Annotated in this window: 106 protein-coding genes, 1 tRNA gene and 1 pseudogene (1 of these 108 running past the window's edge); 72 read left to right on the plus strand and 36 right to left on the minus strand. The window is 29.4% G+C overall.

The window, feature by feature from the left end; all coding sequences use genetic code 11:
- Positions 1–251: DUF7222 domain-containing protein (locus tag WAO74_RS12275; protein ID WP_422162534.1), on the plus strand; the 251-nt coding region annotated here is incomplete at its 5' end.
- 210 nt (positions 252–461) lie between these two features.
- Here WAO74_RS12275 and WAO74_RS12280 read toward each other — a convergent pair.
- The 4 genes from WAO74_RS12280 to WAO74_RS12295 all read right to left on the minus strand — a co-directional run bounded on the left by WAO74_RS12280 (position 462) and on the right by WAO74_RS12295 (position 3,431).
- On the minus strand, positions 462–986 hold the full coding sequence (locus WAO74_RS12280) for a DUF3987 domain-containing protein (RefSeq protein WP_422162691.1): 525 nt from the start codon (positions 984–986) through the stop codon (positions 462–464).
- 253 nt (positions 987–1,239) lie between these two features.
- Complete coding sequence (locus WAO74_RS12285) at positions 1,240–1,551, minus strand: helix-turn-helix domain-containing protein (protein ID WP_422162536.1); 312 nt, start codon at positions 1,549–1,551, stop codon at positions 1,240–1,242.
- Between the two features lie 90 nt (positions 1,552–1,641).
- Entirely contained in the window at positions 1,642–2,148 is a 507-nt protein-coding gene (locus WAO74_RS12290; protein WP_422162538.1) for a hypothetical protein, read from the minus strand.
- 14 nt (positions 2,149–2,162) lie between these two features.
- A complete protein-coding gene (locus tag WAO74_RS12295; RefSeq protein WP_422162540.1) occupies positions 2,163–3,431 on the minus strand; it encodes a phage integrase SAM-like domain-containing protein in 1,269 nt (422 codons plus the stop codon).
- 300 nt (positions 3,432–3,731) lie between these two features.
- Between WAO74_RS12295 and WAO74_RS12300 the strand changes: the two genes are divergently transcribed.
- The gene (locus tag WAO74_RS12300; protein ID WP_422162541.1) at positions 3,732–5,390 is read left to right on the plus strand and encodes a glycosyl hydrolase 53 family protein; all 1,659 of its coding nucleotides are present in this window, start codon (positions 3,732–3,734) and stop codon (positions 5,388–5,390) included.
- A gap of 97 nt (positions 5,391–5,487) precedes the next feature.
- Here the strand turns inward: WAO74_RS12300 and WAO74_RS12305 are convergent, their stop codons facing one another.
- On the minus strand, positions 5,488–7,566 hold the full coding sequence (locus WAO74_RS12305; RefSeq protein WP_422162543.1) for a M13 family metallopeptidase: 2,079 nt from the start codon (positions 7,564–7,566) through the stop codon (positions 5,488–5,490).
- Positions 7,567–7,791: 225 nt separating this feature from the next.
- On the opposite strand from WAO74_RS12305, the gene trxA reads away from it, so the two are divergent.
- The 23 genes from trxA to WAO74_RS12420 all read left to right on the plus strand — a co-directional run bounded on the left by trxA (position 7,792) and on the right by WAO74_RS12420 (position 26,184).
- Positions 7,792–8,151: a thioredoxin gene (gene trxA / locus WAO74_RS12310; RefSeq protein WP_422162545.1), complete on the plus strand. Its 360-nt coding sequence runs from the start codon at positions 7,792–7,794 to the stop codon at positions 8,149–8,151.
- A gap of 181 nt (positions 8,152–8,332) precedes the next feature.
- Positions 8,333–8,671, plus strand: coding sequence for a PadR family transcriptional regulator (locus tag WAO74_RS12315; protein ID WP_422162546.1), 339 nt, complete (start codon positions 8,333–8,335; stop codon positions 8,669–8,671).
- 11 nt (positions 8,672–8,682) lie between these two features.
- Positions 8,683–9,345, plus strand: coding sequence for a hypothetical protein (locus WAO74_RS12320; RefSeq protein WP_422162548.1), 663 nt, complete (start codon positions 8,683–8,685; stop codon positions 9,343–9,345).
- 3 nt (positions 9,346–9,348) lie between these two features.
- Positions 9,349–10,005, plus strand: coding sequence for a hypothetical protein (locus WAO74_RS12325; RefSeq protein WP_422162550.1), 657 nt, complete (start codon positions 9,349–9,351; stop codon positions 10,003–10,005).
- Positions 10,002–10,700, plus strand: a complete 699-nt coding sequence (locus WAO74_RS12330; RefSeq protein WP_422162552.1) for a hypothetical protein — start codon at positions 10,002–10,004, stop codon at positions 10,698–10,700. The genes WAO74_RS12325 and WAO74_RS12330 overlap by 4 nt, the downstream gene beginning before the upstream one ends.
- Before the next feature lie 12 nt (positions 10,701–10,712).
- Positions 10,713–11,420: a hypothetical protein gene (locus tag WAO74_RS12335; RefSeq protein ID WP_422162554.1), complete on the plus strand. Its 708-nt coding sequence runs from the start codon at positions 10,713–10,715 to the stop codon at positions 11,418–11,420.
- A 48-nt stretch (positions 11,421–11,468) separates the two neighbouring features.
- The gene (locus tag WAO74_RS12340; protein ID WP_422162556.1) at positions 11,469–12,935 is read left to right on the plus strand and encodes a DUF5687 family protein; all 1,467 of its coding nucleotides are present in this window, start codon (positions 11,469–11,471) and stop codon (positions 12,933–12,935) included.
- 22 nt (positions 12,936–12,957) lie between these two features.
- Positions 12,958–13,653, plus strand: coding sequence for an ABC transporter ATP-binding protein (locus WAO74_RS12345; RefSeq protein WP_422162558.1), 696 nt, complete (start codon positions 12,958–12,960; stop codon positions 13,651–13,653).
- Between the two features lie 100 nt (positions 13,654–13,753).
- A complete protein-coding gene (locus tag WAO74_RS12350; RefSeq protein WP_422162560.1) occupies positions 13,754–15,967 on the plus strand; it encodes a tetratricopeptide repeat protein in 2,214 nt (737 codons plus the stop codon).
- A 9-nt stretch (positions 15,968–15,976) separates the two neighbouring features.
- Positions 15,977–16,378: a bactofilin family protein gene (locus tag WAO74_RS12355; RefSeq protein WP_422162562.1), complete on the plus strand. Its 402-nt coding sequence runs from the start codon at positions 15,977–15,979 to the stop codon at positions 16,376–16,378.
- 4 nt (positions 16,379–16,382) lie between these two features.
- Complete coding sequence (locus WAO74_RS12360; protein ID WP_422162692.1) at positions 16,383–16,559, plus strand: AtpZ/AtpI family protein; 177 nt, start codon at positions 16,383–16,385, stop codon at positions 16,557–16,559.
- A complete protein-coding gene (locus tag WAO74_RS12365; protein ID WP_422162564.1) occupies positions 16,552–16,941 on the plus strand; it encodes a DUF6168 family protein in 390 nt (129 codons plus the stop codon). Before WAO74_RS12360 ends, WAO74_RS12365 begins: the two co-directional genes overlap by 8 nt.
- Positions 16,942–17,022: 81 nt before the next feature.
- Positions 17,023–18,159, plus strand: a complete 1,137-nt coding sequence (atpB, locus tag WAO74_RS12370) for a F0F1 ATP synthase subunit A (protein ID WP_422162565.1) — start codon at positions 17,023–17,025, stop codon at positions 18,157–18,159.
- Positions 18,160–18,195: 36 nt separating this feature from the next.
- Entirely contained in the window at positions 18,196–18,384 is a 189-nt protein-coding gene (gene atpE, locus WAO74_RS12375) for an ATP synthase F0 subunit C (protein WP_013993139.1), read from the plus strand.
- Between the two features lie 97 nt (positions 18,385–18,481).
- Complete coding sequence (locus WAO74_RS12380; RefSeq protein ID WP_422162567.1) at positions 18,482–18,982, plus strand: F0F1 ATP synthase subunit B; 501 nt, start codon at positions 18,482–18,484, stop codon at positions 18,980–18,982.
- A 7-nt stretch (positions 18,983–18,989) separates the two neighbouring features.
- Complete coding sequence (gene atpH / locus WAO74_RS12385) at positions 18,990–19,547, plus strand: ATP synthase F1 subunit delta (protein ID WP_422162569.1); 558 nt, start codon at positions 18,990–18,992, stop codon at positions 19,545–19,547.
- Positions 19,548–19,568: 21 nt separating this feature from the next.
- The gene (atpA, locus tag WAO74_RS12390; RefSeq protein ID WP_422162571.1) at positions 19,569–21,146 is read left to right on the plus strand and encodes a F0F1 ATP synthase subunit alpha; all 1,578 of its coding nucleotides are present in this window, start codon (positions 19,569–19,571) and stop codon (positions 21,144–21,146) included.
- A gap of 29 nt (positions 21,147–21,175) precedes the next feature.
- On the plus strand, positions 21,176–21,514 hold the full coding sequence (locus WAO74_RS12395) for a four helix bundle protein (RefSeq protein WP_422162572.1): 339 nt from the start codon (positions 21,176–21,178) through the stop codon (positions 21,512–21,514).
- Positions 21,515–21,543: 29 nt separating this feature from the next.
- Entirely contained in the window at positions 21,544–22,410 is an 867-nt protein-coding gene (atpG, locus tag WAO74_RS12400; protein ID WP_422162573.1) for an ATP synthase F1 subunit gamma, read from the plus strand.
- A gap of 220 nt (positions 22,411–22,630) precedes the next feature.
- Positions 22,631–23,083: a hypothetical protein gene (locus WAO74_RS12405; protein ID WP_422162574.1), complete on the plus strand. Its 453-nt coding sequence runs from the start codon at positions 22,631–22,633 to the stop codon at positions 23,081–23,083.
- 97 nt (positions 23,084–23,180) lie between these two features.
- Positions 23,181–24,113, plus strand: coding sequence for a hypothetical protein (locus tag WAO74_RS12410; protein ID WP_422162575.1), 933 nt, complete (start codon positions 23,181–23,183; stop codon positions 24,111–24,113).
- A gap of 177 nt (positions 24,114–24,290) precedes the next feature.
- Positions 24,291–25,040: an SDR family NAD(P)-dependent oxidoreductase gene (locus WAO74_RS12415; RefSeq protein WP_422162576.1), complete on the plus strand. Its 750-nt coding sequence runs from the start codon at positions 24,291–24,293 to the stop codon at positions 25,038–25,040.
- 1 nt (position 25,041) lies between these two features.
- Entirely contained in the window at positions 25,042–26,184 is a 1,143-nt protein-coding gene (locus tag WAO74_RS12420) for an ATP-binding protein (RefSeq protein ID WP_422162577.1), read from the plus strand.
- Positions 26,185–26,452: 268 nt separating this feature from the next.
- On the opposite strand, the gene WAO74_RS12425 is transcribed toward WAO74_RS12420, so the two are convergent.
- From WAO74_RS12425 to WAO74_RS12435, 3 genes are read right to left on the minus strand one after another with little or no spacing between them, the layout of a single operon-like run.
- Positions 26,453–27,226, minus strand: coding sequence for a DUF1295 domain-containing protein (locus tag WAO74_RS12425; RefSeq protein WP_422162578.1), 774 nt, complete (start codon positions 27,224–27,226; stop codon positions 26,453–26,455).
- 6 nt (positions 27,227–27,232) lie between these two features.
- A complete protein-coding gene (locus WAO74_RS12430; protein ID WP_422162579.1) occupies positions 27,233–28,420 on the minus strand; it encodes a DUF1501 domain-containing protein in 1,188 nt (395 codons plus the stop codon).
- Between the two features lie 46 nt (positions 28,421–28,466).
- Positions 28,467–29,840 (minus strand): DUF1800 domain-containing protein, encoded by a 1,374-nt coding sequence (locus WAO74_RS12435; protein WP_422162580.1) that lies wholly within the window; start codon positions 29,838–29,840, stop codon positions 28,467–28,469.
- A 113-nt stretch (positions 29,841–29,953) separates the two neighbouring features.
- Between WAO74_RS12435 and WAO74_RS12440 the strand changes: the two genes are divergently transcribed.
- Genes WAO74_RS12440 through WAO74_RS12450 form a run of 3 tightly spaced genes read left to right on the plus strand, consistent with a single transcriptional unit; the run spans position 29,954 to position 32,133 of the window.
- Positions 29,954–30,481 (plus strand): RNA polymerase sigma factor, encoded by a 528-nt coding sequence (locus WAO74_RS12440; protein WP_422162581.1) that lies wholly within the window; start codon positions 29,954–29,956, stop codon positions 30,479–30,481.
- Between the two features lie 4 nt (positions 30,482–30,485).
- Positions 30,486–31,004 (plus strand): hypothetical protein, encoded by a 519-nt coding sequence (locus tag WAO74_RS12445; RefSeq protein ID WP_422162582.1) that lies wholly within the window; start codon positions 30,486–30,488, stop codon positions 31,002–31,004.
- Complete coding sequence (locus WAO74_RS12450; RefSeq protein WP_422162583.1) at positions 30,985–32,133, plus strand: hypothetical protein; 1,149 nt, start codon at positions 30,985–30,987, stop codon at positions 32,131–32,133. Before WAO74_RS12445 ends, WAO74_RS12450 begins: the two co-directional genes overlap by 20 nt.
- 236 nt (positions 32,134–32,369) lie before the next feature.
- On the opposite strand, the gene WAO74_RS12455 is transcribed toward WAO74_RS12450, so the two are convergent.
- The gene (locus WAO74_RS12455) at positions 32,370–33,911 is read right to left on the minus strand and encodes an aldehyde dehydrogenase family protein (protein ID WP_422162584.1); all 1,542 of its coding nucleotides are present in this window, start codon (positions 33,909–33,911) and stop codon (positions 32,370–32,372) included.
- 112 nt (positions 33,912–34,023) lie between these two features.
- Here WAO74_RS12455 and WAO74_RS12460 point away from each other — a divergent pair, with 112 nt between their 5' ends.
- Positions 34,024–35,079, plus strand: a complete 1,056-nt coding sequence (locus WAO74_RS12460) for an isoaspartyl peptidase/L-asparaginase family protein (protein ID WP_422162585.1) — start codon at positions 34,024–34,026, stop codon at positions 35,077–35,079.
- Here the strand turns inward: WAO74_RS12460 and WAO74_RS12465 are convergent.
- Positions 35,067–35,411, minus strand: a complete 345-nt coding sequence (locus tag WAO74_RS12465) for a hypothetical protein (RefSeq protein WP_422162586.1) — start codon at positions 35,409–35,411, stop codon at positions 35,067–35,069. The genes WAO74_RS12460 and WAO74_RS12465 overlap by 13 nt on opposite strands.
- Before the next feature lie 110 nt (positions 35,412–35,521).
- Positions 35,522–35,902, minus strand: coding sequence for a hypothetical protein (locus tag WAO74_RS12470; RefSeq protein ID WP_422162587.1), 381 nt, complete (start codon positions 35,900–35,902; stop codon positions 35,522–35,524).
- Between the two features lie 24 nt (positions 35,903–35,926).
- On the opposite strand from WAO74_RS12470, the gene WAO74_RS12475 reads away from it, so the two are divergent.
- Genes WAO74_RS12475 through WAO74_RS12485 form a run of 3 tightly spaced genes read left to right on the plus strand, consistent with a single transcriptional unit; the run spans position 35,927 to position 37,721 of the window.
- A complete protein-coding gene (locus tag WAO74_RS12475) occupies positions 35,927–36,901 on the plus strand; it encodes an acyl transferase (RefSeq protein WP_422162588.1) in 975 nt (324 codons plus the stop codon).
- Between the two features lie 48 nt (positions 36,902–36,949).
- A complete protein-coding gene (gene mscL, locus WAO74_RS12480; protein WP_422162589.1) occupies positions 36,950–37,408 on the plus strand; it encodes a large conductance mechanosensitive channel protein MscL in 459 nt (152 codons plus the stop codon).
- Positions 37,409–37,463: 55 nt separating this feature from the next.
- Positions 37,464–37,721: a hypothetical protein gene (locus WAO74_RS12485; protein ID WP_422162590.1), complete on the plus strand. Its 258-nt coding sequence runs from the start codon at positions 37,464–37,466 to the stop codon at positions 37,719–37,721.
- A gap of 44 nt (positions 37,722–37,765) precedes the next feature.
- Here WAO74_RS12485 and WAO74_RS12490 read toward each other — a convergent pair whose 3' ends face one another.
- Together WAO74_RS12490 and tyrS are read right to left on the minus strand one after the other, a co-directional pair.
- Complete coding sequence (locus WAO74_RS12490) at positions 37,766–38,554, minus strand: sterol desaturase family protein (protein ID WP_422162591.1); 789 nt, start codon at positions 38,552–38,554, stop codon at positions 37,766–37,768.
- A gap of 14 nt (positions 38,555–38,568) precedes the next feature.
- Positions 38,569–39,861, minus strand: a complete 1,293-nt coding sequence (gene tyrS / locus WAO74_RS12495) for a tyrosine--tRNA ligase (protein WP_422162592.1) — start codon at positions 39,859–39,861, stop codon at positions 38,569–38,571.
- Positions 39,862–39,923: 62 nt separating this feature from the next.
- Between tyrS and WAO74_RS12500 the strand changes: the two genes are divergently transcribed.
- Positions 39,924–40,925 carry an NAD-dependent epimerase/dehydratase family protein gene (locus WAO74_RS12500; RefSeq protein ID WP_422162593.1) on the plus strand — a complete coding sequence of 334 codons (1,002 nt, stop codon included), beginning with the start codon at positions 39,924–39,926 and terminating at the stop codon, positions 40,923–40,925.
- Between the two features lie 2 nt (positions 40,926–40,927).
- Here WAO74_RS12500 and WAO74_RS12505 read toward each other — a convergent pair whose 3' ends face one another.
- The 4 genes from WAO74_RS12505 to WAO74_RS12520 are packed head-to-tail and all read right to left on the minus strand — an operon-like array spanning position 40,928 to position 43,904.
- Positions 40,928–41,362 (minus strand): DUF4296 domain-containing protein, encoded by a 435-nt coding sequence (locus WAO74_RS12505; protein ID WP_422162594.1) that lies wholly within the window; start codon positions 41,360–41,362, stop codon positions 40,928–40,930.
- Position 41,363: 1 nt separating this feature from the next.
- Entirely contained in the window at positions 41,364–42,704 is a 1,341-nt protein-coding gene (locus tag WAO74_RS12510; RefSeq protein WP_422162595.1) for a dihydroorotase, read from the minus strand.
- A gap of 8 nt (positions 42,705–42,712) precedes the next feature.
- On the minus strand, positions 42,713–43,174 hold the full coding sequence (locus tag WAO74_RS12515; RefSeq protein WP_422162596.1) for a GNAT family N-acetyltransferase: 462 nt from the start codon (positions 43,172–43,174) through the stop codon (positions 42,713–42,715).
- Positions 43,175–43,181: 7 nt separating this feature from the next.
- On the minus strand, positions 43,182–43,904 hold the full coding sequence (locus tag WAO74_RS12520; RefSeq protein WP_422162597.1) for a polyprenol monophosphomannose synthase: 723 nt from the start codon (positions 43,902–43,904) through the stop codon (positions 43,182–43,184).
- Positions 43,905–43,964: 60 nt separating this feature from the next.
- Between WAO74_RS12520 and WAO74_RS12525 the strand changes: the two genes are divergently transcribed.
- Positions 43,965–44,618, plus strand: coding sequence for a DUF4271 domain-containing protein (locus WAO74_RS12525; RefSeq protein ID WP_422162598.1), 654 nt, complete (start codon positions 43,965–43,967; stop codon positions 44,616–44,618).
- A 17-nt stretch (positions 44,619–44,635) separates the two neighbouring features.
- Positions 44,636–45,382, plus strand: a complete 747-nt coding sequence (locus tag WAO74_RS12530) for a uroporphyrinogen-III synthase (RefSeq protein WP_422162599.1) — start codon at positions 44,636–44,638, stop codon at positions 45,380–45,382.
- A 47-nt stretch (positions 45,383–45,429) separates the two neighbouring features.
- Here the strand turns inward: WAO74_RS12530 and radA are convergent, their stop codons facing one another.
- The 4 genes from radA to panC form a co-directional block, all read right to left on the minus strand.
- Positions 45,430–46,791 carry a DNA repair protein RadA gene (radA, locus tag WAO74_RS12535; protein ID WP_422162600.1) on the minus strand — a complete coding sequence of 454 codons (1,362 nt, stop codon included), beginning with the start codon at positions 46,789–46,791 and terminating at the stop codon, positions 45,430–45,432.
- 223 nt (positions 46,792–47,014) lie between these two features.
- Positions 47,015–47,959 (minus strand): lysylphosphatidylglycerol synthase transmembrane domain-containing protein, encoded by a 945-nt coding sequence (locus tag WAO74_RS12540; protein ID WP_422162601.1) that lies wholly within the window; start codon positions 47,957–47,959, stop codon positions 47,015–47,017.
- A gap of 5 nt (positions 47,960–47,964) precedes the next feature.
- Complete coding sequence (gene panD / locus WAO74_RS12545; RefSeq protein ID WP_422162602.1) at positions 47,965–48,315, minus strand: aspartate 1-decarboxylase; 351 nt, start codon at positions 48,313–48,315, stop codon at positions 47,965–47,967.
- 30 nt (positions 48,316–48,345) lie between these two features.
- A complete protein-coding gene (gene panC / locus WAO74_RS12550; protein ID WP_422162603.1) occupies positions 48,346–49,191 on the minus strand; it encodes a pantoate--beta-alanine ligase in 846 nt (281 codons plus the stop codon).
- Positions 49,192–49,288: 97 nt separating this feature from the next.
- Here panC and WAO74_RS12555 point away from each other — a divergent pair, with 97 nt between their 5' ends.
- Genes WAO74_RS12555 through glmS form a run of 3 tightly spaced genes read left to right on the plus strand, consistent with a single transcriptional unit; the run spans position 49,289 to position 53,553 of the window.
- On the plus strand, positions 49,289–50,098 hold the full coding sequence (locus tag WAO74_RS12555) for a glycogen/starch synthase (RefSeq protein ID WP_422162604.1): 810 nt from the start codon (positions 49,289–49,291) through the stop codon (positions 50,096–50,098).
- Positions 50,099–50,108: 10 nt separating this feature from the next.
- Complete coding sequence (locus tag WAO74_RS12560) at positions 50,109–51,671, plus strand: DUF4270 domain-containing protein (RefSeq protein ID WP_422162605.1); 1,563 nt, start codon at positions 50,109–50,111, stop codon at positions 51,669–51,671.
- 25 nt (positions 51,672–51,696) lie between these two features.
- Positions 51,697–53,553 (plus strand): glutamine--fructose-6-phosphate transaminase (isomerizing), encoded by a 1,857-nt coding sequence (gene glmS, locus WAO74_RS12565; protein ID WP_422162606.1) that lies wholly within the window; start codon positions 51,697–51,699, stop codon positions 53,551–53,553.
- 60 nt (positions 53,554–53,613) lie between these two features.
- On the opposite strand, the gene WAO74_RS12570 is transcribed toward glmS, so the two are convergent.
- The 3 genes from WAO74_RS12570 to WAO74_RS12580 all read right to left on the minus strand — a co-directional run bounded on the left by WAO74_RS12570 (position 53,614) and on the right by WAO74_RS12580 (position 55,677).
- Positions 53,614–54,345 (minus strand): energy transducer TonB, encoded by a 732-nt coding sequence (locus WAO74_RS12570; RefSeq protein WP_422162607.1) that lies wholly within the window; start codon positions 54,343–54,345, stop codon positions 53,614–53,616.
- Positions 54,346–54,486: 141 nt separating this feature from the next.
- Positions 54,487–55,092, minus strand: coding sequence for an FAD-dependent oxidoreductase (locus WAO74_RS12575; protein WP_422162608.1), 606 nt, complete (start codon positions 55,090–55,092; stop codon positions 54,487–54,489).
- Positions 55,093–55,677: a MarC family protein gene (locus tag WAO74_RS12580; RefSeq protein WP_422162609.1), complete on the minus strand. Its 585-nt coding sequence runs from the start codon at positions 55,675–55,677 to the stop codon at positions 55,093–55,095.
- An 88-nt stretch (positions 55,678–55,765) separates the two neighbouring features.
- Here WAO74_RS12580 and WAO74_RS12585 point away from each other — a divergent pair, with 88 nt between their 5' ends.
- Together WAO74_RS12585 and WAO74_RS12590 are read left to right on the plus strand one after the other, a co-directional pair.
- The gene (locus tag WAO74_RS12585) at positions 55,766–56,332 is read left to right on the plus strand and encodes a DUF3109 family protein (RefSeq protein WP_422162610.1); all 567 of its coding nucleotides are present in this window, start codon (positions 55,766–55,768) and stop codon (positions 56,330–56,332) included.
- Between the two features lie 49 nt (positions 56,333–56,381).
- The gene (locus tag WAO74_RS12590; RefSeq protein ID WP_422162611.1) at positions 56,382–59,504 is read left to right on the plus strand and encodes a CHAT domain-containing protein; all 3,123 of its coding nucleotides are present in this window, start codon (positions 56,382–56,384) and stop codon (positions 59,502–59,504) included.
- Here the strand turns inward: WAO74_RS12590 and WAO74_RS12595 are convergent.
- Together WAO74_RS12595 and WAO74_RS12600 are read right to left on the minus strand one after the other, a co-directional pair.
- Positions 59,487–60,119: a tetratricopeptide repeat protein gene (locus WAO74_RS12595; protein ID WP_422162612.1), complete on the minus strand. Its 633-nt coding sequence runs from the start codon at positions 60,117–60,119 to the stop codon at positions 59,487–59,489. The two genes, WAO74_RS12590 and WAO74_RS12595, sit on opposite strands and share 18 nt — an antisense overlap.
- A 3-nt stretch (positions 60,120–60,122) precedes the next feature.
- Positions 60,123–60,668 (minus strand): RNA polymerase sigma factor, encoded by a 546-nt coding sequence (locus WAO74_RS12600; RefSeq protein ID WP_422162613.1) that lies wholly within the window; start codon positions 60,666–60,668, stop codon positions 60,123–60,125.
- Between the two features lie 131 nt (positions 60,669–60,799).
- Here WAO74_RS12600 and WAO74_RS12605 point away from each other — a divergent pair, with 131 nt between their 5' ends.
- Positions 60,800–62,179, plus strand: coding sequence for a hypothetical protein (locus tag WAO74_RS12605; protein WP_422162614.1), 1,380 nt, complete (start codon positions 60,800–60,802; stop codon positions 62,177–62,179).
- A 17-nt stretch (positions 62,180–62,196) separates the two neighbouring features.
- The gene (locus WAO74_RS12610) at positions 62,197–65,760 is read left to right on the plus strand and encodes a BspA family leucine-rich repeat surface protein (RefSeq protein ID WP_422162615.1); all 3,564 of its coding nucleotides are present in this window, start codon (positions 62,197–62,199) and stop codon (positions 65,758–65,760) included.
- Positions 65,761–65,780: 20 nt separating this feature from the next.
- Here the strand turns inward: WAO74_RS12610 and WAO74_RS12615 are convergent, their stop codons facing one another.
- Together WAO74_RS12615 and WAO74_RS12620 are read right to left on the minus strand one after the other, a co-directional pair.
- Complete coding sequence (locus tag WAO74_RS12615) at positions 65,781–67,262, minus strand: histidine kinase (RefSeq protein WP_422162693.1); 1,482 nt, start codon at positions 67,260–67,262, stop codon at positions 65,781–65,783.
- Positions 67,256–67,990: a LytR/AlgR family response regulator transcription factor gene (locus WAO74_RS12620; protein WP_422162616.1), complete on the minus strand. Its 735-nt coding sequence runs from the start codon at positions 67,988–67,990 to the stop codon at positions 67,256–67,258. The genes WAO74_RS12615 and WAO74_RS12620 overlap by 7 nt, the downstream gene beginning before the upstream one ends.
- A gap of 238 nt (positions 67,991–68,228) precedes the next feature.
- Between WAO74_RS12620 and WAO74_RS12625 the strand changes: the two genes are divergently transcribed.
- Positions 68,229–69,029, plus strand: coding sequence for a hypothetical protein (locus WAO74_RS12625; protein ID WP_422162617.1), 801 nt, complete (start codon positions 68,229–68,231; stop codon positions 69,027–69,029).
- A 22-nt stretch (positions 69,030–69,051) separates the two neighbouring features.
- Positions 69,052–72,111, plus strand: a complete 3,060-nt coding sequence (locus WAO74_RS12630) for an ELWxxDGT repeat protein (RefSeq protein WP_422162618.1) — start codon at positions 69,052–69,054, stop codon at positions 72,109–72,111.
- A gap of 64 nt (positions 72,112–72,175) precedes the next feature.
- Here the strand turns inward: WAO74_RS12630 and WAO74_RS12635 are convergent, their stop codons facing one another.
- A complete protein-coding gene (locus WAO74_RS12635) occupies positions 72,176–72,649 on the minus strand; it encodes a hypothetical protein (protein ID WP_422162619.1) in 474 nt (157 codons plus the stop codon).
- A gap of 87 nt (positions 72,650–72,736) precedes the next feature.
- On the opposite strand from WAO74_RS12635, the gene WAO74_RS12640 reads away from it, so the two are divergent.
- Both WAO74_RS12640 and WAO74_RS12645 read left to right on the plus strand, forming a co-directional pair.
- Positions 72,737–73,480, plus strand: coding sequence for an energy transducer TonB (locus tag WAO74_RS12640; protein ID WP_422162620.1), 744 nt, complete (start codon positions 72,737–72,739; stop codon positions 73,478–73,480).
- Positions 73,481–73,579: 99 nt separating this feature from the next.
- On the plus strand, positions 73,580–74,158 hold the full coding sequence (locus WAO74_RS12645) for a DapH/DapD/GlmU-related protein (protein WP_422162621.1): 579 nt from the start codon (positions 73,580–73,582) through the stop codon (positions 74,156–74,158).
- Positions 74,159–74,246: 88 nt separating this feature from the next.
- On the opposite strand, the gene WAO74_RS12650 is transcribed toward WAO74_RS12645, so the two are convergent.
- Together WAO74_RS12650 and WAO74_RS12655 are read right to left on the minus strand one after the other, a co-directional pair.
- Positions 74,247–75,287 carry an aldo/keto reductase gene (locus tag WAO74_RS12650; RefSeq protein ID WP_422162622.1) on the minus strand — a complete coding sequence of 347 codons (1,041 nt, stop codon included), beginning with the start codon at positions 75,285–75,287 and terminating at the stop codon, positions 74,247–74,249.
- A gap of 212 nt (positions 75,288–75,499) precedes the next feature.
- Positions 75,500–76,687 (minus strand): phosphoglycerate kinase, encoded by a 1,188-nt coding sequence (locus tag WAO74_RS12655; RefSeq protein ID WP_422162623.1) that lies wholly within the window; start codon positions 76,685–76,687, stop codon positions 75,500–75,502.
- A 105-nt stretch (positions 76,688–76,792) separates the two neighbouring features.
- Between WAO74_RS12655 and WAO74_RS12660 the strand changes: the two genes are divergently transcribed.
- Entirely contained in the window at positions 76,793–77,935 is a 1,143-nt protein-coding gene (locus WAO74_RS12660; protein ID WP_422162624.1) for an ATP-binding protein, read from the plus strand.
- Position 77,936: 1 nt separating this feature from the next.
- Here the strand turns inward: WAO74_RS12660 and WAO74_RS12665 are convergent, their stop codons facing one another.
- A complete protein-coding gene (locus tag WAO74_RS12665; RefSeq protein WP_422162625.1) occupies positions 77,937–78,521 on the minus strand; it encodes a riboflavin synthase in 585 nt (194 codons plus the stop codon).
- Positions 78,522–78,578: 57 nt separating this feature from the next.
- Between WAO74_RS12665 and pdxA the strand changes: the two genes are divergently transcribed.
- The 11 genes from pdxA to WAO74_RS12720 all read left to right on the plus strand — a co-directional run bounded on the left by pdxA (position 78,579) and on the right by WAO74_RS12720 (position 86,993).
- Positions 78,579–79,613 (plus strand): 4-hydroxythreonine-4-phosphate dehydrogenase PdxA, encoded by a 1,035-nt coding sequence (gene pdxA / locus WAO74_RS12670; protein WP_422162626.1) that lies wholly within the window; start codon positions 78,579–78,581, stop codon positions 79,611–79,613.
- Positions 79,614–79,697: 84 nt separating this feature from the next.
- Positions 79,698–80,234, plus strand: a complete 537-nt coding sequence (locus tag WAO74_RS12675; protein WP_422162627.1) for a YceD family protein — start codon at positions 79,698–79,700, stop codon at positions 80,232–80,234.
- Position 80,235: 1 nt separating this feature from the next.
- Positions 80,236–80,430 (plus strand): 50S ribosomal protein L32, encoded by a 195-nt coding sequence (gene rpmF / locus WAO74_RS12680; protein ID WP_068361688.1) that lies wholly within the window; start codon positions 80,236–80,238, stop codon positions 80,428–80,430.
- Between the two features lie 154 nt (positions 80,431–80,584).
- Entirely contained in the window at positions 80,585–81,580 is a 996-nt protein-coding gene (locus tag WAO74_RS12685) for a beta-ketoacyl-ACP synthase III (protein ID WP_422162628.1), read from the plus strand.
- A 28-nt stretch (positions 81,581–81,608) separates the two neighbouring features.
- Positions 81,609–82,082, plus strand: a complete 474-nt coding sequence (accB, locus tag WAO74_RS12690; protein ID WP_422162629.1) for an acetyl-CoA carboxylase biotin carboxyl carrier protein — start codon at positions 81,609–81,611, stop codon at positions 82,080–82,082.
- An 83-nt stretch (positions 82,083–82,165) separates the two neighbouring features.
- Complete coding sequence (gene accC, locus WAO74_RS12695; protein ID WP_422162630.1) at positions 82,166–83,503, plus strand: acetyl-CoA carboxylase biotin carboxylase subunit; 1,338 nt, start codon at positions 82,166–82,168, stop codon at positions 83,501–83,503.
- A gap of 80 nt (positions 83,504–83,583) precedes the next feature.
- Complete coding sequence (locus tag WAO74_RS12700; protein WP_422162631.1) at positions 83,584–84,033, plus strand: Lrp/AsnC ligand binding domain-containing protein; 450 nt, start codon at positions 83,584–83,586, stop codon at positions 84,031–84,033.
- 108 nt (positions 84,034–84,141) lie between these two features.
- A complete protein-coding gene (locus tag WAO74_RS12705; RefSeq protein WP_422162632.1) occupies positions 84,142–84,549 on the plus strand; it encodes a response regulator in 408 nt (135 codons plus the stop codon).
- 55 nt (positions 84,550–84,604) lie between these two features.
- The gene (locus WAO74_RS12710; protein WP_422162633.1) at positions 84,605–84,919 is read left to right on the plus strand and encodes an Hpt domain-containing protein; all 315 of its coding nucleotides are present in this window, start codon (positions 84,605–84,607) and stop codon (positions 84,917–84,919) included.
- A 23-nt stretch (positions 84,920–84,942) separates the two neighbouring features.
- A complete protein-coding gene (locus WAO74_RS12715) occupies positions 84,943–85,647 on the plus strand; it encodes a LytR/AlgR family response regulator transcription factor (RefSeq protein WP_422162634.1) in 705 nt (234 codons plus the stop codon).
- A gap of 455 nt (positions 85,648–86,102) precedes the next feature.
- Positions 86,103–86,993 (plus strand): aldose 1-epimerase, encoded by an 891-nt coding sequence (locus WAO74_RS12720; RefSeq protein ID WP_422162635.1) that lies wholly within the window; start codon positions 86,103–86,105, stop codon positions 86,991–86,993.
- A gap of 7 nt (positions 86,994–87,000) precedes the next feature.
- Here WAO74_RS12720 and WAO74_RS12725 read toward each other — a convergent pair whose 3' ends face one another.
- The 4 genes from WAO74_RS12725 to WAO74_RS12740 form a co-directional block, all read right to left on the minus strand.
- A complete protein-coding gene (locus WAO74_RS12725) occupies positions 87,001–88,023 on the minus strand; it encodes a UDP-glucose--hexose-1-phosphate uridylyltransferase (protein WP_422162636.1) in 1,023 nt (340 codons plus the stop codon).
- An 18-nt stretch (positions 88,024–88,041) separates the two neighbouring features.
- Positions 88,042–89,190, minus strand: coding sequence for a galactokinase (galK, locus tag WAO74_RS12730; RefSeq protein ID WP_422162637.1), 1,149 nt, complete (start codon positions 89,188–89,190; stop codon positions 88,042–88,044).
- A complete protein-coding gene (locus tag WAO74_RS12735) occupies positions 89,187–90,185 on the minus strand; it encodes a GntR family transcriptional regulator (RefSeq protein WP_422162638.1) in 999 nt (332 codons plus the stop codon). Before WAO74_RS12735 ends, galK begins: the two co-directional genes overlap by 4 nt.
- Before the next feature lie 187 nt (positions 90,186–90,372).
- Positions 90,373–90,458: transfer RNA gene (locus tag WAO74_RS12740), tRNA-Leu, on the minus strand.
- A 150-nt stretch (positions 90,459–90,608) separates the two neighbouring features.
- Here WAO74_RS12740 and WAO74_RS12745 point away from each other — a divergent pair.
- The 14 genes and pseudogenes from WAO74_RS12745 to WAO74_RS12810 all read left to right on the plus strand — a co-directional run.
- Positions 90,609–91,823: a tyrosine-type recombinase/integrase gene (locus WAO74_RS12745; protein ID WP_422162639.1), complete on the plus strand. Its 1,215-nt coding sequence runs from the start codon at positions 90,609–90,611 to the stop codon at positions 91,821–91,823.
- A gap of 130 nt (positions 91,824–91,953) precedes the next feature.
- Positions 91,954–93,283 (plus strand): annotated as a pseudogene (locus tag WAO74_RS12750) (IS3 family transposase).
- Positions 93,284–93,420: 137 nt separating this feature from the next.
- Complete coding sequence (locus tag WAO74_RS12755; protein WP_422162640.1) at positions 93,421–96,297, plus strand: triple tyrosine motif-containing protein; 2,877 nt, start codon at positions 93,421–93,423, stop codon at positions 96,295–96,297.
- Between the two features lie 249 nt (positions 96,298–96,546).
- Positions 96,547–99,294: a PKD domain-containing protein gene (locus tag WAO74_RS12760; protein WP_422162641.1), complete on the plus strand. Its 2,748-nt coding sequence runs from the start codon at positions 96,547–96,549 to the stop codon at positions 99,292–99,294.
- A 27-nt stretch (positions 99,295–99,321) separates the two neighbouring features.
- Complete coding sequence (locus tag WAO74_RS12765) at positions 99,322–99,489, plus strand: hypothetical protein (protein ID WP_197437220.1); 168 nt, start codon at positions 99,322–99,324, stop codon at positions 99,487–99,489.
- Between the two features lie 878 nt (positions 99,490–100,367).
- Positions 100,368–102,797, plus strand: a complete 2,430-nt coding sequence (locus WAO74_RS12770) for an Ig-like domain-containing protein (protein WP_422162642.1) — start codon at positions 100,368–100,370, stop codon at positions 102,795–102,797.
- 65 nt (positions 102,798–102,862) lie between these two features.
- Positions 102,863–105,979: a SusC/RagA family TonB-linked outer membrane protein gene (locus tag WAO74_RS12775; protein WP_422162643.1), complete on the plus strand. Its 3,117-nt coding sequence runs from the start codon at positions 102,863–102,865 to the stop codon at positions 105,977–105,979.
- Between the two features lie 10 nt (positions 105,980–105,989).
- Positions 105,990–107,909 (plus strand): RagB/SusD family nutrient uptake outer membrane protein, encoded by a 1,920-nt coding sequence (locus WAO74_RS12780; RefSeq protein ID WP_422162644.1) that lies wholly within the window; start codon positions 105,990–105,992, stop codon positions 107,907–107,909.
- A gap of 13 nt (positions 107,910–107,922) precedes the next feature.
- The gene (locus WAO74_RS12785) at positions 107,923–109,122 is read left to right on the plus strand and encodes a DUF4959 domain-containing protein (RefSeq protein ID WP_422162645.1); all 1,200 of its coding nucleotides are present in this window, start codon (positions 107,923–107,925) and stop codon (positions 109,120–109,122) included.
- A 17-nt stretch (positions 109,123–109,139) separates the two neighbouring features.
- The gene (locus tag WAO74_RS12790) at positions 109,140–111,842 is read left to right on the plus strand and encodes a carbohydrate-binding protein (protein ID WP_422162646.1); all 2,703 of its coding nucleotides are present in this window, start codon (positions 109,140–109,142) and stop codon (positions 111,840–111,842) included.
- A gap of 83 nt (positions 111,843–111,925) precedes the next feature.
- Positions 111,926–112,141 (plus strand): hypothetical protein, encoded by a 216-nt coding sequence (locus WAO74_RS12795; protein WP_197437214.1) that lies wholly within the window; start codon positions 111,926–111,928, stop codon positions 112,139–112,141.
- 33 nt (positions 112,142–112,174) lie between these two features.
- A complete protein-coding gene (locus WAO74_RS12800; protein WP_231749508.1) occupies positions 112,175–113,035 on the plus strand; it encodes a glycoside hydrolase family 16 protein in 861 nt (286 codons plus the stop codon).
- A gap of 113 nt (positions 113,036–113,148) precedes the next feature.
- On the plus strand, positions 113,149–114,948 hold the full coding sequence (locus WAO74_RS12805; RefSeq protein ID WP_422162647.1) for a glycoside hydrolase family 3 protein: 1,800 nt from the start codon (positions 113,149–113,151) through the stop codon (positions 114,946–114,948).
- Between the two features lie 35 nt (positions 114,949–114,983).
- Positions 114,984–115,343, plus strand: the start of a protein-coding gene (locus WAO74_RS12810) for a glycoside hydrolase family 30 protein (RefSeq protein ID WP_422162648.1). Its footprint extends 1,146 nt past the window's final position; only the first 360 of its 1,506 coding nucleotides appear in the window; its start codon is at positions 114,984–114,986; its stop codon lies off the right edge, out of view.

Raw genomic sequence — 115,343 nt, forward strand, 5'->3', positions numbered from 1 at the left:
TTAAACACCCACAAGATTATTATTCAGCAAACTCAGGTTCAGTTTCAGGTTTTATCTACTACAATGACACAATTAAATTCGCAAAAAAGCACCACCTAGAAATTCTACAAATCCTAGATGAGTTCGAATCTGATTGTGGTAAATTAGAAAACAAACCAAGCCCAACTGATGAGGTTCAATACTTCAATCATCTTGCTTGGTTCTCTTGGAGCGCTCTTGTAAGCGAAATTATTGCGTTTATAGAAAATTAAAAAAGAAAATAGAAAGAATTACTTCTTTCTATTTTTTATCCTTTTATCTATAGGGGTGGTAAACCTGGTAATCGGGGTAAACCTCAACACTGGTAGGGGTTTAGAGTGGTAAATTGAGTGGTAAGCTAGCGGTAAGGTTGGTAAGGTGCATAAAAAAACCACCTATTCAATCTGAATAATTAAATAGGTGGCTAGTTTTAAAAAGCTTTTTTATTTAAACTTTTTCTTGTAATTCCCTTGCGTATCTACTCGAATAAATAATTTGTCTTTACATAAAAATCGACCAATTGAACCTCCTCGTACATTGTGTTTAGTAAACAGTTCGCTTTGTTCACTTTTCTTGAATTCCATAGGTAATTCTTTGTAGAGGCTAAATTTGTTTTCCTCAAGGTTATCTAGTGGATTTGTAGAAGACAACTTGTTGTATACGCGTAAAGCATTTTCTCTAAAATACTCTACCAATAGTATAGCATCATTTAAACTTTTATCAGATAGATCATTACTAAAAGTGTTTGTTGATGTTTGCTCTATCATCTCTAAAATTAAAGCTAGCCTCCAAACATAAATTTCCAACTTTGATTGTATTAATGTTTCTAGATCGTCTTGATGACACTCTTTAACTTTTTCACTTTGCCATTCTTTGTAAATTTCTATTTGGCTTTCTGTTGTTTTTAGAGTTTTATTAGTTGTGCCAAATAAATCTTGAATTAGCTTATTGTAGCTTTGATAGTGAATCTATCATATTTTTATATAATTTAAAATGTTTTAGGCAGTTCATAGGTCGATTATTAGAATTATTTCTAGCCTTTATAATCTAAATTGTATCTTTTGCATACTATCTTCCGCTTTATACAATTATAACATTTAGTAATTGACAGAGTCAACTTACTTTTATTGTGGTTGTAGTTTTCTGGTTTTTAAATTGTTTTTTTGTGTCATTTTATACATATAAAATTGACGAAGGTTTATTAGTAATAAGAAGACAATACTATTGGTCTTGATTTTCCTGTTTATCTTCCTTGCCAAATAATACAATCAAGAGATGGCTCTTCATAAAATAAGTTCTTTGTCCAACCTTGAAAGGCTTCAAGATCCCCCTGTTACACCAGTCATTGATGCAATTGAGGCTTACGTCGAAGAATTTAGCGGTTTCTTTTCGAGTTAAGTGGGGTTTGTTGGTCAAGTTTAGATATTTGACCTTTGGATTTGCAGCGAACTTTAGGAGTTCCATTTTTATTTCGCTACTAATGAAGTTGGCCAATTCGATTGGCGAGATTTGAATTAATGTCGATTGTATCATAAATAATTGTTTTTAAATATGGTACAAAGAAAGGGGAAAGAAGAATTTAGGCACTTATATGCAGTGCCAAAACGAGTGCCAAATCGTAATTTATTTAGATTTTATTTTCTTTAAAAGTTGTTCAAATTCTAGCGACCTGTAGGCTTTGGTTTTTTTATAGGTTCCGCTAAAAATTTTTCTTGAAGTGTCAATATGACAATCAAATAATTCACTAAAAATTTGATGTTGTAACTTTTCATCAAACTTTTCAATCATTAATTCAATGCAGCCTATTTCTTTTATGATTTGATACTTTTGATTTATTGTGAAATTTATTTTCGTCTTTTTTGTTACCGTCTTTTTTGCTTCGTCTCCTCTCGCTTCTAGTATGTCTTTAATTCTATCAATTTGCTTTTCTAAATCAATTTTATGCATCTCAATATGATAAGGAATACTTTTAGAATTTTTAAATTTGAACATCAAAGCTTCTGACTCTTTATAGTTGTACTTTAATTCCGTGTTGTAATTTCTTAAATCTTTTGTGTCAGTTTCTTTTAGTTCTTCTAAAGAAAGATTTAATGCCAATTCTATTTCTTTTTTTAATTGTTGTAATGTCATACTTTTTAAATTGTTTATTCTCCTTGAAAAAAGGGATGTGAACTAATTTTAACTGCTTTTTCTAAAGCACTGGCTTTTATGTAGTTATGAAAGTTTTTTTCACTTGTATGTCCACTTATTTGCATAATATCTAACGTTTCCATTCCTTCTAAGTAGGCATTAGTGCAGAAAGATCTTCTAGCGGTGTGTGTTTTGACTAAATCAAATTTAAACTTTTTTGTTATTACTTTTTTTCCACCAATGTTTCTTTTAGTATTAATTATCCCATCAATTCCAGCATTTTCGCATACTTCTTTAATTTTATAATTAATTTGTTGTTCAGGCATTCGTGTTGGAGGTTTATTACCGTATTTTTTTAAGATTGTTTTTACTTCTGGACGAAGTGGTATGATTAACTTTTTAGGATTCTTACGAGTTTCTAATTTTAAAAAAGTCCTTCCTTCAAAATCAAATAAATTTTCTTTATTGAGGTTGTTGAAGTCAGAGACTCTTAAACCCGTGTAAGCACCAATTAAAAATAAATCTCTTGCTTGCTCTAATTTAGGATGTAGAGATAAATCAAACTTGTATATTTTTTTTAGTTCATCTAGATTAAGATATATATTTTCAACATTTTCTCTTAACACTTTAAAACTTTTACTTTGGTATTTTAAGTTAGTATTAAATCCTTTTTCCGTTGCATTATTTAATAATGCTTTTAGGTTTTTAAAATGTTTACCAATATAATTTATAGAATAGTTTTGATCTTCATTCCATTCTTTATAATCGTTATAAAATTCCATATCGATATTGTCAAAGTCAATATTATAAACCTTATCATTAAATTTTCTTAACGATTTTTGAGTCAGTTTATAGCTTTTAATTGTCTGAGCTGAAAGAGATAATTCAGTTTGTCGGTTATTTATAAAAAAATCAAAGTATTTTAGTAAAGTATTAGGTTTTGAAGTCTCTTTGCTTTCTTCTGGAATCTCTAAGAAATTCTGATAAGCTTCTTTAGCTCTTTTTAGAGTTGGTTGTTTGCCTTTTGAAATGAGTTCATCCTCAAAATCTTCAAAATGTCTTTTTAAATTTTTAACGAGATCCTTTATTTTTCTAAGATTTTTAATTTCAGTTCTATTTTTTACTGATTGCGTTTTTGAATTCCAATGTTTTGATAATATTTTAAAGCCTATTGCTTTTTTAAAATCAACTTTGCGTCCATATCTATATCTTATGTATATAGAATGCTCTTTATTTTCTACTTCTTTTTTTCCAATGTTTAATCCAAACGTAATATTTGCCATTTTGTATTTATAGTTATTGACTATGCAAAGATAGTTATTTGCCCACAATATGCCCACATTTTAATTTCGTAAAATTTTCTAATAGGTTCTAATATTTTACACTTGCTTTTTTTAGTGGGTTTAAGGGGGTTTGTGGCTTTTGATAAACATAAGGAAGTATAGTGAATGTGGTCCAAGTGGGACCACATAAATCCATAAATGCTTTTAACAAGTGTTTATGGATTTTTTTTAACTTTTGTTTCAAATTTAAAGTTTGTAATTTTAGAAATCGTTTTTGATTAAAAGGAACTTTACAATAAAATGAAAAAAGTAATTACATTCACTTTAATTTTTTTTCTATTTCTTTCTAATAGAGCAATATCACAGTCAATAGAAATAGAATCATTTAATCAAAATCCTTTAGAAGTTAGTGCTTTGTTAGGTGCAAACTTAACAATCGATTATAAATATTCGGGTGAAATTGGCACAACTAGCAATCATATTTATATTGGTTTAGAAATATTAGACAGCAATAATAACTATGTAAGCACAGTATCTGAACAAACGCTACAAAATCAACAATCGGGTTCTAACATCCAAAAATCTGTAAGTTTTTTTATAAGTAGTAGTCATAAATTATCATCAGATTTACCAAATGGACAATATTATCAAGTAAAAGCAATATTATACACAATTGGTTGGAATGAGATTGCTTGGGCAGGATATTGGAACACACCTAAACTCATCCTACAAAATACAAGCAATTATAATTTTAGTAGCAATATAATTAGCAAAGGAGCAGATATTAGTTGGATGTCTGAAATGGAATCTCAAGGTTTTATTTGGAAAGATAATGCAGGAATAACGAAAGAATTAATGCCTTTGTTAAAAGAATATAATTTAGATGCTGTTAGACTTCGAGTTTGGGTAAATCCAGAAAACACCTCTGTAAATGGTTGGTGTGATATTGATGATATGATTCGTAAAGCTGTTTTAGCAAAATCTGCGGGTTTAGACATTATGCTAACGATACATTACAGTGATTCTTGGGCAGATCCAGGAAAACAAAATAAACCTGCAGCTTGGGTAAACATGGCTGTTTCAGAATTAGAAACCACGATTTACAATCATACAACAGCAATTTTAAATGCTTTGCAACAAGAAAATATTACACCAAAATGGATTCAAATAGGAAACGAAACAAATGACGGTCTTTTATGGCCAACAGGAAAAGCATCTACAAATGGGTTTGTTAATTATGCAAAATTTTTAAATGCTGGAGCAAATGCTGTAAAGACCTTTAACAACAATATAAAAACGATTATTCATTTATCAAATGGAAATGATAATGAATTGTTTAAATGGAATATTGGAGGTTTGATCAACAATGGTTTGACAATTGAAAATTTTGATATTATTGGATTATCACTATATCCAAGTTTTAATGATTGGAAAGAATTAGTAGATGATGCCTATGCAAATATGACCGATTTAAAATCGAGATATAATAAAGATGTAATGTTGGTTGAGGTTGGTTCAGAGAATAATCGTCCAGATATTGCCTATCAGTTTTTGTTATATGCAATAGAAAAAACAAAAGAAGTTGGTGGCTTAGGAGTTTTTTATTGGGAACCAATTGCACATAAAAATTGGAAATCGTATTCGAAAGGTGCTTGGGATGAAGATGGAAGCCCATCAATTGCTATGGATGCTTTTATTGATAAATCAACATTAAATATAAACACAAATAATTTTGAAGAATTAGCATTTAAAATTTATCCAAATCCAACTTCAGAAATCTTACAAATTAACTCTTTAGAAAGGATTAATTCTGTAAAAATTTATGATTTAAAAGGCAGTTTACTAAAGGTGATAAAAAACATCAATGCTCAAAACACTATTGATATTTCAAATCTTTCGACAGGAATATACTTTTTAGAAGTGAATCATAAAAAACAGTTGAAATTTATTAAACAATAGTATAAAGCAAAAAGCATTCAAGAAATTTCTTGAATGCTTTTTTATCAATTTATATATAATTCCCCAGAAAGAGAATCAGAATAAAAAATTTTAATACTTACCAGATTCTAACTCTATCTTCTGGTTTTAAATACATTTTATCTTCAGGCTTTACATCAAAAGCTTCATAAAAAGCATCTACATTTTTTAAAGGCATATAAGCTCTATACATTCCTGGAGCATGAGTATCTGTCATAATTAAGTTTTTAAGAGCTTCATCACGCATTTTGGTTCTCCAAATTGTTCCCCAAGAAAGGAAAAAACGTTGTTCTGGAGTGTAACCATCAATTTTTTCAGGTCTTCCATTTTTGTTTAAGAAAATTTGTAAACCTTCGTAAGCAGCTTGTACACCACCTAAATCTCCAATGTTTTCACCTAAAGTAAATTCACCATTTAAATGCATGCTATCTATAGCAATAATGTTGCTATATTGATCTATTAACTTTTTACCAGCTTTTGCAAATGCTTCAGAATCTCCATCTGTCCACCAATTTCTCATATTTCCATCACCATCAAAACGAGATCCAGAATCATCAAAACTATGCGAAATTTCATGTCCAATAACAGCTCCAATTCCACCATAATTTACAGCTTCATCTGCTCTGTAATCATAAAAAGGAGGTTGTAAAATGGCTGCAGGGAAAACAATCTCGTTATTAACAGGATTAAAGTAAGCGTTTACTGTTTGCGGACTCATACCCCATTCAGTTCTATCTACTTCTTTTCCTAATTTTTCCATATTTTTAATATAGTTCCATTTGGTAACGTTAATGGCATTTTCAAAGTAAGAACCACCATTTTCTAAGCCTTTTACTTCTAGCTCAGAATAATCTTTCCATACATCTGGATACGCTATTTTAACGGTTAACTTGTGTAATTTTTCTAGTGCTTTTTCTTTAGTTTCTGCACTCATCCATGGCAATTGTGCAATTCTTTTTTCGAAACCAAGCATTACATTATCAATCATTTCCTTTGCTTTTTTCTTAGCTTCTGGTGGAAACATTTTTTCTACATAAAGTTTTCCTAAAGCTTCACCAACTGCACCATTTAAATTAGCTAAAGCAGTTTCATCTCTTGGACGTTGTTTTTTAGCTCCACGCATTTCTTTGCTGTAAAATTCCCAATTTGCAGTTTCTAAATCCGTAGATAAAGAACCTAAAGAGCTATTGATTGTATTCCAACGTAAAAATAATTTTATGTCTTCTACAGACGTTTTGTTAAAAATATCGCTCATGGCTTTAAAATATCCAGGATCTGTAACAATAACTGTTTCTAAATCTGCAACTCCAATTCCGTTTAAATGTGCTTGCCAATCTATAGCAGGTGCTAGTTGTTGCAACTCAGCAACCGTCATTGGATTGTATAATTTTCTAATGTCTCTGCTTTCTTCTTTAGTCATCATTGGTTTTGCCAAACTAGTTTCGAAAGCAACAATAGTAGCTGCATTCTTTTTTGCAGTAGCTTCATCATCACCAAATTCTTGTAACATTTTTGCTACAAATTCTTGGTATTTTTCTAATTTATCTTTTACAGCAGCGTCTGCATAATAATCTCTGGTTAACCCTAAAGAACCACCACCCATGTAACCTGCATACTGGCTACTGTTTTTTAAATCGTTATAAACACCAAAACCATAAAAACCACCACCTCCATAAGGAGCCATGTTAGTAATATAAGTTTCTATGTCTTTTTTGGTTTTAATTTCATCAACCTTTGCTAAATAAGGCATAACAGGTGCTTTACCTTGGTTGTTTCTAGCTACAGTATCCATTATTGTTTGGTAATAATTTACTGCTTTTTCTTGATCTGAATCTATTTCATTTCCTTCAGCATCTTTTACTTTTGGAAAATTTCTTTCTTCGATTGCTTGGTTTAAAATTGTTAAAACGTCAGCATCTGTTTTTTTACGTAGTTGGTTAAAACCTCCCCAAGAAGTTTGATCGTCTGGAATTTCTGTTTTGTCTAACCAAGTTCCGTTTACATGTCTAAAGAAATCGTCTGTTGGTTTTACAGAGGTATCCATATTTTCTAATACAATACCTGCTACTTTTTCTTCTGTAGGTTTTTCCTCTTTACAAGACACAAAAGCAATTGTGGCTACTGCTGCAGAAAAAAATACTTTTTTGATAGTTTTCATTGTGTATATTTTTGATTAAGTTATTTGAATTTATTATTAGTTATTTTATTCTGTAACTTGTTACAAAGTTTAACTTTTTATTTTAAATGATAGCTCAAAATTATAAGTTAGTTGTAATATTATCAGTTATTTAACAGTTTTTAACATTATATTTTTGTTTACAGCAGGTTCTTGTAAGATATTTAGTTTAGTTACGACATAATTGGTACTTAAATTTATATAATAATGACAGAGAATTTAACAAAAGAAACCTTTTTGGAAAAAGTATTTAATTTTGAAAAAAATAAGGAATGGAAATTTGAAGGAAAAAAACCAGCAATAATAGATTTTTATGCAGATTGGTGTGGACCTTGCAAAATGTTAGCACCAATTTTAGAACAACTTTCAGAAGAGTATAAAGACAAAATAGACATCTATAAAATAGACACAGAAGCAGAGCAAGAATTATCTGCAGCATTTGCCATTAGAAGCATTCCTTCTATGTTATTTTGTCCATTAGAAGGCGAACCACAAATGGCAAATGGAGCTTTGCCAAAAGCAGAATTAGAAAGAATAATTGCAGATGTTTTAAAGGTGACAAAATGATAATTTTGTCATTCCTGTGAAAACAGGAATCTGTTTATAAAAAATCCTGAAAAGTAAAATTTTCAGGATTTTTTAAGTTCAAAAAAAAGATACATAAGTTTTTTATGCATAATAAAATTATGCATATATTTGATTTTTATAGCACAAACAAATAAACATTTACACGATTACACATTAAAACATGGGAAATCAAAAATTATACAAAGGTTCTTTGCAAACCATCATTTTAAAATTATTAGAAACCAATGATAAAATGTATGGCTATGAAATTACACAACATGTAAAAGAACTTACCAAAGGCGAATTGCAAATTACGGAAGGTGCTTTGTACCCAGCTTTGCACAAATTAGAAGCTGATGGTTTATTGGATGTTGAGGTTGCAAAAGTTGATAATAGACTAAGAAAATATTACAAACTCACAGAAAATGGTAGCAAAGAAACTGCCAATAAATTAGAAGAAATGCAAGAGTTTTTAAAAACGATGCAGCATTTGGTAAACCCTAAATTTAGTTTGGAGTAAATTTTTAAGTTATGGAACTAACACAAGATCAAATACAAAAAATAGAACGTTTTTTAAATAATAACAACATTACTTATGTTGATATTCGTATAGAAGCGTATGACCATATTGTAACCGATATTTTAGAGAAAACCAAAAATCAAAATATGAGTTTTGAAATTGCTTTTAATGCAGTTACAAATTCGTGGAGAAAACATATAAGAGAAACCTCAAGTTTTTATTTTGGGCTGTATTATTCTGCACCTAAATTGGTGATTGAAAAAGCGAAGAAGTCTTTTAAGAAGTTCTATTTTTTATACATGTCAGCGTATTTTTTTCCTTTGATTTTTATTCAATATTTAAAAGTTCCTTTTATTATTAATATTATCAATACAATTTTTCCATTGATACAAACAATAGGCGTTTTTGCCACTTTTTTCTTTGTTTTTTTGATGATAAAAAAATGGAAAACCAAAGAAAAAACCACCTATAGTTTTGTATTAAGAACACAAACTGCAAGTTTAGCTTTTGGTGTAATCATTACGTTTAAGTTTTTGTTTACAAAATCGAATTATGATTTATCTACAAATGCAATTTGGATTGCTTTTACTTTTGCGTTTTTAATTTCTACTTACATTTATTATATCTTTTATCAAAAACATTTAGAGGCCCTAAAAACTTATAAAATTTCATAAACTATGGAATTAACTAAAAACCAAATTCAACAAATAGATAATCGTTTAAAATCTGGAGGCATTAAATATTGGGATTTACGTTTAGAAATGATAGACCATATTGCAACAGATTTAGAGCAAAACTCAAAAAGGGATGACTTTAACAAAGAACTAAACAATTCTTTAAAACGAATTGGTTACTTCTATAAATTATCTGCTACAAACACTCAAGGTTGGCAAAATGTAAATAAATTTTATAGAAAGAAATATTTAGATAATATTAAAACGTATTTAAAAAGTCCGTTGATTTTACTTTTAATAGCATTAAGTATCGTTATTAATTATTTCTTGTTTGATTATTTGCCAATTAAAACTTTTAAGCTAATTAACTTTTCTGGTTATATTATCGTTTCTATTCCATTTTTTATCCTTACAACAAAACTATGGTTTAAGAAATATGGTAAATCTGTACACTTAGATTATGGTATTTTTTACTTTGGCTTTGCTTTAATTATGCTAAATTTACCTCTACTAATCTCAGACTATTTAGATGTTTTTTATCAAAAGATATTTTTAATTTTATTATTACCCTTCTTTACTTTAGCTACATTTTCTGGTTATCAACTTTTTAAAGAATCAATTGAAAAAATAGAAAGAATTAGAAAAGAACTAAATCTATGAAACTAACAGAAAACCAAATAGAAAATTTATACCAATTTATGCGCCAACATTATGTAGAATATTATGATGTGCAAATAGAATTGGTAGATCATTTAGCCAATGATATAGAACAAATTTGGGAAGAAATTCCAAATTTAACTTTTGAAGAGGCTAGAGATAAATCTTTTAAAAAATTTGGTATTTTTGGTTTTATGGATGTTGTCCAGGCTAAAGAATGGCAAATGACAAAATCATATATTAAACTTGTTTTCAAATTTGTAAAAGAATGGTTTCAATTCCCAAAAATTCTACTTACCCTTATTTTATTTTTTACTTTTTTTAAACTTCAAGAATTTAAAGTTGGATACACTATCTGCATAAGTATTTTTATAAGCGTTCTTGTATTTCAGCTTGTTTTTATGATTGTTAATGGAAAAAAATTGAAAGAAAAACAAAAAAGAACAGGTAAAAAATGGTTACTAGAAAATGTAATATTTGTTAATGGAATATCAAATATTTTAGTTTTGATAATTTGGTTTTGGGATTTTCCTTTTGATAATATGCAAGAGTTTTTAGCAATGGGTAATTTCACGAAAATACTTTCAGCTATTTTAATTACATTTTTAATCATTGTAGGGTTCATAACACTAATTGTTATCCCAAAAAAAGCAAACCAACTACTTCAAGAAACGTATCCTGAATATCAAATTTCTTAATTTTATTTTTTGATGAAACTAACAGAACCACAAATAGATAATCTCTACAAATTTACACGCCAACATTATGTATATCATTATGATGTACAAACAGAATTGGTAGATCATTTAGCCAATGATATTGAGCAAATTTGGGAAGAAATGCCAAAGCTATCTTTTGAAGAAGCCAGAGATAAATCCTTTAAAAAATTCGGTATTTTTGGCTTTATGGATGTCATTGAAGCCAAACAAAAACAAATGAACAAACGCTATTGGAAAATCATTTTACGTTTTGCTAAAGAGTGGTTTACAATACCAAAAGTAATAACAACGATTGGGATCTTTTTAGGATTCTTTTTAATGTTTCAGATACCTTATTCAGAGTATATTTTTTTTGGAACACTTTTAATTTTAATCATTTTTGAAATGATTGCTGTTTACAAAATTAGAAAAGAACATAAAGCAAAAGAAAAATCAGATGAAAAAATCTTTTTATTGGAAGCCATGATTGGCACTACAAAAAATGGCTATACAGGTTTTGCAATGGTGAACCTATTTAACTTCGTTAATTTAACTAGATTCGATTTTTCAGGATTATCAATTTATTGGCTAATTTTAATTTCTTTTACCTTAACCTTATTAAGTATTTTGTTCTATGTTTCTAATTTCGTTTTACCTCAAAAAGCAGAAGAATTATTGCAAGAAACGTATCCAGAATATAAAATGGTTAAAAATTTGTAACAAAAACCCAAAACCAACTACTTATAAATCAACTAAACTAAATTTTATATGATTTCACATTTTTTAAGATTAGAATGGAAACAATATTTTAGATCTTCTCATTGGGAAAAAGGAATAGCAATAAAAATATTAATGGTATTTTTTGCCTTATATTTTGTTGTTTCTTTTCTCGTAATTGGAGTTGGTGGTTATTATATTCTAAAAAAAGAATTTCCAGATCAAGATCCTTTACAAATGGTAAATGCCTATTTATTATATGCTTTTTTAGGTGATTTAGTAGTAAGGTATTTAATGCAAAAACTACCTGTAATGAATATTAAACCAATGTTAATTTTACCCATAAAAAAAACCAAATTGGTTCATTATGTTTTAGGGAAATCATCATTTTCTGCATTTAATGTTTTTGGTTTATTTTTTTACATTCCTTTTTCTGTGGTTTTAATTAAAGAAGGCTATAATTTAACAGGTGTTTTGGGGTGGTTATTTTTTATTATTCTTTTAATACAATCGAGTAATTTTTTAAACTTTTTAATTAATAAAAGTAACGTTGCTTTTGGTGTTATTTTAACAACTTTAGCGTCTTTAATTGCGCTTCAAAAATTTAATTTTTTTGATGTAACTAGTTTTGGAGGTCAAATCTTTGATTCTATTTATACAAATCCTATTTATTCTTTAGCGGGCTTAATTTTATTAGGAGTATTATATAATTTAAACTTTAAACAGCTTCTCAATCAAGTTTATTTAGACCAAGCAGTTTCTCAAAAAGTAGAAGAAGCAAAATCTGCAGACTTATCATTTGCAGATAGATTAGGAGATGTTGCACCTTTTATAAAAAATGACATGCGTTTAATTTGGCGAAATAAAAGAACAAAAACAGTTTTTTTAATGTCTTTTTTATTTCTTTTTTATGGGATGATTTTCTTTACCCAAGAAACCTACAAGGAAATGCCAGCCATGTTGATGTTTGCTTCTTTATTTGTAACAGGAGGTTTTACATTTAATTATGGTCAATTTATTCCTGCTTGGGACAGTGCACATTATAAAATGCTAATGAGCCAAAGTTTTAAATACCGTAAATTTTTAGAATCTAAATGGATTTTAATGGTGGTTATGACTTCAATTTTATATTTATTAAGTTTTCCTTACTTGTATTTTGGATTAGATATTTTCTTGATGATTACTTGTGGTGCAATTTTTAATATTGGGTTTAACTCATTGTTTTTGCTTTTTGCAGGCTCATTTAATAGAAAAAGAATCGATTTAAATAGAAGTGGATTTGGTAATACACAAGGTACAAGTGCTACTCAGTTTATAGTAATTATACCTCTAATGTTATTTCCAATGCTAATTTTTTGGTTACTCAATAAATTTGTTGGAGGTAATTCTGGGTATATAGCTGTTGCTTCAATTGGAGTTTTATGCTTATTACTAAAGAATTATGCCATGAATTTCATAGAAAAAAAATACATAAAAGATAAATACGTAATGATTAATGCTTTTGGCAAAGAGGCTTAATTTAATTTTAAAAAAATAGATAATGATTACAATAGATAAAGTTTCAAAAAAATACGGAAATGCAGAAGTTTTAAATGTAAATTCCATAGAAATTCCTAAGGGCCAAAGTTTTGGTTTGGTGGGTAATAATGGCGCAGGTAAAACCACTTTATTTAATATACTTTTAGATTTAATTAGACCAACAACTGGGTCTATAACCAACCACAATATTCAAGTAAATACTAGCGAAGATTGGAAAAAATTTACAGGTTCTTTTATAGACGAGTCTTTTTTAATTGGCTATTTAACCCCAGAAGAATATTTCGATTTTGTGGGCGATTTAAGAGGCATGAACAAAGCAGACGTTGCGAATTTTTTAAGCAAGTTTGATGAGTTTTTTAACGGAGAAATTACAGGTAAGAAAAAATATTTAAGAGATTTAAGTAAAGGAAATCAGAAAAAAGCAGGCATTGTTGCTGCAATGATGGGAAACCCTCAAGTAGTTATTTTAGACGAACCTTTTGCAAATTTAGACCCAACAACACAAATAAGGTTAAAGAAAATAATTAAAGAATTAACCGAAAACAGAGAAATTACGGTTTTAATATCTAGTCACGATTTAACGCACGTTACAGAAGTTTGCGAAAGAATTGTGGTTTTAGAAAAAGGAAATTTGGTAAAAGACATTGTTACATCTGCAGAAACTTTAAAAGAATTAGAAAGCTATTTTGCTGTTTAAATAGGCAATTCTTATTTTATTGCTATTTTTACGCTCTTATTTATACTATTTTCGTTAGAAATTAGTTGTAAATAAGAGTTTTTAATTTAGATTTACCTTTGTGAAAAACACCCAAAAAATATTTGTTACGTTTATAATTTTTGTCCTCTTATATGCTTGTGGTACAAAAAAAGACACTATTGTTAGCAGAAATTATCAGGCATTAACAACAAAATACAATGTTTTGTTTAATGGTAAAGAAGCTTTTAACAAAGGTATTGAAGAAATAAACAATAAATACAAAGACGATTGGTTTAATCGTTTGCCAATAGAACCTATAGAATTTGAAGAAGATAAAATTGTGGCTCCAACCTTTAATGGTCCAGGAGCAGGTTTTAATGGCGATAATAATGATGAAAAAAAGGAAACAACCACTTTCGAAAAAGCAGAAGAAAAAGCGGTAAAAGCCATACAAATGCATGGAATGAATATTAATGGTTTGGAACGAAACAGGCAAATAGACGACGCTTATTTATTGCTAGGAAAATCTAGATATTATTCACAACGTTTTGTACCAGCAGTAGAGGCTTTAAATTACGTAATTGCAAATTACCCGAATGCAAACTTAATTGCAGAAACTAAAATCTGGAGAGCCAAAGCGAATATAAGGATGGACAATAAAGAATTGGCCATAGAAGCTATGAAACTCTTACTAATAATTAGAGATACTTTAGAGGCAGATTTACCAAACAAAATAAAAGAACAAGCATATACAACTTTAGCAATGGCCTATGTTAGGAGTGATACTATGCAAAAAGCAAAACAGAATTTACAGTTAGCTACTAGAACTTTAGAAAACGTAGATCAAGGAGCTAGAAACCTTTTTATTTTAGGACAAATATTTAGTGATGAAAATAAAAAGGATTCTGCAAATCAAGTTTTTACAAGATTAGTAAACTTTAAAAAAGCACCCTACAAATATAAAATTCATGCAAATATAGAATTGGCTCGAAATTCTCCAAACGATTCCACATCAGTTGTGTTATTAGAAAAATTACAAAAACTGATAAAAAACAGAGACAACAGACCTTATTTAGATGAATTATATTATCAAACAGCAGTTTTAAATCAAAATCAAGATAGCATTCAATTAGCCATCGAAAACTATAACAATTCTTTACGGGCTAAAAATGGAGGTGATAAACAAAAAACATATACCTATGAAAATTTAGGTAATTTGTATTTTAAAGACGCAGTATACCAAAAAGCAAGTGCTTATTATGATAGTGTTTTGCAAATTTCTAAAGACAGTATCGATCTAAGGATTAGACGAATTAGAAGGAAACATAAAAACTTAGCATCATTAATTAAATTCGAAGAAGTTGTAGCCACAAATGATAGCATTGTAAGAATTGCTTCTTTACCAAAAGAAGAACAAAAAATATTCTTTGAAGATTACATTGCAAAATTAAAAAAAGCAGATGAAGAAAATGCGCAATTAAGACTAAACCAAATGGCTTTTGGCAATTCTGGTAGTGGTTTGCAATCTGCAAACAAAGGAAGTTGGTATTTTTACAATAACCAATCTTTAAGTTTTGGAAAAACGGAATTCAGAAAAATTTGGGGAACAAGAAAATTAGAAGATAATTGGAGATGGTCTGAAAAAGCAACAATTGGTGGTGCTCAAAAAGATGATGTGCAAGTTGATAAAGTGAATTCAAAATACGATTTAGACACATATATTAGCTCCATTCCTACAGATCTAGAAATTATAGATAGTTTAAAAACAGACAGAAATCAGGCCCTATACGAATTAGGATTAATTTATAAAGAACAGTTTAAAAATCAAAATTTAGCAAAAATAAGGTTAGAAAGAGTAGCTTCTTTAAACCCAAAAGAAGAATTAATTTTACCTATCAACTGGCATTTGTATCAAATTTATAAAGATTCAGAAAATGTTGATAAAGCAGAAATACATAAAAATGTAATTCTAACTCAGTATCCAGACACAAAATTTGCGCAGATAATTTTAAATCCTGATGAAATGGTTGAGGAAGAAATTGCTGTAAATGAGATTGAAGACAACTACAAACAAATGTATTATCTGTACAAAGAAGACAAATTTGACGAGGTGATTAATAAAATAGAAATATTTATTATTACCATTCCAAATTCTGAATTATTACCAAAGTTCGAATTATTAAAAGCGTATGCAATTGGAAAGTCTAAAAATGTAGAAGCTTATAAAACTGCGCTAGAATTTGTAATTGTTAGCTATGGTAATACAGATGAAGGCAAAAAAGCAAAGGTTATTTTAGACAAACTAATAAAGTAGGCTAGCATTATGGAAAGAAATGTAATTGGAAAAAACACCAAAATAATAGGCGATATTATTTCTGAAGGAGATTTTAGAATAGATGGTGTTTTAGAAGGCACTTTAAAAACAAAAGGAAGAGTTATTATAGGTGTAGATGGCTCAGTGAAAGGAGATGTGGAAGCACTAAATGCGGATATAGAGGGTAAAATATCAGGTAAATTACAAGTAGAGAAAACACTAATAGTAAAAGGAATAGCCTCTATTTCTGGAGAAGTAATTACAGGAAAACTTTCTATTGAACCAGGAGCAGATTTTAATGCATCTTGCGAAATGAGAATTGTAAAAAAAGATCCAAAAGTTAAGGACGAAAAAAAATTAGAACAAAAACAAATAAGCCATCAAAAAGCAATCAAAAAAACCTTTAAATAAAGCCATTCAACTTTCTGGAGCTGGTTTGCAAATGGGGTTAACCATCTATCTTGGGTTTTTATTGGGTGAATGGTTAGACAAGGTCTTTGAAACCAGTTTTTTAACAGAAACAATTACGTTGTTGGCCATCTTTTTAGCAATGTACTCTTTAATAAAACAAGCAAATAAAATTAATGATTAAGAGTATTCTAATCTATAGTTTAGTATTTTTTATTTTATATGCTGTTGGCTATAATTTACACCTTATAATTTTACAAAAAAACGAGATTTATCTGCCATTTTCTCTTCAAAAAATATACCTTTTTCACTTAGGTTTTTCGATGCTAATTTGTATAAATTTTAGGCTATTTTCTTCTGTTGATAAAATTTTTCAACAACTTGGTTTTATATACTTAGCAACCTTGGTTTTAAAAATCATACTATTTACTGCAATCTTTTATAAATCCATATTTACCGAAGAAAACATGGCTTTTAGTGTAAGAATTTCTTTGCTAATTCCTGCTATAATATTCTTATTAACAGAGGCCTTTTTTATTGCTAGAATTTTAACAAAAAAACAATAAAGAATAAATACCTTAAAAAAGGGTTTGTAGTTTTGAATTATTACTTACCTTTGCGCCGAATTTAGAAAGCGTATTTTAACAATGAAGATTGCACAAAAAACAATCAAATTTCTTACAATAGCAACAATAGCCTTTTTTACGGCTACAAGTTTTGCTTCTGGTACAGACAAAAAACACGATAACCAAAATGATGGAGGGCGTGTAAATACGAAAGAAGAAGTAGAGGCTTATATTCTTCATCACATTAAAGATTCTCACGATTTTTCTTTATATTCTTACACAAATGATGCAGGTGAAAGAATACATATTGGTTTTCCTTTACCTATAATTCTTTGGACAAGTGAAGGCTTAGTAACTTTTATGTCATCAGAATTTCATCATAATGATGATGGACATGTAATTGTTGAAAAGAAAGGATTAAAATTTGCCAAGGTTCATAGCAAGATATTAGAGTTAGACAAAGGCGCTGCAACAGTTTCGTTTGATGAAACTCATCATGCAACAAATGCACACAAAATTTTAGATTTCTCTATTACTAAAAGTGTAGTTGGAGTTTTGTTAATAGGATTTTTACTATTATTCTGGTTTTCAAGATTGGCAAAACAATACAAAACAAAACAAATTCCAACTGGTTTTGCAAGAGTTTTAGAGCCTTTAGTAATTTATGTTCGTGATGAAATTGCAAGACCAAATATTGGTGAAAAACATTACAGAAGATTTACAGGATATTTATTAACTGTATTTTTCTTTATCTGGGTTTTAAATTTATCAGGTTTAACCCCTTTAGGATTTAATGTTACAGGTCAATTGGCTGTTACAGCTTGTTTGGCAATCTTTACATTAGTAATTTACAGTGTTAGTGGAACAAAAGGGTATTGGATGCACATGTTGTGGATGCCAGGAGTTCCTGTTTTAATTCGTCCAGTTTTAGCAGTTATAGAATTAGCTGGTGCTTTATTAATTAAACCATTTTCATTATTAGTTCGTTTGTTCGCAAACATATCAGCAGGTCACATTGTGGTAATGAGCTTAATTGCAATTATGTTTACACTTAAAGAATCTTTAGGGGTTGTTGGTGCAACAGGATTGTCTTTAGTATTATCATTTTTTATAACATTAATTGAGGTTTTAGTCGCTTTCTTACAAGCTTATATCTTTACAATGCTTTCAGCATTATTTATTGGTATGGCAGTAGAAGATCATGCTGAGGCTCATTAATACAAATTTGTTTAATTTAATATAAATACATTTATTATGTACAATTTAATTGGAGCAGGATTAATCGTAATCGGAGCAGGAATTGGATTAGGTCAAATTGGTGGAAAAGCAATGGAAGGTATTGCTCGTCAGCCAGAAGCAACTGGAAAAATTCAAACAGCAATGATTATTATCGCTGCATTATTAGAAGGTTTAGCATTTGGTGCATTATTCTTAGGAAAATAATCCAAACAAAAACAAAAAGCACAATTCTGTAACGGTTGGTTGCAGAATGTGTTTTTAAATTAAACATCAATAATAAAATATATAATTAGTTTATAAGATGGAAACTTTATTAAACGATTTTTCACCAGGGTTATTTGTAGTATCAACAATATTATTGTTGGCATTAATAGGATTAATGGTAAAATTTGCATGGAAACCTATTTTAAATTCTTTGGAAGAAAGGGAATCTGGAATTAAAGACGCATTGGCAGCAGCAGAAAACGCACGTAAAGAAATGCAAAATTTACAGTCAGATAATGCAAAATTAATAAAAGAAGCAAGGGCAGAGAGAGATGCTTTAATGAAAGATGCGAGACATATAAGTGCAAATATTATAGCAGAGGCTAAAGAAGAAGCGAAAGAAGTTACTGCAAATTTAATAGAAAAAGCGCAAGCTTCCATTCAACAAGAAAAGCAAGCAGCTATCGCAGAATTAAAAAAGAATGTTGCAGAATTATCTATTAGTATCGCAGAATCTGTAATTAAAAAAGAATTATCTAATAAAGAAGATCAACTTAAATTAGTTGAAGGAATTTTAAAAGAGGTTACTTTAAATTAAGCAAAAAATGAGAGACGCAAGAGCATCATTACGTTACGCAAAAGCAATCTTAAATCTTGCTAAAGACACAAATTCGGAAACTATTGTAGATAGTGATATGAAATTGATCGCAGCTACAATTGCTGAAAATCCAGAATTTGAAATAGTATTAAGAAGCCCAGTTATTAAAGCTAAAGATAAAATGAAAGTTTTAAATGCTTTATTTACGGGTAAAATTGATAATATTACTCTTGGGCTTTTCAATTTATTAGATGAAAATAAAAGAATTTCTATGATAGAACCAATTGCAAAGCAATATTCTATCATTTATGATTTTCTTAAACATATGCAGGTTGCTAAAGTTACAACAGCTGTGCCTTTATCACCGGAAATGGAAGCTAAAGTATTAGCAAAAATTGTAGCTTTAACAGGCGAAAAAGCAAATTTAGAAAACGAAGTAAATCCAGCTATTTTAGGAGGCTTTATTTTAAGGGTTGGAGATGTGCAATATGATGCTAGTATCTCTAATCAGTTAAACGAATTGAAAAAGGAGTTTGACAATAGTCATTACATTCCAAAAATTTAATTATACATCAAATCATAAAAGATGGCAAGTATTAAACCAGCTGAAGTATCAGCAATTTTAAAAGCACAATTAACAAATTTTGAAGCTCAAGCTTCATTAAGCGAAGTAGGAACTGTATTACAAGTAGGTGATGGTATTGCTCGTGTTTACGGGTTATCTAACGTACAATATGGTGAGTTAGTAGAATTTGAAAATGGCTTAGAAGCTATTGTTTTAAATTTAGAAGAAGACAACGCAGGTGTTGTACTATTGGGAGCATCAACTTCAATTAGAGAAGGCTCTATAGTTAAACGTACAGAACGTATTGCATCTTTAAGAGCTGGAGAAGGAATTATAGGAAGAGTTGTAGATACTTTAGGAAGCCCAATTGATGGTAAAGGGCCTATTGAAGGAACTACTTATGAAATGCCTTTAGAGAGAAGAGCTCCTGGAGTTATATACAGAGAGCCAGTTACAGAACCGTTACAAACTGGTATTAAATCTATTGACGCAATGATTCCTGTTGGTAGAGGTCAACGTGAGTTGATTATTGGAGACCGTCAAACAGGTAAATCTACAGTTGCTATAGATACGATTTTAAATCAAAAAGAATTTTTTGATGCAGGACAACCTGTATATTGTATTTATGTTGCCATTGGTCAAAAAGCTTCAACTGTTGCTGCAATTGCAAACATGTTAGAAGAAAAAGGCGCAATGGATTATACAACAATCGTTGCTGCAAATGCATCAGATCCTGCAGCAATGCAAGTATATGCACCATTTGCTGGAGCTGCAATTGGCGAATATTTTAGAGATTCAGGAAGACCTGCCTTAATTATTTTTGATGATTTATCAAAACAAGCAGTAGCATACCGTGAAATTTCTTTATTATTAAGAAGGCCTCCAGGTCGTGAGGCTTATCCTGGTGATGTATTTTACTTACACTCAAGATTATTAGAGCGTGCTGCAAAAATTATTAATGATGATAAAATTGCAAGTGAAATGAACGATTTACCAGATTCTTTAAAAGGAATTGTAAAAGGTGGAGGTTCTTTAACAGCATTACCAATTATTGAAACACAAGCAGGAGATGTATCAGCATATATACCAACAAACGTAATTTCAATTACAGATGGACAAATTTTCTTAGATGGAGATTTATTTAATTCAGGTGTAAGACCAGCAATTAACGTAGGTATTTCTGTATCTAGAGTTGGTGGTAATGCACAGATTAAATCTATGAAAAAAGTATCTGGTACTTTAAAATTAGATCAAGCAGCTTATCGTGAATTAGAAGCATTTGCTAAGTTTGGTTCAGATTTAGATGCTGCTACTATGAGTGTAATTTCTAAAGGACAACGTAATGTTGAAATTTTAAAGCAAGCTCAGAATGATCCTTATCCAGTAGAAGATCAGATTGCAATTATCTACGCAGGTTCTAAGAACTTGTTAAAAGATGTTCCTGTAAATCAAGTTAAGAAGTTCGAAAGAGATTACATCGATTATTTAAACGCAAAACATAGAGACGCTTTAGATATATTAAAGTCTGGTAAATTAACAGATGAGGTTATTGCAACTTTAGAAGCTGCAGCAGCAGAAATCTCTAAGCATTTCGCATAGTTCAAATTAAGAGTTCAGAATTATGAGTTATGAGTAAACTAGACAATAGTCCTATTAGAATTAAAAGTTTTCAGTTTGCTTGTGAAGTAGTTATTTTTTGTGATACTCTAAAAGAGAATAAAGATTTTGAGTTAGCATCTCAATTATTAAGAAGTGGAACAAGTATTGGAGCTAATACAAGGGAAGCACAAAGAGGATTTAGTAAAAAAGATTTCAAATTTAAATTTAGTATTGCATTAAAAGAAGCTGATGAAACTATGTTTTGGTTAGAAATTTTAGAGGCAACAGGTAGAAAAGTACCTAATGAATTGAAAAATAAGTGTGAAGAGTTAATTAGAATTTTAGTATCAATTAACAAAAACTCATAACTCGACACTCATAATTCATAATTAGTAATATGGCAAACTTAAAAGAAATACGTAATAGAATTACTTCGATTAAATCTACAATGCAGATTACATCTGCCATGAAAATGGTATCTGCTGCAAAGTTGAAAAAAGCGCAAGATGCTATTACAGCAATGAGACCTTATTCGTCTAAGTTAACTGAATTATTACAAAATTTAAGTGCAACATTAGATAGCGATTCAGGCAGCACTTATTCTAAGCAAAGAGAGGTTTCTAAAGTTTTATTGGTAGTTATAACATCGAATAGAGGTTTGTGTGGGGGTTTTAATTCCTCTGTTACAAAAGAAGTAACAAAGACAATTACCGAAAAATACGCTGGTAAAAAAGTAGAATTATTTGCAATTGGTAAAAAAGGTGCTGCTACTTTGTCTAAGACGCAAAAAGTTGTTTCTACTAGAAATGATATTTATGACGATTTAACTTTTGATAATGTTGCAGCAATTGCAGAAAAGTTAATGGAATTATATATAGATGGCACGTATGATAAAATTGAGTTGGTTTACAATCAATTTAAAAACGCAGCCACTCAATTAACACAAGTAGAACAGTTTTTGCCTATCAAACCTATAGAAGGAGGAAATGTATCTGCAGTAAATTCTGACTATATTTTTGAGCCTTCTAAAGAAGAAATTGTATTAGCATTAATACCAAAATCTTTAAAAACTCAATTATACAAAGCAATGAGAGATAGTTTTGCATCTGAGCATGGAGCTAGAATGACAGCAATGCACAAAGCTACAGATAATGCAAAAGAATTAAGAGACGACTTGTTATTAAAATACAACAAAGCACGTCAAGCAGCAATTACTAATGAAATTTTAGAAATTGTAGGTGGTGCAGAAGCATTGAAAAATTAGACGAAGTGTTAGCGAAGTCAAATTTTCAAAAATAGCAGAAGCATTGAAAAATTAGACGAAGTGTTAGCGAAGTCAAATTTTCAAAAAGAGCAGAAGCATTGAAAAATTAGACGAAGTGTTAGCGAAGTTAAAAATTTTATAAAATATAAAGAGTTTATCAATTTTGATAAACTCTTTTTTTGTGGCATAAATATTGAATTTAATTAATGAAATAGTGAACATGAAACCAATCAAAATTTTGTCAATTGTAATAATTCTATTTGCGTTTTCTCAATGTAAAAGTTTAAAATTTGATAATAACCCACCATTTATTGTTCATTCAGGGACTTATTATCCTAAAGAAACTGCAAGGGAAATAGAGGTTTATGTAAGATATAGCTCAATAGATTTTGTAGAGTTTGATAGTTTGTTTTTTCAAAATAGAAAAGCGAAAATTGAAATTAAAACTATTGGAGGAAATACCTATGCTTTTGGAAGTTTTCAGCCATTTTTAAAACAAGACATTATTCTTGATTCGAGTTCTATAAAAGAGCTAAATAATCCAGTACCAAGTGCTAAAATTTTTCCTTTTAAATTAGACAAAAATCAAGCTGTTTTAAGCTATAAAGTAAGAGGAAAAACAAAGTACTTTCAAGTTAAATCTCTAAAAGAAGAGAAAACAACATCTTTTTAAATTAATATAAGTTGTTTAAAAACAAGTGCTTATTTTAAATTTTATTTTTTGGCACGCAATTTGAATATTCATAAGCATAACCATAAAACCCAAGCTTATGAAAACTTTAAAACTACTTTTCGCAATACTAATAACAGGAACATTTCTAAGTTCTTGTACCACGTATTATAATGATGGTTTTGTAGACAACCAACCAAGTTTAGAAAGTGTTGTTTCTGGTTACGATTTATGGTATGTAGATTACCATAGAACAACTGGAAATGGAGATATACCTTATGTTTCTAGAGCATTTACATTATCGTTTTTGGGCGGAGTTTTATACGCTAACAATAATATTGTAGATATAGGAAGAACAGGCAGAGGTTTAGGGATAGATGTAGGAACTTACAATACTTTTAATGGACTTTTAGAAACCAATCATGATATAGATGGTTTTAACGATTTTGAAGTAACAGTTTTATCTCGTAACGAAATAAGAATCTATAATTACAGACAAAACGTAAGCTATTATTTAATAGGCTATAATGTTAACAATTTCGATTACGATAAGTTGTTTTATGAAAACATAGAATATTTTCTACAAGAGTATTTAGCATGGGAAAAAATAGAAACTAGAGGAGGAACTCCAAATGCTTTTGACGACGAAAATTATTTACAATTTACTCCAGAAAATATAACAACATTTTATAGTTCTCATGATAACTTTGGCACACAAGTTGATTTAATTAGATGGGACTATGTTGGAAGTTATGAAGTGTTTGATGTAAATGGATATCAAGACCTAAAAATTTTAACATTGAATTATGATGGTGGAGATATAGAAGAGTTCGAATTAAGCGTTGTTAATGATGGAAGAATAAGTTTATATCATTATAACTCAGATACCACTTACGACTTTTCTGGAATAGGATTTATCCAGTTTTTAAAAGGTGAAAAAACTGTTAAAAATGCCAAAGATATTGTAAGGAATAGTGATAGAAAACGTACTAAAGTAATAAGAAAAACAAAGAATAAAAGAAATTTAAAATAAAGTTTGGTTAGTTGATTTTTGGTTGGTTATCTCTCGATAACCAATTGAAAGAGAAGCCACCCTGAGGAGGGTGGTTTTTTCTTGTTTAAAACTTTTTTAAAGTTGGTTTCTTAAAATAGAAGTAAAGTAAATTAGTATCTTTATTTTTAAACATCAATCTTATACGAATTAAAAAAAATGAAAACAGCATTTATAACAGGGGCAACTTCTGGCATAGGAAAAGCAACAGCAGAATTGTTTGCAAAAAATAATATTAGATTAATACTCTGTGGCAGAAGAGCAGATAGGTTAGACAAACTTCAAGAAATTTTAAGCGATTTTACAGAAGTAACCACTTTAGAATTCGATGTTTCCAAAAGAGATGAAGTAAAATCTGCCATCGAATCTCTTCCAGAAAACTTTAAAAATATCGATATTTTAATTAATAATGCAGGAAACGCACATGGTTTATCAACCATTCAAGATGGAGATATAGATGATTGGGATGCCATGTTAGACATAAACGTAAAAGGTTTGTTGTATGTATCTAAAGCCATCATTCCAAATATGATTAATAACAATTCGGGTTTTATTGTAAATATTGGCTCTATTGCAGGAAAAGATGTTTATAAGAATGGAAATGTATATTGTGCTTCAAAGTTCGCTGTAAACGCTTTAAACAAGTCTATGAGGCTAGATTTAAACGAATATAACATAAGAGTTTCTGCAATTCATCCAGGCTTGGTGCAAACCGAATTTTCAGAAGTACGTTTTAAAGGCGATACCCAAAGAGCAAAAAAAGTGTATACAGGCTTTAAAGCGTTACAAGCAGAAGATATTGCAGATATTATTAATTTTGTAGTTACAAGACCTTATCATGTAAATATCGAAGATTTAGTAGTGTATCCAACTGCACAAGCAAGTGCAACAATGGTTCGTAAAAGTTAAAATGATAAACAAAAGACTTTTAATCAAAAACCTGCTTTCTCATAATGATGAGAATAGTTTTTATGATAAAAAGCAAAAATTATCTTTAGGCTCAAAAGAAGGGAAAGCCAAGTTTTTAAAACATATTTGTGCGTTATCAAATTCTAACCCAGAAAATAACTCTTACATTGTAATTGGGGTCGAAGACGAGGAAAATAAAATTATTGGTGATGACTTTTTTGATGATAGCAAAATTCAAAATTTGATAAATGCTTATTTAAAAAACCCTCCAAAAATTGAATATGAAAACGTACCTTTTCCAAGTTTACCACGTTATAAAGTAGTTGGTTTGGTTACTATTTATCCTAATAACAAAATTACATCACTTTTAAAAAATGCCTGGAAATACAGACGTGAAACTGTTTTTTATAGAAGAGGAAGTAACTCTATGCCTTTTCTTGGTAATAATTTCGAATTAAGAAATACGAATAAAGAGATTGTTGATGCCATTGAAAAAAACGCAAGAAATAATATCGAACTTACTTTAAATGGTGTTTTCGATTTTATCAACAATCATAAACCAGAATACAATCCACAATACAAAGTTTTTAACGAACAATTTGTTTTGTGTTGGGCAGGAGAAAAGAAAATTATCAATGACCAAGAATATTTTTCTAGAGTAGATATCGAGTTGGTTAACGAACAAGTTCGCTTGTTTTTTTCTGCTTTAGATGAAGTTCAAATTAGTTATAACAACCAATCATTTATTATAACTGAATTTATTTTTTTAGGAATCAATAAGAAAGAAATCCATTATCCTTTAGAAAAAACAATCATTAATTTTAAAGAAAATGGTAAGCATGATATTGTCACCGAATTTTTGTTTGATCCTCCCAAATATGATGAAATAATCATTAAACACATCTATCAAAATTGTAATGATATTGTATTAAAAATTGAACAAAAAAAACCACTTTCTGTCTTAGAGCATGAAGATGTTTTTCGGTTACCAACCAATTATTTATTGTGTTTTTTAAACGGTTTTTTAGATGCTGCAGATCAGCTAAGAAAAGCCAAAGATTATATTAAAAATATAGAAGATAAAACTACTTATATCAAATATAAAGAGGCTATGAGAGTGATTCGTAAAGTGAAATACAACTAGGTAAAATACAAGTAAAGGACAAACAAAATCGTATAAATACTTAAATAAAATCGGTAAAAATTACGTTGTTTAATGTATTGAGGATTATTGGGATATAAATTACCAAAAAGCCCTTTTACTTCTTTAATAAATAAAGGTTTTATGTTAATAAGCCAACTATCTGTTTGGTATACAATTTTCCGAAAACGACTTCTATAAATACTTAAAGGGAATCCCCATATTAAGAAAAGTAGAAACCAAATATTTTCTTTTAAAAAAACAATCATATTTATTTTTTAGGAAACCAAGGTATAAAAGAGTTTGTCTTTTCAATATACTCTTTATATTTTGGTTTGGTATCTTTTAAAGTTCTTTCTAGCATAGCAACTCCAGATACTTTTATGATTAAAAGGGTCATAATTATTGCACCAACAATTTGCCAAGTTCCACCTGCAGCCATGCAAAAAAGTGCATAAGACCACCAAACTGCAGCATCTCCAAAATAGTTTGGGTGCCTTGTGTATTTCCAAAAGCCTGTATTTAAAACTTTCCCTTTATTGTTTGGGTTTTTCTTGAATTTATATAATTGATAATCTCCACCAGCTTCAAAACTAAAACCAATGACCCAAACCAAAATCGCAATGTAATCTAACCAAAATAAATTACCAGAATTTTCATTTAAATGGATACCCAATAAAGGCAAAGAAACAATTAAAATTAAAGCGCCTTGTAATAAAAATACTTGGAAATAAGAAAACCACCAATAGCGCTTTTCGCCATAATCTTTCCGAAATTGTTGGTATCTATAATCTTCGCCTTTTCCAATATTCCTGATGGCTAAGTAAATGGTTAAACGCAATCCCCAAATTGTAACTAATGCTAATAACAACCAATTTCTTGGCATGAGTTCTTCAACATTCGAAAAGTAGAAAGCGTTTACAACCACAAAACCAAAACCCCAAAAAATGTCAACAATACTTACATTTTTAATGAGCAAACTCCAAAACCAAAGCAAGGTTACTAAAACCCAAATTATAAGAGAAGCTTGAATAAAAAGTGTCATAATTTTTTAAATAAAATTGAGTTTAGAAAAGGATTTGTTTAAAATTCGAGCATCATCAACTTCTAACCATTTATCTAGAATTGTTGCGTAAATTTCTCTAAAATCTATTTCGAATTTTAGATTTCCATTTTTGTCTAAGTCTCCTAAATCAGGTAAATTATTATACAAACCTTGTTGCTTCAAATTTTTACCAATAACAAATACGTTGTTTGCAGTTCCATGATCTGTACCTTTAGATTCGTTTTGTTTTACACGTCTTCCAAATTCAGAAAAAGTAAGGATAATTACATCATCAAAATTATTGTTTTCATTCAAATCTTTTACAAAAGCCTCCATACTTTCTGCATAAAGTTTTAGCAATCTTTCTTGAGAATTTAACTGATTTGCATGCGTATCAAAACCAGATAAACCTGCGTAATAAACTTGAGTTTCTAGGCCAGAGTTTATAAATTGCCCAATTGTTTTTAATTGTTTTCCAAAAATATTATTTGGGTAAGCGTTCGATTCTTGTGTTGTTTTAGTTTTCTCGAAAATATGCTTTGCAGAAGATTTAGCATCAATCATTGTATTGTACAAATAGCCCAAATTATGTTCGCTTAAATGTGTATCATTATTGCTAATTATAGCATTAAAAAAAGGCTCTCTCATAGAATTGTAAAACAGTTTCGGATTTGTAATTGCCAAACCATTCTGTAATTTTCCTTTTAACATTAAAGACAAACTTTCATCTACTTCAATAGCTTTGTAGGGTTGCGATTTTGTTTCATCTAAATATCTGCCAATCCAACCATTTTGAAGGTATTCATCACTATTGCTTGCGGTTTGCCAAATATCTGTAGATCTAAAATGAGACAAATTTGGATTTGGATATCCAACATTATTTATAATACTAACATAACCTTTGTCGTATAAATTTCTTAAAGAATGTAAGCTTGGATGCAAACCAACTTCATCAGAAATTTTTAACAACCCATTTTGTTCTAAAGCTATATTTTTTCTTTGTTGATAATAAATGTCATTTGTATAGGGAACTACTGTGTTTAACCCATCATTACCTCCTTTTAACTGGACAATAACTACTTTTTTATTGCTGAATGTATGTATAGAATTTTGCTCGAAAGCTTTTAAAAATTGTGGTACAAAAAACATTCCTGTTGCAAAAGTGGTATTTCTTAAAAAATCTCTTCGTTTCATAATTTTTTTGTTTTTTCTCTTTAAAATCTCGAGCAAATTCGAGAGGTTAACACAGTTGATATTCAGGTAAACTCATTAATTGTACACAAAAATCTCTTTTAGGCATTTCTTTATTTTTCATAAGCATTTCTAAAGTTGAAGCATTTAGTTTTGATTGAATTAGATGCGTAATCAACTCTTTTTTAGAAGTTTTGCTAAAATTATTATCAAACTTTTGCCAATCAGCCATAGTTTTTATATAAGCTTTTTTTCTTAATTTTTTAGCACTAAAATCTGTTGTTATAGATTCTTCATCACCTTTGTCTGAATAGGTAATTTCGGTATTATTTAATAAAACAGAAGGCAATCGCAAACGAGTAACAATTGTATTGCTATCAATCCAATTTCTGCCAGTTTTCCAGCCAGCAACATTTGGAGGTTTCATTAAAACCTGACCTAAAATTCGTTGTAACAACAAAATTTGCTTTGGGTTTTCAATGGTATAGGGCACAATTGTATAAATGCCAGACAAAAACTCTACAGGCGATTTTATTTTATTCCCTATGTTTTCATCATCATAAAACCAATCAGATAAAAGCATAAAACGCATTAAATTTTCGATATTATAATCTTTATAGAAAACGCTTGTCATTTCATCAATATGTTTTTTATTAATGGTTTCATTCACAAAATAACGATATATTTTTTCTGATATAAATTTTGCACAAGCTTTCTTTTTTAGGATAATTTCTATAATATCATCGCCATTAAAGTTCCCTGTTTCTCCAAAAAAGGTTTTATCATTATTATCATGTTGTTTTACATTAAAAGTGAATTCACTTTTAAAATTGTGACTATAACCTGTAAAAGATCTTGCAGATTCTTTAACATCTGTCTCGGAATATTCGTCTTGCCCTAAGGTAAAAAGCTCCATTAACTCTCTTGCAAAGTTTTCATTTGGGCTTTGTTTTTTGTTTTGTTTGTTGTTTAAGTAATTTAGTATGGCAGCTTCTTTAGAAACAGTTTTTGTAAAATTTCTAAAATTTCCCAAGGCATTTTCACGAAGCACATTATTGTATTTTTGAATAAATAGAATATTGTTGTTTTCGCAAACAAAATGATTTGCCCAAAAAAGTGTCATTTTTTCTCTTATTATTTCTGATGGATTTTGTAATCGATCAAACCAAGCATTCGAAAATTCAAAGATTTTTTGTCTACTCATTTTTTGAAGTTCCCTTCTATTTTCTTCATTTTTATAATATTCTGGTTCAAGATTTTCTAAATACGAAAGATCAACTTCAATTGTAGTTGTCTTTTTAGAATCTTCAAATAGAGCGTCTATCACATTTTTCTTACTTTTTTTTGATAAAAGTTCCAAGTGTTTTGGTGTAATTCCAAAACCAATTCTATTATATAAATGTTGTATATGTGCTGATTTCATGATGATTAGACTTCATATTATAAAAATAGTTTAATTATTTTAAGAAATAATCTAAAAAAAGTGAAACCTTCCTTATTTATTTTCGTTTTTAAGAATAGAACCAACAAATAAGCATGACAGAAAAAATCACTTTTTTGATTTTAGAATGTAAAAAGAACAATAAAAAGGCTCAAATTCAAATTTATGATTTGTTTTGCAAGGCGATGTTTTACGTGGCTTTAAAATATGTAAAGAATGATGAAGAGGCAAAAGACGCAATGCAAGATGGTTTTTTAAAGGCTTTTTCGAATCTAGATTCTTATGAAGATTCTACCAATTTTGGAGCTTGGTTAAAGAAAATTGTAATAAATATCTGTATTGATAAATTAAAGAAAAGAAAAATAGAAACAGTTTCTTTAGAGAATTATCCTATCGAAATTGTAAATGATGATGATTGGAGTTTTGATGCTAAAATTACAAAAACACAAATTTTAGAAGCCATAGAACAATTGAATTTGAAATACCAGCTGGTTGTAAAATTGTATTTGTTAGAAGGTTATGATCATGAAGAAATAGCAGAAATATTAAAAATACCTATAAAAACATCTAGAACTCATTTAAGAAGAGGAAAGTTAATTTTAAGAAATAATTTAAAACTTTAAAAACATGGAACATGATATAAGAGATTTGTTCAAAAATGAAGAAGCCTCAAAAACAGAGTTGCCAAAAAAGCATCTTGAAGAGTTTATTAAAAAATTAGAAAGCTCGAACTTTAATAAAAAGAAAAACTACACTATTCTTAAGATTGTTGCTTCTGTTTTGTTAATTTTTTCATGTATTTATTTCTATAAAACCGGCAGTAATTCTTTAGAAAAAACTGCTTTTGAAATTCAAATTGAGGAAATGGAAAAAGATTATTTAATGAAGATTGATAAGGAATGGAGCTATTTTATAAAAGATGCAAACGATACCATTTTAGTAAAAAAATACAAAGCAAAACTAAAAGATTACAACGTTGAATACAAAGAGATTGCAATGAAATTAAACGAAAGCCCTGAGAGTATAAACCTTTTAGAATCTTTAATTGAAAATCTTCAGAGACGATTGCAATTGATAAAAAGTATTAACGAGCATTTAAAAGAGTTAAACCAAAAAAACACCAGCAATGAAACCATATATTTATAGTATTCTTTTTTTTATTGGAATTAGTTTTTCTTATGCACAAACAGAAGAAATACTTTTGAAAGAAACCTTTCAAGCAACTAAGAACAGCGTTTTAAATTTAGATTTGGACAATGTAAATGTAGTTTTTGAAGAATCTTTTGATGACAAAATTCATTTTGATTATGCTATGATTTTCGGGAATTACTCTAAAAAGAAAAGAGAATTAATAATCAATCAATCAAAAATAAATACGTCACAAAAAGGCGATTTAATTAATTTAAAGGTTATTAATTCAGAGTTTTTAGGAATAAATTACCAGTATTTACCAAATTTTAATAAAGATTACAAATCAGATTCATTATTAATTTCTCTCAAAGATTTTATAAAAAAAGAAATCAAAAAAGAACACACGTACAAAACAAAAGATTCTATTTTAAAAGAAATTATTTTAAGTGAAGGAAGTATTGTAGCTGATTTTTTTAAAACTAATTTAATGAAGCATAAAAACAATGAAAAGTTAAAAAATAAAAAAGTAATCGTAAAATTATTTTCAATCAAGGTTCCTAAGTACGTTAAAATCAGAATTAAATCATTACAAACAGACATTAATTTTACGTTTGATATTACAGAACCTCTCGTAATCAATAATTTTAAAGGGTTTTTAAAGTTTAAAAATATACTTTCTTATGATAATAAAATATCATCTAATAACGGTATTTTTCAAGCTCACTCGTTTCGTAAGGGAACAATTAATTTTAGAGACATGCATAAAGTTCTTATTGGGGCAATATCTAATACAGCTTTTGAAACGGAAACATCTAATATTCAAATAGGTGAAATAGGAGAAAATGTAAAATTTAATGATTTTAGCAGCAAATTACACCTCTATAATTTTAATGAAAATTTCACAAAATTTAATTTAAAAGGAGATTATACAGAATTAAATTTCTATAAAGTTAAGGATACTAATTTTTCTATGGATGTTTTTGGGCACAATACTACTTTAAACATGATTAATGTAAAAACAACATTTGGTGTTTCTGATGATAAAGAAATGACTAAGATTTTAGAAAAAAGGAAAAAAGATGACAAACCATTTTTGGGAAATATAGAAGTAGCCTTAAAAAATGGAGTTCTGAATATTAATTAACAAAAAACCCAACTTTAAAAGTTGGGTTTTTTGTTGTTATTCTTTTTTAGACTTCTTTAAAATTTTTGCCTGTTTTTTCTCTTTCGGAGTTTTAGTAGCTTCTTTTTTAACATTTTTTCTAGCGTCGTTTCCTTTTGCCATAATATAATTTATTTTAATAATCGTTATACGAATTTAGTTTATTTTTTTGATAGAATAATAATCGAAAAATAAAATAATTAAATACCTAAAAACTCTTACAAATCAAATTTAATGCCTTGTGCTAAAGGTAATTCATCAGAATAATTAATGGTATTTGTTTGTCTTCTCATATACACTTTCCAAGCATCAGAACCAGATTCACGACCTCCACCAGTTTCTTTTTCACCACCAAAAGCGCCACCAATTTCTGCTCCAGAAGTTCCAATATTTACGTTTGCAATTCCACAATCAGAACCTGCATAAGACAAGAATTTTTCTGCTTCTTTCATTTCATTAGTCATAATTGCAGATGATAAACCTTGAGCAACTCCATTTTGTTTTTCAATGGCATTTTCTACTTCTCCAGCATATTTCATCAAATATAAAATAGGGGCAAAAGTTTCGTGTTGTACAATTTCAAAATGATTTTCTGCTTCAATAATTGCAGGTTTTACGTAGCAACCAGATTCGTAACCTTCACCTTTTAAAACACCACCTTCAACTAATATGTTTCCACCTTCAGATTTTGCTTTTTCAATCGCATTTAAATAAGTATTTACAGCATCTTTATCAATTAAAGGCCCAACATGATTCTTTTCATCCAATGGGTTTCCAATTTTTATTTGTTTATAAGCGCCAACAATTGCATCTTTTACTTTATTATAAACAGACTCATGAATAATTAATCTTCTAGTTGATGTGCATCTTTGCCCACAAGTTCCAACAGCACCAAAAACAGCTCCAGGAACCACTACTTTTAAATCTGCAGTTGGTGTAATAATAATGGCGTTATTTCCACCCAATTCTAACAAAGATTTTCCAAAACGTTCAGCCACTTTTGAACCTACAATTCTTCCCATTCTTGTAGAGCCAGTTGCAGAAATTAAAGGAATTCTGCTATCAGAAGTCATCATTTCACCCACTTTATAATCGCCATTAATAATGCAAGAAATTCCTTCTGGTAAATTATTTTCTTTTAAAATATCTGCAATTATATTTTGACAAGCTATTGAGCATAAAGGTGCTTTTTCAGAAGCTTTCCACACACAAACATCTCCACAAATCCAAGCTAAAGCTGTGTTCCAAGCCCAAACTGCCACAGGAAAATTAAACGCAGAAATAATACCAACAACACCTATTGGATGCCATTGTTCTCTCATTACATGTCCTGGTCTTTCAGATGGAATGGTTTGTCCATTTAATTGACGAGACAAACCTACTGCAAAATCGCAGATATCTATCATTTCCTGCACTTCTCCCAAACCTTCTTGGTATGATTTACCCATTTCATAAGAAACCAATTTACCAAGTGCTTCTTTTTTTTCTCTTAATTTATTTCCAAACTGACGAACAATTTCTCCTCTTTGTGGCGCAGGTTTATCTCTCCAAATTTTAAAAGCATTGGTAGAAGCATCCATTACTTTTTCGTAATCTTCTTTGGTGGTAGTTTTTACTTTTCCAATTAATTTTCCATCAACTGGAGAATAACTTTCTATAATTTCTCCATTATAAAAATGATTTGAACCTGTAGAAGTTCCGTTATTTATATCTTTTACACCTAACTCTTTCAATGCATTGGCAATTCCGAAATTATCCATTTTGTAAATCGTTTTTTGTTACTTAAATTGAGCTTCGAAATTACGAATAATTTCACAGACAAATAAATTAAACAGAAAGAATACTTTTTGTTTAAAATTAAACAATCAATTTATGAAACAAATACTTTTTATTTTATCATTTTTAATAGTTTCTTATGGATGTAATAAATCTCCAGAAAATGTATCCGAAGAAAAAAAGGAAGATTTAAAAGTAAATGAATTTGCTATTATAATACATGGAGGTGCAGGAACTATTTTAAAGAAAAATATGTCTGATGAAAAAGAAGCTGCCTACAAAGCAAAGCTAGAAGAAGCCATAAAAGTTGGACATACAATACTTAAAAATGGAGGAACAAGCCAAGAAGCAGTAATGAAAACGATACAAGTTATGGAAGAATCGCCTTTGTTTAATGCTGGGAAAGGTGCTGTTTTTACAAATGCAGGCACCAACGAATTAGACGCTTCTTTTATGGATGGTAAAACCTTAAATGCTGGAGCAGTCGCAGGTGTAAAAGACGTGAAAAGCCCTATTGAATTGGCTATAAAAGTAATGACAGACTCAGAACACGTAATGCTTTCTGGAGAGGGAGCAAGCACATTTGCTAAAGAAAAAGGGTTAGAAATTGTTGACCCAAGTTATTTTTTTACGGAAAGTAGATTCAATTCTTTGCAAAGAATAAAAGAGAAAGAAAAAACGGAATTAGATCATGACGCAAAAGCTGCTTTTTATGATGCAGATATAAAAGATAGTAAATTCGGAACTGTAGGATGTGTGGCTTTAGATAAAAATGGAAATATTGCTGCAGGAACTTCTACTGGAGGAATGACAAACAAACGTTGGGGAAGAATTGGTGATGCACCTATTATTGGCTCAGGAACTTATGCAAATAATGTAACATGTGGAGTTTCTTCTACAGGTTGGGGTGAATATTTTATTAGAAGTCAAGTTGCATATGATATTTCTGCACAAATGGAATATCAACAAAAAACCTTAAAAGAAGCCACTAAAGATGTTATTCAAAATAAGTTGACGAAACTTGGTGGAACAGGAGGTGTAGTTGCTCTAGACAAAAATGGAAATATGTCTTTTGAGTTTAATACTGAAGGCATGTACAGAGCTTCTATGGATGATAAAGGGGAATTAATTATCAAAATTTACAAAGAATAATCTAGCCATTCTTCTGGTAAATGCTCCAATTTAATATCTACTATCGCTGTTTTTGTAATTTTATAGATTCCTAAACGCGAAATTACTGGAAGAGATAAATTGATGTTATTTTTCTTATTAATTAAATCTAAAGTTTCTTGCATAGATCTCTTTGCACATAAAACCAAGCTATTCATCATAGAATTAGATTCAACAGATAAATCGTATAAATCCACAAAAATTTTTGGTTTATTATCTTCATAAATAATCCATTGACTAGATTTTCTATTAGGAATTTCAAACACTTTTGATTTACCACTAAAAGTTCTATAAGTGTTTTTTATAAGCTTCATATCCAAAAAATTAACACGTAAAATTATTACTAATTCTAAATATCTACGTAATTTTTCGGTAAGCGGTTTTCAAAGTTCGTTAAGTTTCTACAAATATTATTTATATGAATTTAATAGATAAAATCTGGTAAATTGTTAAAACACTCCACTTTTATAGGAGTTCTAGGCAGGCTGCAATCAGAAATTACATTCCATTTTTCGTTAAATTCTTTTTCTGCATTTGTGTAGGCTTCAACTTTTTGAAGAAAAAGAGCTGTATCTATTTCGCTAGAATATGCAAGGTAACCTTGTGGCCCACCACAAGCTTTGGCACCAAAAGCTACAAAAGACCATTTAGTTTCATCTGTACAAGGAACACTTTTAGAAAGCCCTTCAATTTCCAAATACATCGTAATTAAATTGTTTCGCTCTTGTTGTTGAACAGAGCTATCATCATTTTGACAGCTAAAAAAAATAAATATTGAAAAAAAGAACGCGATAAATACTCTCATTTTATTAACTATTTTTGCAAAATTATGGATAAAATTATTTTTGATATTCAATCTGAACACGAATTTACAAAAATTGCTTTAGAAGTTTTTAGACATCAGTTTAAAAATAATAAAGTATATCGTTCTTTCTGCGATTTGTTGTACAAACACCCTTCAGATATTTCTAAGGTCGAGGAAATTCCGTTTTTACCCATTCAGTTTTTTAAAAGCAGAAAAGTGCTATCTTCTTTAGATGAAGTTCAGGAAATATTCACAAGCTCAGGCACTACAGGCATTGCTACTAGCAAACATTTTGTGACCAATATCAATCTTTACAAAGAGAGTTATTTAAAAGGATTTAATCATTTTTATAGAAATATAGAAGAGTATGTTGTGCTTGCTTTATTGCCTAATTATTTGGAAAGAGAAGGCTCTTCTTTGGTTTTTATGGTAAATGATTTAATTGTAAAAACTAAAAACCAAGAAAGTGGATTTTATCTAAATAATATGGATGAGCTCGCAACAAAACTCATCAATTTAGATAAAAATGGACAAAAAGTTTTATTGATTGGAGTGTCTTTTGCATTGTTAGATTTGATTGAAAAACATCAATTTAGTCTACAAAACACAATTGTGATGGAAACTGGAGGTATGAAAGGTAGAAGAAAAGAACTGATAAGAAACGAGCTACATCAAATTTTACAAAAAGGTTTTGGAGTTTCTGAAATACATTCAGAATATGGAATGACAGAACTATTAAGTCAAGCATATTCTAAAGGAAATGGAGTTTTCGAAACGCCACCTTGGATGAAAATTTTAACCAGAGATACAGAAGATGCTTTAACAGTTTTATCTAAAGAAAAAACAGGAGGAATTAATGTAATAGATTTGGCAAACTACAATTCTTGCTCATTTATTGCTACTCAAGATTTAGGAAAAGTTCATGAAAATGGAACGTTTGAAATTATAGGACGCTTTGATAATTCTGATATTAGAGGATGTAATTTAATGGTTTTGTAGATTTTTTTAAAAGAGAATCAAGAAACAAGATTCAAGAAAATAAATAAGATGAAATTTAAACTATTTCAAGATTTTAAAGATTTTGCTGTAAAAGGCAATATGATAGATATTGCTATTGGCGTAATTATTGGGACAGCATTTAATAAAGTAGTAAATGTTTTGGTAAAAGAGGTTTTAATGCCTCCATTATCTTATTTAACAGATGGCGCAAACTGGGAAAACAGAAAGGTTATTTTAAGAGAAGCAATTCTAGTTGATGGTGGAGCAAACACAGAAGAAATTGCTATTGGTTATGGAAAATTATTTGAAGCAAGTGTCGATTTTTTGATAATATCTTTCACAGTTTTTATGGTTGTAAAATTAATGAACAAGATTAAGAAAAAAGCAGAAGACCCTAAAAATGAAACAGTTGCAACTCCAAAAAATATCGAGTTAATGAATAAAACAAACGAACTTTTAGAAAAGCAAAACGAATTTTTAATTAAACTACTTTCTAAAGAAAAATAAATTTTTCCTGTAAAGAACTTTATTTTTCATCGACCAAATTAGAAATTATGGTTGGATGAAAAAGTATCTATCACTTTTAATTTTATTGGTTTTTAAAACAATTTATGCGCAAGATTACAAGGCTAAAATAGGTTTTGTTGCAGAGAGTTATAATCTTGTTTCCTATTTTGATCATAGAGTAACAGAAGGTAAAAGTGAATTTATTATGGAATTTGATGGCTTAAAACTCAAGTTTGCATCAAAAGAAAATCCTGAAATCTTAAAAAAAGAAGCTGATAAAAACTGGCAAAAATTCATTAGCAACGAATGCTAATCCTATATATATTTTAATCTGTACTAAAAAAGAGCTGAAGATGTTTAGCTCTTTTTTTTATGCGGATTTTCTAGTTCGGTTTTCATTAATTTATCCCAAAAAGTAAAATACAAGCCGTAATTATAATTGAATTTTGTGTGATGTTCATCATGATGTGTGGCACCAATAATATGTTTGCTAAAAAATTGCCCAAATTTTCCTGAAGGATATACTTCAACTCCAGCATGATTTATGGTTGCAGAAAGTGTCATCAGCATTAAAACAAAAAAGAAAGCGAATAAATGAATTGGCAAAACACAAACAATTATTGGAAAAAATAATGCTTGTAAAATCGTTTCTAAAGGATGAAAAGAAAATGACGTAAACACGGTTGTATGAATGCTTTTATGATGCACTAAATGAAAATATCTGTACACTTTTGGATTGTGCATCCATCTGTGAATCCAATAATAATAAGTGTCTTGTAAAAATAGAAACAAGAAAATACTTAAGGGAATATAAAAAATGCTAAATGCATCAAAATCAGTATAAATAGCAGTGTAATTGTGTTGATACAAAAAGTAAATACCTACAGCCAAACAACCAAAAATAAGAGCACTTATGGCAGACCAATAAATTTCTTTTTGAATTTGTTTTTTCTTAGTTTTCTTAGTTTTCTTAGTTTTCTTTTTTCTAAAAATTCTGTTTTCGAATTTCTCTTTTAAGAGTTTAAAAAAGGTAAAATGATATACAAGGGAAAATACTAAATACCTAAAAAAAATAATAAGCGTTAAAGTGAGTATTAATGTTGTAAGAACATTTAAATCACTAAAATTCACCTCTTCAAACTGCATTTTACTTTTTTTAATTATTCAACAATCAACAAATAATATGTTTTTTTACCACGTTGTAAAAGCACGTATTTATTATCAATTAAGTCTTCTTTTGTAATTGTAAAATCTTCTTTTACTTTTTCTTTATTTACAGAAATTGCATTTTCTTTTAATGCTCTTCTAGCTTCTCCATTCGAATTTAAAAAGTTCGTTTCTGCAGCCAAAGCAGCAATCATATCCAAACCATTTTCAACTAATGAACTTGAAATTGTTGCTTGTGGGACACCTTCGAAAATATCTAATAATGTTTGTTCGTCTAAAGATTTTAAATCAGCTGCAGTAGATTTTCCAAACAAAATTTCAGAAGCAGCAATTGCTTTTTCATATTCCTCTTTTCCATGAACCAAAACACTAACTTCTTCCCCTAAACGTTTTTGTAAAACTCTGTTGTGTGGCGCTTCATTGTGTTCATCAATTAGAGCAGTAATCGTTTCTTGATCTAAAAAAGTAAAGATTTTTATATATTTTTCTGCATCTTCATCAGAAGTATTTAACCAATATTGATAAAATTTATACGCAGAGGTTCTTTTAGCATCTAACCAAACATTTCCACCTTCAGATTTTCCGAATTTAGAACCATCAGACTTTGTAATTAATGGACATGTAATTGCATAGCCTTTACCATTTCCAATTCTTCTAATCAGTTCAGTTCCAGTGGTAATATTTCCCCATTGATCTGAGCCACCCATTTGAATTGTGGTGTTGTTTTCTCTAAACAAATGCAAAAAATCGTAACCTTGTACTAATTGATAGGTAAATTCTGTAAAAGACATTCCGTCTTTAGATTCAGCACTAATTCTGTTTTTCACAGAATCTTTGGCCATCATATAATTTACAGTAATGTGTTTTCCTGTATCTCTAATAAATTCTAAAAAAGAAATTCCTTTCATCCAATCGTAATTATTGACTAGAATTGCAGCATTTTTCTCATTCGAAGTAAAATCTAAAAAGTGCCCTAATTGTGCTTTTACACATTCTTGATTATGACGTAAAGTTGTTTCATCTAACAAATTACGTTCAGAAGATTTCCCTGAAGGATCTCCAATCATACCAGTTGCACCACCAACCAAAGCAATAGGTCTGTGTCCACATCTTTGATAATGAGCCAACAACATAATTGGCACCAAATTCCCAATATGCAAAGAATCTGCTGTAGGATCGAAACCCACATAGGCACTTCTCATTTCTTCTAACAAATGTTCTTCAGTTCCTGGCATGCTATCATGCAACATTCCTCTCCATTGTAATTCTGCAATAAAATTCTTCATTATTATCAATTTATCAGTGGACAAAGATAAACTTATCAACTAAAAAATCATAAATTAGCTTTATGATTTTAGTTACAGGAGGCACAGGTTTAGTTGGTTCGCATTTATTGTATCATTTAAGTTTAGAAAATGATAAAATAAGAGCTATTTACAGAACAAAATCATCTTTAGAAAAGGTAAAAAAAGTCTTTTCTTATTATACTTCAGATCCTTCTTTTTTTGATAAAATTGATTGGTTTCAGGCAGATATTACAGATGTTCCAGCAATGATTCCTGCTTTTTTGGATATGAAATACGTATATCATTGTGCAGCATTTATTTCTTTTAACCCAAAAGATTATAGGGAAATGCGTAAAACAAATATTCACGGAACTGCGATTATTGTCAATCTTTCTATTGATGCTAAAATTGATAAACTTTGTTTTGTAAGTTCTATTGCTGCTGTTGGAGATTCTATAAAAAATGAACCTATTACAGAAAATTGCGAGTGGAATAAAGAGAAGGATAATAGTGGATATTCCATCACAAAATTTGGTGCAGAAATGGAAGTTTGGAGAGCAAGTCAAGAAAATGTAGATGTTGTAATTGTAAATCCTGGAGTTATTTTAGGAAGTGGATTTTGGGATGCTGGTTCAGGAAAACTATTCAGTCAAGTTTATAACGGATTCCAATATTATACAGAAGGCGTTACTGGTTTTGTTTCTGTGCAAGATGTTGTAAAACCGATGATTTTATTGATGAAATCGGATGTTAAAAACGAACGTTTTATATTGGTTTCAGAAAATAAATCATTCAAAGAAATCTTCTTTTTAATTGCGGATGCTTTTGGTAAAAAACGACCATCAACAAAAATAAAACCTTGGCAAACAGCCATTTTTTGGAGAATTGCTTGGGTTTTGTCAAAAATAACTGGGAAAGAACCTTTGATAAGTAAATATTCTGCAAGAAGTGCACATTCCATTTCTGAATATTCATCTAAAAAAATAGAAAAAGAATTGGGTTATGAATTTGAATCTGTGGATAAATCTATAGAGAGTATTTCTAAAAATTATTCAGAAAATTAATTTTATTCAATAGAATCTTTAGAAATACTATCTTTTTTCAATTCTAGTTTTTTAGTGCCGATGTTTTTAATAGAATCTTTTCTAATAGAATCTAATCTTTTCGTTATTGCATCGTAATAATCTTTTTGCTGTTTTAAACTATTTTCTGCGTCTTGAAATATTCTTTGATAATCGTCTATTTTAGACATATAATATAAGTTAGATGATTGAAAACGAGCACTATCAATCTTAAAACGATCGTATACAAAAGGCATATAATTTATATTTCTCTGTAAATTTTTATTAATTAAAAATTCAGCAGAAGAAGCCAACATTAATTCCTGAACCAACAAACTCATTGAGTCTTTAGGTATTAAATCTACAGGCTTTTTATAAATAGTATTGCTTGTGCAAGAAACCATAAAAATGAACAATAAAAGGTAGCTTATTTTCTTCATTTTATCTATTAAAAGAGATTCTTTTTCCTTTTATACCATCATTAAAAATACCATTATTATACACTAAATTTCCATTTACAAAGGTATGTGTTATGGTCGATGAAAAGGTTGTACCCTCAAAAGGAGACCAACCACATTTGTATAAAATATTATCTTTGGCAACTGTTTGTGGTTTGTTGGCATCTATTAAAACCAAATCAGCAAAATAACCTTCTTTTATAAAACCACGTTTTTCTATTTGAAATAATTTTGCAGGATTATGACTCATTTTTTCAACGGCTTTTTCAATAGAAATTACACCTTCTTTCACTTTCTCTAAAATGGCAATTACTGCATGTTGTACTAAAGGCCCTCCACTTGGTGCTTTTAAATAAGTGTTACTTTTCTCTTCTAAAGTGTGAGGTGCATGGTCTGTTGCCAAAACATCAATTCTGTCATCTAACAAAGCTTTCCATAAACCCAATCTGTCTTTTTCGGTTTTAACTGCTGGATTCCATTTTATATGCGTTCCTTTTTCATCATAATCTTTATCAGAAAACCATAAATGATGTATACAAACTTCTGCTGTGATTTGTTTTTCTTCTAAAGGAATATCATTTCTAAAAAGGTGTGTTTCTTTTTCGGTTGATAAATGAAAAACATGCAATCTTGCTCCAGTTTTCTTCGCTAATTCTATGGCTTTTGAAGAGGATAAGTAGCAAGCTTCTTCACTTCTAATAATTGGATGGTATTTTACAGGAATGTTTTCCCCATATTTTTCTACAAATTCTGCAGTATTTTTTCTGATGGTATTTTCATCTTCACAATGCACAGAAATAATCATTTTTGTTGATGAAAAAATTTTCTCTAAAACAGTTTCATCATCCACTAACATATTGCCTGTAGACGAACCTAGGAATAGCTTTATGCCTGCAACTTTTTTTGGATCGGTCTTTAATAATTCGTCTAAATTATCGTTCGTTCCACCAAACATAAAAGAGTAGTTTGCGTACGAATTTTTAGCAGCAATTTTAAACTTATCTTCCAATAATTTTTGGGTGGTTGCCTGAGGCACTGTATTTGGCATTTCTATAAAAGTGGTAATTCCGCCAGCAACAGCAGCTTTGCTTTCTGTAGCAATATTTGCCTTGTGTGTTAATCCAGGTTCTCTAAAATGAACTTGATCATCAATAAAACCAGGAATTAAATATTTTCCATCAGCATTAATAACCTCAGTGTTTTCCGGGGTTTTTATGTTCGCAGAAATTTGTTTTATAATTTCGTTTTCTATGAGAACATCACCTTTAAAAGTTTTGTTTTCATTTACAATTGTTGCATTTTTAATTAAAGTAGATTTTGTCATTTTTCTTTTTAAATATCCATTCTCATATTTACTAAACTCTTTTTAAAACCAAAGTTTTCGTAAGATTTTAAAGCAGAAATATTATTGCTGTAAACATCTAGCCGTAATTCTTTTAATTGATTTTCTTTTGCCCAATTTTTTAAGGACGCCAAAATTAAATTACTAATTTTTTGACCTCTAAAAGATGGTTTTACATACATAAATCCAATATAACCATGTTTTGGATTCTTATGATATTGTTTGGAGTTTTCAATTCTTACATATCCAGAGGCAACGATTTCTTCACCAAAAATACCCACAATTAAATAAACGTTTTTAGATGCAATCATTTCTGGAATATCATAATAATATAAATCTCCAGAATTTAAAAAAGGATCTAAAGGTCTTTCTGCTTCAATGACTCCTTGTTCAAATTTCAACAAAATTTCAAGATCATTTTCAGTAGCTGTTCTAATACTAATTGTATTCATGTGGTGTTTATTTAGGCAAACCTTTTAATCTTAATTTTATAACTCCTAAAAGAGCTTCAGAAGCTATATTTGTACTCATTTTAGAGGATCCTAAATGCCTGTCTGTAAAAACTACAGATACTTCTTTTATGTTAAATTTATGTTTCCAAGCTTTAAATTTCATTTCAATCTGAAAAGCATAACCTATAAACTTAATTTTATCTAGGTTTATGGTTTCAAGAACTTTACGTTTCCAACAGACAAAACCAGCAGTGGTATCAAAAATAGGAATTCGTGTTACAAAACGCACGTATTTTGATGCAAAATAAGATAGTAATAATCGTTTAATATCCCAATTCACAACATTTACTCGATTATTTACATATCTAGAGCCAATAGAAACATCTCCACCTTGTTTATGGCAAGCATTGTACAATCTTATCAAATCTTTTGGATTATGAGAAAAATCTGCATCCATCTCAATGATGTATTCATATTTTTTTGACAAAGCCCACTTAAATCCATGAATATATGCAGTACCCAAACCATTTTTTCCGCTTCTTTTTTCTAAAAAAAGTTTACTAGGAAATTCTTGGATTAAATGCTCTACAATAGCAGCAGTTCCATCAGGAGAATTATCATCAATAACTAAAATATGGAATATTTTTTTTTGATTGAAAGTTGCTCTAACTATGGCTTCAATATTTTCTTTTTCGTTGTAAGTAGGAATAATTACTAAAGCGTCTGACATAAATTAATTTTCATGTAGTAGTAAACAAATATACATTATTTAATTACTAATTTTGTGTTAATGTTACTAATAGAAAATCACTTGCAGGCAATAGATAAAATTCCAGATTCAAATTATTGGGTAACCTTGGTTTTATTGTTTTTGTTTTTTTTAATATTTATTCTAAAAGCCATAGATTCTAAAAGATTGAAAGAAGATTTTACCTTTTTAATTAAAGTGCCTTTTCTTAAATATGAAACGGATGATACTTATAGTTTTTTTCATGTTTATCAAATCGTAATTTTTCTTTTTTCAACAACGGTTATATCAATGGTTATTTATAAGTTTAAATTAAATTCTCGCGAAGAAGATTTAGCCTTTTTTACAAACATTTTCCTTGTTGTTTTTTTCTACTTTATAGCTAAGCGTATATTAGAATATTTGCTTTTTTCTCTGCTGCAAATTAAGCAAGCAACCCAGTTTTTTATAAATTCGAAGTGGAATTATCTATATTCTTTAACCTTTTTTTTATTTGGAGGTATTATTTTATTTGAATTTACCAATTTAAAACAAGACTATTTATTCTACCTAGCTGTATTTCTATTCTTCTTACGATTTATATTTCATTTCGTCAGCAACAAAAACCTGATTTTTAGTAAGTTGTTTTATTTTATTTTATACCTTTGCGCCTTTGAAATAGCACCGCTATTTTTACTGTTTAAATTGATGTTTTAATTACTAATTGAAAGCGTATGAAAGTGAAAACAATTTTAGTATCGCAACCTGCACCAAAAACAGAAACCTCTCCTTATTTTGATTTGTCTGATAAACAAAAAGTAAAGATCGATTTTAGGTCTTTTATACATGTAGAAGGGATATCAGTAAAAGACGTAAGAGCTCAAAAAATTGAGTTAAAAAATTATTCAGCTATTATTTTAACAAGTAGAAATGCTGTAGATCATTTTTTTAGAGTTGCAGAAGAAATGCGTTTTAAAGTGCCAGATTCTATGAAGTATTTTTGTCAGTCTGAGGCTGTTGCGTACTACTTGCAAAAATATGTTGTTTACAGAAAACGTAAAATATATGTAGGTAACAGAACTTTTCCAGAATTGGCAAAACTAATCAAGAAGCATAAAAGCGAGAAGTTTTTATTACCATCTTCAGATAAATTGAAATCTTTAATTCCTGATGAATTAGACAAATTAGGGGTAACTTGGAAAAGAGTGGATTTATACAGAACAGTAATAAGCGATTTGTCTGATTTAGAAAATGTTTTCTACGATGTTTTAGTATTTTTTAGTCCATCTGGAATCGATTCTTTATTTCAAAACTTTCCTAATTTTAAACAAAACGAAACTAGAATTGCAGCTTTTGGAAGTTCGACAGTAAAAGCAGTTACAGAAGCTGGTTTAAAGTGCGATATTGAAGCACCAACCAAAGAAACGCCTTCGATGACAATGGCTTTAGAAAAATATATTAAAGAAGTAAATAAGAAGTAACTTTTTACAATAGTTAGCCAAAACCGAACAGAAATGTTCGGTTTTTTTTATGCAAATAAAGTAGCAAAAGCTTCTTCTATTTTACCAACCAAGATTAATTTAATTCCATGATTTTTAGAGGTAATCTTATTGTATTTTGATGCCACAAAAGTTTTATATCCTAACTTTTCTGCCTCTAATATTCTTTGGTCAATTTTAGAAACGGGTCTAATTTCTCCAGCCAAACCAACTTCTGCTGCAAAACAAACATTTGGGTTAATTGCAATATCTTGGTTGGATGATAAAATTGCAGCAACCACAGCCAAATCAATTGCTGGATCATCAACATTAATACCTCCAGTAATGTTTAAAAAAACATCTTTTGCACCTAATTTAAAACCTGCTCTTTTTTCAAGAACGGCCAAAATCATGTGTAATCTTTTTAAATTATAACCTGTTGTAGAGCGTTGTGGAGTTCCGTAAACAGCCGTTGAAACTAAGGCTTGAATTTCTATCATTAAAGGTCGAATACCCTCTAAAGTTGATGCAATTGCAGTTCCACTTAAATCTGCATCTTTTTTAGAAATTAATATTTCAGACGGATTTGAAATCTCTCTCAAACCATTAGAAAGCATTTCATAAATACCCAATTCTGAGGTAGAACCAAATCTATTTTTCTGACTTCTTAAAATTCTGTATGTATGATTTCTGTCTCCTTCAAATTGTAAAACAACATCTACCATATGTTCTAAAATTTTTGGTCCAGCAATGTTTCCTTCTTTATTGATGTGCCCAATTAATAAAACAGGAGTTGCTGTTTCTTTGGCAAATTTTATGAGTTCTGCAGCAGTTTCTCTAATTTGAGAAATGCTTCCAGGAGAAGCCTCAATGGAATTTGTATGCAAAGTTTGTATAGAATCTATGACTAAAACTTCTGGTTCAGTTTCTTCGATATTTTTGAAGATTTGTTGGGTATTTGTTTCAGTAAGAATTAAACAATTAGAGTTGATTCCTTCTAATCTTTCTGCTCTCATTTTTATTTGAGATTGACTTTCTTCACCAGAAACATACAATACTTTTTGTTTGATGTTTAAAGCAACTTGCAATAATAAAGTCGATTTTCCAATTCCAGGTTCACCACCTAAAAGTGTCACAGAACCTTTAACCAAACCACCACCTAAAACTGTGTCTAACTCATTGTTATTGGTGATGATTCTTTCTTCAGGATTTAGCTGAATATCAGCAATTTTTAAAGGTTTATTAATGCTTTGTTTTGCTGTTGTGCTTTGTTTCCAAACACGTTTTTCTTCTTTTTGAATTACTTCTTCTACAATGGTATTCCATTCTTTACAAGCGCCACATTGTCCTACCCATTTTGCATGTTGAGTTCCGCAATTTTGACAAAAAAAAGTTGTTTTGGTTTTTGACATTTTATATAAGTTGCAAAGTTTTAAAGTTGCAAAGTTACAAAGTTTAATATCAGATGGTTTTTAAAAAGAACACAAAATTAAATTTTGTAAAAAGCTGTTTGATAATTGCGTTAGCGATTGAAACGACATCCTTTTTGTTTTTTCACAAAAAGATATAGTGAAAAGCGCGACCTTTAGGGAACGCCCAACTTTTAGATACAATTTTTAAAAAAATTACTCGAAGTTATTTTGTTTTATTTACAACAGGAAGCAATAAAAAAGCCAAACCTCCAAAAACGATAATCATGGCAGTTTGTGCTGTCCACATAATCCAACCAAAAGCGTTTCCTGTAACTTTATCAATACCAAAAAGTGCCAAAGCACTTGCTACAGCAACAGGATACAAACCAACTCCACCATTTGTGGCTGCAATTGAAAGACCGCCTGCAATAAAGCCGATTAAAATTCCGCCAATTGGCACTTCTAAGCCATCTACAGCAGGAATTGTAGCCCAAAACATGGCAACATACATTACCCAGATAAAAACGGTATGAAAAATAAAAGCCCACTTATTTTTCATTTTAAAGATGCTTGTAACTCCATCTTTTAATCCTAAGAAAAACGATTTTACTTTTAATGCAAATTTCGATTTTGCTTTTTTGAAATATAAAATGAATACAACAAAAAAGACAATTACGAGGACAAGAGATAGGATTGTTTTTTTAGGATTGAAATCTTTCAATAAAAGGTTCCAGATAAAATCAAACTGGATAAATAGGGTAATTCCGATAATGATGAACATCATTATTAAGTCTGCCAATCTTTCTGCAACTATGGTTCCAAATCCTTTTTCGAAGGGTATTTTTTCATAATTTGTCATTACAGCAGCTCTTGTAACTTCGCCTGCTCTTGGTAAAAATATATTCATTAAATAAGCAACCAAAACTGCTAATGTTGCGTTTACAAATCGAGGTTTGTAACCTAGAGGTTCTAATAAATATTTCCACCTGTAAGCTCTAGATAAATGGCTTAATATACCAAAAAGTAAACCCAATGCAATCCAAGAATAATTCGCTTTTTTAAAGTACTCTGCTAATTCTTCTGGGGATACAATAGTTAAAGAATACCAAACTAAAAAACCTCCCAAAATGAGAGGTATAGAAATTTTTAAGACTTTTTTTATATCCAAAATTATTAAGTAAGCGTGTTATTTTTTTCATTCGGAAAAACCAAAGAGGGTTTAAATTTCTTTGCTTCTTCGAACTCCATAAACGCGTACACAATTAAAATTAAAACATCACCAACAGCAACTAATCTAGAAGCAGCGCCATTTAAGGTAATTTCTCCACTTCCTCTTGGACCAGGAATTGCATAAGTTTCTAAACGATTTCCATTGTTATTATTCACAATTTGAACACGTTCGCCTTCAATAATATTGGCAGCATCCATTAAATCTTCATCAATGGTAATGCTTCCTATATAATTTAAATCTGCACCTGTAACTTTTACACGATGGATTTTAGATTTTACTACTTGTACTAACATGCTGCAAAAATACTAATTTTTTAATTATGATTATTTTAATTTGATGTTATCAATCAATCTAATTTCGCCTGCAAATACTGCAATAAAAGCACGATATTTTTTGTTAGATTCATTGTGATTTATTGTTTTTAATGATTTTTCATTAGCAATATTAAAATATTCTAATTTTAATAAAGGGTGTTTTTTAAACTCATTTTCTACCCAAGCAATTATATCTTCAGAATTTTCTCCATTAAAATTTTTACGAACTTTCTGTAATGTTTTATAGATAAAAGGAGCTGCATTTCTATGATCTTTAGAGAGTCTTGTATTTCTCGAACTCATGGCTAAACCATCTTTTTCTCTGAAAATGGGACAGCCTTTTACTTTTACATTCATAGCATGTTTTTTAACCATTTTTTTGATGATTTGTAATTGCTGAAAATCTTTCTGACCAAAATAAGCTTTGTCTGGCTCAACAATTTCGAAAAGTGTTTTTACAATAGTACCCACTCCGTTAAAATGACCATCTCTAAACTTTCCTTCCATTTGATTTTCTAGACCATCAAAATCAAATTTTTCTGACACAATTTTTTCAGCATAAATTTCATTTACAGATGGATAAAAAAGCACATCACAAGAAACAGTATTTAATAGTTTTGTATCGTTTTCAATCGTTTTTGGGTATTTTAATAAATCTTCTTTATTATCAAACTGCGTTGGATTTACGAAAATACTAACAACAACAACATCATTTTTTTTCTGTGCTTTTTTAATTAAAGACAAATGCCCTTGATGCAAAGCACCCATTGTAGGTACAAACCCAACTGTGTAATTTTGAGCTTTTAATTTAGATATGTAAACTTTTAAGGGTTTTTTTTCTTTGAAAACTTTCATCTTAATTGATGTTTTAAAGTGTGCAAACTTACCATTTTAACACGATATTAGCATAATAATTTGTATTTTTGCGAATCTTATAAAAGAGATTGATTTAATGAAGGACAAGAGAATTTTATTTGTATCGTCTGAAGTAGTTCCGTATTTACCCGAAACAGAACTTTCTTCTACGGCTTTTTTAGCAGCAAAAAATGCACATTCAAAGGGTGTTCAAACCCGAATTTTTATGCCCAGATATGGGGTAATTAACGAAAGAAGACACCAATTACATGAAGTAATTCGTTTATCTGGAATGAACCTTGTTGTGAACGATATAGATATGCCATTAATAATTAAAGTTGCTTCTATACCAAAGGAAAGAATGCAAGTTTATTTTATAGATAATGAAGAGTATTTTAAAAGAAAGGCCGTTTTTACAGATGAAGATGATGAGCTTTTTTCAGATAATGATGAAAGGGCGATATTTTTTGCAAAAGGTGTAGTAGAAACTGTAAAAAAATTAAATTGGGCACCAGATATTATTCATGTACATGGTTGGATGGCTTCTTTGTTGCCACTTTATTTAAAAGAATTTTACAAAGAAGAACCATTGTTTACGGAAAGTAAAATTGTAACTTCTTTATATAAAAATGGATTTGAAGGCGAGCTTAATAAAGATTTATCAGAAAAAATAAAGTTCGATTTTAATGACAAGAAAAAAATTGCAACGATACAAACACCAAACTATACAAATATTTTAAAAAGTGCCATAGAAAATTCTGATGCAATTATTTATGGTAGTGAAGAAATTTCTGAGGAAATTAGTTCTTTTGTAGAAGAAAAGGAACTTCCTTGTTTAGAATATCAATTAGAAAACTTAAAAGAATCTTATTTAAATTTTTATACTGATTTACTATCAGTTAGTTAATTATTTTATAGTGAAGAAAATTATAAGAAAGAGTGTTTATATAGGTACAATACTATCTTTATTTACAGCAGTTATATCTTGCGAAGAAGACTTTAGAGATATTGGTTCCAATGTTATTAGCAATACAAAATTTGATACGAATTCAGTTTTATTAGATGTAAACGCGGAGAACAGCCCATTAGAAAGGGTACAGTCAGATAATATATCTCAAGTGTTAAGTCAGTATTTGTTGGGTGTTTATAATCCTTCAGAATACGAAAAACTAGAAGCTTCAATTGTTTCTCAAATTGAAATTACTACAGGTTTAAAAGTTATTGATAAAACTTATGGCACAGACACAACAGTGGTTTCGAAAATAGATACAGTATTTCTTAAAATACCATATCAAGCTAGTTTAGATTCAAATTCAGACGTTCAATTAGACTCTATTATAGGAGATCAAAGTAAAGCGTTTAACCTAAATATTTTTAGGTCTAATACTTTTATTAATACTTATAATCCTACAGATCCTACTAAAATAAATAAGTTTTATTCTAACGATGTTTTCGAAAAAACAGGAAGTGAATTAAATACACAGGTTAATTATCCTTTTATTCCAAATAAAAATGACACCATGTTAGTGGTAAAAAGGAGATTATTTGATGACACAGTAGCAACAACAGACACATTAAAATTATCTAATTCAGCAACAAGTACAGTTGCAATTCCTTTTGCTAGAATTCCTCTAAACAAAACTGTTATTAAAGAACTATTTTTAGATAAATTTGAATCTTCAGAATTTGCATCACAAACAGCGTTTAATAATTATTTTAGAGGTGTAATTTTAGAAGCTTCTGGTAATGAAGGCTCTTTGGTCTCCTTTAATTTTAATAGTACTGTTGCAGACTTGGTGCCTTCAATAGAGGTTTATTACACAAATACTGTTCTAAAGTCTGGGACAACTATAATTGATACAATTTCTAAGAAGAATAGTTTTCCTTTAAAAGGATTTAGAGTAAATACTTATAAAACGGAGAATAAAGTTTATCCTGCTAATAATGAAATAAAAATACAAGGAACTGCAGGTAGTGAAGGAGATATTACCTTTTTTGATCAAGCCAAAATTGATGAGCTAAGATCTAAAAATTGGCTAATTAATGATGCTTCTTTAATTTTCTATATAAATCAATCTGCAGATACTACAAACGTTCCTTTTCGATTATACCTTTATAAGGTTTTTGAAAACAACTCAGTAGAATCATATAGTCAAATAAAAGATGCTGCAAGCGAAGCTGGTTTTGGAGGCGTTAATGGGTTTTTGGAAAGAGATAGTAATGGAAAAAAAGAAAAATATACATTTAGAATTACTGATTATGTATCTGATATATTAAATGGCACAACCAACTACTCAACTAAATTGAGAATAAAAGCTTTTAATACAACAGACTTACCAAATACAACAACAGCAATAAACGATACAATTTTTAGAAATTTTAGCTGGAGTCCAAAAGCAGTAACGCTTTTGAATAATTCAGCCATAAATGGAGATAAAAAAGCAGTATTAAAAATATCGTATTCAGAGAAAAAGAACTAAAAAATTAATTAAAAAGAGAAATTAAATGTGTGGAATTTCAGCTTATATTGGTTATAGAGATGCCTACCCAATAGTTATTAATGGGTTAAAAAGATTAGAATATAGAGGGTATGACAGTGCAGGAATTATGATGTATGATGGAGAAAAAATGCACCTATCTAAAACAAAAGGAAAAGTTTCTGATTTAGAAATTATTACCAATAAAGAAGAAGAAAGAAAGGCTGGAAACATAGGAATGGGTCATACACGTTGGGCAACACATGGGGTTCCAAATGATGTTAATTCTCATCCTCATTATAGTCAATCAGGCGATTTAGTAATTGTACATAATGGAATTATAGAAAATTACGATACCATAAAAAAAGAACTAATTTCTAGAGGATATTCTTTTAAAAGTGATACAGACACAGAGGTTTTAATAAACCTTATAGAAGAAGTAAAAATAGCAGAAGGTTGTAAATTAGGTAAAGCAGTGCAGTTAGCGTTAACAAATGTAGTTGGGGCATATGCAATTACTGTTTTCGACAGAAAAAAACCAAACGAAATTGTTGTGGCAAGACTTGGAAGCCCAATTGCTATTGGAGTTGGCGTGGATAATAAAGAATTTTTTGTTGCTTCTGATGCTTCACCTTTTGTAGAATATACAAAAAATGCTATTTATTTAGAAGATGAAGAAATGGCAATTATAAAGATTGGAAAACCTGTAAAAGTTTTTAAAATAAATGATGATTCTCCTGTAGATCCTACTATTCAAAAACTCCAAATGAGTTTAGAACAAATAGAAAAAGGAGGATATGATCATTTTATGATAAAAGAAATTCATGAGCAGCCTAAGGCTATTACTGATACTTTTAGAGGAAGAATGTTGGCTCAAGAAAACATTATAAAAATGTCTAGTATTGAGGACAATCTAGATAAATTTTTAAATGCGAATAGAATTGTAATCGTTGCTTGTGGTACTTCATGGCACGCAGGTTTGGTAGGCGAATATCTTTTTGAAGATATGGCTAGAATTCCTGTTGAAGTAGAATATGCATCCGAATTTAGATATAGAAATCCTATAATAACTAATAAAGACGTAGTTATTGCTATTTCTCAATCAGGAGAAACTGCAGATACACTTGCTGCAGTAAAACTAGCAAAATCAATGGGTGCATTTGTTTATGGAATTTGTAATGTAGTTGGATCTTCTATAGCTAGAGAAACTCATTCAGGAGCATACACACATGCAGGACCAGAAATAGGAGTGGCATCAACCAAAGCTTTTACAACACAAATTACGGTTTTAACATTAATAGCATTAAAATTAGGAAAAGCAAATGGTTCTCTAGCAGACCATACTTTTAAAAATTATATTCAAAAAATGCAATTAATTCCGAAACAAGTAGAGGAATTGTTGAATATAGATGAGCACGTAAAAAAAATAGCAGCTGTTTACAAAGACGCTAAAAACTGTCTGTATTTAGGCAGAGGTTTTAATTTTCCAGTAGCTTTAGAAGGTGCTTTAAAATTAAAAGAGATTTCTTATATACATGCAGAAGGATATCCTGCAGCAGAAATGAAACACGGACCTATTGCTTTGATTGATGAAAATATGCCAATTTTTGTAATTGCTACTAATAAAGGACATTATGAAAAAGTAGTAAGTAATATTCAAGAGATAAAATCTAGAGCAGGTAAAATTATTGCAATTGTTACTGAAGGAGACACACAGGTTAAAGAAATTGCAGATCATGTAATTGAAATTCCAGATACAGAAGAAGCTTTAACACCTTTGTTAACAACAATTCCTTTTCAATTATTGTCTTATCATATAGCAGTTATGTTAGGTAAAAATGTAGATCAACCAAGAAATTTGGCAAAATCTGTTACAGTAGAATAATCTTCAAAAAAATAAAAATACATTAAAAATCCAGCGAAAAGCTGGATTTTTTTTTCATTATTACTCAACTATAATAGTAATGGGTATACTGTAACTAACAGTTACTGGGATACCTCTTTGTCTTCCTGGTTTCATTTGAGGTAATGCGCTTATAATTTTCACAACCTCTTTTTGTAAAAGTGGATGAGGAGCCCTTGCATTAACATTTACTATATTTCCTTTATTATTAATTTTAAAAACTACAAAAATTTTCTTTTTTCCTTGTAATAAACCTAATTCTTGAGGTAATCCTGGGTCGAATTTTCTACCAAAAAATTCAGAAACTTTATCTGAAAAACAATTTTTTAACTCAATATTATTTCCTTTACAACCAGGAAAAACTGGCACATCTTGAATTAAAACAAAAGGAATATCTTCTACAATTTCTTCAGTTTCTGAAGCTTCTACAATTTCAATATTAGAAACAACAACTGCTGATGTTTCATCGGTTTCAGTAGATTCAATTACTGATTCTTCTATCTTTAAATCGTCTTCTACAACTTTTATTTGCTCCATTAGTACAGGTGCAGCTTTTGGTGGTGGAGGCAATTCTTGACGCATTACAATTGGAATATCTTCTTTCAATTCTTCTGTCAAGGTAACAACGCCTAAATTACCAACATTATCAGATTCAAAAGATTTATATTCAATCATAAAATAGGTAATGAATAATGCCAATACCAACCCTATTTGAAAAAAAATTTTACTATAATTGTCTAACTGTACTCTTGGATTTTTTTTAATGTCTATCATAATAATAAGTATTTAGAGTTGTAAATACTGGTAATTATTTACCACCAATGATAGTTTACAAAGACATCTTTTTTTAAAAAAACTATGTAAATTATCTAGTTTAAAATTATGATAGATTTTCGTTATAAAATATGATTTTGGTCATATTTTATCGTGAACTTGAGAATCTTTTCCTTGGTTCCAAATGGTAAGAATATCTGTTGCTACAGCTGCTCCACTGCCTGCAGCAATTGCAAATTGACTACGACAACCAGCAATAGTGCCACAACAATAAAGTCCTTTTTTAATAAGGAGTTCGCTGTTTTTTAATTGAATTCTGTCTTTTTCAGGATTAGATTTTTTATGCGTAATTATAAACTCATCCAGACCTTTTATGGTAAATGGCTTTGAATAATTTAAGGCTAACACTACAATTTTGGAAAAATAAATTGTTTTATTCGTTGTAATTTGATACCCTTTTTCATCTTGAATAACAGATAAAACCTTCTCTTTATCAATTTGAGAAATAGCTGGATATAAACTTGATAATTGTTCTTTTCCTTGCCTTAAAATATTTTTTCCTAATGTATTAGGTTCTAATCCTAATACATTATTAAATAAAGCATTTTCTAAATGCGAGGTTCTCTGATGTATAATAATGCCTACTTTTTTATTTATAGCATATTCTTTGGTTGCTGCAGAGCCCATAACTAAAGCACATTGCATCCCAGAAACACCACCACCAATAATCAAAAGATCAAATATCATTTAAATAAATAGCGCTTTTATGTTATGTGTAAAAAGTTTTACAGCAATTGCTAGGAGTACAACACCAAAAACTTTACGAATTATTTGAATTCCAGTAGCACCTATTAACCTTTCTATTTTAGATGATGTTTTTAAAACGATGTAAATTACAATCACGTTCACAAAAACTGCAACTATTATATTTTCTATAGCAAATTCTGCACGCAAGGAAAGGAGTGTAGTTAAACTCCCAGGACCAGCAATAAGTGGAAAAGCTAAAGGAAAAACAGTTGCTGTAATGGTTCCTGAATTACCATCATCTTTATATAAGGTAATTCCTAAAATCATTTCTAAAGCTATAAAAAATAAGATAAAAGAACCTGCAACAGCAAAAGAATTTACATCAATACCAATTAAATTTAGAAGACTTTTTCCTAAAAAAAGGAAGAAAATCATAATAAAACAAGATATAATTGCAGCTTTTTCTGACTGAATATGTCCAACTTTTTTGCGTAAATCTATAATGATTGGAATGTTCCCAACAATATCTATTACTGCAAACAATACCATAAATGCGGTTAGTATTTCTTTGAAATCAAAGTTCATAATAAATGAATTAAATTTTCTGCAAAATTAGTCAAGTAACTTTATCAATTTGTAAAATAACAGAAAAAAATATGCTTATTTTTGCGAAATGTTTCAATTAGGAAAAACCATAGTTTCTGAAGACATTATAGAAAAAGACTTTGTTTGCAATTTATCTGCCTGCAAAGGAGCTTGCTGTGTAGATGGCGAAGCTGGTGCACCTTTAGAGAAAGAAGAAGCTAAAATCTTAGCCGAAATTTATCCAAAGGTAAAACCCTTTTTAAGAAAAGAAGGCATAAAAGTTATAGAAGAACAAGGAACTTCTGTGGTAAGTGAATGGGGCGAATTAGAAACTCCGTTAATAAATGGCGCAGATTGTGCCTATGTAATTTTTGATAAAAAAAAGACAGCTCTTTGTGGAATTGAGGAAGCGTATAACCAAGGAGAAATTTCTTGGAAAAAGCCTGTTTCTTGTCATTTATATCCTATAAGAGTTAAAGATTATAGCGAGTTTTCTGCTGTAAATTATCATAAATGGGAAATTTGCGACGATGCTTGCTCTTTAGGAAAAGAGCTACAAGTGCCTGTTTATAAGTTTGTAAAACAAGCTTTGGTGCGTAAATTTGGGCAAAATTGGTATGATGAGTTAGAGAAGGTTGCTGAAAATTATAAATAATTTTTTTTTGCTATTTTTGACTTCATTGTGTCAACAATAAAACCTTTTGATGTTTAAAATAAGTAGATTACTAATTATTTTTTTCTTTCTTTTTCTTCAATTAACCTTTTCACAAGAAGTTAATAAAAATCTTTTAATAGAAAAAGAATCTTTTGCAGATTCCATTTATTTCAATCACTCACAATATTCTAAAAAAGAAACTTTAGAAAAAGCAATTTTTATTTATGATGATTTATTAGAAGGAGTTAAAGACTCTTTATCAGAAAAATTTAAAAAAATACTTGCTAAAAAATATGCTGTAAAAGGATTTATTAAAATAGCAGAATTACAAAAAGATTCAGCTTATCCTTATTTAAAAAAATCTATTACACTTCAAGAACAAATTACCACAAAAGATAATTTTTTAAAAGGACATGTTTATAGACAAATGTATTTGTATTGGGGTTTAACTAATAAACAAGACTCAATAATTTATTATACAGAAAAGGCAGAAGAATCTTTAAAAGATACTTTAGGTTTGTATCACAGATATATTTCTGAAGCAATGTATGAAAGAGCAAGAGCTCTAGGCAGAAAGGGAAAAAGAAGAGAAGAAATTGCTTTGAGCAGAAAAGCGATTGCTAATAATATTGCTTATCAAGGAGAAATTAACCAAGATGTTGCTATACAGGAACATATTTTAGCCAACGTTTATGATCACATTGGATATTCAAAAAAAGAGCTAGAAAGTTATAAAAAAGTAATTCAAATTTGGGAATCAATGCCCAATCATAAAGACATGAGTTACTTAAACATTGCATATACTTCTACTTGTATGTGGTATTTATTATATGGTGATATTGAAAAAGCAGAGCAATACTTGTTAAAAAGTGAAAGACTACTAAAAGATAGAAAACAAGATATTCCTGGTTGGTTTAATGAAACTTTTAAAGGTAGGGCACAGCTAGGAAGTTGGTATTACAGAGGTCAGTTAGCAGCGCACAAAAAAGACACACTTGATGCTTTAAATTATGCCAATAAAATTTTAACTTTTGTTGATAATTTTGACAAAACAAAAAAACAAAATAATCCTTTTAATCTCTCCTATTTTTACGAGTTTGTAAAGAATTTTCAAATGAAAACGCTGCGTTTTAAAGCAGATTTAATAAGATCTCAAAATCCTCATCAATCAAAATTGTTAAGTGATAAAATTTTGAAAGTAAATGATAAAATGGATTTTTTTACTTTAGTTGATCAATTACAGATTATTGATTATTATATAAAGTATGATTCTATAAACAAAGCAAATTATTTAATTAATAAAAGTATTAAAGGAGGAAAAAAGAATAAAGATGCATACAGTTTAATACATCTGTACGCCAAAAAAGGAGACTTACTTTTGCAACAAAAAAAGTACAAAGAACTAAATGAAGTGTACAAAACACTTTTTAAACAAATACAAAGAGATACTACAAAAAATATTGCAGTTAAACATTTAATTTACCAAAATGTAAAACCTTATGGAGCCCAAAGTATTTTGGATATTCTTTTAAAAATTAGTGCAAATTATACTACATTATACCAAAAAAATAATGATGCAAATGCCATAAAAAATGCATATAGTGTTATAAAATTAGCTTCAGAAATTTTTTCTAAAAACTTTAATCTTTTAAGACATAATCAACAAAAATATATAACAACAACTAAAATTAACGAACAATTATTAGCAGTAACTATTTTAGAGAATAGTATTTCTAAAAATGAAATTTTAGAAGTAATAGAAGAAAGTGGTTCTAAAACTATTTGGAATAAGTTTTTCAATAGCCAACAAAGAAAACATCTAAATATTCCTGATTCTATTTTACAAAAAGAAGAGGAACTTTTAGCAGAATTATATATTTATAAAAAGCAATTATATTTAGATAAAGAAACAGATATAAATTTAGTAAACACTTATAAAGAAAATATCTTATCTGTAACAAATCAAATAGAAGAAACAGAAGAATGGTTACAAAATAACTACCCAACATATTACAATCAAAAAGTAAAAAAATTTAAAATTGATGCACTAAAAAAACAATTAAAACCAAATCAAAAAGTAATTAAATATCTATTTACTGATAAAAATGTGTACGCGTTTATCATCACAAAAAAAGAAACAAAACTTGTTTTTATTGGTGATAAAAAAAATGTTTCAGAAAAGATTAAACCTTTGGCTAGGTTGCTTACAAAACCAAACGAAATTGGTTACAAAGAAAAAGCAAAAGAAGTTTATCAATTATTAATATCAAAACTAAATTTATCAAAAAAGAAAGAAGAAGAGTTAATTTTTATACAAGATGATGTTTTAAACTATATTCCTATGGAAGCTTTAGTTAATAGCGAAAACAAGTATTTAATTCAATTTCATAAAGTTAGTTATGCACCCTCTTTAACGCTTTTAAATGGACAAATAAATGCTAAAAAATCATCTAAAAACAAAGTAGGAATTTACGCACCAACGTATAAAAAATACAAAAAAGAATCCCCTAAAAGAGATGAGAGTTCAGCTTTATTTGGTGCTTCTGTAGAAGCTTCTAAAATCGCTAATATATTTTCAGCAACATCTTTTATTGGTGATAAAGCAAATAAAAAGCAATTTTTAAAAGATGCAGAAAATTATAATATGCTGCATTTAGCAATGCATTCCTCATTTAATAATGTAGATTCAGAATTTTCTAGTTTAAATTTTTCATCACAAAATAAAGATGATAAATTGTTTGTTTCAGAATTGTATAACATTTCTTTAAATGCAGATTTAGTAGTGTTGAGTGCTTGTAATACAGGTTCTGGAGAATTAAAAAAAGGAGAAGGTTTGGTAAACGTTTCAAGAGCATTTACCTATGCTGGTGTGCCAAGTTTGGTGGCAAGTTTGTGGGCAGTTCCAGATTTAGAAACCTCAGAAATTATGGTTGATTTTTACAAACAACTAAAACAAGGAAAATCGAAAAATGAAGCATTGCAAATTGCAAAACTTAATTATTTAAATAACGCAGAATATACTACATTAAAGCATCCCTTTTATTGGTCAGGATTTGTTGTTTCTGGTGATGTAAGTGCCATAAATTCTTCTTTTAATTATTTTTGGGTAATAGTACTTTTACCAATATTTTTATTAATTTTTTTAAGAAAAAAACTACTCAAGTTGTTTTAATAATTTATTAATTTCTTTAGATTTAAATCCTTTTTTATTGTTAGATTTTAAAGACAGCAAGTATTTTTTTGCATCGTTTTGATTTTCTGTTTTTAAGGATGCCAAAGCCAAGTACCATAAAACTTCTTCTTGCCATTTACTATTATCAGAAATTTTTAATAAACTCTTAATAGCTTCTTTGGGTTTATTTAGTTGTAAATACGCATTAGCTTTGTAAAAATGAATGGTATTTTTATCTACAGATTTATCGGTTTCTAATTGATTAAATAGGGAAATTGCTTCAGTATATTCTTTAGTTTCATATTTTGCAAAAGCGATAATTTTAGTTGTTTTTTCAAAATCATTTCTAACAATAGGAACTACAATGTTTCTATAGGGTGTAAAATTTTCTGCATACAATTCTTGATTAGAAACAGCTTGATTACCAAAAACAAAATAGCCAGAAAAACTAATAACAGCAACAATTGAAGCTGCAATAAACCAATTTATTTTTGTTGGTTTTGCTATAACTTTATTAACATTTGCTTCCACAGATTGTAAAAACACTTTTTGTTTTTTACGTTCTGCTGCAGTAATTGCTTTTTTTAGATGCTTATCAAACTCAAAATCTTCCATTGCTTAACTTTTAATCATTTCTTTTAACTGCTTTAAACATCTCGATTTTTGACTTTTCACTACATTTTTATCTTTATAATTCAACTCTTCCGTAATTTCATCAATTGTAAAACCTCTGTAATAAAAAAGAGTTAATACTTCTTTGCATTTTTTGCCAAGCTCTGCAAACCCTTTTTGTAGTAAAAGTTGAAACTCATTTGGTGTTTCTTGAATAAAAGAATCGCTCATTTCTTTGTAATTATATGCTTCATTTTCTAAAGGGAAATCAGTTACTTTTTTGTTGTTTTTTCTAGCTTTTTCAAACAACATATACTTACCAATTCCAAATAAAAACGTTTGTAAAGAACAAGTAAGATTGTCTAATTTTCCTTGGATAACTTTTTCTTGAAAAACAATAATAGCATCTTGATAAACATCCAAAATATCTTCATCAGAAACATTGAATTTTCTTGCAAAGTTTACAAACGGATTTCTGTGTTCTAAATAAATCATTTTAAGCGCATCCTTGTCAGACTTTTTTAGGAGTAATAAAAGTTGTTGTTCGCTCATTAATGATTTAAAAGATGAAAAGTTAACAAAAAATAAAAATAAATAAAAAAATGTTAACCTTCTTGATTTTGAATCATTAAAGAACAGTAAGCAAACTTTAGTGAAGTTCAACTATTACCAAAAAAAATATTATGAAATCTTTTAAAACACTCGTATTTTGTATTTGTTTATTATTTATAAACCAATCTGTAAACGCTCAATTTTGGAAAAAAATTAAGAAAAAAATTGAAAATAAAGTTGAGAATAAAATAGATAAAGAAGCAGATAAAACTATTGATGGAGTTTTAGATGGCAAAAAAAACGAAGATGAAAAAGAGGAAGATATTATTGATGAACCCTTAAATTCTTATGGTTCTGCATCTATAAATCACTCTGTAAAATATGGTACAGTACAGGTATCAGAATTAACAAAAACGAAAGTTTACAAACAAGGTTCAACTTTTAGATTTAATGGAAACTGGATAACATCCTCAATTGATGTTTTTGATGGCTATAATTTAAAGATTTTTGATATTGAAAGTATAGATGCTCTTAATGAAAAGAAAACATTTAAAATTCCAGAAGAAGCAACAATAAAACTTGGTTATGATCCAATTCAACAAACAAAAAAAGAAAGTTCTGGAGAAGGACAAACATATGATTTAGAAAGTGGTTTTGTAACAGTAGCATTTAATAAAGATGAAAATGTATCTATAAGTTTTAATGGAAGTGCAACACTTACAAAAGCAGAAAAAAAAGCAACAGGCATAGATGAGTATAATTATATAAAAACTCCAGTTACATTAACAGGAATGATAAACACTACAAATCCTGAATACATTCTTACAAAAGAGTTTAAACAGAAAGAAAAAAAGAAACAAGATACCAATTTAACTGAAAGTGATAAAAATTATTTGAAAGAAAAATTGTCGCCAACAGTAAATATACCTAGTTCTTTTTCTTTTGATAAAAGCATAGAATTAGAATTTACAGATGATAGAGGAGAAAGTTACCCAATGGAATTCTTATTAGGAAACTACCCAGACATTTGGGGAATGTCTGTAGCATCTAAAGAAATGCAAGGCCAAGGACAAGTGATTATGGTAATGACCCCAAAATCTTCAACCGCTTTTATGGATGTTGCTGGTATGAAAATGAAAAAATCTACCTCTTTAGAAGAAATGGGAGATAGTTATAAGATGACAGATAAACTTCCAGAAGATGGTGATTTCGAATACAAAAAAACAGGAAACACCAAAACTATATTAGGCTACACTTGTGAAGAATACAGAGTAGATTACAATTATACAAACGCTAAAGGAAGTGCTGTTTTTTGGGTTTCTAAAGATTTTCCAATCCAAAACAAACAACTCCCAATGTTGGGTATGAAAATGAATAACCCTTATTTCGACGGTTTTGTTTTAGAATTAAATACTACAAATCAAGGAAAAAATCATGTAATAAAAGTAACTAACGTTTCTGATAAAAATGTATCCATAAAAACATCAGAATATAAAAAAATGGGATTTTAAATTAAAAAAATATAACTATGAAAACAATTGTACAAACTTTATTTTTTTTGCTTTTTATTCAAACTTCATTTGCGCAGTTTATTACCACTTGGAAGGCACCTCAAGTTATCCACTCTATAACTATTCCAACCAACCCAGATTATACTTACGATTATAATGTAGATTGGGGAGATGGGAGTATGTCGAATAATGTATCAGGAAATGCAAGTCATACTTATGCAACATCAAATACATATACTGTTACCATAACAGGTACTTTTCCTGCTATTTATTTTAATTCAAATTCAAATAATATTAGTTTAACAACGATACAAACTATAGAACAATGGGGAAACAATCCATGGAAAAGTATGCGAAGAGCTTTCTCTGGTTGTGGTTTATTAACTATAAATGCCACAGATAATCCTAATTTAACAAATGTTACAGACATGAATGGGATGTTTTATAATGCAACTAATATTAACCCAGATACAAGTGGTTGGGATGTTGGAAATGTAACTAATATGGGAGCTCTTTTTTACGGAGCAAGGCACTTTAATAAGGATGTAAGTAATTGGAATGTAAGTAACGTTACAGATATGAGTTTTATGTTTTATGAAGCAACAGATTTTAATCAAGATATAAGCTCATGGAATGTAAGTAATGTAACAGAAATGAATTTGATGTTTATTAGAGCTAGTGCATTCAATCAAGATATTAGTGGTTGGAATGTTGGTAATGTTACCAATATGAAAGGTATGTTTACGCAGGCAATTGTATTTAATCAAGATCTTGATAACTGGAATGTAAGTAATGTTACAGATATGAGCGAGATGTTTTTGGATGCAGATGCTTTTAATAAACCTATTGGTAGTTGGGATGTAGGCAATGTAACTAATATGAGTGGAATGTTTCAAAGAGCAGATACTTTTAACCAAGGTCTTAGTAGTTGGAATGTAAGTAATGTTACAGATATGAGCGAGATGTTTTCAGATTCAGATGCTTTTAATCAAGCTATTGGTAGTTGGGATGTAGCCAATGTAACTAATATGAGTGGAATGTTTCAAGGAGCAGTTACTTTTAACCAAGATATTAATAATTGGAATGTTGGGAATGTTTTAGATATGAGCAATATGTTTTCGAGTGCAATCGCTTTTGATAAAAATATTGGGAGTTGGAATGTAAGCAATGTAACAGATATGAGTAATCTGTTTTCTGGAGCTACTACTTTTAACCAAGATATTGGCAATTGGAATGTAAGCAATGTTACAACAATAAGTGCAATGTTTCAAAACGCTTATTTTTTTAATCAAGATATTAGTAGTTGGGATGTAGCCAATGTAAACGATATGTATAAGATGTTTGAAGATGCATTTAACTTTAATCAAGATTTAGGCAATTGGGATGTTAGCAATGTTACAGACATGGGTTCAATGTTAGACAACTCTGGACTTTCGATTGCTAATTACGATTCTCTTTTGACAGGTTGGGCATCACAAACATTAAAACCAAACATTTTTTTAGGTGCAGAGGGTCTTTACTATTGTGAAGGAGAAACTGCGAGAAACACTTTAACATCGGTACCAAATAATTGGACAATTACAGATGAAGGTAAAAATTGTAATGCCATCACTTTAATTCCAGATCCAAACTTTGAACAATATTTAATTGATGCAAATATAGATTCTGATGGAACTATAAACGGAGAGGTTTTTACTACTGATATAGAAAATATAACACAAGTTAGTGCTACAGGAAAAAACATTACAGACTTAACAGGAATAAAAGATTTTACAAGCTTAGAAACTTTAAGAGTTTTTGACAATGCTCTAACAACTTTAGACGTTTCAAATAACTTAGAATTAAAAGATTTAAGATGCTTTAACAATGAAATTACAGTTTTAGATGTATCAAAAAACACAAAATTAGAAGACCTTCGTGCTTTTGATAACAATATAGAAACCCTTGATTTGTCTAATAATGCATTGTTAGAAACTGTAAAAGTTTACAATAATGCATTAACATCATTAAATGTAAAAAATGGCAACAATAGTGCTATTTCAACTTTTGAAACTACAGGAAATCTAAATTTAGATTGTATAGATGTAGACGATTTAAATTTTGCGAATGGTAATTGGACAGATATTGATTCACAAACCAGTTTCAGTTTAAATTGTTCTTCTGCAGGTGGAGCAACAGTAAGTATTCCTGATGCTTATTTTGAAGATTATATAGAAACTTTAGGAGCAGGCAATGGAGTTCCTTTTGATGGACTGGTTGATGCTAATGCTGTAGCTACTTTAACATCAGTAGATTTAAATGGTTTGGGAACTGTAGAAAGTTTATCTGGAATAGAATTTTTTACTGCATTAACAGACCTAAATGTTTCTGGAAACCTAATAGAATTAATAGATGTATCTTCAAATACAGAATTAATATATTTTGATATTTCTGATAATAATATCACATCAATTGATGTTTCTAATAATACGAAGTTACAGTCATTAATTGTATCTAATAATAACCTTACAGATTTAGATGTAACAAAATTGATAGATTTAGAAAATTTACGATGCAACTCTAATCAATTGTTAAAACTTGATGTTACTAAAAATACAGCATTGGCAGAGTTAAATTGTAGTTTAAATTCATTAATAATTTTAAATCTGCTTTCTAATATCAATTTAGAAGATTTGTATTGTGAGCAAAATAATATCGAATATTTAGATCTTTCTCAAAATACATCACTTAGAACATTTACTTGTATTCAAAACTCTTTAGTTGGTTTGAATTTAAAAAACGGGAATAACACACTTTTATCAAATGCTAGTTTTGCAGCATTCGATAATCCTAGTTTATCATGTATACAAGTAGATGATGTAAGTTATAGCAACAGTAATTGGGCTCAAATAGATATGACAGCTAGTTTTAGCGAAAATTGTACTCCAGTGAATGACGACTGCTCTTTTACTATTCCGTTAGTTTTAGGACAAGATACTCCAGGAGATACTACAAGTGCCTCAGCAGGAGTTAATAATCCTAATTGTGCACAAAATGGAATTGTTTTATTCGATGTTTGGTATGAGGTAGCAGCACCAACTTCAGGGAGCATTGTGTTAAATTTAAGTACGCAACCACTCATAGCAAAAATTGCTATTTATGAATCTTGTTCAGATGCTCAACCTTTTGCCTGTGATGAAGATACACTTTCAGTAGATAATCTTACACCAGGTCAGAATTATTATTTACAAGTTTGGTTAGAAGCAACTCCTGGAGCAAATAAATCTGTATCAGAAAATAGAACATTTACTTTAACAGCAAATGATTCGAGTGTGTTATCTGTTGATGATTTTAATGAAGAAAAAGCTTCTTTATTGCTATATCCAAACCCAACATCAACAATCTTAAATGTTAGTTTTTCAAGTAACCAAACATTAGAAACCATAGATGTTTATAATTTAATAGGTAAAAAAGTAATCAGCGAAAATGCTAATAATCAGAAAGATATAGAATTAAATGTTTCAAATTTATCAACTGGTATTTATGTTGTAAAAGTAAAATCAGGAAATAAAATAATATCTAAAAAGTTAGTAATTAATTAAAAAATTAGAAAAGGCAACTGCTATTTTAAAGGAATATTCAAAACCACTTTAGTACCAATTACTTTTTTATTTTCATCTAATAAATCCTCATAAATAATTAAAAAATTATTCTTGAGGGTTTTCACAAAACCATTTAGTCTTTCTTTAGTTAAATTTATTCCAATAGATTTTCTTTGAATAGATTTTTGTGATTTTATTTTTGCAGATGCTTCTCTGCCAATTCCATTGTCTTCTATAATAATTTCCACAAATTCTGATGACAATTTCTCAATAGAAATTGTTATTTTTTTGGCACCTTTTTTAGATGATAATCCATGCCAAATAGCGTTTTCTAAAAAAGGTTGTAAAAATAATGGAGGCACTTTTATAGTGCTAATATTTATTTTTTTATCAATATTTATTTTAAAATTAATTTCATTAGAAAAACGGATGTTTTCTATGGTTACATATAACTGAGTTGTTTCTAATTCTTCATTCAAAGCAATTTCTTTAATGTCTGATGCTTCTAATATTTTTCGTATTAATTTGGAGAATTTTGTTAAATAATGAGCAGCATTTTTTGGTTCGTTGTTAATGATATAATGCTTTATAGAATTTAATGCATTAAAGATAAAATGCGGATTCATTTGAGAACGTAAAGAAATTAGTGCTAACTCATCAATTTTGTTTTTTAGTTTTATTTGTTCTTTTAATGCTGAAATTTGTTTTTGCATTTCTATATTTACCTGATGTTTTAATTCTTCATTTTCAGACATTTTTTTTACTAAAACAGTATTAGCCTTATCTAGTTCTTTATTTACAAGTTGTTGTTTGTAGCCAATTGCAAGTGTAAAAAAGATGTTTTCTAAAATAGCTCCAAAATAAAACAGGTAAAAATATTTATTAGAATCTTCAACAGATATATTAATAGATTTATAAAATAATATTGAGGTTAATAAATTTAAAGAAATAATCCCCAATATAATATGAAATTTAATACCAGTTTTCGTTTTTAATATTAAGGGGATGCTTATTAGAGTTAAGATACTAAAAACAGGAAAAATTAATGCTAGGTAAATAAATCTCATCAGTCCTTGATATAGAAACTCATCTATAAAAATAGCTGAGCAAATAGCCACAGATGTTATGATAATTATCCATTTACTTATGATATAAAAAGAATAAAATTCTTTTTTAAAATTTAAAATTGATAAAATAAATAATGAATAAAATATTATTGAAAATGTTTGAAAAGGAAAATGTAATACTTTAAATAAATAGGCATTATTTATAAAAAAATCTTCAAAAAAAACATTATCTATTCTTCTTAACGTTGGTAAAAAACAAAACAAAGCAAATAAACTGTAATACAAATAATATGGTATTTTATTTTGAAAATAAAGTACTAAATGATAAATGCTTAAATAGCCTAAAATACCTATAAAAAGTATTCCTATTCCGTTTTCATTACTATTTTCTAAAATGGTTTTAATGATGTTATTTTTTAATAATGGGATTATAATTTATCTAAAAAGTCTGTTTTTCTTTGTCTTGAAACAGGAATTTTTATGTTGTTTTCTAAAATTACATAGCCATCTGTTTTTAAAAATTCTTTAATTTTATGAAGATTTACTATATATGAATTATGAATTCTAAAAAAAGAATCTTCGGGTAATAGTTCGTTAATTTCTTTAAGTTTTTTAGTAACAACAATTTTCTTTTGATTGTCTAAAACGAACGTAGAATAATTGCCATCAGAAATAACGTAATAAATATCATCGGGTTTTAAAAAAATTAATTTTCCATCTGAGCTTACTGTTATTTTTTTATTGAAAAGATTGTTGTTAAATTTTATTAAAATATTCTCAATTTTTTCAGCATTTAAATCTTTAAATAATTGGTTTTTTATTTTAGTAATTGTTTCTTTTAAATCATCAGAATCTATTGGTTTTAGTAAATAATCAATAGCATCTTTTTTTAATGCTTTAATAGCATACTCATTATAAGCAGTTGTAATTACTACAAAAAAATTTCTTTTATTAATTTTATCTAACAATTGAAAGCCATCCATACTAGGCATTTCAATATCTAAAAAAAGGCAATCAAAAGTATTGTCATTTATATAAGATAATGCTTTTTCTGGCTCCGAAAATGTAGCAACAATTTTAACTTCACGTTCAAAATTATTAAGTTCCCAAGCTAAACTTTGTATTGCTTTTGGCTCATCATCAATAATAACTGCTTTTATCATAAAACTCAATTTTATCAAAGTTAAAAATTATTTATAGAAACTTCTTTTAAAGTTGTGCAAACTGCAATTTTTTAAACATAAACAGATGTAATTGATACATCAATAACAATTCTGAATTTACAAATAGATTATTTACCAATTGTACAAAATTAATAACCAACCATACAAATCAGCTTTTATTTTTGAACCTCATTAAACAAATTTGTTTAAAAAAATTATTAACTCTAAAAATTACTCTATGAAATTTTCAAAAGTTTTAATTTTAAGCTGCCTTACTATAGGAGTTTCAAATTCTACAAACGCTCAACTATTAAAAAAACTTAAAGACAAAGTAACTCAAAAAGTAGAACAAAAAATTGATAACAAAATAGACAAAGAAACAGACAAAGTAATTGACAAAGCTATAGATGGGAAAATAGAAACTTCTGAAACTTCAGAAAAAGTATATCTTCCTTCAGTAATCACTTTCGCTAACAGCATACATATAGAAATTTCTAGTTCTGCTGATAATCAGGTTATTAAAATGATAGCTCTTACAAGCGATGATCCTGAAATTTATGGAGTAATTGCAACTAATGAGGAACAAGATAATGAGGCGAATGTTATAACAGTAGTTTCAAAAAAAACAACCACCACTTTTATTGAAACTGCAGGCATGAAAATAAAACAATCCTCTTCATCTATTCAAATACCAGGTGATTTTACTAACGATGATAAATTATCTGAAAACTCAAAGTTTGAGTATCAAAAAACAGGAAATACCAAAACTATTTTAGGGTATGTGTGTGAAGAGTATGCAGTAAATTATACGATTGATAATCAAAATTCTTCAAGTAGTTTTTGGGTTGCCAACAGCTTTCCTTTAAAAAATAAAACAGTTCCTTTTTTGGGGATGTATGCAAACAATCCTCATATAAAAGGATTTGTCTTAGAGTTCAATACCAAAACTCAAAACCAAAACACCACTGCTAGAGTAACAAAAATAGAAGATAAAACCACAAAAATTAATACAAACGAGTACAAATCAATTGGAATGTAATCGCTTAAAAACTACAACAACTATGAAAAAAATTATTTTAACAGCACTATTATTTTTTAATAGCATACTAGTAAATTCTCAAATTACTTTAGTGAAAGATTTACTAACTACAGATAGCGATTCTTATCCTTATAATTTTCTACAAGGCTCAAATTTTGTAGTATTTCAAGCAAATGTTAACAACCAAAGCAATGTGTATGCATCAGATGGTACAGATGCAAATACCATAAATATTGGATCAAAATTTGTAGATGTTTTTAACATGAGAAATGAGAGTATTGTGTTTAACAATCACCTTTATTTTATATTAGAAACAGCCAATGAAGGTAGTGAACTTTACAAAACAGATGGAACTTTAAATGGTACTGTTTTAATAAAAGATATCAATACTTCTTTTGGTTCAGATCCAAGTAATTTTACAATTTTTAATAACGAGTTGTATTTTACAGCATATGATGGTAATGATACTCATTTATGGAAAACAGATGGTACAGAATTGGGCACTGTAAAAATTACTACAAAAGCTACATTTCCACAACATCTTTTAGTGTACAATAACCAGCTTTATTTTGCTGGTTCAGACAATACAAATGGTTCTCAACTTTGGAAAACAGATGGTACAGACAATGGAACATCTATTGTTAAATTAATAAACACAAACAATGCCTCTCCTTCAGATTTTATAGTTTTTAACAATGAACTCTATTTTAATGCTGAAGATGCAAACAACGGAGTTGAGTTGTGGAAAACCAATGGTACTGATGCTGGTACAGTATTAGTAAAAAACATCAACGCAGCTAATGCTAGTTACCCTGCTTACAAAACAATTTTTAATAATAGTTTATTATTTGTTGCAGATGATGGTGTAAATGGTAAAGAACTTTGGAAAACAGATGGTACAGAAATGGGCACAGTTTTACTTAAAGATTTATCTACAGGAATTACATCATCAGAAATTCATAAAATTTATATTTTAAACGCAACAACTGCTTTAATTATAGCAGATGCCAATAATTTAGGATATGAACTTTGGAAAACTGATGGTACAAGTAATGGTACACAACTTGTAAAAGATATAAATGTTGGGTCAAATTCTGGTATTTCAGTATTTTCTAATACAACTCCAACAGTTTTTAATAATCATTTATTTTTCTCTGCAGATGATGGTGTAAATGGTACTGAATTATGGAAATCAGATGGTACAGAAGCAGGTACTGTATTAGTAAAAAACATCAATACAGATCCAATGATTGAAAATGGAAATGGCATTTTTGGAGGAATAACTAGCATTAACAATGAACTTGTTTTTGAAGCTTTTGATGCCTTACATAATCGTGAACTTTGGGTTTCAGATGGCACAGAAACTGGTACTACAATTTTAAAAGATATAAACTTAGGAATTGGCTGGGGTGCCTATTTAGATGGTTTGGTTTCCCTAAATAATACTTTATTTTTTGTTGGAAGTAATGGCACTAATGGTTTTGAATTATGGAAAACAGATGCTACAGCTACAAATACAGTGATGGTAAAAAACTTGGAAAACAGCCCTTCTAGTAGCAATCCAAAAAAATTAACAGCAGCATTAAATAAGTTCTTTTTTGTGGCAGATAGCACTTCTTTTGGTAATCAAAGATTATTTGTTTCTGATGGCACAACAAATGGCACAAAAAAAGTTACAAATGGTGTAAAAACAGTTATTGGACCATCTAATTTAATAGAATACCAAAACAATCTTTATTTTACGTCTTCTGATTATGAAAAAGATTATGGTATATTTTATACCAATTCAGAGGGTAATCAAATAAATTTGGTAGCTAAAATTAATCAAAATGGATTTTCGAATATTCAAGAATTTTTCTATTCACCTACTTTAGATGCACTTCTTTTTGGAGCAAATGATGGTACCAATGGCAAAGAATTATGGATGCTAAAAAACAATAATGTTTCACTTTTAAAAGATTTAGAAGCAGGTGCAGATAGTGGTTCTCCTCAATATTTTATAGAATTTAATGGCGAAATTTATTTTATGTCTATAAAACAACAAGGAATAGGTTTTAGCAGAACGTATAAAAATATTTTATGGAAAACAGATGGCACCACAAATGGTACCATAAAATTAAAAGAATTTGATGCTGTAAACACTATTATAATCCCCTATTTTACTAGTTATAATAACAAGCTTTATTTTGCAGCTTATGATATTTCTATAGGTGGAAATTATTTATGGAGTACAGATGGTACAGTTTCAGGTACAGCAGTTGAAAACTTAGCAGCAAATACAATTAACAACATTTTTGTAATAGGTAACAATATGTTTTATGCTGGTTCTTCTTTTGGTGAAGGACAAGAGTTGTGGAAATTTGATGGTGCTAATGCAACATTGTTAAAATCTTTTATAAACGGATCAACAGGAGGCTTTTCGCCCTTATACAATAACAATAAGGTTATAAATAATTACTATTATTTTTCTGTGTTTGAAAATGGTACTAGTTCTTTATGGAGTTTTGATGGTACTGATACTGGATTTACAAAAATTTTAAACAGTTATAGCTATTTAGATAGTTTAGTAGAGGCAGGTGGTTATGCATACTTATCATTAGATGAGGGTAATTTTGGTACTGAACTTTGGAGAACTAATGGTACTTTAAATGGTACTGTTTTGGTAGAAGATTTTTATAGTGGTGAAGATGTTTTTGGTAGTAAAAATAGTGCTAGCCCTAACAATTTTGTGTTGTATAATAATGATTTATTTTTTTCAGCTAACTCACAAATGTATGGTTATGAGTTGTTTAAATTAGAAAACGCCGTTTTAAATTCTGAAGATTACTCTGTAAATACTATACAAAGTTCTATGAATGTTTTTCCAAATCCTGCAACTTCTATAGTTACTATAAAAATGGATGATGAAATAGAAATTGAAAATGTAGAAATTTATAATTTATTAGGTAAAAAAGTATTTACAAAAAATGTAAATAACTCTCAAAATGTAGAAATTAATGTTTCAAATTTTTCAACTGGTATTTATATTGTTAAAGTAAAATCAGGAAATAAAATAATATCTAAAAAGTTAGTAATTAATTAATAAGAGTAAAAAAGTAATTTTATTATAAACAGCATCAAAGTAATTTGATGCTTTTTTTTATGATTTATTTGCCAATTTCTTCAATAAAATTTTCTTCAAAAAGAGCTTTTTTTTGCTTTATTTCTTTGTGATAAAGAAGATTATCGTAAAAAAGGAAAACACTTAAAAACATTGTAATACTAATGGTCAGAAGTTTTGGTAGGTGATTTTTAGGAGTTATTTCTTGCAAAATAAAATCATAAATAAAAATTGAGAAGACTACAAAAGATAGAACCGATATTGATACAGAAAACAGCAAATCACCAATTCTTAAAATTTTATAGATTCCACTTTTTAAAGAGTTTTCAAAAAATAATTTACTAAGATTAAAGAGAAGACTAATAAACGAAAAGACACTTACAACAATAGGGAAAATTAGATTTTGATTTCTATTTACATTTCGCAAATGTAATTTGTATGAACTTATAAATGAGTAGATTGAAAACAAAAATGCCAGAAACAACAAAACACAAAAAAATATTCTTTTCCCTTTTTTCATGAAGTAAATATAATTAAAATTCAAATAGATTTATTTTTTGGCACGTTAATTGTTTTAACAAAGTCTTAACATTTAAACTTTCTAATTATGAAAAATCTAAAAAAACTACCTACCAAACAATTAGAAAAGTTCTCTAACATTTTTACCCAGTTAGGACTTGTATTAGTGCTTTTTATTGTTTACCTAACATTAGAGCACAAAACCGAAGAGAAATCTTTAGCCATTAGTGAGCCAGAGATTCAAAGAACACTCTATGTAGATCCAGCTACTGAGGTTATTTTTACTCGTGAAAAAACTTCTAATCCAGAACCAAACTTGCCAAAAACGATTTTTATTTTAGATGAACCCATTACTAAAGTAGACAATAAAACTCCTGAAACCATAATTATAAAAGAGCCAACAAAAAAAGTTGAGGTTTTTGATGCAAATACTTTAGTGGTCGAAAAAGATCCACCTGCTGAAATAGAGGATGGTGATATTCCATTTATAATGATAGAAGACGCTCCCGTTTTTAAAGGATGTGAAGGCTTATCAAAAGCAGAAAATAAAAAATGTTTTGATGACAAAATGATGAAATTTGTACAACGTAATTTTGATGTAGGTTTAGCAAATGACTTAGGCTTAAAATCTGGAAAATATAAAATTCAAACCCAGTTTATTATTGATGCTCAAGGAAATGTGGTTGATATTCAAATTAGAGCACCACATAGTAAACTTAAAGAAGAAACACAAGAAATGATTGAAAAGCTACCTAAATTTACACCTGGAAAGCAGCGAAATAAAGCTGTAAAAGTTAGGTATTCTTTACCAATTTCTTTTCTAGTTGATTAAATAAACCACTCGAATTAAAAATTTAAACCCAGCATTATAAGTTGGGTTTTTATATTTTGTTACATTTGTGCTTCTAAATATGTATAAAATAAAATATCTATGGATTATTTTGCACACGAAACAGCGGTTATAGACGCTAACTGCCAAATAGGAAAAGGAACAAAAATTTGGCATTTTAGCCATATAATGTCTAAATCTGTTATTGGAGAAAACTGTAATTTAGGTCAAAACGTTGTTGTTTCGCCTAATGTGGTTTTAGGAAAAAATGTAAAAGTTCAAAATAATGTGTCTATTTACACAGGTGTTACCTGCGAAGATGACGTTTTTTTAGGGCCATCAATGGTTTTTACGAACGTAATTAACCCAAGAAGTGCTATTATCAGAAAAAATAGATATTTAAAAACTACTGTAAAAAAGGGTGTAAGTATAGGTGCAAATGCAACTATTATTTGTGGCATTACTATAGGAGAATTTGCTTTTATAGGCGCAGGTTCTGTTGTTACTAAGGAGGTTTTACCTTACGCTTTGGTGGTTGGAAATCCATCCACTCAAATTGGTTGGGTTAGCGAATATGGACACACTTTAAAGTTCGATGAAGAAGGTTTTGCAACCTGTAAAGAAAGTAAAGAGATTTATGGATTAAAAGACAACAAAGCGTTTAAATTTAAGGGGCAATAGTCTAGAAAAATATAATTTTTAATAAAAAAGCTAAAAGAAAATTATTTCTTTTAGCTTTTTTATTTTCAAGTAAAAATTATCAAATAAATTATGGAGCAGGATTCGGAATTTCTTTGTGTACTTCTTCTATTTCTCTCAAAATTTCATCCGATAAATCTATATGAATAGAGTTTATATTTTCTTTTAATTGATTCATTTTGGTAGCACCAATAATATTTGCTGTTACAAATGGCAATTGATTAATAAATGCCAATGATAGTTCTGTTAAGGTTAAATCGTGTTTATTTGCTATTTCTAAATACTTAGCAACAGCAGTTTCTGAACCTTCATTTTTATATCTAGAAACAAATCTTGGGAACAAGGTTCCTCTTGCACCTTCAGGCAAGTTGCCATTCAAATACTTTCCTGATAAAATTCCTTGAGCTAAAGGCGAATAGGCTAATAAACCAACGTTTTCTCTCATAGAAACTTCACTCATTCCCACTTCATAACCTCTATGAATTAAAGAATATGAATTTTGTACAGTTGCAGGTCTAGGTAAATCATACGCTTCAGAAGCTTGCAAATACTTCATGGTTCCCCAAGGAGTTTCGTTTGACAAACCAACGTGTTTTATTTTTCCAACTTTAATCAGTTCTTGCAGACCTTCTAAAATTTCCACATAGTTTTCAGCTTCTTCATTGGCTGTTTTATAAGGATAATCTCTCATTCCAAAAACATTTACACCTCTGTTTGGCCAATGCAATTGATACAAATCGATATAATCTGTTTGCAAACGTTGTAAGCTTTTATCAATCGCATCAAAAATATTTTCTTTGCTTAAACCACCTTTTCTAATATGTGCAGTATAATCTCCACCACCAGCAATTTTGCTTGCCAAAACAACCTTATCTCTGTTGCCCGTTTTTTGAAACCAAGTACCAATAATTCGTTCAGTTCCACCATAAGTTTCTGCGTTTGCAGGCACAGGATATAATTCTGCTGCATCAAAAAAGTTAACGCCTTGTTCTAATGCATAATCCATTTGAGCATGACCTTCTGCTTCTGTGTTTTGGTTTCCCCAAGTCATGGTTCCTAGGCATATTTTAGAAACTTTCGTATCTGTATTTGGTAAGGTTGTGTATTTCATATTTTGATGTGAAAACGTTAATTTGTTTAGTCTTGTAATTTTTAGCTTATCAAAAAAAAATAAAAACTGGTTACGAAATTAAAGCTAATTCTAGGATAAAACAAAAGCGTACAATTTTTTAAAATTATACGCTTATCATTTTAAATTATACAAAACATATATGTGAATTCACATGAATGTTCCTTCCCTTTGGGAAGGTTAGGATGGGCTCTCTATTTTAAAATAGCCTCAATACCTGGTAAAGATTTTCCTTCTAACATTTCTAACATTGCTCCACCACCTGTAGAAACATAGCTTACCTTATCTTCAAAACCAAACTGTTTTACAGCTGCAACAGAATCTCCACCACCAACTAAAGAAAAGGCTCCATTTTTAGTTGCTTTATCAATAGAATTTCCAAGTGCAATTGTACCTGCAGCAAAAGATTCCATTTCAAAAACACCTAAAGGACCATTCCATAAAATGGTTTTACATTTATTTACAACTTTATCAAAAATTTCTTGTGATTTTGGGCCAGCATCAACACCTTCCCAACCATCAGGAATTTTATCAATATCACAAATTTGTGTGTTAGCATCATTAGAAAAAGCGTCAGCAGCAACTACATCAACAGGTATATGCACTTGGACATTTTTAGCTTTCGCTTGTTTTAAAATTTCTAAAGCCAATTCCATTTTATCATCCTCGCAAATTGAGTTTCCAATTTTTCCACCTTGCGCTTTAATAAACGTAAAACTCATTCCACCTCCAATAATTAAATGGTCTACTTTGTCTAAAATATTTTCAATCACCGTAATTTTAGAAGATACTTTTGCACCTCCTAAAACTGCTAAAACAGGTTTTTCTGAGTTGTTTAAAACTTTGTCTATACTTTCAATTTCTCTTGCTAACAAGTTTCCAAAACACTTGTTATCATTAAAAAACTGAGCAATAATTGTAGTGGATGCATGTGCTCTGTGAGCCGTTCCAAAAGCATCATTTACATAAATATCACCTAATTTAGAAAGTTTCTCTGCAAAAGCAACATCGCCTTTTTCTTCTTCTGCGTAAAAACGTAGGTTTTCTAATAATAAAATTTCTCCAGATTCTAAATTTGCAACAGCTTCTTCTACTTTTTTGCCTGTACAATCATTTACAAATTTTACATTTACACCAATAATTTCTGTAATATCTTTTACAATATGACGTAAAGAAAACTCATCTTGTTTCCCTTTTGGTCGGCCTAAATGAGACATTAAAACGCAGCTTCCATCCTGTTCTAAAATATCTATAATTGTAGATTTTGCTGCCTCAATTCTGGTAGCATCAGTAACTTCAAATTTATCATTTAAAGGCACATTAAAATCTACACGAATAATGGCTTTTTTATTTTTGAAATTAAAATCTTTAAGTGTTTTCATTTTAATAATGTTTTCTACAAAAATACTTTTTTATTTAGGTTTAATGAAATTGAAAAATGAAAAGTTAAGTTAACGTTTGCGTAAATTTATCTGTTATATTTGTGCATGCTATTCAACCAAATTATAGGTCAAGAACATATTAAAAATCATTTACAGAAATCTGCTGAAAATGGTAGAATACCTCATGCACAACTATTTGTAGGTAAAGAAGGTAGTGGAACCTTGTCTATGGCAATTGCGTATGCACAATTTTTGTTATGTAATTTTTCTACTGATAAAGATGCCTGTAATATAAAATGCAACAAATTGCAACATCCAGATTTGCATTTTGCATTTCCTGTAACTACAAATGATAGTGTAAAAAAACATGCTGTAAGTAATTTATTTTTAGAAGATTGGCGACATTTTATTGCAACACAACCTTATGGAAGTTTATTTAATTGGCTGCAGCACATAGGTGTAGAAAATAAACAAGGTTTAATTGGTGTTGATGAAGCTGAAGAGGTTGTAAAAAAACTACTTTTAAAAAGTTACGAAGGTGGTTTTAAAGTGATGATTATTTGGATGGCAGAAAAAATGAATACAGCTGCTGCCAATAAATTATTAAAACTAATTGAAGAACCACCTAATAAAACGGTTTTTTTATTGATTACTGAAAACGAAGAGCAGATTATAAATACGATAAAATCTCGTTGTCAAGCCTTACATTTTCCTGCTTTAAGCGAACAAGATATTGCAAATGCGTTGGTTATTAATTATCAAGTAGAAGACAATAAAGCTGCAAACATTGCACATCAAGCAGAAGGAAATTTTAATAAAGCTTTGCATTTATTACAAAATGATGGTGCTGATTTAATTTTCGAAGAATGGTTTATTGCTTGGATTAGAACAGCTTTTAAAGCCAAAGGAAATGCAGCAGTTGTACAACAATTAATTTCTTGGTCAGATTCAATTGCAAAAACAGGTAGAGAGACTCAAAAACAGTTTTTAGAATATTGTTTACAATTTTTTAGACAAGCACTTTTATTGAACTATAAGTCTGACCAGTTGGTTTTTATGGAAACAAAAACAGATTTCAAGCTTTCTAAATTTGCGCCTTTTGTGCATTCTGAAAATATTTTAGATATCGAAAAAGAAATTAGCGAAGCCATGTATCACATAGAAAGAAATGGAAATGCAAAAATTATTTTGTTAGATCTTTCTATGAAATTGACCAGGTTTTTGCATAAGAAAGAGGAGAAGGTTTAGGTTACAAATTCGTCAATCGAGCTACATACTTCCCAATTACATCAAACTCTAAGTTTACAGTATCACCAACTTGCAAAGTTTTAAAAGTGGTGTTTTCCCAAGTATAAGGAATAATGGCTACAGAAAATCCTGTTTTTGTAGAATTAACTACTGTTAAACTAACGCCATTTACAGTAATAGAACCTTTTTCTATGGTAATATTATTTTTATCAGAATTATAGCTAAAGGTGCAAAGAGTACTTCCGTTTTCATCTTTAATGTTTGTGCAAATTCCAGTTTCATCAACATGGCCCTGAACAATATGTCCATCTAATCTATCACCCAATTTCATGGCACGTTCTAGGTTTACAATATCTGTAGTTTTTAACTTACCAATATTGGTTTTGTCTAAGGTTTCTTTAATTGCAGTAACTGTATATTCATCATTATTAATAGCAACAACTGTTAAACAAACTCCATTATGAGCCACACTTTGGTCTATTTTTAACTCATTTGTAATAGAACTTTTAAAGCTTAAATGTACATTTTCTTGCTCTTTTAAAATATTTGTTACTGTGCCAAGTGTTTCTATTATTCCTGTAAACATGTCGTTAAATTTAAGTACTTTTGTAAGTACAAAAATAGGCATATTACAAGAGTTACTATGGATAAATCAGATAAAATAATTGTTGGAATTTCTATCGGAGATTTAAATGGAATAGGTATTGAGGTGATTTTGAAAACTTTCGAAGACAAACGAATGTTAGATTTTTGTACGCCTGTTTTATTTGGCGCAACAAAGGTAATCTCTTATCATAAAAAAGCATTAGGCATCGAAACTCCTGTGCATGGAATATCATCAATTAACCAAATAACACATTCTAAAATAAACATTTTAAATGTTTGGAAAGAAGATGTGAATATTGAGTTGGGGACATCAACTAAAGAATCTGGAGAATATGCAGCAAAATCTTTAGAAGCTGCCATGAAAAATTTAAAAGAGAACTCAATTGATGTTTTATTAACAGCGCCAATTAATAAAGAAAACATTCAATCAGACACCTTTAATTTTCCTGGTCATACAGAGTATTTGGAAGCCAACTTAGAAGGTAAAAGTTTAATGATTTTAATGACAGATAAATTAAGAATAGGTTTAATTACTGGTCATATTCCTATTTCTAAAGTTGCAGAAACGATTACTCCAGAATTGATAAAAAGTAAGGTTGAAATTATGTACAATTCTTTGGTAAAAGATTTTGGCATTAATAGACCAAAAATGGCGGTTTTATCTTTAAATCCTCATTGTGGAGATAAAGGTGTTATAGGCCAAGAAGATGATGAAATTATAAAACCAACAATCGAAGAAATAAGAGAAACAGGTAAATTAGTTTTTGGGCCTTATGCAGCAGATGGCTTTTTTGGCTCTGAAACTTATAAACAATTTGATGGAGTATTAGCTACTTATCACGATCAGGGTTTAGCGCCTTTTAAAGCGCTATCTTTTGGTAAAGGAGTTAATTTTACAGCAGGTTTAAGCCATATTAGAACTTCTCCAGATCATGGAACTGGCTTTGACATTGCAGGTAAAAACTTGGCAAATCCATCATCGTTTATAGAGGCTTTGTTTGCTGCAATTCAGATTTTTAAAACAAGAAATGAATACAAAGAATTAACCGAAAACGCTTTAGCAATAAGGTAAAATTAAAGAATATTCTTTTTTTAATATAAAATATTGCAGAAATACATTTTTTTGTATCTTTGCACGCTCAATTGATGTTTGACAATGAAAGACTTGAAACAATTCAACATACAGTTTGTAGGATTAAAAGAAGGGAAACACCAGTTCGATTATTCAATTGATAACAAGTTCTTTGAAGCTTTTAATTATGATGAATTTGAAAGTTCATCTATTGAAGTTTCGCTAAATTTTGTAAAAAAGAGTACATTATTAGAACTCCTTTTTACTGCAAAAGGTACCATAGAAGTTCCTTGTGATGTAACAACAGAGTTATATGATCAAGAAATAGATTGTGAATTATCAATTGTAGTAAAATTCGGCCCAGAATACAATGATGACAATGAGGATGTTTTAATTTTACCTCATGAGGCTTATGAGTTTAGTGTAGCTCAATTTATTTACGAAATGATTGTTTTAGCGGTTCCTAATAAAAGAGTGCATCCTAAAGTTTTAGATGGCACAATGGAATCTGAAGCGTTAAATAAATTAGAAGAACTAGCAATAAAAGAAAAAAGAACTGTAGAAAATGCAGACCCAATATGGGATAAATTAAAGAATTTAATAACAGATAAAAAGACATAAAATGGCACATCCTAAAAGAAAAATATCTAAAACAAGAAGAGATAAAAGGAGAACACATTATAAAGCATCAGCTCAACAAATAGCAACAGATCCAACAACTGGAGAAGCTCATTTATATCATAGAGCTCATTGGCATGAAGGAAAGTTATATTATAGAGGTCAAGTTGTTTTAGAATCTGCTGCTGCAGAAGCATAAGAACTTCTCTTTTAAAGTATTCGAAAACCCTCAAAATTGAGGGTTTTTTTGCGTTTTTTAAATAAAAACGGATCCTTTTAAACTATTTTTAATAAAAAAGTGTTTTTTTTCACTACTTTTGAATATTCTATACTTTAGAAACTAAACCTTAATTATGGTAAAAATCACTGCAGCGATTTCAGCAGTAGGGAAATATGTTCCTGATTACATTCTAACAAATAAAGAGTTAGAAACCTATGTTGATACCAATGATGAATGGATTACTTCCAGAACTGGTATTAAAGAAAGAAGAATTTTAAAAGGTGAAGGTTTAGGAACTTCTTTTATGGCAATAAAAGCAGCAGAAGATTTATTAAAAAAATCGAATATAAAACCAGAAGATATAGAATTGGTATTGGTTGCAACTGCAACTCCAGATTTACCAGTAGCGTCTACAGCTTCTTATGTAGCTTCAAAAATCGGAGCTGTAAATGCATTTTCTTTTGATTTACAAGCAGCATGTTCTAGTTTTTTATATGGTATGTCTGTAGCAGCTAGTTATATAGAATCTGGCAGATATAAAAAAGTTCTTTTAATTGGGGCAGATAAAATGTCTTCTATTATAGACTATAAAGATAGAGCAACTTGTATTATATTTGGTGATGGGGCAGGTGCAGTTTTGTTTGAACCGAATTCAGAAAGTTTAGGTTTACAAGATGAATATTTAAGAAGTGATGGAATAGGAAGAGATTTTCTAAGGATAGAAGCTGGGGGCTCTATTATGCCACCAACAATAGAAACTGTAACAGAGAAAAAACATTTTGTTTATCAAGAAGGAAAAACCGTATTTAAGTATGCAGTTTCGAATATGGCAGACGTTTCTGAAAAAATGATGACTAGAAATAACCTTAAAGAAGAAGATATACAGTGGTTAGTGCCACATCAAGCAAATAAAAGAATTATAGAAGCAACTGCCAATAGAGTTGGTGTAAGTTCAGAAAAAGTAATGATGAATATCCATAAATATGGTAATACAACATCCGCTACTTTACCTCTTTTATTGGCCGATTACGAAAATCAATTAAGAAAAGGCGATAATTTAATTTTTGCAGCATTTGGTGGAGGTTTCACATGGGGAGCCATTTACCTAAAATGGGCGTACAATTCATAAATTTAAAACAACTAAACAAGTAAGAAGCATGGATATTAAAGAAATTCAAAATCTTATAAAATTTGTAGCTAAATCTGGTGCAAGCGAGGTAAAGTTAGAGATGGAAGATATAAAAATTACGATTAAAACGGGTTCAGAAAAAACGGAAACAACAATTGTACAAGCTGCTCCTATTGCAAGTGCACCACAAGCAGTGAATATAATTCCAACTCAAACATTGGAAGCTTCTGCATCTTCAAAAAAGGAAAGTGAAGATGCAAAATACATAACTGTAAAATCTCCAATAATTGGTACATTTTATAGAAAACCAGCTCCAGACAAACCAAATTTTGTAGAAGTTGGTTCTGAAATAAGTTCTGGCGATGTAGTTTGTGTTATTGAAGCTATGAAATTATTTAACGAAATAGAATCAGAAATTTCTGGTAAAATTGTTAAAGTATTAGTTGATGATTCTTCTCCAGTAGAATTCGATCAACCTTTATTTTTAGTAGATCCATCATAATAGATAGAGTTTATATTTTGGAGTTTAGATAGTAGATTTTCTAACTCATAACTCAAAAACTCATAACTCATAACTCTTGTACTATGTTTAAAAAAATATTAATTGCCAACAGAGGTGAAATAGCTTTGCGTGTTATTAGAACATGTAAAGAAATGGGTATTAAAACTGTTGCTGTTTATTCTAAAGCAGATGAAGAAAGCTTGCATGTAAGATTTGCAGATGAAGCAGTTTGCATTGGGCCACCTCCAAGTAGTGAATCCTACTTAAAAATGTCTAATATTATTGCAGCAGCAGAAATTACGAATGCAGATGCAATTCATCCAGGCTATGGATTTTTATCAGAAAACGCAAAATTCTCTAATTTATGTGAAGAACATAATATTAAGTTTATTGGTGCAACAGGTAAAATGATAGACCAAATGGGAGATAAATCAAATGCCAAAGCAACTATGAAAGCTGCTGGTGTGCCTTGTGTTCCAGGTTCTGATGGTATTATTACAGATTTTGAAGATTGTAAAAAAGTGGCTTTAGAAACAGGATATCCTGTAATGCTAAAAGCTTCTGCAGGTGGTGGAGGTAAAGGAATGCGTGCTGTTTGGAAACCAGAAAACTTAAAAGATGCTTGGGATTCTGCAAGACAAGAATCTAAAGCTGCGTTTGGAAATAACGATATGTACATGGAAAAACTTATAGAAGAGCCAAGACATATCGAAATTCAAATTGTTGGTGATTCTTATGGAAAAGCCTGCCATTTATCTGAAAGAGATTGTTCTGTACAAAGACGTCATCAAAAATTAACTGAAGAAACACCTTCTCCTTTTATGACAGATGAATTAAGAGAAGCTATGGGTAATGCAGCTGTAAAAGCAGCAGAATTTATAAATTACGAAGGTGCAGGAACTATAGAGTTTTTGGTTGATAAACATAGAAATTTCTACTTTATGGAAATGAATACTCGTATTCAAGTAGAGCACCCAATTACAGAAGAAGTTGTGAATTACGATTTAATTCGTGAGCAAATATTAGTCGCTGCTGGTGTTCCAATATCTGGTAGAAATTACTATCCTCAGTTACACTCTATAGAATGTAGAATTAATGCAGAAGATCCTTATAATAACTTTAGACCAGCTCCAGGAAAAATAACAACATTACATACGCCTGGAGGGCATGGAGTTAGAATGGACACGCATGTGTATGCAGGTTACATGATTCCACCAAATTACGACTCTATGATTGCAAAATTAATCGTTACTGCTCAAACTAGGGAAGAAGCAATTAATAAAATGAAACGCGCTTTAGACGAGTTTGTAATAGAAGGTGTAAAAACTACAATACCTTTTCATAGACAGTTAATGGAACATCCAGATTATGTTGCTGGAAACTATACTACGAAGTTTATGGAAGATTTTAAATTGAAATAGAAATTTAATCAAAAAAAAAATTAAATAGAGGATGCAGTTTGTGTTCTCTATTTTTTTTATCTTTAAAACAAAATTATTGAATGAAAATTGATGGGATTGATAAAATTATTATTAAACGATTAGTAAAAGATGCAAGAACACCTGTTTTAAGTATTGCAAGAGAGGTAGGAATTTCTGGAGCTGCTATTCATCAACGTTTAAGAAAATTAGAAAAGTCAGAATTAATTGATGGCTACAGAATGGTTATTAACCCTAAATCTTTAGGGTATACCACATCTGCATTTATTGGTGTTTTTTTAGAATCTGCAAGCTTTTATTCCTCTGCAATTAAAAGATTAAAAGAAATTCCTGAGGTAGTAGAAAGCCATTATACAACAGGCAATTATGCAATTTTTATCAAAGTAATTTGTAAGAATAATGAAAACTTAATGCACCTATTAAATAAAGATATTCAAAACATTAAAGGTGTTTCTAGAACAGAAACGTTTATTTCTTTAGACCAACAGATTGATAGACAGATTAGTATTTAACTAATAATCTATGTAATTTTACCATTAAAGGAGTTTTTTAAACGACTTATCAAATAAAGAAACATTTATTTGGTTTTTTATATCATTTTTGAAAATCAATAAGCACAAATGAAACCACTTTCCATACTCCTAGTTGATGATGACCAAATAGAAAGATTAAAATTTAAGAAAGCATGCAAAAAAATTAAATTTGTAAAGTCTATTGAAGAGGCACAGAATGGTAAACAAGCACTAACTTTATTAAATGATCATTATGATTCTTTTGATATAATTATATCTGATTTGAATATGCCAAAAATGAACGGTTTTGAGTTTTTGATAGAATTAAAAAAGAATGATAATTATAAAAATATTCCTATCGTAATTATGAGTACCTCTGAAAGTCAGTCAGACATAAAAAGATGTTTAGAAATCGGCATTTCTGGTTACATTACAAAGCCAATAAAGTATTCTGAATACGAACCTAAGGTTACTTCACTTTTAGAATATTGGAGTAATAGCGAAGCTATCTACTAATTTAAAGAAATATAAGGTCTATCAATTTTATACATAACCGAACCTAAAAACTTCTATGGAGCAACCTAATTTACTTTTAATTAAAGAAATTTCTGGAGATGATTTAGACTTTGAGAATAGTATTTTAGAAATCATAAAAAAAGAATTTTTAGAAGAAGTAAACTCCTTTCAAAAAAACTTTTCTTCACAAAATTATGCTGAGGCATCAAATACTGTTCATAAGATAAAACATAAAATAGGATTACTTGGTTTAAACCAAGGATTAGAAATAGCCACTAATTTTGAGAATCAGTTAAAGAAAGGTAATATTACATTACATAAAAATTTTCTCGAAATTTTAAACAAAATTCACGTATATTTATACCAATAAATAAATTTTTTCTAAGCTATCATATGGATTGTATAATAATTGATGACGACGAAACTGCAAGATTAATTCTAAAACAACTTTGCTTAAAAACGAATAGAATTAACGTATTAGAGGACTTCTGTTCGGCTATTGAGGCAATAAAGTTTTTAAATAATAACAAAGTAGATTTAATATATCTAGACATACACATGCCTACATTTTCTGGTTTCGATTTTATTGAAACCTTAAAAAAACCGCCAAAAATAATTTTAACAACGTCAGATAAAAATTTAGCATTAGAAGCTTTTGAATATAAAAGTGTTGTAGATTATTTAGTAAAACCAATAACTGCAGAAAGGTTCTCGAAATCTTTAGAAAAACTAGATACATTCTCTCACTTTGAAGAAGAAAAAGAGACTATTAAAATTGATGAAAACTCTGATTTTTTATATGTTAATGCAGATAAAAGACTGGTAAAAGTTCACATACCAAGTATCTATTTAGTGGAAGCAAAAGGAGATTATATTAATATAAAAACCGATGGTAAAAATTATATTGTACATTCTACATTGAAGAAAATTGAAGAAAAATTAACATCTAAAATATTTTTTAAAGTACACAGATCTTATATTATAAATACTTCTGAAATTATAGATATTGAGGATAATAGTGTTTTAATTAGAAAAGAAGTTGTACCCGTAAGCAGATCCAACAAAAACGACTTAATGAAAAAACTAAATTTATTATAATTTTTTTAATTAACAAGATATCTGCTTCATTCGTCGAAAATTAAAACCCAATCAACGAAATCAATTAAAAACTTGCTAAAAGTATCGTTTCTTTGTTAACGGTTAGTAAATAAATATTATAAGTCGACTGATTTATAATGTTACACAAAGGGTTGATTTTTTCAACCCTTTTCTTTTTTTTAAGGTTTTGCTCTACATGGTATTTTAATGAACACATTTAAGGCTCTTTTCATAATTTCGTGTAAATTTTAAAAGAAACTTTTTAACGAAGATCCAACTTTAGACTAATTGAAAAAAGGGTTTTATTTATATTTGTATTGTTCATTAGATATCTTACTAATATTTTTTAGATACGTTTACACAACTTAAGTTTAAGCAAACAGGTTTTAAAGAATAAAAAAGGAATAAGAATGTAAAATCTAATTAAATAAATATCAACAAAAAAAGATTGTAACGTGTTTAGAATAAGTCCATTATCAGAAAAAGAAAAAGATTATTTAATTCTTCAAAATTCAAATAATTCATCATCAGCAAGAATTAGTTTGCACCAAGGAGGAAGTCTTCAAGAACTGAAACTGAAAGATATATATCTAATTAAAGAACAAGAAAATTTTGATTATGAGGTTTCATACGCATCTTCTATTTTATTTCCATTCTGTTCTAGAATAAAAAAAGGGGTTTATAAATTTAAAGAAGAAAAGTATCAACTAGCATTAAATGATAATGGAAAAAGTGCGCTACATGGTTTAGTTTATGATAAATATTTCGAAGTTTTTGAGCCAGAAGAGCATCAAGATAATTGTTCTGTTACCGTAAATTATTTCGAAAAGGATTTAAATATAGGCTTTCCTTTTAAATTCTTTATCTCTACTACTTACACCCTTTTCGATACAGAATTGCAAGTTAGAGTAACTGTTAAAAATATGGATACTAAAGCATTTCCATTTACTTTAGGTTGGCATCCTTATTTTATTTCTAACCAATTAGAAAAAAGTTCCTTAACATTTAAAAGTGATAAAAAAGTTAAGTTTAGTAAAAATTTAATAGCAAAAAAAATTGTAGAAATTAATCAAGAAGAAAATTTTAATATCGAAAACAAGCAATTAGATGACTGCTTTTTTTTAAATGATGATAAAGTGAAATTTACAACCCCAAACTATGGAATAGAAATTTCATCAAATGCCAAAGAAAACTTTTTACAACTTTACACGCCACAAGGTTTACCATTAATTGCTATTGAGCCTATGACAGGAATTTCTGATAGCTTTAATAATAAAATAGGTTTACAGGTTTTAGAGCCTAAAGAAACTTATGTGATTACTTGGAAAGTAAAATTAATGAAATAAGTTTTTTTTAGATTAATTCTCTTAATTTAAATGCTGCAATTTCTGCTGTGATATCTCTTTGAGGCGAGCCAAACATTTCATAACCAACCATAAATTTCTTAACTGTTGCGCTTCTTAATAAAGGAGGATAAAAACTCATATGCCAATGCCAATGGTCGTTTTTCTCCCCATTTGTAGGCGCTTGATGAATTCCGCTTGAATATGGAAAAGAAGTATTAAACAATTTATCGTAAGCTTTAGTGATTACAGAAATTGCTTCAGCAAAATTTAAAGCTTCATTTTCTGTCATTTCTGTGATATCTTTTTGAGACTTTTTAGGAGCAATCATTACTTCGAAAGGCCAAATTGCCCAAAAAGGAGTAAGCACTAAAAAATCATCATTTTCAAAAATAATTCTTTCTTTAGCAACTTGTTCTTGTTTTAAATAATCGCCTAAAAGACTGCTATTATTTTCTTTAAAATATGCTAATTGTTGTTGGTTTTTTTTATCAACTTCGTTAGGTAAAGAACTCTGGCTCCAAATTTGTCCATGAGGATGAGGATTGCTACAACCCATAACTGCCCCTTTATTTTCAAAAATTTGTACGTAATTTATTCCATCAATTTCGCCAATAGAAACATATTCTTTTTGCCAAGCATTTACTACTTTTTTAATGTCTAGAACTTCCATATCTGCTAAACTTTTAGAATGATCTGGACTAAAACAAATTACTTTACAAATTCCGTTTTCGCTCTGTGCTTTAAATAAACCATCATTTACATTAAATTTTGGTGAATCTTTTTGCAGTGCAGCAAAATCATTTGTAAATATAAAAACGTCTTTGTAGTCAGGATTTAACTCCCCATTAATTCTTTTATTTGTTGCACATAAGTAACAACTTTCGTCGTAAGAAGGTCTTTTGTCTTTCGTAATTTCTTCATTTTGTCCTTGCCAAGGTCTTTTTGCTCTATGAGGTGATACTAAAACCCACTCTCCTGTTAAAATATTGTATCTTTTATGAGAGTAATCTTGCAAATATGTATTTTTCAAACGATTGTTTTTAGTTGATTATTTTACCAAATGTGTACCATCAGAAAGTTCTATAAAATAGACAGAACAGTCTTTATTAAATTTATTGTGATATGCTTTCGAAGCTAAATTTGCAAAGTTTTTGGCTTCATCTTTTTTAATTAAATTTATGGTACAACCACCAAAACCTCCACCCATCATTCTTGCGCCTAAAACATTTTTATTTTTCTTTGCTTGATTTACTAAGAAATCTAATTCATTGCAACTAACTTTATATTGGTTTTGTAAACCATTATGAGAAGCGTAAATTAATGCGCCTAGCGTTTCTAAATCATTTTCTTCAATAGCTTTTGCAGCTCTTTGTGTTCTATCTATTTCTTGAATTACATATAAAGCTTTTTGGTAATTTTCGGGAGAAACTTTATCTATGATTTTTTCTAAATCTTCTTCAGAAGCTTCTCTTAAAGTTTCTACACCTAGCAATTGTGCTACGCTTTCGCAGGCAGAACGTCTATCATTATATGCACTATCAGACAGACTGTGTTTTACGTTTGTGTTAATTAACATTAATTGATGGTCTTTAAAATCGATTTTATAAGGTTTCGATTCTATAGATCTGCAATCTAAAAGCAAAGCATTGTCTTTAATGCCAAACATACTTGCATATTGGTCCATAATTCCGCATTTTACACCCACATAATTGTGTTCTGCTTTTTGTGAAATTAAAATCATTTCGGTTTTGGTCAATCCTAAATCGAACAATTCGTTTAAACCAAAAACCACACTATTTTCTAAAGCAGCAGAAGAAGACATGCCTGCACCTCCTGGAATATTTCCTTTAAAAACGATGTTAAAATCGCCAATAATTATATTCCTATTCTGTATTTCTGCAACTACACCAAAAACATAGTTTTCCCAACTACCTTCTTTGGATGGTTTTAGTTTATCCAATTCAAATTCTATGGTGCTATCCAAATCTAAAGCAATTGCAGTACAGGTTCCAGAATCACTCTTTTGTAATGCTGCAGCAATACCTTTATCTACAGCAGCAGGAAAAACAAAACCACCATTATAATCTGTATGCTCTCCAATAATATTTATTCTTCCTGGGGAAAAAATAAGAAAAGGATTTGTAGAAAATTTTTTTTTGAATTTCTCTTTTACTTCTTTAATTAATTTACTGCTCATATTGATTTTCTTAAAATTAATTTACTTGGATTTTCAATTCTTAATTTTTCATTATTTAATATTGATTTGGCTAATTGTTTACCCATTAAATTAAAATCTGTAGATATTGTTGTAATTCCTCCTTCTACAACTTCTTTTAAAATAGTATCATTTACAGAAATAACAGCCACATCTTTAGCAAGAATAAATTGATTTTCTTTTATTTTTTTGATAACTCTAATTAGATTTATATCGTCTAAAACAAGATAAACATCACCAAAATTTAGAGTTCTATTATGTACAGAAGAAACAATTTGATTATTAATATTGTTAAGGTTACAAAATTTTTCAAACCCTTTTAGAATTCCTTTGGGTTGTTTGTCTTCAGAAAAGACCAGAATCAATTTCTTATAAGTTGTAATTTTAGTTAATAGTGATGAAAGTCCGTTAAAAATATCTTTTTCAAAATTTTGATAAATAGCAGGATATTCTTCTAGTTCTTTATGAACCTGGTCTAGAATATACACTTTTTCTTTGGGTAAGTTATTAATGGTTTTTTCTGTTCCAGCTAGGTTTGCAGGCATAATTACATAATAATTATAATTTCCTATGTTGTCATTAATTAGTTTACTAAAAATAGTAGGATTAAAATGATGAAAGAAAATATCAACTTGAATATTATCATTTAAATTTTCTAGAAAAGAATTATATAAATCTTCTTTAAAAGAATTTAATTCATCAAAAAGTAAGAATATTTTTTGTTTTACGGCTATGCTTTCTGTTAAAACATAATATCCTTTACCCACTACAGAATAAATAATTCCGCGATTTTTTAACTCATTAAAAGCCATTAAAACAGTATCTCTAGAAAGAGAAAAGTTTTTTTTAACAGTGTTTAAAGAGGGTAATTTATCATCTTTTTTTAATTTTCCACTTACAATTGCATCTTCAATGGAAGATACAATTTGTTTGTATTTTGGTATAGCAGATTCTTTTTGTAGATGTAAAATTCCCATAGTACAAATATATAAAAAACGAACAATAAAACAACTAGTAGGTACTAGTAGGTTTTTAACCATTCAAAACCTAAAAAAATTAGTGGATTATAACAAATAAGATGAAGTTAAGTGAGTAAATATTTAAATTAATAAATAGAAATATTAGAAACAAAAAAACCGTAACAAATAATTGTTACGGTTTTCGTACTGAAGGCGGGACTTGAACCCGCACGAACATTACTGCTCACTGGATTTTAAGTCCAGCGTGTCTACCAATTCCACCACTTCAGCATTGGTATTTTAATTTGAATAGAGCGACTTAAAATGCTATATACCAAATATATATATAATTTTATAATTTAAAATATAAATATAAAATTAAAAAATGTTGTACCTATGTTGTACCTATTTTGTTTATTTTTGTTAAAAGAAAATAAAAAAATGGCATCAAGTATTAAAATAACGTTGAGAAAAAAAGCAAATAAAGAAGGATTGTATCCCTTAGTGATAAGAATAACAAAAGACAGAAAAACAAATTTTCTATACACAGGATATTATTTAGATAAGAAACATTGGGACGAAAAGAACTATAAGGTAAAAAAATCTTACTCAAATTCAACTAGTCTCAATAATTTATTATTAAATAAGTTATCTGAAGCCAGTAAATTAGTGATTGATCTTGAGTCAAATAAGCAGGATTTTTCTTCAAGAGAAATAAAAAGAAGTATTGTAAATCCATTAGGAGAAGAAACATTTAATAGTGTAAGTCAAAGATTTTTAAAGGATCTTTTAGAAAACAAAAAGCTTTCAAGATTGAATTCTGATAAACCTAGAATTAATCATGTGATCGATTTTGCAAAATCAGAAAAATTATATTTCAATGAAATTAATGAAGATTTTTTAAAAAGATTTATGTCCTATTTAAGAACAAAAAGGAAAAATTCAGAAAGATCTATCGTAAATAACCTCATCGTGATAAGAACACTTTACAATATAGCAATCAAAGAAGGTATTATTGAACGAAAATTATATCCTTTTGGAAAAGATAAAGTTAAAATTAAATTCCCGGAATCAGAAAAAATAGGTTTGACAAAAGAAGAGGTTCAAAAGATTGAAGAACTCGAAAATCTAAGTCAACAAGAAAATCATGCAAGAGATATTTGGTTGTTCAGTTTTTATTGTGCGGGAATGAGGGTTGGAGATGTTATAAAAATCAAATGGGCTGATATTTATGATAACAGATTGCACTATAAAATGAATAAAAATTCAAAAAGATTATCGATTCCATTACACAAAAAATCAAATACTATTTTAGAGAAATATAAAGATGAAAAATCAAATTCTACTGATTTCGTTTTTCCAGAATTAAAATTGGCAAATCAAAAGAGTCCAAAAGATATTTTAAGCAAAACAAAAACTGCCACTAAAAAATTTAATAAGTATTTGAAAAGTATTGCTAAGAAAGCAGAAATCGATAAAAAAGTGACGATGCACATCGCAAGACATACCTTTGGAAATATTTCTGGGGATAAAATTCCGATTCAAGTTTTGCAAAAATTATATAGACACAGTCATATTAGTACTACCATGAATTATCAATCTAATTTCATGCACAAAGAGGAAGATGAAGCTCTAGATAAAGTGATTAATTTTTAAAAATAAATTATCTTTTTAATTTGTTTAGACGATGCTGCCTTATCTAAATTATGTAAATCGTCAGCAAAAAGTGTACTGATTTAGACAAAAATTAAGAGAGTGTTTTCAAAATCATTAAATTTGAAATCTTATGAAAACACCCAAGAAACAAACCTCAGAAAATTTTATTAAAGAGATTCGCAGAAATACACGCAGAATCTTTAGCTCAGAACAGAAAATTCAGATTGTCATTGAGGCTTTACGAGCAGAAATGTCAGTTGCAGAACTTTGTAGAAAGTATTCCATTCATGAATCTCAGTTCTATAAATGGAACAAAGAGTTTTTAGAAGCTGGAAAGAAACGATTGTCAGGAGATACTGTTAGAGAAGCAACCAGTGACGAAGTAGTAGAACTTAAGAAAGAAAATCAGCGTTTAAAGGTCATGATTGCTGATTTAGTTTTACGCTACGATATTGTAAAAAAAAGCTTGGACATGCTGGATTAACTGATAAATTCAATAAATACATGCGACTTACAGTATCCGAAAAACAAGAAATCATTCACATGGTTACTCGTTCAGAAATTGGTATCATGCTTATAGCAAGAATGGAGTTGAAGGCTTAATTCCGACCAAGAGAGCATCAAACAGGCAATGGAACAGCATTCCTCAAGAGCAGAAGAATTTGGTGGTAAAATTAGCTTTAGATTATCCCGATTTATCTTCACGTGAATTAGCTTATAAAATAACCGATGAACAACAAATATTCCTATCAGAATCAAGTGTATATCGAATTTTGAAAGCAAGGGGATTAATAACTGCTCCAGCTCATATTTTCCTCAGTGCAGGTGATGAATTTACCAACAAAACAGGGTTTGTACATCAAATGTGGCAAACCGATTTTACCTACTTTAAAATCCTGGGGTGGGGTTGGTATTACTTGAGTACAGTTTTAGACGATTACAGCAGATATATTGTGCATTGGGAACTTTGCTCAAATATGAAAGCAGATGATGTAAAAAGAACTGTGGATATGGCCATTAAAAAAGCGAAATTGATCACTAAACAAAAACCAAAACTCTTGTCTGACAATGGCTCGTGTTACCTTGCAAATGAATTAAAATCCTATTTAAAAGATAATTATCAAATGGATCAAATTCACGGAAGACCCAATCATCCTCAAACACAAGGAAAAATTGAACGCTATCACAGAACCATGAAAAACGTAGTAAAACTCGATAATTACTTCGCTCCAGAAGAATTAGAAGCTGCTTTAGAAAAGTTTGTGTACCGTTACAACAATCAACGCTATCATGAATCATTAAACAACTTAACACCCGCTGATGTCTATTTTGGAAAAGGAGAATTAATCTTGAAAGAACGTGAAAGATTAAAAAAAATAGCTATTGTAAAACGTAAAATTGAGTACCAAAAATTAAAATTAACAACTAATCAAAAAAATCTTTTATCTTTGAATTTGTAACTAAACACTCTCTTAACAAAAGTCCACTTTAGTTTGAAGACATACATCTATAGTTTAATAAACATTTTCCCAAAATTCAAAATCAGATTTTATTACATTTGAACATTATTATTATAAATAGATTCATAAAGTTTTTAATGAGAATTTTAATAAGACATTTTTTTCTTTTTATTATAAGTTTTTCAATTACTATAACGTTCTCACAAATTTCAAATCTTCCAGGGCTACCTTACACAAAAAATTTTTCAAAAGAGGAGGTTAAAGTAGGATTAAAAATTTTTGATATTTCTCAAGGTGCAGATGGCTTGCTTTATTTTGCTCAACCTGGGTCATTAATTGAATATGATGGCTTTAGATGGACAAAATATACTGAAGGAGTTCAATCAGATCTAAGAGCTGTTTTGTATAAAGACGATAAACATATTTATACAGGGGGGCATGGTGGTTTTGGGTATTGGTATAAAACTACAAATGGAAAATTAAAATATAAAAGTTTATTTTTTAAAAAGCCAATTAAAGAAGCTCCTTTATTACCTGTTTTTTCAAATATCATAGAAGTTCAAGGTAAAATATATTTTCAATCATTTCAATTAATTTATGTTTTTGATCCATTGACGAATCAGCTGAACACAATTCATGCGGACAAAGGATTTAGTAACCTTTTTTCCTCTAAAAAAAGGGGATTTTTTCAAGATGTTTCTGTTGGATTATTCGAAATTATTAATTCAGAAAAAAAAATAATTAAGGGGACAGAAAAAATTTCTATGGATATCGTTGGTGTGTTTGTTGAAAAAGATAATTCATTACTAATTGCAACTAAAAATAATGGCTTTTGGTGTCTTAAAAATAATGTTTTAATTAAAAAGGATTGGACAGTAAATACGAGATTTGAAAAATTTATAATAACTGACATAGAGAAATATTCTGATAATCAATATGTAGTCGGAACACTTAGAAATGGATTTTATATCATTTCTAATGATGGTGAGATTGGAAATCACATTAATAAAAAAAGAGGTATAAGCAACAATTCTATTCTAAAAGTATTTAATGACATAAATAATAATATATGGGTAAGTACTGAATCTGGCATTAGTTATGTTGAAATAAATAGTAATTCAAAATATTTACTAGATAACAATAGTAGCTTTGGCACTGTATACTCCAGCTATTTAAAGGATTCAATACTTTATTTAGGTACTAATCAAGGATTATTTATGAAAAATATAAATTATCCGCTAGCAGAACCAAGATTAATTGATGAAAGAAATGATAATATTTGGGAAATTGAAGAGATTGATAATGAAGTTTTAGTTGGAAGTCATAGGGGGTTGTTTGCAATTAAAAATAATTTTTTAAAAACAATTCATTTAGAAGGTGGTGGTTGGATTTTTAAAAAGCATCCTAAATTTAAAGACATTTTATATGTTGGTTTTTACTCAGGATTAGCTGTTTTTAAGAAAATAAATAATGAATGGACATTTATAAAAAAATTCGAAAACTTTGGAGAGTCCTCTCGTTTTTTAGAGTTTGATCAATATGGTCAAATTTGGATTGCACATCCTCAAAAAGGATATTACAGACTATTATTGTCTCCTGATGGCCTTGAACTTAAAGAATTTGAATTTTATGGTGTTGACAATCAAACTATAGAACCCTACGCTTATTTTACAAAGATTGATGGCAATTTAGTTTTTTTCAATCCAAAAGGGTTCTTTTTTTATGATGCCATAGATAATGTATTTACAAAAGCAAAGTATCCTTCAGAAATTTTTAAAGGATTGCATAACATCAATCATATTTCACAGAACGAAAATGTATTTTGGTATTCAACTTCCAATACGCTAGGGTATGTTTTAAGGGATCAAAATCATTTTAAGGTTAATGAAACTGTTTTTTATAATATCTGGGACAAACATTTGAATGATTTTAATAAGTTTAAAAAAATTGACAAAAATATTTTTGGAATTGGGATAGAAAATGGAATTGTTTTTCATAATTCAGATAGATTAATAACTTCTGAAATTAATACAACACCAATCGTAAAATCAATTGAATTGATAAGTTCTAAAGATACTATTAGAGCTCCAATTGGTGGAAAAGAAGAAATTAAAATTCCGTATTCTAATAATTTCATCAAAATAAAAATTGCTGTCCCTAAAGCGCCTTTAGGAAATTCTAAATTAATACAATACAGATTAAAAGGACTAAATAATAATTGGTCAAATTGGATCAACAAACTTGAAATTAATTTTCCTGGATTATCATCTGGTGATTACATATTAGAAATGAAGTCCAAAACTGAAGATGGGATAACTTCTGAAATTATTAGTATTCCATTTTATATTAAGTATCCATGGTATTTGAATAATTGGGCTATAGCTTTTTATGTTTTAACTTTCATTGTTGTTTTTATAGTTTATAGGGCATATTTAAACATGAAAAACATAAAAAAGGTAAACCAACTTATTGAGATAGAAACCCAAAAAAGAGAACGCCAAAAAGAAAAGTTTGATTTAGAAAAATTAGAAGCAGACAAAAAATTATTATTGCTGAAAGAAGAAAATTTAAACTTGGAGATTAAAAAGAAAAATGCTGCTTTAGCATCATCTACATTAAACAATATCAAGAAGAACGAATTATTAATGGATTTAATAAATGATATTAAAAGTATTGATAGTGAATTGTTAAATAGTTCATTGCATTACCCAATAAAAAAAGTAATTAAAAAAATCAATAGTCATTTAGTTGATAAAGAGGATTGGTTGACTTTTCAATTGCATTTTAGTAATTCTCATTCCCAATTCTTTCAAAATATAAATGAAAAACACCCTGATTTGTCTCCAAATGAGATTAAATTGTGTGCATATTTAAAATTAAATCTATCCTCAAAAGAGATTGCTTCTTTAATGAATGTAGCTATTACCAGTATTGAACAAAGTAGGTATAGACTACGCAAAAAATTTAACTTAGATAAAGAAGAAAACCTTTTACATTACATTCAGAAATTTTAAATTCCTTGATAACTGATAATCAAATAGTTATATTTTTAACAAAGTTTTTGTAGAGGAAGAATCAATCCAATATTAATTTTTGTAGAGGTTAATAAATTGTTAATTATCAGTTTATTATATCTATTTGGCATAAGAAAATATTTATTGTTTACCTAGAAGTCATATTTCATTACTTGAAATCAATTCCTAATAGATAAATAATCCCATTATTTTCTAAAATCTAAACTATTTTAATTTATCTATTTTATTATGAAAAAAATTATTTTCACGTTTATTTTATTGGCAAGTAGTGTTGTCAATGCTCAAAACCTAATTACAAATGGAAGTTTTGATGACGCCTCAGGTTGGACAATTGTAAACCAGTATGGAACCGATAGCACAAATGGCTCAGTAGCTATTACTGGAGGTGAAGTGAATATTGGAAAAATTGACCCCACTAATGAAGGTTGGATTCACATGGGGCTTTACACTAGTGTAAACCTTGATGCTGGTTGGTACCAATTTGACATGGATATGTCTTATGACGGCATTAATGACATATGGGGCGAAGTATACTTTGGATCTGTGCAACCAGTTGAAAATACTACGTATAACGGTGACCAACTTGAAAATGGAAAATCACAGGTTATTAAAGCCTACAGCGCTTGGGATTGTGGTAGTATCAAAACTTATTCTGGATCAGCTGTTGCTGCTGGATGTGATACTTCCAGTCCAGGAAAATTTCAAATTACTTCTGCCGGGACTTATTACATATTATTTAGAACTGGAGGTGGAACATTTGGGGCTTCTGGTATAACTTTAGATAATTGGTCGCTAGTTGCTGATAATCCACAACCAGTTGCAAATTTTTCAGAAGTAACATCTACATCAAATCTTACAGCTACTTTTACGAACACGTCTACAGATGCAACAAGCTATTCTTGGGATTTTGGAGATGGTACAACTTCTTCCGATGTAAATCCTGCTGCCCATACCTATGCTTATAAGGGTCAGTATCTAGTTTCTTTAACAGCCTCAAGTACTGAAGGTTCTAATACAACTACTAAAGAAATTTTTGTTGGTGCGGTTAATACGCCAATAACAGATTTTAGTTTTGATTTTAGTTTACCAACGCCATTAAGAAATGAGAGGCTTCTTGATTATGCTGAAGCTGGTGGTATAGCAACAGCTTCTGGTGTTAATGATGATTGGTGGTCTCAGATAAAATATATTAATAATGCAGGAATAGACTTATCTTCTGGTGATAGAGGATTCTCAATAAAAGTAAAAGGACCAAGAACATCAATCCTAACCTTAAAAGTTGAGGACGGAGGATCGGAGCATGCTGTAACTGCAAACTATACTACACCAAATGTATGGCAAACCCTAACGTTTGATTTTTCAAGTTTTAACTCTACCAATAATAGAAAAATAGCTTTATTTTTTGATATACAAACCAATTTTGATGCTGGAGTTGATCCTGCTCAAAATATTTTTCAAATAGATGATTATGTTTTTGGAGAATTTGCTGTCCTATCTTCTTCCACTTGGACAGGTGCAGTAGACAATGATTGGAATACTGCAGGTAACTGGAGTAATGGTGTGCCAACAGGCTCAAATAATGCTATTATTCCTGAGGTGACAAATGCTCCAGTTATTGGTAATTCAACAAATGCACTTGTAAACGATCTAACTATTACTGAGGCAGATGGTTTATTAATAGCTTCAGGAGGTACCTTAATCGTAAATGGTACTTCAACAGGTAATGTTACCTACAATAGAAACTTACCAACTACAAACTGGTATTTGGTTTCTTCACCAGTTTCAGGGCAAGCCTATAATGATGCTTATGTAACCGCAAATGGAATTGATTCTGGAACAGGTTCTAACAGAGGAATTGCAACTTATACAACTTCGACCAATCAATGGGCTTATTTACAAGCAGCAGGTTCAGGAACTTTCAATAATGGTCAAGGTTATTCAGTAAAAAGAACTGCTTCTGGAGATATTTCTTTTACAGGAACCATCAATACAGCAGATGTTTCTGTGGCTGTTTCAAATGCTAGTAATGGATTCAATTTAGTAGGAAACCCATATACTTCTCATGTAAATAGTGCAACCTTTTTAACTGATAATTCAGCAAATTTAGTATCACAAACTCTTTGGGTTTGGAATCAAGGGACTAATAATTATGAAGTAAAAGTAACTGGAGACTCATTTGTGTTAGCACCAGCTCAAGGATTTTTTGTAAGATCTTCTAATGGAGCAAACATCAACATTGCTGAATCATATCAAGCTTCAACAGGTGGTACATTCCAAAAATCAGCAAGAACTGAAGTAAAATTACTAATGAACGATGGATCTACTGATAGATTTGCAAAAATGTATTATTTAGACATTGCAACCAAAGGTTTTGACAATGGTTTTGACGGAGAAACATTTGGTGGAGTTGAAAACTCTGTGGATGTATTTACCAATTTAGTAGAAAATAACGAAGGGAAAAAATTCCAATTACAATCGTTACCAATTTCAGAAATGGAAACCATGATTGTTCCTGTAGGCGTAAAAGCTGCTGCAGGTAAAGAAATTACCTTTACTGCTGAAGCAATGAATTTACCTGGAGATACGAAAGTATTTTTAGAAGACAGATTGACAAATACCGTTACTCGTTTAGACGAAGCAAACGCTTCTTACAAAGTAACATTGAATGATGCTTTAAACGGAACAGGACGTTTCTATTTACACACAAAAGCATCAGGTGTATTGAGTACTGATGAGGTTGTTTTACAAAACACAAGCATCTATGCAATCAACAACAATACTTTGAGAGTGGTTGGTTTACCATCAGGAAATGCGAATGTAAAAATGTACAACATTCTAGGAAAACAAGTGATGCAAACTTCTTTTAGTTCAACAGGAGTGAAAGAAATTTCATTGCCAAAATTAGCAACAGGAATGTACATCATTCAATTAGAAACTGCAACTGGTAAATTGAACAAAAAAATCGTTTTAGAATAATAAAAATAACTTAAAAAACTATATCTCATGAAAAATCAAGATAATAACACACCAGAAATCACACGTAAAGAAGCGATCAAAAAAATTGGAAACTACGGTAAATATGCAGCATTAACAGCCTTAGGAACCTATATGATTTTAAATCCTAAAAAAGCGCAAGCTGCTTCACCTGAAGCTCCCGGAACAGGATTTTAAACAAAAATAATAATGCTTTAATTTGCATTAAGCTTACAAAAAATGGATTATCTAACTTAGATAATCCATTTATTATTAAAACATTTCATATGATTTCACTAAAAAAAAAGGTCTTTTATTTTGATATTTAAAAATTAATATTAAATCGATTTTGTAAAAAATAAAGTTTTCTTTAGCATATAATCTTCTAAATCTAGACACTATTTTTTATGGCAAGAGATAAAAAATTAATTAAAAGGAGATAAAAAATTTTATTTCATCGAAAAATTGAAATAAATAATTTATACTTACATCGATTAACTGTATCTAAATAATTCTAAAGTTTTAAACAATGAGGATGATTTTAAATTAAAATATTTTTGCAATTAAAAATATTAGAAAAGATTTAATAAATAAGTGTTTATCATTCTCAATTCTTTCAAAATTAAAGCAACGTAATTCTAAATTTGTCCCTGAATCAAATTAAGGTATTAGCATAATTAAAACTAAATCAATCCTCAAAAGAGATTGCTTCTTTGATGAATGTAGTTGTAACCAGTATGAATAAAGTAGGTATGAAATGCTTAAAAAATTTAACTTAAATAAAGAAGAAAACCTTTTACATTACATTTATAAATTTTAAATTCCATATTTCCTGACAATCAATTAGTTGCGTTTTTTAACAAAGGTTTTGTAGAGGAAGAATTAATCCAATATTAATTTTTGTAGAGGTTAATAAATTGTTAAGTAACAAGTTTTAACTCAAATTTGTGTCCTAGTATAATTTCTAGGTTGATTACAATGTATAGTAAATTACAAAAGTACATATATATCAATATTGTAAACAACATAGTTTTTATCTAAAATGTATGTTATTTTAACTTAATTACTACTTAATTATGAAACTAAGATTACTTTTAGGTCTATTTTTAACTTTCAGCTTAGCAAAAGCACAAGAAGTTACACACATAGATTTTGACACAAACAATCCTAACATTGTTTTTAACAGTTGGAACACATCTTCAACTTTTGCAAAGGTGGCAAATCCTGTATCAGATGCAACAAATTCATCGAGTTTTGTTGGTCAATTTACTGCTGGAGCAGATAACGGAATTGGAATTGGAGTTATTGATCCTACTTCTGTATTTCCAATGCCTTTTAATTTAGCATCAAATCCAATCTTTAAAATGAAAGTATTTTCAACAGAAGAAATAGATGTTACTTTTCATTTAGAGAATTCTCCGGATTGGGGTAATAATATAGAAGTAACTTCATCTGTGACAGCTGCAAATATAAATGAATGGGTTGAACTAACTTTTGATTTTAGTAGCTACTCTAATATATACATGAATAATATTGTCATTAAAATAGGCGGTTCAAATACTACGCAAGGTGATGTTTATTTTTTTGATGATATAAAAGGTCCAGCTTTATACTCTTCTCCAGCAGTAGAATACAGTCCTACAAATGGAGCGGTTGATATTGCAATTAATACCAATTTAGTAATTGGAACTAATAGTAAATTTAGAAATATAGATGACGCTGAAATTACAGATCTGACAAATAAAGTAGCTTTAAGAATAGGTGATGTAAATGGTGCAGATGTTCCATTTTCAGCAACAATTAATGGAGATAAAAATAAAATTACAATTGACCCAACAAACGATTTAAGCAATGCTGCTACTTATTGGTATGGTGTGATTGATAGTGCAATTGAATTTTCTACAGATGAGGCTGTAACAGGTATTTCTGCAAGTTTTACAACTAAAGCAGCAGTGATAGGAGATATCAATGAAATGTTATTTGATTTTGATACAACAAACCAAGAAGTTGGTTTTGTTTCTTGGGCAGGAACAGGTTTTGCTAAAATTGCAAATCCAGATAAAAGTGGAATTAATCTTTCTGATAATGTAGGAGAATATACACATGCTGGTAATGATTCTGGTTTAGAAAACGGTTTAGTATCCAATGCAACACCATTAACTCCTTTAGATTTTGCAGAAACACCTTTCATAAAAGTAAAAGTGTGGGTTAGCAAACCTGTAGCCGTTACCGTAAGAGTTCAAAACTTCCCGGATTATGGGAATGGATCAGAACAAATTATAAATGTTACAGAAACAGATAAATGGGTAGAGTTAATATATAATTTTGGTGCTGTTACAGCAAATAACTTGGATAGAGTTCAAATTTATTTTGACAGAGATAGATCTGGAGGTTCAGTAGCAGGAGATAAATACTATTTTGATGATTATTTAAAAAGTAATGTTCCACCAGCAGTAAGCACATCATTAAGCCCTGCTGAATCAGAAACAGGAGTTTCATTACTTGCAAACCCTACAATAACATCAAATTTTCAATTTAGAAATTTAGACAATTCAACTATTACAGATATTTCTAGCTTTGTAGAATTAAGAGAAAATAATGCATCAGGTACTTTAGTTTCTTCGAATGCAATTTTGTCTTCAAATAAATCTACAATTACTATTCGTCCATCACAATTATTAAAACCAAATACAACCTATTGGTTCGGTATTATAGACAATACGATTGAATATAAAGAAAATGATACTGCTATTTCAGGGGTTTCAGCAACATTTACAACTACTACCTCTGATATAAATATGTTTACATACAATGATTTTGACGGAACATCACTAGTATCAGTGTCGGAATCTATGGGAGAAACACCTGGTGTTTTTGAAACTGTTTCAGATCCTGAAGGTGGTACAAATATGGTTGCCAAGTGGACAAAAGGAAATACTTGGGGTGGATGGGAAAGAATCCATTTTCAATTAAATGCTCCTTTTGATGCAACTAAAGACGATATCTTTTCATTCAGAGTATATTCTCCTATTACTACCAACTTTATGTTTAAATTATCAGATGCAAAAGAGGATGGTGATCAAAATGCAAATCTAGAAAAATGGGGAGATATTTTAGTCGCAAATCAATGGCAAACAATTTATATTGATGCATCAGAGTTAGCTGATGGTGTAACTTTTGATCATGTTTTTATTTTTATAGGTCCAGGAAATGGGGGTGTTACCGGAGATTTTTATATAGATGATTTGATGGGGCCACAATTACAAGGCACTGCATCTATAGATGATTATGATGTAATAAATTTTCAGTTTTTCCCAAATCCTGCAAATGATATAATTCAAATTAAAAACTTAGAAGGAGAAAAAGTAATCAGAGTTTTTGACATTAATTCAAAATTAGTATTAAAAAAGAAAATTCAGAATAATGAATTATCAATTGAAAACTTAAAGCCAGGTCTTTATTTTATCAATATAAATGGTAAGTTCAAGAAATTAATTAAAAACTAAAGTAAACTTCTTATTAATAGAACAGAAGTAAAAAGCTTCTGTTCTATTATCTCTAAAAAATACTTATGGAAAACTCTAGATCCATTTTTTTGAAATTATTACAAGTATTTATAATTTCTTTCTCAATTTCTTCTCTATCACAAACGGTAATAGTTTCTGGGGAAGTAACAGATAGTTTAGGAAATTTACTACCTGGTGTTTCTATTCTAGTAGAAGGAACAACTAATGGAACAACAACTGATTTTGATGGTAAATATGCAATAAATATAAAAACCCCCAATGCAATATTAGTTTTTTCTTATCTAGGTTTTGAAACTCAAAAAATAAAAGTTTCAGACCAAAAAAAGATTAATGTCATCTTAAAGGAGGCCTTAGATCAGTTAGAAGAAATTCAAATAGTAGCCTTTTCTAAGCAAAAAAAGAACAGTGTAATTGGCTCTATAACTACAGTAAAAGTAACTGATTTAAAACAACCTACAGCAAATTTAACAAACTCTTTGGCTGGTCAAATTTCAGGTCTAATTTCTTATCAAAGATCTGGTGAACCAGGCCAAGATAATGCAGCCTTTTTTATTAGAGGTGTAACTACATTTGGGTTTAATAATAGTCCCTTAATTCTTTTAGATGGATTACAAATTACTTCTGACGACTTAGCGCGATTAGAACCAGATAATATTGCTTCTTTTTCTATTATGAAAGATGCAACAGCTACTTCTTTATATGGTGCTAGAGGTGCGAATGGGGTAGTTTTAGTCACTACAAAAGAAGGAAAAAAAGGAAAAGCAAGAGTTTCTGTTCGTTATGAAAACTCTATTTCTAGTCCATCAAAAGTAAACAGTTTTCTAGGTGCAGTTGATTATATGGAATTGTATAACAGAGCAGAAAGATCAAGAGACCAGTCTGCTAACTTATTATACTCTAAACAAAAAATTGAAGGGACAAGAAATGGATTAGATCCAAATCTTTATCCAGACATTAATTGGCATAAGGAACTTTTTAATGATTTTGCTATTAATAGAAGATTTAATGCAAATATAAATGGAGGTGGGGAAGTTGCACAATACTATTTGTCTGTTACAAGTGCCAATGAAAAAGGATTATTAAAAGTAGATCCTTTAAATAATTTTAATAATAATATTGATATTAATAGATCTAATTTAAGGGCAAATATCAATATCAATTTAACAAAAACAACTAAAGTTTCTGCGAAGTTTTACTCTTTATTCGAGAGATATAATGGCCCCATAGTAAGCGCTTCAGATATTTTTAGACAAGTAGCTCAAGCAAATCCTGCAAACTTCCCAAAAGTTTTTGAAACGGATGAAATAACGCAATTTTTTAATCATACACTTTTTGGGAATAAAGGAAATGGTGGTTTCCCAAACCCTTATGCTGAAAGTGTAAAAGGATTTAGAGATCGTTTTGCAAATACTACTTTAGCACAATTTCAGGTAAATCAAGATTTAAGTTTTATCACTGAAGGCTTAAAAATGAGAGCAATGGCATCTGTTAGAACATATACAGAAAATCAAAACGAAAGAAGTTTTACTCCTTTTTTCTATGGATTATCTGAAATTGAAACGCCAACAGGTATTGTAAACACATTGTATCAAATTCAAGAAGGGACAGAGTTTTTAAACAATCCAACTGTTAATAATTATGGCAATAGTAATTTTTACTATGAGGGTGTCTTAGAGTATAATAGAAACTTTAATGAAAAACACGAAGTTGGAGGTTTATTAGTTACTTATTTTCAAGAAGCTTTAAACACAATAGGTGGTAATACCGCATTTTCTACTTTGCCTTCAAGAAATATGGGGATATCAGGTAGAGCATCTTATAGTTACGACAGTAGATATTTTGGAGAATTCAATTTTGGCTACAATGGTTCAGAAAAATTTGCTGAAAAAAACAGGTTTGGTTTTTTCCCTTCTATTGGGATTGGTTGGATTATTTCTAATGAACCGTATTTTCAAAAAAATATTCCATCTGTTAATATGTTAAAATTAAGGTATACTTATGGATTAGTGGGGAATGATGGAATTTCTAGTCCTAGTGATAGATTCTTTTATTTATCAGATGTAAATTTAAATAATGGCGGTACAGGGTATACTTTTGGAACCGATTATAATAATTATTATAACGGATTTATTATCAATAGGTATGCAAACGAAAATGTTACCTGGGAAGTCGCTACAAAATCTAATATAGGTTTAGAATTAGGTCTGTTTAAAAAGATTAATCTTATAGCCGATTTTTTTACAGAGCACCGTAGAAACATTTATATGGAGCGTGAATTCATTCCTGAAACATCTGGTTTAACCACAGTCATTAGTAGTAATATTGGAGAGGTTAAAACTAATGGGATTGATCTTTCATTAGATTACAACCATGCATTTAACGGTGATTTTTACATTACAGCAAGAGGTAATTTTACGTATTCAACAAATAAAATACTAGTAAATGGAGAACCAGAATTTCAAAATAAAAATTTAAGTAGAATAGGTTATCCTGTAAATCAACAATGGGGCTATATTGCAGAGAGACTTTTTGTTGATCAAGAGGATATCAATAACTCACCTGAACAATTTAATGGTTTTTCAACATCAAACTCATACTTGCCTGGGGATATAAAATATAGAGATGTAAATAATGACGGGGTTATAAATGAATTAGATCAGACACCAATTGGGAAGCCAAATGTACCCGAAATTGTTTATGGTTTTGGATTTTCGGCAGTGTACAAAAATTTTGATTTTTCAGTATTTATGCAAGGAGTGGCAAGATCATCGTTTTTCATCAATCCCGGTGAAATATCACCATTTGTTAATGAAAGAAATGCATTAAGTATTATAGCCGACAATCATTGGTCTGAAAATAATCCAAATCCAAATGCATTTTGGCCAAGATTGTCGACTTATCAAATAGAAAACAATGAAAAACCATCTACTTGGTGGTTAAGAGATGGTAATTTTTTGAGATTAAAAAGTGTTGAATTAGGATATACAATTCCTGAAAAAGCAGGTAAACTATTCTCTATGGCAAAAACTAGATTGTATTTTACAGGATTAAACTTACTTCATTTCTCAAAATTCGATTTATGGGATCCTGAGATGGCAGGAAATGGACTCGGTTATCCTCCTCAAAGAGTTGTAAACCTTGGTATTCAAATAAATTTTTAAAAAGAGAAAAATGAATTTTAATAAAAAATTTATAACATTAATTATTTGTAGTATTTCAATACTAACAAGCTGTGAAGACTATTTAGACATTGTTCCAGATGGTACACAAGAACTTAGATTACTTTTCAATAGAAAAGAAACAGCATACAATGCCTTGGCAAATTCGTATAGTTATTTGCCACAGAATGACGGAACATATGCGAGTTATGTATTAATGAGCGATGAATTAGCAGTACCTGTTCCTAAAGAACCTGATGCAATTAGATTGATGAAAGGACAACAAACCGTTTCTTCTCCATTAATGGGTTATTGGAATGGATATGGTGCAATTGGCAGAGGGCAAGGCTCTTTATGGGAAGGAATTCGTAGTTGTAATATTTTGATTGAGAATATTGATTTAGTAGTGGATATGAATCAAAGTGAAAAAAATCAATGGAAGGCAGAAGCGAAATTTTTAAAAGCCTACTATCATTTTTTATTATTGAGTAACTACGGTCCGATTCCAATTATTGATGTAAACTTACCAATTTCAGCTTCTGATGAGGAAGTAAGAGTTAAACGAGAAACTGTTGATGACTGTTTTACATACATCGTACAAACTATTGATGAAGCAATTAATGATTTACCTGTAAAAATAATTGGTAATAACGATGTTGGAAGGATAGATCAGGTAATTGCAAAAGCTATTAAAGCAAAAGTTCTATTGTTTAGTGCAAGCCCTCTATTTAATGGAAACTCAGAATTTTATTCAAATTTTGTCAATAGTAATGGAGAACACTTTTTTAATCATACCTATGATGAGTCTAAATGGGATTTAGCAGCAAAAGCAGCAAAAGAAGCTTTAGATGCTGCTTTAGCTCAAGGAACATCAATTTATTATTATACAGGTGCTGCGCCACTTTTTGATACTAATAACTTCCAATTTAAATTGGTTAGAGATCAATATAATCATCGTTTTTCAATTACAGACCCTTGGAATTCTGAGCTTATTTGGGGAAATTCAAATCCTGTAACGAATGGGCAATTTTGGCAAATTCAATCTCCCGCAATGATGAAAAATCCAACGTCTTCATCTGTTGAGGCTTCTTGGCAATGGTTAGCGCCAACATTAAGAATTGCAGAAACCTACTATACTAAAAATGGACTACCTATTGATCAAGATTTATCTTTTGATTATTCAGATAGATATGGGGTTACTAACATTGCTTTTAATCAGCGTTTTTATGCTCAATTCGGTAACAGAACTGCAAAATTAAATCTTAATAGAGAGGCTCGTTTTTATGCTTCAATAGGTTTTGACAGAGGAATCAATAGAACTTGGGGGAGCATTTGGAATTTGAAAATGAGAAAATCAGAAATCCATGGTAGAATTGCAAACACAGGTGATTATTTAGTAACAGGATATGCACTTAAAAAATTGGTTCACCAAGATTCTGAAGGGGATGCATACAACAAAGCTGTAACTTATCCTTGGCCAATGATACGATTAAGTGATTTGTATTTAATGTATGCTGAGGCTTTAAATGAACTTAGTGGTCCATCCACAGAAGTATATAACGCCTTAAATGTCATTAGAGAAAGAGCAGGAATCCCTACAGTACAAGATGCTTGGAGTAATGCAGCATTGGCGGCAACACCAAACAAACACACAAGTAAAGAAGGCTTAAGGGAAATTATTCAACAAGAAAGAATGATTGAATTAGCTTTTGAAGGTCATCGTTATTACGATATAAGAAGATGGAAACTTGCTGATAAATACTTTACTGCTCCAATTCAAGGTTGGTCTGTAGATGAAGATTCTGAAGCAAATTATTATCGAATAATGAGTGTTGGTCAAAGGTCTTTTAGTACACCAAGAGATTATTTGCAACCCATAAGTTTTACAGAACTGTCTAGAAATCCAAATTTAATCCAGAACCCAGGTTGGTAAAAAATATAGTATCATGAAAAAACAAATAAAAATAATAGCTCTTTTTTCAGTCTTAATTTTTACAACAATTATTGCTTGTTCTAAAAATGAAGATTTAGATTCAAATGCACCAGGTGTAGTTACTAATATTAATGTAACACCTACAAATGGAGGAGGTATTATCAATTATACACTTCCTTCGGATGATGATATTTTGTATGTAAAAGCAGTGTATAGAAACTCACAAGGCGATGAAGTTTTTAGAGTTTCTAGCAAATACAATACTTCAATAGAGGTAAACGGTTTAAATCAATCAACACCCGTAAATGTAAAATTATATGTTGTTGATGAAAGTGAAAATACATCAAAAGAAGTTCAAATTGAGTTTACTCCTTTAAAATCCTTTATTTTTTTAGTGCAAGAAAGTATCAATATTTCACCAGATTTAGGTGGAGTTAAAATTACTTGGGATAACATTGCATCAAAAACAGTGTTTGTATATGTGCATATTTTAGATGGCGGTGAAGAAACTATCAGAATATTATCATCAAACAACGCTCAAGAAAGTATTTTTATCCGTGGTTTACCATCCAAAGAGTTAACTTTTTCAACAAAGGTTGAAGATTTTGATGGCAATATCACAAAGCTTGAAGAAAAAGGAAGATATACTCCGCTCTTTGAAGAAAAAATTGATAAATCTACTTGGACACTTGTTGCAGGACAATCCATAAATGGAAATGCGTATGAGGGTAGAACTGTTAATTTTTGGGATGATGTTGTAGATACTGTTGAAACAGATGCAGACAATAGTTATTTTATAATAACAAGAGATAACAATGGGGGTAGTTTAAACTTTCCTTTAGATATAGTGATTGATTTAAATAAAAATGTTAGAATCCAAAGATTCAAGGTTTGGCAAAGAGCTTACTGGTATAATGGTGGAGGAATAACGTATCATTATCAAGAAGAAAATTTAAAATCATTCAACTTATACGCAAGTAATGATGCTCAAACTTGGAATTTATTAGGGCAATTTGATATTGGAGACCCAAGAGATGCTGCTGGTAATATCCCTACAAAAGCATTCCAAGAGGCTATCGAAGGTCATGAGTTTAGCTTACCCAACACTTCCGATCAATTTAGATATTTAAAGTTTTCTATTACATCAAATTACGGCAGTACCTCAATAACAGTAGGTTCAGAAATTACTTTATACGGTTTGGATAATCTTTAAATATAACAATAATATATATGAAAAATTTTTTAACGTGCATATTTTTAATATGTGCAATAAACTTTAATGCTCAAGGATTGAAAGCTTCTGGGAAAAAAATTATCAATTCTAAAGGAGAAGAAGTTTTTTTAAGAGGATATGGCCCCGGAGGTTGGCAAATTATGGAAGGATATATGATGCAGACTTCTGGAATTGCTGGATCTCAACATGAAATTAAGGAAAAATTAATCGATTTAATGGGAGAAGCAAATACAGAAACCTTTTTTCAAAAATGGCGAGAAAATCATTTTACAAAGCGTGATGTAGATTCTTTAGCAGCATGGGGCTTTAATAGTATCCGAATACCCATGCATTATAATTTATTCACCCTTCCTATTGAAGAAGAGCCTATAGCTGGTCAAAATACATGGATAGAAACAGGTTTTGAATTAATTGATAATGTGCTTTCATGGGCAGCACCTCACAATATGTATATTATCCTTGATATGCACGCAACTCCAGGTGGGCAAGGGAGAGGTTCTGAAATTAATGATTATGATCCTGATAAACCTTCATTATGGGAAAGTCAAGCAAATAGAGATAAGCTTGTGGCATTATGGACTAGAATAGCGGAAAGATATAAAGATAATGAGTGGATAGGGGGATATGACCTTATTAATGAAACACATTGGGACTTAGGAAATCAAAATACTTTGCTTAGAGAAATTTATGAGGATATTACTGCAGGAATAAGAGGTGTTGGAGATAATCACATTCTTTATATTGAAGGAAACTCATATGCGAACGACCATAGAGGTCTTTTACCTCCTTGGGATAATAATTTAGTTTATAGCTTTCATAAATATTGGACTTACAATAGCCCAAATGATTTAGATTGGATACTCCCATTAAGAGAACAGTATAATGTACCCTTATGGATGGGTGAATCAGGAGAGAATTCAAATACTTGGTTTACAGATGCCATTACCCTTTTTGAAAACAATAATATTGGTTGGGCTTGGTGGGCAATTCGTAAAATAGGTGATATAGATAGCCCTTATGCTGTGAACATCAATCCAGGTTATCAAAAAGTAATTAATTTTTGGAAAGGTGAAGGATCAAAACCAACAGTACAAGAAACTTTTGATGCTATGATGCAATTGGCGGATAATCTATTAGTTGAAAACAGTAAATATAGAAAAGATGTTCCTGACGCCATTATACGACAAGTACAAACAGATGAAATCTTACCTTATCACGGTAAGCCTGCTCCAATTCCTGGTATTATTTATCTCTCGGATTATGACTTAGGAAAAAATAATTTTGCATATTATGATACTGTAGTAGCTGATTATAACCTATCAACAGGAAACTTTACCGCGTGGAACTCTGGTTGGGAATATAGAAATGATGGAGTAGATATTCAAACCAATCAAGATCAAATTAATAGTAATGGCTATCACATAGGTTATACAGAAAAAAATGAATGGGTAAAATATACCATCAATGTTGAAGAAACAGCATTTTATGATTTCAAGTTTAGATATGCTACTGAACAATCAGGAGGCAAACCAAAATTTTTCATTGATGATATTGATTTTGCAGGCGACGTAACACTTGGTAACACAGGTAATTGGAATAATTTTGTATTCCAAACAGTTAAAAATAAATATTTAGAGGAAGGTAAGCATGTTTTAAAAATTTTAATTGATGGCAATGCTTCATTTAATATGAGTAGTATTGAATTTTTAAAATCAACAGATCCAACCCCTGCATTTCAAGTTTTAAGCGCTAGTACTAGTGATGACGAACAATCAATAAATATTGTTGTAAATCAACCAATAAATGTTCAAGAACTTAGTACTAATTTGTTTGAGGTAAGAGTAAATAATATTTTAAGAAGCATTGCATCAGTAAAAATAGATCCATCAAATAATAGAGTAATCAATATTGTACTTGATAAATATTTATTTTATCAAGATGAAATAAAAGTCAGTTATAATGGAGATATAATTACATCTTCTTTAAATGCTAAGTTACCAACTTTTCAAAATAAATTGGTAAATAATTATTTGATTACTAGACTATTAATTCCTGGAAAAATTCAAGCTGAAAATTATAGTAATCAATTCGGACTACAACTAGAAGATACCAGTGATTTAGGCGCTGGTAAGAATATAGCTTATACAGATGCTGGTGATTATGCCGAATATTTAATCTACATTTCAAATGATGGATATTACAATTTAAATGTAAGAACAGCTTCTCAATCTAGCGTAGGTAAAATAGAATTTGAATTGATTAATAATCAAGAAACTCAGTCTATTGCTACATTAAATTTACCAATAACTGGGGGATGGCAAACTTGGACAACTTCTTCAACTCAGGCAATTTTAAAAGCGGGTATTTATACCTTAAAAATGAAAGTTTTACAAAGTGGCTTTAATATGAATTGGTTTGAATTTAAATTTACAAGTAGTTTAAGCGTTGAAGATAACTTAAATGATGAAGTAAAAATATTCCCAAATCCTTTTTCTGACACCTTTAGTATAAAATTATCACCACAACAAAAAATTAAAAGCCTAAAAATTGTGGATTTGAATGGTCGTTTGGTTAAAAATATTCAACCAAATATAACCTCAAATAGTGTATATAATTTATCAAATTTAAAATCAGGGATATATTTAGTATTAATTGAGACAGATCAAGGATTCGCACAAAAAAAGTTGATTAAAAACTAAATTATAAAAATTTAACTGTTTAATGATTCATTATATCTATTTGAAATGTTAGAATTATAAAACGAATTTTGGTTTATTATATTTTGAAAACACTTAAACAACAAGTTGGTGAATATCTTGAAGCTCAAAGACCTTATTATGGTGATGAGGAAGTTGATGATAATTTAAAAATATTAAAAGATCAAAATGATGATTTATCAAATATTGATTCATTACATAAAATATTATTGTTAAGACTCATTGACGACCATCTATTATATAAAGAAATAGAGGCCTCTAAAACTTCAGAAACAGAATAAATAGAATATCACCTAATTTAAAAACCCAAAATCATGAAAAAAATATATGTTTTAATAACCTTATTAGCTGCTCTATTATTAATAGCTTTTAAAACAAAAGATAAAAAACAATCTGATAAAACACCAGAAATTATAGAATGGGAAATAGATTTTCTTGACAATTTCGACACCTTTAATACTGACAATTGGCAAGACCAACGCATTTGGGTAAATAACGAAACACATTGTTACGTTCCAGATAATGAATTTGGAACAAGAGAGGTAAGTAATGGTACCTTAAAATTAAAAGTAGTTAAAATTGATAAAAAATACGATTGTGATAATCTAGATAAACATGGTAAAAAACATCCTGAAACTGAATATGTAGCAGGACGTATTGCTTCAAAAAACAGAAAAGAATTTATCAAAGGTAAATGGACTGCAAAATTAAAACTAAGTAGTAATGGAGAACCAAGCATGTTTCCTGCTTGGTGGATTTTGGGGGCGCAAAATAATGAATCACCAGTACAAGAAGAAAATGAAAATATATGTTGGCCACTAACAGGTTCTGGTGAAATCGATATTTTTGAACATCATGGTGATCATCAAAAAGACCATTTTACAGCAGGTGCTATTAAAAGTTTGGGCGAATGTGATAAAGGAGATTGGTGGAGTTTACGAAAAGGATTTGATGTTACGTTAAATGAATATCACGAATATTCTGTTGAATGGCAAAATAGTGATTTGGTATATAGAGTTGATGGTAAGGAAATTTATAGAAATGTAGGTGAAGGAGATAAATACCCTGAACCCATGTTTGCAATATTAAATTTCGCAAAAATTACTGATTCTCCTATGAAAGGTTCAGAGTGGGTTATGGAGGTTGACTGGGTTAAACACGAATATAAAAAATAATATACTTTTAAACGGATTAGTAGTGACTTCTTTTAAAAAAAATCAACTGTATTTACTATATGACTTCAAAAAGTAGGAGCCCTAAATTTTACTTGTTATCAATTTTTGTCTTGATGCTATTTTTACATGCATATAAAACAGATATTTATACCGATGAAAATAAAATAATTGAAAGCAAAGTTGATTCATTATTAGCTTTAATGACTTTAGATGAAAAAATTGGTCAAATGACTCAAGTTAGGCATTTTGCAGATTTAGGTTCAGATAATGAAATTGCCACAAAATTTATTGGATCCGTAATTCATACCCAAGGACCAAATCCAGGAGAAAATGCTTTAGGCTGGCAAAATAGATTTAAAGCATTACAAGAAAAAGCATTGTCAACACGTTTAGGAATTCCTTTATTATTTGCTGTAGATGCGGTTCATGGACAAAACACTTTTCAAGGGGCAACTATTTTTCCTCACAATGTTGGTTTGGGAGCAACACAAAATACCTCTTTAGTAAAAGAAATTGCCCAAATTACAGCCCTAGAAGTACAAGCTACAGGTTTTAACTGGACATTTTCTCCTTGTGTTGCAATACCATATAATGAAAAATGGGGAAGAGTCTACGAAGCTTTTTCAGAAAATACAGAATTAACAAGTAAAATGGCGAAAGCTTCAATAGAAGGCCTACAAGGAAATTTAAAAGATGGCCATACTGTAATGGCAACTGCGAAACATTTTATTGGTGATGGTGCTACAGATTTTGGAATAGAAGGAGGAAACACTTCCTTAACCATGAAAGTAGTTTCTGAAAAATTATTACCACCTTATAAAACCGCTGTGAAAGCTAAAGTAGGGGCAATAATGGTATCATTTAATTCATTATCAGGAATATCAATGCATAGTCATAAAGAATTAATTAATGATACTTTAAAAAAAAGTATGGGTTTTGACGGTATTGTTCTTACGGATTGGAAAGGCTATTCTAGGTTTGGTAAAAATGAAGTAATTAATGCTGGGGTAGATATGGTAATGGCTGTTGATGGTGATTTAGATGTTTTTCAAAATGGATTAAAAAATGCAATAGCTACTGATTCGGTTTCTATTCATAGAATTAATGACGCTGTTAAAAGAATTTTAAGACAAAAATTCAGGTTAGGATTATTTAAAAATCCATTTCCAAATGCATCATTTATATCAAAAATTGGAAACCAAAACCATCGAGATAAGGCGAGGCAAGCTGTCCGTGAATCGTTAGTTTTATTAAAAAATAAGAATCATATTTTACCATTAAATAAAAACTTTAAAAAAATAGTAGTAGTAGGTGAGCATGCTAATAATGCAGGACTACAGTCTGGTGGCTGGACAATGGCATGGCAGGGTACAAGAGAAAATTATAAAGGAGCAACAACTATTTTAGATGGGATTAAAAAAATTTCAAAAGCAGAAATTGTTTATGATAAGGACGCTACAGGAAATCATGTTGATGCAGACGTAGCCATTATTGTTGTGGGAGAAACACCATATGCAGAAATGTTTGGGGATATTAATGATGAAAATATAGAAAATAAATTAACCTTAAGTGAATTACATCAAAAATATATAAAAAAGTATTCAGAAAAAGGTATTAAAACAGTGGTTGTTTTAATTTCTGGAAGAGCGTTAGTAACTACAAACCAAATCAATGATTCTGATGCATTTGTTGCAGCTTGGTTACCTGGTTCAGAGGGAGATGGAATCGCAGAAGTACTTTTTGGCGATTACGATTTTAAAGGTAAATTACCGCATTCTTGGCCAGCATCCGAAGCTGATTTTAAAGGTAAATATGGAGTGAATTTTTGGGACACATCAAAAAAACCACTATTTGATTTTGGGTATGGTCTAAATTATAAAAAAGAGAAAGTGATAAAAAGTAACCATAAATAAGTCATTCTAATAGTGTATCAATAAAAATCAAATAGATGAAAAAATTTTTAAAAAAACAATCCGTATCATTTTGTATTCTTTTTCTTTCTTTTGGGTTTTATCAATGTAAAAATTTTAAAAATAATAGTAAAAGCGGTTATCAAGAGGAACAAATTACTTTTGATACGAACAGTGTAAAAGCAAAAGTATACACTACAGCTCACAATTCAAATTTAAAACTCACATTAACGGATACTATTTCGTTTTCAGAGTTTAATCAACCATTAGAAACGGAGATTGATATTGTGGTTGATCCTAGAAATGAGTTTCAAGAATTTATTGGTATTGGTGCTGCTTTAACAGATGCATCTGCAGAAACATTTTATAAATTATCAAAAGAAAATCAAGAGTTATTT

This window comes from Polaribacter sp. (genome assembly GCF_049276715.1).
GTDB lineage: Bacteria > Bacteroidota > Bacteroidia > Flavobacteriales > Flavobacteriaceae > Polaribacter.

Excerpts from the sequence above, each read along its gene's own strand:
- WAO74_RS12645 (WP_422162621.1), top strand. The coding sequence starts at position 73,580 with ATGGATTATTTTGCACACGAAACAGCGGTTATAGACGCTAACTGCCAA.
- WAO74_RS12420 (WP_422162577.1), top strand. The coding sequence starts at position 25,042 with ATGATAAACAAAAGACTTTTAATCAAAAACCTGCTTTCTCATAATGAT.
- WAO74_RS12510 (WP_422162595.1), bottom strand. The coding sequence starts at position 42,704 with ATGACAAAATCTACTTTAATTAAAAATGCAACAATTGTAAATGAAAAC.
- WAO74_RS12635 (WP_422162619.1), bottom strand. The coding sequence starts at position 72,649 with ATGAAAAAAGGGAAAAGAATATTTTTTTGTGTTTTGTTGTTTCTGGCA.
- WAO74_RS12295 (WP_422162540.1), bottom strand. The coding sequence starts at position 3,431 with ATGGCAAATATTACGTTTGGATTAAACATTGGAAAAAAAGAAGTAGAA.
- WAO74_RS12365 (WP_422162564.1), top strand. The coding sequence starts at position 16,552 with ATGATTAAGAGTATTCTAATCTATAGTTTAGTATTTTTTATTTTATAT.
- galK (WP_422162637.1), bottom strand. The coding sequence starts at position 89,190 with ATGAGCAGTAAATTAATTAAAGAAGTAAAAGAGAAATTCAAAAAAAAA.
- WAO74_RS12555 (WP_422162604.1), top strand. The coding sequence starts at position 49,289 with ATGAAGGACAAGAGAATTTTATTTGTATCGTCTGAAGTAGTTCCGTAT.
- WAO74_RS12490 (WP_422162591.1), bottom strand. The coding sequence starts at position 38,554 with ATGCAGTTTGAAGAGGTGAATTTTAGTGATTTAAATGTTCTTACAACA.
- WAO74_RS12335 (WP_422162554.1), top strand. The coding sequence starts at position 10,713 with ATGAAACTAACAGAACCACAAATAGATAATCTCTACAAATTTACACGC.
- WAO74_RS12290 (WP_422162538.1), bottom strand. The coding sequence starts at position 2,148 with ATGACATTACAACAATTAAAAAAAGAAATAGAATTGGCATTAAATCTT.
- WAO74_RS12650 (WP_422162622.1), bottom strand. The coding sequence starts at position 75,287 with ATGAAATACACAACCTTACCAAATACAGATACGAAAGTTTCTAAAATA.
- WAO74_RS12710 (WP_422162633.1), top strand. The coding sequence starts at position 84,605 with ATGGAGCAACCTAATTTACTTTTAATTAAAGAAATTTCTGGAGATGAT.
- WAO74_RS12355 (WP_422162562.1), top strand. The coding sequence starts at position 15,977 with ATGGAAAGAAATGTAATTGGAAAAAACACCAAAATAATAGGCGATATT.
- mscL (WP_422162589.1), top strand. The coding sequence starts at position 36,950 with ATGAAATTTAAACTATTTCAAGATTTTAAAGATTTTGCTGTAAAAGGC.
- WAO74_RS12745 (WP_422162639.1), top strand. The coding sequence starts at position 90,609 with ATGGCATCAAGTATTAAAATAACGTTGAGAAAAAAAGCAAATAAAGAA.
- WAO74_RS12570 (WP_422162607.1), bottom strand. The coding sequence starts at position 54,345 with ATGATAGACATTAAAAAAAATCCAAGAGTACAGTTAGACAATTATAGT.
- WAO74_RS12315 (WP_422162546.1), top strand. The coding sequence starts at position 8,333 with ATGGGAAATCAAAAATTATACAAAGGTTCTTTGCAAACCATCATTTTA.
- WAO74_RS12640 (WP_422162620.1), top strand. The coding sequence starts at position 72,737 with ATGAAAAATCTAAAAAAACTACCTACCAAACAATTAGAAAAGTTCTCT.
- trxA (WP_422162545.1), top strand. The coding sequence starts at position 7,792 with ATGACAGAGAATTTAACAAAAGAAACCTTTTTGGAAAAAGTATTTAAT.
- pdxA (WP_422162626.1), top strand. The coding sequence starts at position 78,579 with ATGGATAAATCAGATAAAATAATTGTTGGAATTTCTATCGGAGATTTA.
- WAO74_RS12785 (WP_422162645.1), top strand. The coding sequence starts at position 107,923 with ATGAAAAAACAAATAAAAATAATAGCTCTTTTTTCAGTCTTAATTTTT.
- WAO74_RS12380 (WP_422162567.1), top strand. The coding sequence starts at position 18,482 with ATGGAAACTTTATTAAACGATTTTTCACCAGGGTTATTTGTAGTATCA.
- WAO74_RS12415 (WP_422162576.1), top strand. The coding sequence starts at position 24,291 with ATGAAAACAGCATTTATAACAGGGGCAACTTCTGGCATAGGAAAAGCA.
- WAO74_RS12485 (WP_422162590.1), top strand. The coding sequence starts at position 37,464 with ATGAAAAAGTATCTATCACTTTTAATTTTATTGGTTTTTAAAACAATT.
- WAO74_RS12345 (WP_422162558.1), top strand. The coding sequence starts at position 12,958 with ATGATTACAATAGATAAAGTTTCAAAAAAATACGGAAATGCAGAAGTT.
- WAO74_RS12530 (WP_422162599.1), top strand. The coding sequence starts at position 44,636 with ATGAAAGTGAAAACAATTTTAGTATCGCAACCTGCACCAAAAACAGAA.
- WAO74_RS12440 (WP_422162581.1), top strand. The coding sequence starts at position 29,954 with ATGACAGAAAAAATCACTTTTTTGATTTTAGAATGTAAAAAGAACAAT.
- WAO74_RS12590 (WP_422162611.1), top strand. The coding sequence starts at position 56,382 with ATGTTTAAAATAAGTAGATTACTAATTATTTTTTTCTTTCTTTTTCTT.
- atpG (WP_422162573.1), top strand. The coding sequence starts at position 21,544 with ATGGCAAACTTAAAAGAAATACGTAATAGAATTACTTCGATTAAATCT.
- WAO74_RS12600 (WP_422162613.1), bottom strand. The coding sequence starts at position 60,668 with ATGAGCGAACAACAACTTTTATTACTCCTAAAAAAGTCTGACAAGGAT.
- WAO74_RS12475 (WP_422162588.1), top strand. The coding sequence starts at position 35,927 with ATGGATAAAATTATTTTTGATATTCAATCTGAACACGAATTTACAAAA.
- WAO74_RS12655 (WP_422162623.1), bottom strand. The coding sequence starts at position 76,687 with ATGAAAACACTTAAAGATTTTAATTTCAAAAATAAAAAAGCCATTATT.
- WAO74_RS12430 (WP_422162579.1), bottom strand. The coding sequence starts at position 28,420 with ATGAAACGAAGAGATTTTTTAAGAAATACCACTTTTGCAACAGGAATG.
- WAO74_RS12605 (WP_422162614.1), top strand. The coding sequence starts at position 60,800 with ATGAAATCTTTTAAAACACTCGTATTTTGTATTTGTTTATTATTTATA.
- WAO74_RS12800 (WP_231749508.1), top strand. The coding sequence starts at position 112,175 with ATGAAAAAAATATATGTTTTAATAACCTTATTAGCTGCTCTATTATTA.
- accB (WP_422162629.1), top strand. The coding sequence starts at position 81,609 with ATGGATATTAAAGAAATTCAAAATCTTATAAAATTTGTAGCTAAATCT.
- WAO74_RS12515 (WP_422162596.1), bottom strand. The coding sequence starts at position 43,174 with ATGAATACAATTAGTATTAGAACAGCTACTGAAAATGATCTTGAAATT.
- accC (WP_422162630.1), top strand. The coding sequence starts at position 82,166 with ATGTTTAAAAAAATATTAATTGCCAACAGAGGTGAAATAGCTTTGCGT.
- WAO74_RS12500 (WP_422162593.1), top strand. The coding sequence starts at position 39,924 with ATGATTTTAGTTACAGGAGGCACAGGTTTAGTTGGTTCGCATTTATTG.
- atpH (WP_422162569.1), top strand. The coding sequence starts at position 18,990 with ATGAGAGACGCAAGAGCATCATTACGTTACGCAAAAGCAATCTTAAAT.
- radA (WP_422162600.1), bottom strand. The coding sequence starts at position 46,791 with ATGTCAAAAACCAAAACAACTTTTTTTTGTCAAAATTGCGGAACTCAA.
- WAO74_RS12525 (WP_422162598.1), top strand. The coding sequence starts at position 43,965 with ATGTTACTAATAGAAAATCACTTGCAGGCAATAGATAAAATTCCAGAT.
- WAO74_RS12660 (WP_422162624.1), top strand. The coding sequence starts at position 76,793 with ATGCTATTCAACCAAATTATAGGTCAAGAACATATTAAAAATCATTTA.
- WAO74_RS12285 (WP_422162536.1), bottom strand. The coding sequence starts at position 1,551 with ATGATACAATCGACATTAATTCAAATCTCGCCAATCGAATTGGCCAAC.
- WAO74_RS12780 (WP_422162644.1), top strand. The coding sequence starts at position 105,990 with ATGAATTTTAATAAAAAATTTATAACATTAATTATTTGTAGTATTTCA.
- WAO74_RS12465 (WP_422162586.1), bottom strand. The coding sequence starts at position 35,411 with ATGAAGCTTATAAAAAACACTTATAGAACTTTTAGTGGTAAATCAAAA.
- WAO74_RS12715 (WP_422162634.1), top strand. The coding sequence starts at position 84,943 with ATGGATTGTATAATAATTGATGACGACGAAACTGCAAGATTAATTCTA.
- WAO74_RS12455 (WP_422162584.1), bottom strand. The coding sequence starts at position 33,911 with ATGGATAATTTCGGAATTGCCAATGCATTGAAAGAGTTAGGTGTAAAA.
- WAO74_RS12770 (WP_422162642.1), top strand. The coding sequence starts at position 100,368 with ATGAAACTAAGATTACTTTTAGGTCTATTTTTAACTTTCAGCTTAGCA.
- WAO74_RS12425 (WP_422162578.1), bottom strand. The coding sequence starts at position 27,226 with ATGACACTTTTTATTCAAGCTTCTCTTATAATTTGGGTTTTAGTAACC.
- WAO74_RS12305 (WP_422162543.1), bottom strand. The coding sequence starts at position 7,566 with ATGAAAACTATCAAAAAAGTATTTTTTTCTGCAGCAGTAGCCACAATT.
- WAO74_RS12755 (WP_422162640.1), top strand. The coding sequence starts at position 93,421 with ATGAGAATTTTAATAAGACATTTTTTTCTTTTTATTATAAGTTTTTCA.
- WAO74_RS12470 (WP_422162587.1), bottom strand. The coding sequence starts at position 35,902 with ATGAGAGTATTTATCGCGTTCTTTTTTTCAATATTTATTTTTTTTAGC.
- tyrS (WP_422162592.1), bottom strand. The coding sequence starts at position 39,861 with ATGAAGAATTTTATTGCAGAATTACAATGGAGAGGAATGTTGCATGAT.
- atpE (WP_013993139.1), top strand. The coding sequence starts at position 18,196 with ATGTACAATTTAATTGGAGCAGGATTAATCGTAATCGGAGCAGGAATT.
- WAO74_RS12610 (WP_422162615.1), top strand. The coding sequence starts at position 62,197 with ATGAAAACAATTGTACAAACTTTATTTTTTTTGCTTTTTATTCAAACT.
- WAO74_RS12575 (WP_422162608.1), bottom strand. The coding sequence starts at position 55,092 with ATGATATTTGATCTTTTGATTATTGGTGGTGGTGTTTCTGGGATGCAA.
- WAO74_RS12445 (WP_422162582.1), top strand. The coding sequence starts at position 30,486 with ATGGAACATGATATAAGAGATTTGTTCAAAAATGAAGAAGCCTCAAAA.
- WAO74_RS12675 (WP_422162627.1), top strand. The coding sequence starts at position 79,698 with ATGAAAGACTTGAAACAATTCAACATACAGTTTGTAGGATTAAAAGAA.
- WAO74_RS12435 (WP_422162580.1), bottom strand. The coding sequence starts at position 29,840 with ATGAAATCAGCACATATACAACATTTATATAATAGAATTGGTTTTGGA.
- WAO74_RS12705 (WP_422162632.1), top strand. The coding sequence starts at position 84,142 with ATGAAACCACTTTCCATACTCCTAGTTGATGATGACCAAATAGAAAGA.
- WAO74_RS12620 (WP_422162616.1), bottom strand. The coding sequence starts at position 67,990 with ATGATAAAAGCAGTTATTATTGATGATGAGCCAAAAGCAATACAAAGT.
- WAO74_RS12625 (WP_422162617.1), top strand. The coding sequence starts at position 68,229 with ATGAAATTTTCAAAAGTTTTAATTTTAAGCTGCCTTACTATAGGAGTT.
- WAO74_RS12395 (WP_422162572.1), top strand. The coding sequence starts at position 21,176 with ATGAGTAAACTAGACAATAGTCCTATTAGAATTAAAAGTTTTCAGTTT.
- WAO74_RS12630 (WP_422162618.1), top strand. The coding sequence starts at position 69,052 with ATGAAAAAAATTATTTTAACAGCACTATTATTTTTTAATAGCATACTA.
- glmS (WP_422162606.1), top strand. The coding sequence starts at position 51,697 with ATGTGTGGAATTTCAGCTTATATTGGTTATAGAGATGCCTACCCAATA.
- panC (WP_422162603.1), bottom strand. The coding sequence starts at position 49,191 with ATGAAAGTTTTCAAAGAAAAAAAACCCTTAAAAGTTTACATATCTAAA.
- WAO74_RS12765 (WP_197437220.1), top strand. The coding sequence starts at position 99,322 with ATGAAAAATCAAGATAATAACACACCAGAAATCACACGTAAAGAAGCG.
- WAO74_RS12405 (WP_422162574.1), top strand. The coding sequence starts at position 22,631 with ATGAAACCAATCAAAATTTTGTCAATTGTAATAATTCTATTTGCGTTT.
- WAO74_RS12325 (WP_422162550.1), top strand. The coding sequence starts at position 9,349 with ATGGAATTAACTAAAAACCAAATTCAACAAATAGATAATCGTTTAAAA.
- WAO74_RS12330 (WP_422162552.1), top strand. The coding sequence starts at position 10,002 with ATGAAACTAACAGAAAACCAAATAGAAAATTTATACCAATTTATGCGC.
- rpmF (WP_068361688.1), top strand. The coding sequence starts at position 80,236 with ATGGCACATCCTAAAAGAAAAATATCTAAAACAAGAAGAGATAAAAGG.
- WAO74_RS12410 (WP_422162575.1), top strand. The coding sequence starts at position 23,181 with ATGAAAACTTTAAAACTACTTTTCGCAATACTAATAACAGGAACATTT.
- WAO74_RS12685 (WP_422162628.1), top strand. The coding sequence starts at position 80,585 with ATGGTAAAAATCACTGCAGCGATTTCAGCAGTAGGGAAATATGTTCCT.
- panD (WP_422162602.1), bottom strand. The coding sequence starts at position 48,315 with ATGTTAGTACAAGTAGTAAAATCTAAAATCCATCGTGTAAAAGTTACA.
- WAO74_RS12340 (WP_422162556.1), top strand. The coding sequence starts at position 11,469 with ATGATTTCACATTTTTTAAGATTAGAATGGAAACAATATTTTAGATCT.
- WAO74_RS12735 (WP_422162638.1), bottom strand. The coding sequence starts at position 90,185 with ATGGGAATTTTACATCTACAAAAAGAATCTGCTATACCAAAATACAAA.
- WAO74_RS12700 (WP_422162631.1), top strand. The coding sequence starts at position 83,584 with ATGAAAATTGATGGGATTGATAAAATTATTATTAAACGATTAGTAAAA.
- WAO74_RS12450 (WP_422162583.1), top strand. The coding sequence starts at position 30,985 with ATGAAACCATATATTTATAGTATTCTTTTTTTTATTGGAATTAGTTTT.
- WAO74_RS12760 (WP_422162641.1), top strand. The coding sequence starts at position 96,547 with ATGAAAAAAATTATTTTCACGTTTATTTTATTGGCAAGTAGTGTTGTC.
- WAO74_RS12580 (WP_422162609.1), bottom strand. The coding sequence starts at position 55,677 with ATGAACTTTGATTTCAAAGAAATACTAACCGCATTTATGGTATTGTTT.
- WAO74_RS12805 (WP_422162647.1), top strand. The coding sequence starts at position 113,149 with ATGCTATTTTTACATGCATATAAAACAGATATTTATACCGATGAAAAT.
- WAO74_RS12505 (WP_422162594.1), bottom strand. The coding sequence starts at position 41,362 with ATGAAGAAAATAAGCTACCTTTTATTGTTCATTTTTATGGTTTCTTGC.
- WAO74_RS12320 (WP_422162548.1), top strand. The coding sequence starts at position 8,683 with ATGGAACTAACACAAGATCAAATACAAAAAATAGAACGTTTTTTAAAT.
- WAO74_RS12665 (WP_422162625.1), bottom strand. The coding sequence starts at position 78,521 with ATGTTTACAGGAATAATAGAAACACTTGGCACAGTAACAAATATTTTA.
- WAO74_RS12595 (WP_422162612.1), bottom strand. The coding sequence starts at position 60,119 with ATGGAAGATTTTGAGTTTGATAAGCATCTAAAAAAAGCAATTACTGCA.
- WAO74_RS12790 (WP_422162646.1), top strand. The coding sequence starts at position 109,140 with ATGAAAAATTTTTTAACGTGCATATTTTTAATATGTGCAATAAACTTT.
- WAO74_RS12520 (WP_422162597.1), bottom strand. The coding sequence starts at position 43,904 with ATGTCAGACGCTTTAGTAATTATTCCTACTTACAACGAAAAAGAAAAT.
- WAO74_RS12775 (WP_422162643.1), top strand. The coding sequence starts at position 102,863 with ATGGAAAACTCTAGATCCATTTTTTTGAAATTATTACAAGTATTTATA.
- atpB (WP_422162565.1), top strand. The coding sequence starts at position 17,023 with ATGAAGATTGCACAAAAAACAATCAAATTTCTTACAATAGCAACAATA.
- atpA (WP_422162571.1), top strand. The coding sequence starts at position 19,569 with ATGGCAAGTATTAAACCAGCTGAAGTATCAGCAATTTTAAAAGCACAA.
- WAO74_RS12300 (WP_422162541.1), top strand. The coding sequence starts at position 3,732 with ATGAAAAAAGTAATTACATTCACTTTAATTTTTTTTCTATTTCTTTCT.
- WAO74_RS12460 (WP_422162585.1), top strand. The coding sequence starts at position 34,024 with ATGAAACAAATACTTTTTATTTTATCATTTTTAATAGTTTCTTATGGA.
- WAO74_RS12585 (WP_422162610.1), top strand. The coding sequence starts at position 55,766 with ATGTTTCAATTAGGAAAAACCATAGTTTCTGAAGACATTATAGAAAAA.